104 protein-coding genes and 9 pseudogenes (2 of these 113 running past the window's edge) are annotated in these 111992 nt (G+C 71.2%); 62 read left to right on the forward strand and 51 right to left on the reverse strand.

Features of this window, described 5'->3' with window-relative positions; all coding sequences use genetic code 11:
* From ACWCRD_RS33785 to ACWCRD_RS33800, 4 genes and pseudogenes are all read left to right on the forward strand, one after another.
* A protein-coding gene (locus ACWCRD_RS33785; protein WP_450969543.1) for an MDR family MFS transporter crosses the window boundary here: on the forward strand, positions 1 to 750 show its 3' portion. 723 nt of this gene lie to the left of the window's left edge; only the last 750 of its 1473 coding nucleotides appear in the window; its start codon lies beyond the left edge, outside the window; its stop codon occupies positions 748 to 750.
* 301 nt (positions 751 to 1051) lie between these two features.
* Positions 1052 to 1741 (forward strand): hypothetical protein, encoded by a 690-nt coding sequence (locus ACWCRD_RS33790; protein WP_450969544.1) that lies wholly within the window; start codon positions 1052 to 1054, stop codon positions 1739 to 1741.
* Positions 1742 to 2081: 340 nt separating this feature from the next.
* Positions 2082 to 2294 (forward strand): hypothetical protein, encoded by a 213-nt coding sequence (locus ACWCRD_RS33795; protein WP_450969545.1) that lies wholly within the window; start codon positions 2082 to 2084, stop codon positions 2292 to 2294.
* 11 nt (positions 2295 to 2305) lie between these two features.
* A pseudogene (locus ACWCRD_RS33800) lies at positions 2306 to 2695 on the forward strand (transposase); the annotation flags it as partial.
* On the opposite strand, the gene ACWCRD_RS33805 reads toward ACWCRD_RS33800, so the two are convergent.
* Positions 2645 to 3733 (reverse strand): alcohol dehydrogenase catalytic domain-containing protein, encoded by a 1089-nt coding sequence (locus ACWCRD_RS33805; RefSeq protein ID WP_450969546.1) that lies wholly within the window; start codon positions 3731 to 3733, stop codon positions 2645 to 2647. The pseudogene ACWCRD_RS33800 and the gene ACWCRD_RS33805 overlap by 51 nt on opposite strands.
* 102 nt (positions 3734 to 3835) lie before the next feature.
* Here ACWCRD_RS33805 and ACWCRD_RS33810 point away from each other — a divergent pair, with 102 nt between their 5' ends.
* The 8 genes from ACWCRD_RS33810 (at position 3836) to ACWCRD_RS33845 (ending at position 11114) form a co-directional block, all read left to right on the forward strand.
* Positions 3836 to 4729, forward strand: coding sequence for a LysR family transcriptional regulator (locus ACWCRD_RS33810; RefSeq protein ID WP_450969547.1), 894 nt, complete (start codon positions 3836 to 3838; stop codon positions 4727 to 4729).
* Positions 4730 to 4970: 241 nt separating this feature from the next.
* The gene (locus ACWCRD_RS33815; RefSeq protein WP_450969548.1) at positions 4971 to 5735 is read left to right on the forward strand and encodes a HipA family kinase; all 765 of its coding nucleotides are present in this window, start codon (positions 4971 to 4973) and stop codon (positions 5733 to 5735) included.
* Positions 5732 to 6181 carry a DUF3037 domain-containing protein gene (locus ACWCRD_RS33820; RefSeq protein WP_450969549.1) on the forward strand — a complete coding sequence of 150 codons (450 nt, stop codon included), beginning with the start codon at positions 5732 to 5734 and terminating at the stop codon, positions 6179 to 6181. Before ACWCRD_RS33815 ends, ACWCRD_RS33820 begins: the two co-directional genes overlap by 4 nt.
* Before the next feature lie 156 nt (positions 6182 to 6337).
* Positions 6338 to 7099 (forward strand): 3-oxoacyl-ACP reductase FabG, encoded by a 762-nt coding sequence (gene fabG / locus ACWCRD_RS33825; protein WP_450969550.1) that lies wholly within the window; start codon positions 6338 to 6340, stop codon positions 7097 to 7099.
* 13 nt (positions 7100 to 7112) lie between these two features.
* Positions 7113 to 7874: an SDR family oxidoreductase gene (locus ACWCRD_RS33830; protein ID WP_099927307.1), complete on the forward strand. Its 762-nt coding sequence runs from the start codon at positions 7113 to 7115 to the stop codon at positions 7872 to 7874.
* A 223-nt stretch (positions 7875 to 8097) separates the two neighbouring features.
* Positions 8098 to 9681 (forward strand): ABC transporter substrate-binding protein, encoded by a 1584-nt coding sequence (locus ACWCRD_RS33835; protein WP_450969551.1) that lies wholly within the window; start codon positions 8098 to 8100, stop codon positions 9679 to 9681.
* A 105-nt stretch (positions 9682 to 9786) separates the two neighbouring features.
* Positions 9787 to 10470, forward strand: a complete 684-nt coding sequence (gene ung, locus ACWCRD_RS33840) for a uracil-DNA glycosylase (RefSeq protein ID WP_450969552.1) — start codon at positions 9787 to 9789, stop codon at positions 10468 to 10470.
* Between the two features lie 122 nt (positions 10471 to 10592).
* A complete protein-coding gene (locus ACWCRD_RS33845; RefSeq protein WP_450969553.1) occupies positions 10593 to 11114 on the forward strand; it encodes a hypothetical protein in 522 nt (173 codons plus the stop codon).
* 26 nt (positions 11115 to 11140) lie between these two features.
* On the opposite strand, the gene ACWCRD_RS33850 is transcribed toward ACWCRD_RS33845, so the two are convergent.
* Both ACWCRD_RS33850 and ACWCRD_RS33855 read right to left on the reverse strand, forming a co-directional pair.
* Positions 11141 to 11602: a hypothetical protein gene (locus ACWCRD_RS33850; RefSeq protein WP_450969554.1), complete on the reverse strand. Its 462-nt coding sequence runs from the start codon at positions 11600 to 11602 to the stop codon at positions 11141 to 11143.
* A 112-nt stretch (positions 11603 to 11714) separates the two neighbouring features.
* Positions 11715 to 12227, reverse strand: coding sequence for a DinB family protein (locus ACWCRD_RS33855; protein ID WP_450969555.1), 513 nt, complete (start codon positions 12225 to 12227; stop codon positions 11715 to 11717).
* A gap of 186 nt (positions 12228 to 12413) precedes the next feature.
* On the opposite strand from ACWCRD_RS33855, the gene ACWCRD_RS33860 reads away from it, so the two are divergent.
* Positions 12414 to 13319 carry a Gfo/Idh/MocA family protein gene (locus tag ACWCRD_RS33860; protein ID WP_450969556.1) on the forward strand — a complete coding sequence of 302 codons (906 nt, stop codon included), beginning with the start codon at positions 12414 to 12416 and terminating at the stop codon, positions 13317 to 13319.
* On the opposite strand, the gene lnt is transcribed toward ACWCRD_RS33860, so the two are convergent.
* Both lnt and ACWCRD_RS33870 read right to left on the reverse strand, forming a co-directional pair.
* Positions 13243 to 14832 carry an apolipoprotein N-acyltransferase gene (gene lnt, locus ACWCRD_RS33865; protein ID WP_450969557.1) on the reverse strand — a complete coding sequence of 530 codons (1590 nt, stop codon included), beginning with the start codon at positions 14830 to 14832 and terminating at the stop codon, positions 13243 to 13245. The genes ACWCRD_RS33860 and lnt overlap by 77 nt on opposite strands.
* A gap of 70 nt (positions 14833 to 14902) precedes the next feature.
* On the reverse strand, positions 14903 to 15388 hold the full coding sequence (locus tag ACWCRD_RS33870; protein ID WP_450969558.1) for a nuclear transport factor 2 family protein: 486 nt from the start codon (positions 15386 to 15388) through the stop codon (positions 14903 to 14905).
* Positions 15389 to 15540: 152 nt separating this feature from the next.
* Between ACWCRD_RS33870 and ACWCRD_RS33875 the strand changes: the two genes are divergently transcribed.
* The gene (locus tag ACWCRD_RS33875; RefSeq protein ID WP_450969559.1) at positions 15541 to 16518 is read left to right on the forward strand and encodes an LLM class flavin-dependent oxidoreductase; all 978 of its coding nucleotides are present in this window, start codon (positions 15541 to 15543) and stop codon (positions 16516 to 16518) included.
* 24 nt (positions 16519 to 16542) lie between these two features.
* On the opposite strand, the gene ACWCRD_RS33880 is transcribed toward ACWCRD_RS33875, so the two are convergent.
* Together ACWCRD_RS33880 and ACWCRD_RS33885 are read right to left on the reverse strand one after the other, a co-directional pair.
* On the reverse strand, positions 16543 to 16722 hold the full coding sequence (locus ACWCRD_RS33880; protein WP_099927297.1) for a hypothetical protein: 180 nt from the start codon (positions 16720 to 16722) through the stop codon (positions 16543 to 16545).
* A gap of 160 nt (positions 16723 to 16882) precedes the next feature.
* A complete protein-coding gene (locus ACWCRD_RS33885) occupies positions 16883 to 17758 on the reverse strand; it encodes an undecaprenyl-diphosphate phosphatase (protein ID WP_450969560.1) in 876 nt (291 codons plus the stop codon).
* Between the two features lie 266 nt (positions 17759 to 18024).
* Between ACWCRD_RS33885 and ACWCRD_RS33890 the strand changes: the two genes are divergently transcribed.
* From ACWCRD_RS33890 to ACWCRD_RS33900, 3 genes are read left to right on the forward strand one after another with little or no spacing between them, the layout of a single operon-like run.
* Positions 18025 to 19212: a Gfo/Idh/MocA family protein gene (locus tag ACWCRD_RS33890; RefSeq protein WP_450969561.1), complete on the forward strand. Its 1188-nt coding sequence runs from the start codon at positions 18025 to 18027 to the stop codon at positions 19210 to 19212.
* Entirely contained in the window at positions 19209 to 20135 is a 927-nt protein-coding gene (locus ACWCRD_RS33895; protein ID WP_450969562.1) for a DUF6807 domain-containing protein, read from the forward strand. Before ACWCRD_RS33890 ends, ACWCRD_RS33895 begins: the two co-directional genes overlap by 4 nt.
* Complete coding sequence (locus tag ACWCRD_RS33900) at positions 20129 to 20848, forward strand: cupin domain-containing protein (protein ID WP_450969563.1); 720 nt, start codon at positions 20129 to 20131, stop codon at positions 20846 to 20848. Before ACWCRD_RS33895 ends, ACWCRD_RS33900 begins: the two co-directional genes overlap by 7 nt.
* A 19-nt stretch (positions 20849 to 20867) precedes the next feature.
* Here the strand turns inward: ACWCRD_RS33900 and ACWCRD_RS33905 are convergent, their stop codons facing one another.
* Together ACWCRD_RS33905 and ACWCRD_RS33910 are read right to left on the reverse strand one after the other, a co-directional pair.
* Positions 20868 to 21452: a DUF4328 domain-containing protein gene (locus ACWCRD_RS33905; RefSeq protein WP_450969564.1), complete on the reverse strand. Its 585-nt coding sequence runs from the start codon at positions 21450 to 21452 to the stop codon at positions 20868 to 20870.
* 193 nt (positions 21453 to 21645) lie between these two features.
* The gene (locus ACWCRD_RS33910) at positions 21646 to 22116 is read right to left on the reverse strand and encodes a winged helix-turn-helix transcriptional regulator (protein WP_450969565.1); all 471 of its coding nucleotides are present in this window, start codon (positions 22114 to 22116) and stop codon (positions 21646 to 21648) included.
* Between the two features lie 107 nt (positions 22117 to 22223).
* Here ACWCRD_RS33910 and ACWCRD_RS33915 point away from each other — a divergent pair, with 107 nt between their 5' ends.
* Positions 22224 to 23393 carry a thiolase family protein gene (locus tag ACWCRD_RS33915; RefSeq protein ID WP_450969566.1) on the forward strand — a complete coding sequence of 390 codons (1170 nt, stop codon included), beginning with the start codon at positions 22224 to 22226 and terminating at the stop codon, positions 23391 to 23393.
* Positions 23394 to 23400: 7 nt separating this feature from the next.
* On the opposite strand, the gene ACWCRD_RS33920 is transcribed toward ACWCRD_RS33915, so the two are convergent.
* Positions 23401 to 24171, reverse strand: a complete 771-nt coding sequence (locus ACWCRD_RS33920) for a TVP38/TMEM64 family protein (protein WP_450969567.1) — start codon at positions 24169 to 24171, stop codon at positions 23401 to 23403.
* 49 nt (positions 24172 to 24220) lie between these two features.
* Here ACWCRD_RS33920 and ACWCRD_RS33925 point away from each other — a divergent pair, with 49 nt between their 5' ends.
* From ACWCRD_RS33925 to ACWCRD_RS33945, 5 genes are all read left to right on the forward strand, one after another.
* On the forward strand, positions 24221 to 24943 hold the full coding sequence (locus tag ACWCRD_RS33925) for a DNA alkylation repair protein (RefSeq protein WP_450969568.1): 723 nt from the start codon (positions 24221 to 24223) through the stop codon (positions 24941 to 24943).
* A 272-nt stretch (positions 24944 to 25215) separates the two neighbouring features.
* Positions 25216 to 26385 carry an elongation factor Tu gene (tuf, locus tag ACWCRD_RS33930; protein ID WP_450969569.1) on the forward strand — a complete coding sequence of 390 codons (1170 nt, stop codon included), beginning with the start codon at positions 25216 to 25218 and terminating at the stop codon, positions 26383 to 26385.
* Positions 26386 to 26512: 127 nt separating this feature from the next.
* The gene (locus ACWCRD_RS33935; protein WP_450969668.1) at positions 26513 to 27352 is read left to right on the forward strand and encodes a patatin-like phospholipase family protein; all 840 of its coding nucleotides are present in this window, start codon (positions 26513 to 26515) and stop codon (positions 27350 to 27352) included.
* A gap of 54 nt (positions 27353 to 27406) precedes the next feature.
* Entirely contained in the window at positions 27407 to 28252 is an 846-nt protein-coding gene (locus ACWCRD_RS33940) for a spermidine synthase (RefSeq protein WP_450969570.1), read from the forward strand.
* A gap of 59 nt (positions 28253 to 28311) precedes the next feature.
* Positions 28312 to 28764, forward strand: a complete 453-nt coding sequence (locus tag ACWCRD_RS33945; protein ID WP_450759215.1) for a DUF4442 domain-containing protein — start codon at positions 28312 to 28314, stop codon at positions 28762 to 28764.
* A 112-nt stretch (positions 28765 to 28876) separates the two neighbouring features.
* Here ACWCRD_RS33945 and galU read toward each other — a convergent pair whose 3' ends face one another.
* Positions 28877 to 29815, reverse strand: coding sequence for a UTP--glucose-1-phosphate uridylyltransferase GalU (gene galU / locus ACWCRD_RS33950; RefSeq protein WP_450969571.1), 939 nt, complete (start codon positions 29813 to 29815; stop codon positions 28877 to 28879).
* 562 nt (positions 29816 to 30377) lie between these two features.
* Here galU and ACWCRD_RS33955 point away from each other — a divergent pair.
* The 4 genes from ACWCRD_RS33955 to ACWCRD_RS33970 all read left to right on the forward strand — a co-directional run bounded on the left by ACWCRD_RS33955 (position 30378) and on the right by ACWCRD_RS33970 (position 36991).
* Positions 30378 to 31967, forward strand: coding sequence for a ricin-type beta-trefoil lectin domain protein (locus tag ACWCRD_RS33955; RefSeq protein WP_450969572.1), 1590 nt, complete (start codon positions 30378 to 30380; stop codon positions 31965 to 31967).
* 271 nt (positions 31968 to 32238) lie between these two features.
* The gene (locus tag ACWCRD_RS33960; protein WP_450969573.1) at positions 32239 to 34704 is read left to right on the forward strand and encodes a beta-glucosidase; all 2466 of its coding nucleotides are present in this window, start codon (positions 32239 to 32241) and stop codon (positions 34702 to 34704) included.
* Positions 34701 to 36260 carry a carboxylesterase/lipase family protein gene (locus ACWCRD_RS33965; protein WP_450969574.1) on the forward strand — a complete coding sequence of 520 codons (1560 nt, stop codon included), beginning with the start codon at positions 34701 to 34703 and terminating at the stop codon, positions 36258 to 36260. Before ACWCRD_RS33960 ends, ACWCRD_RS33965 begins: the two co-directional genes overlap by 4 nt.
* Positions 36261 to 36346: 86 nt before the next feature.
* Positions 36347 to 36991: a DedA family protein gene (locus ACWCRD_RS33970; RefSeq protein ID WP_450969575.1), complete on the forward strand. Its 645-nt coding sequence runs from the start codon at positions 36347 to 36349 to the stop codon at positions 36989 to 36991.
* An 85-nt stretch (positions 36992 to 37076) separates the two neighbouring features.
* Here ACWCRD_RS33970 and ACWCRD_RS33975 read toward each other — a convergent pair whose 3' ends face one another.
* From ACWCRD_RS33975 to ACWCRD_RS33985, 3 genes and pseudogenes are all read right to left on the reverse strand, one after another.
* Positions 37077 to 37604, reverse strand: a complete 528-nt coding sequence (locus ACWCRD_RS33975) for a gamma carbonic anhydrase family protein (RefSeq protein WP_450969576.1) — start codon at positions 37602 to 37604, stop codon at positions 37077 to 37079.
* Positions 37605 to 37813: 209 nt separating this feature from the next.
* Positions 37814 to 38994 (reverse strand): annotated as a pseudogene (locus tag ACWCRD_RS33980) (SulP family inorganic anion transporter); the annotation flags it as partial.
* Positions 38979 to 39473 (reverse strand): hypothetical protein, encoded by a 495-nt coding sequence (locus ACWCRD_RS33985; RefSeq protein WP_450969577.1) that lies wholly within the window; start codon positions 39471 to 39473, stop codon positions 38979 to 38981. The pseudogene ACWCRD_RS33980 and the gene ACWCRD_RS33985, both read right to left, overlap by 16 nt.
* A gap of 129 nt (positions 39474 to 39602) precedes the next feature.
* Between ACWCRD_RS33985 and ACWCRD_RS33990 the strand changes: the two genes are divergently transcribed.
* Positions 39603 to 40367, forward strand: a complete 765-nt coding sequence (locus ACWCRD_RS33990; protein WP_450969578.1) for an acyltransferase — start codon at positions 39603 to 39605, stop codon at positions 40365 to 40367.
* A gap of 6 nt (positions 40368 to 40373) precedes the next feature.
* On the opposite strand, the gene ACWCRD_RS33995 is transcribed toward ACWCRD_RS33990, so the two are convergent.
* Entirely contained in the window at positions 40374 to 41231 is an 858-nt protein-coding gene (locus ACWCRD_RS33995; protein WP_450969579.1) for an EamA family transporter, read from the reverse strand.
* A gap of 114 nt (positions 41232 to 41345) precedes the next feature.
* On the opposite strand from ACWCRD_RS33995, the gene ACWCRD_RS34000 reads away from it, so the two are divergent.
* On the forward strand, positions 41346 to 41918 hold the full coding sequence (locus tag ACWCRD_RS34000; protein ID WP_450969580.1) for a helix-turn-helix domain-containing protein: 573 nt from the start codon (positions 41346 to 41348) through the stop codon (positions 41916 to 41918).
* A gap of 32 nt (positions 41919 to 41950) precedes the next feature.
* The gene (locus ACWCRD_RS34005; RefSeq protein WP_450969581.1) at positions 41951 to 42505 is read left to right on the forward strand and encodes a YbaK/EbsC family protein; all 555 of its coding nucleotides are present in this window, start codon (positions 41951 to 41953) and stop codon (positions 42503 to 42505) included.
* A gap of 119 nt (positions 42506 to 42624) precedes the next feature.
* On the opposite strand, the gene ACWCRD_RS34010 is transcribed toward ACWCRD_RS34005, so the two are convergent.
* Positions 42625 to 43716 (reverse strand): cation diffusion facilitator family transporter, encoded by a 1092-nt coding sequence (locus ACWCRD_RS34010; RefSeq protein WP_450969582.1) that lies wholly within the window; start codon positions 43714 to 43716, stop codon positions 42625 to 42627.
* A 61-nt stretch (positions 43717 to 43777) separates the two neighbouring features.
* Between ACWCRD_RS34010 and ACWCRD_RS34015 the strand changes: the two genes are divergently transcribed.
* Positions 43778 to 44137, forward strand: a complete 360-nt coding sequence (locus ACWCRD_RS34015; protein ID WP_181922852.1) for a metalloregulator ArsR/SmtB family transcription factor — start codon at positions 43778 to 43780, stop codon at positions 44135 to 44137.
* 12 nt (positions 44138 to 44149) lie between these two features.
* On the opposite strand, the gene ACWCRD_RS34020 is transcribed toward ACWCRD_RS34015, so the two are convergent.
* From ACWCRD_RS34020 to ACWCRD_RS34030, 3 genes are all read right to left on the reverse strand, one after another.
* On the reverse strand, positions 44150 to 45367 hold the full coding sequence (locus tag ACWCRD_RS34020) for a 4-hydroxybenzoate 3-monooxygenase (protein ID WP_450969583.1): 1218 nt from the start codon (positions 45365 to 45367) through the stop codon (positions 44150 to 44152).
* 76 nt (positions 45368 to 45443) lie between these two features.
* On the reverse strand, positions 45444 to 47081 hold the full coding sequence (locus tag ACWCRD_RS34025; RefSeq protein WP_450969584.1) for an APC family permease: 1638 nt from the start codon (positions 47079 to 47081) through the stop codon (positions 45444 to 45446).
* A gap of 270 nt (positions 47082 to 47351) precedes the next feature.
* A complete protein-coding gene (locus ACWCRD_RS34030) occupies positions 47352 to 47759 on the reverse strand; it encodes a CoA-binding protein (protein ID WP_450969669.1) in 408 nt (135 codons plus the stop codon).
* A 473-nt stretch (positions 47760 to 48232) separates the two neighbouring features.
* Here ACWCRD_RS34030 and ACWCRD_RS34035 point away from each other — a divergent pair, with 473 nt between their 5' ends.
* The 3 genes from ACWCRD_RS34035 to ACWCRD_RS34045 all read left to right on the forward strand — a co-directional run bounded on the left by ACWCRD_RS34035 (position 48233) and on the right by ACWCRD_RS34045 (position 50330).
* Positions 48233 to 48997, forward strand: coding sequence for a hypothetical protein (locus ACWCRD_RS34035; protein ID WP_450969585.1), 765 nt, complete (start codon positions 48233 to 48235; stop codon positions 48995 to 48997).
* Complete coding sequence (locus tag ACWCRD_RS34040; protein ID WP_450969586.1) at positions 48994 to 49566, forward strand: SixA phosphatase family protein; 573 nt, start codon at positions 48994 to 48996, stop codon at positions 49564 to 49566. Before ACWCRD_RS34035 ends, ACWCRD_RS34040 begins: the two co-directional genes overlap by 4 nt.
* Before the next feature lie 137 nt (positions 49567 to 49703).
* Entirely contained in the window at positions 49704 to 50330 is a 627-nt protein-coding gene (locus ACWCRD_RS34045) for a YigZ family protein (RefSeq protein WP_450969587.1), read from the forward strand.
* A 156-nt stretch (positions 50331 to 50486) separates the two neighbouring features.
* Here the strand turns inward: ACWCRD_RS34045 and ACWCRD_RS34050 are convergent, their stop codons facing one another.
* From ACWCRD_RS34050 to ACWCRD_RS34060, 3 genes are all read right to left on the reverse strand, one after another.
* Entirely contained in the window at positions 50487 to 51425 is a 939-nt protein-coding gene (locus tag ACWCRD_RS34050; RefSeq protein WP_450969588.1) for a flavodoxin family protein, read from the reverse strand.
* A gap of 89 nt (positions 51426 to 51514) precedes the next feature.
* Positions 51515 to 52408: an alpha/beta hydrolase gene (locus ACWCRD_RS34055; RefSeq protein WP_450969589.1), complete on the reverse strand. Its 894-nt coding sequence runs from the start codon at positions 52406 to 52408 to the stop codon at positions 51515 to 51517.
* Between the two features lie 40 nt (positions 52409 to 52448).
* Positions 52449 to 53669 carry an FAD-dependent oxidoreductase gene (locus tag ACWCRD_RS34060; RefSeq protein ID WP_450969590.1) on the reverse strand — a complete coding sequence of 407 codons (1221 nt, stop codon included), beginning with the start codon at positions 53667 to 53669 and terminating at the stop codon, positions 52449 to 52451.
* A gap of 200 nt (positions 53670 to 53869) precedes the next feature.
* Here ACWCRD_RS34060 and ACWCRD_RS34065 point away from each other — a divergent pair, with 200 nt between their 5' ends.
* From ACWCRD_RS34065 to ACWCRD_RS34080, 4 genes and pseudogenes are all read left to right on the forward strand, one after another.
* On the forward strand, positions 53870 to 54778 hold the full coding sequence (locus ACWCRD_RS34065) for a LysR family transcriptional regulator (protein ID WP_450969591.1): 909 nt from the start codon (positions 53870 to 53872) through the stop codon (positions 54776 to 54778).
* A 37-nt stretch (positions 54779 to 54815) separates the two neighbouring features.
* Positions 54816 to 54992, forward strand: a pseudogene (locus ACWCRD_RS34070) (DoxX family protein); the annotation flags it as partial.
* A gap of 79 nt (positions 54993 to 55071) precedes the next feature.
* Positions 55072 to 55209: a hypothetical protein gene (locus tag ACWCRD_RS34075; RefSeq protein ID WP_450969674.1), complete on the forward strand. Its 138-nt coding sequence runs from the start codon at positions 55072 to 55074 to the stop codon at positions 55207 to 55209.
* Positions 55210 to 55526: 317 nt separating this feature from the next.
* Positions 55527 to 55703: pseudogene (locus tag ACWCRD_RS34080) on the forward strand (sugar ABC transporter substrate-binding protein); the annotation flags it as partial.
* Positions 55704 to 55953: 250 nt separating this feature from the next.
* Here the strand turns inward: ACWCRD_RS34080 and ACWCRD_RS34085 are convergent.
* Together ACWCRD_RS34085 and ACWCRD_RS34090 are read right to left on the reverse strand one after the other, a co-directional pair.
* Positions 55954 to 56574: a glycoside hydrolase N-terminal domain-containing protein gene (locus ACWCRD_RS34085; RefSeq protein WP_450969592.1), complete on the reverse strand. Its 621-nt coding sequence runs from the start codon at positions 56572 to 56574 to the stop codon at positions 55954 to 55956.
* Between the two features lie 91 nt (positions 56575 to 56665).
* Positions 56666 to 59014, reverse strand: a complete 2349-nt coding sequence (locus ACWCRD_RS34090) for an alpha-L-fucosidase (protein ID WP_450969593.1) — start codon at positions 59012 to 59014, stop codon at positions 56666 to 56668.
* A gap of 454 nt (positions 59015 to 59468) precedes the next feature.
* On the opposite strand from ACWCRD_RS34090, the pseudogene ACWCRD_RS34095 reads away from it, so the two are divergent.
* The 3 genes and pseudogenes from ACWCRD_RS34095 (at position 59469) to ACWCRD_RS34105 (ending at position 62477) form a co-directional block, all read left to right on the forward strand.
* Positions 59469 to 60901, forward strand: a pseudogene (locus ACWCRD_RS34095) (RICIN domain-containing protein).
* A 522-nt stretch (positions 60902 to 61423) separates the two neighbouring features.
* A pseudogene (locus ACWCRD_RS34100) lies at positions 61424 to 61597 on the forward strand (D-arabinono-1,4-lactone oxidase); the annotation flags it as partial.
* A gap of 253 nt (positions 61598 to 61850) precedes the next feature.
* Entirely contained in the window at positions 61851 to 62477 is a 627-nt protein-coding gene (locus ACWCRD_RS34105; RefSeq protein WP_450969594.1) for a TetR/AcrR family transcriptional regulator C-terminal domain-containing protein, read from the forward strand.
* A gap of 362 nt (positions 62478 to 62839) precedes the next feature.
* On the opposite strand, the gene ACWCRD_RS34110 is transcribed toward ACWCRD_RS34105, so the two are convergent.
* The 5 genes and pseudogenes from ACWCRD_RS34110 to ACWCRD_RS34130 all read right to left on the reverse strand — a co-directional run.
* A complete protein-coding gene (locus ACWCRD_RS34110) occupies positions 62840 to 64165 on the reverse strand; it encodes an amidohydrolase family protein (RefSeq protein ID WP_450969595.1) in 1326 nt (441 codons plus the stop codon).
* 59 nt (positions 64166 to 64224) lie between these two features.
* A complete protein-coding gene (locus ACWCRD_RS34115) occupies positions 64225 to 65754 on the reverse strand; it encodes an FAD-dependent oxidoreductase (RefSeq protein WP_450969596.1) in 1530 nt (509 codons plus the stop codon).
* Positions 65751 to 66656, reverse strand: a complete 906-nt coding sequence (locus ACWCRD_RS34120; RefSeq protein WP_450969597.1) for an alpha/beta fold hydrolase — start codon at positions 66654 to 66656, stop codon at positions 65751 to 65753. Before ACWCRD_RS34120 ends, ACWCRD_RS34115 begins: the two co-directional genes overlap by 4 nt.
* A gap of 19 nt (positions 66657 to 66675) precedes the next feature.
* Positions 66676 to 67509, reverse strand: coding sequence for an alpha/beta fold hydrolase (locus ACWCRD_RS34125; RefSeq protein WP_450969598.1), 834 nt, complete (start codon positions 67507 to 67509; stop codon positions 66676 to 66678).
* Between the two features lie 278 nt (positions 67510 to 67787).
* A pseudogene (locus ACWCRD_RS34130) lies at positions 67788 to 68318 on the reverse strand (glycoside hydrolase family 6 protein); the annotation flags it as partial.
* Between the two features lie 550 nt (positions 68319 to 68868).
* Between ACWCRD_RS34130 and ACWCRD_RS34135 the strand changes: the two are divergent.
* Together ACWCRD_RS34135 and ACWCRD_RS34140 are read left to right on the forward strand one after the other, a co-directional pair.
* Positions 68869 to 70032: an exonuclease SbcCD subunit D gene (locus tag ACWCRD_RS34135; protein ID WP_450969599.1), complete on the forward strand. Its 1164-nt coding sequence runs from the start codon at positions 68869 to 68871 to the stop codon at positions 70030 to 70032.
* A complete protein-coding gene (locus ACWCRD_RS34140; RefSeq protein ID WP_450969600.1) occupies positions 70029 to 73208 on the forward strand; it encodes an AAA family ATPase in 3180 nt (1059 codons plus the stop codon). The genes ACWCRD_RS34135 and ACWCRD_RS34140 overlap by 4 nt, the downstream gene beginning before the upstream one ends.
* Here the strand turns inward: ACWCRD_RS34140 and ACWCRD_RS34145 are convergent.
* Positions 73202 to 73648, reverse strand: a complete 447-nt coding sequence (locus ACWCRD_RS34145) for an Lrp/AsnC family transcriptional regulator (protein ID WP_390700192.1) — start codon at positions 73646 to 73648, stop codon at positions 73202 to 73204. The two genes, ACWCRD_RS34140 and ACWCRD_RS34145, sit on opposite strands and share 7 nt — an antisense overlap.
* Positions 73649 to 73775: 127 nt before the next feature.
* On the opposite strand from ACWCRD_RS34145, the gene ACWCRD_RS34150 reads away from it, so the two are divergent.
* The 3 genes from ACWCRD_RS34150 (at position 73776) to ACWCRD_RS34160 (ending at position 75814) form a co-directional block, all read left to right on the forward strand.
* Positions 73776 to 74294, forward strand: coding sequence for a rhodanese-like domain-containing protein (locus tag ACWCRD_RS34150; RefSeq protein ID WP_450969601.1), 519 nt, complete (start codon positions 73776 to 73778; stop codon positions 74292 to 74294).
* Between the two features lie 72 nt (positions 74295 to 74366).
* The gene (locus ACWCRD_RS34155; protein ID WP_450969602.1) at positions 74367 to 74927 is read left to right on the forward strand and encodes an immunity 21 family protein; all 561 of its coding nucleotides are present in this window, start codon (positions 74367 to 74369) and stop codon (positions 74925 to 74927) included.
* Positions 74928 to 74968: 41 nt separating this feature from the next.
* Positions 74969 to 75814: an SDR family oxidoreductase gene (locus ACWCRD_RS34160; RefSeq protein ID WP_450969603.1), complete on the forward strand. Its 846-nt coding sequence runs from the start codon at positions 74969 to 74971 to the stop codon at positions 75812 to 75814.
* Between the two features lie 12 nt (positions 75815 to 75826).
* On the opposite strand, the gene ACWCRD_RS34165 is transcribed toward ACWCRD_RS34160, so the two are convergent.
* From ACWCRD_RS34165 to pdxR, 4 genes are all read right to left on the reverse strand, one after another.
* The gene (locus ACWCRD_RS34165; RefSeq protein WP_450969604.1) at positions 75827 to 77518 is read right to left on the reverse strand and encodes a DUF885 domain-containing protein; all 1692 of its coding nucleotides are present in this window, start codon (positions 77516 to 77518) and stop codon (positions 75827 to 75829) included.
* Positions 77519 to 77636: 118 nt separating this feature from the next.
* Positions 77637 to 79094, reverse strand: coding sequence for a GNAT family N-acetyltransferase (locus ACWCRD_RS34170; protein ID WP_450969605.1), 1458 nt, complete (start codon positions 79092 to 79094; stop codon positions 77637 to 77639).
* Between the two features lie 194 nt (positions 79095 to 79288).
* Complete coding sequence (locus tag ACWCRD_RS34175) at positions 79289 to 80872, reverse strand: alkaline phosphatase D family protein (RefSeq protein ID WP_450969606.1); 1584 nt, start codon at positions 80870 to 80872, stop codon at positions 79289 to 79291.
* A 184-nt stretch (positions 80873 to 81056) separates the two neighbouring features.
* A complete protein-coding gene (gene pdxR / locus ACWCRD_RS34180) occupies positions 81057 to 82487 on the reverse strand; it encodes a MocR-like pyridoxine biosynthesis transcription factor PdxR (RefSeq protein WP_450969607.1) in 1431 nt (476 codons plus the stop codon).
* 47 nt (positions 82488 to 82534) lie between these two features.
* On the opposite strand from pdxR, the pseudogene ACWCRD_RS34185 reads away from it, so the two are divergent.
* Positions 82535 to 83371: pseudogene (locus tag ACWCRD_RS34185) on the forward strand (EamA family transporter); the annotation flags it as partial.
* A gap of 45 nt (positions 83372 to 83416) precedes the next feature.
* On the opposite strand, the gene ACWCRD_RS34190 reads toward ACWCRD_RS34185, so the two are convergent.
* Both ACWCRD_RS34190 and ACWCRD_RS34195 read right to left on the reverse strand, forming a co-directional pair.
* Positions 83417 to 84247 (reverse strand): alpha/beta fold hydrolase, encoded by an 831-nt coding sequence (locus ACWCRD_RS34190; protein ID WP_450969608.1) that lies wholly within the window; start codon positions 84245 to 84247, stop codon positions 83417 to 83419.
* A 110-nt stretch (positions 84248 to 84357) separates the two neighbouring features.
* Positions 84358 to 85011, reverse strand: a complete 654-nt coding sequence (locus tag ACWCRD_RS34195) for an NADPH-dependent F420 reductase (RefSeq protein ID WP_450969670.1) — start codon at positions 85009 to 85011, stop codon at positions 84358 to 84360.
* 111 nt (positions 85012 to 85122) lie between these two features.
* Between ACWCRD_RS34195 and ACWCRD_RS34200 the strand changes: the two genes are divergently transcribed.
* Both ACWCRD_RS34200 and ACWCRD_RS34205 read left to right on the forward strand, forming a co-directional pair.
* Entirely contained in the window at positions 85123 to 86007 is an 885-nt protein-coding gene (locus tag ACWCRD_RS34200; protein ID WP_450969609.1) for an RNA polymerase sigma-70 factor, read from the forward strand.
* 190 nt (positions 86008 to 86197) lie between these two features.
* A complete protein-coding gene (locus ACWCRD_RS34205) occupies positions 86198 to 86959 on the forward strand; it encodes a GntR family transcriptional regulator (protein ID WP_450969610.1) in 762 nt (253 codons plus the stop codon).
* A gap of 70 nt (positions 86960 to 87029) precedes the next feature.
* On the opposite strand, the gene ACWCRD_RS34210 is transcribed toward ACWCRD_RS34205, so the two are convergent.
* The gene (locus ACWCRD_RS34210) at positions 87030 to 88187 is read right to left on the reverse strand and encodes an ROK family transcriptional regulator (protein WP_450969611.1); all 1158 of its coding nucleotides are present in this window, start codon (positions 88185 to 88187) and stop codon (positions 87030 to 87032) included.
* A gap of 259 nt (positions 88188 to 88446) precedes the next feature.
* Between ACWCRD_RS34210 and ACWCRD_RS34215 the strand changes: the two genes are divergently transcribed.
* On the forward strand, positions 88447 to 88860 hold the full coding sequence (locus ACWCRD_RS34215; protein WP_450969612.1) for a hypothetical protein: 414 nt from the start codon (positions 88447 to 88449) through the stop codon (positions 88858 to 88860).
* On the opposite strand, the gene mug is transcribed toward ACWCRD_RS34215, so the two are convergent.
* Both mug and purB read right to left on the reverse strand, forming a co-directional pair.
* On the reverse strand, positions 88838 to 89389 hold the full coding sequence (gene mug / locus ACWCRD_RS34220; protein ID WP_450969671.1) for a G/U mismatch-specific DNA glycosylase: 552 nt from the start codon (positions 89387 to 89389) through the stop codon (positions 88838 to 88840). The genes ACWCRD_RS34215 and mug overlap by 23 nt on opposite strands.
* Positions 89386 to 90828, reverse strand: coding sequence for an adenylosuccinate lyase (purB, locus tag ACWCRD_RS34225; protein ID WP_115914061.1), 1443 nt, complete (start codon positions 90826 to 90828; stop codon positions 89386 to 89388). Before purB ends, mug begins: the two co-directional genes overlap by 4 nt.
* Positions 90829 to 91123: 295 nt before the next feature.
* On the opposite strand from purB, the gene ACWCRD_RS34230 reads away from it, so the two are divergent.
* Positions 91124 to 91732, forward strand: a complete 609-nt coding sequence (locus ACWCRD_RS34230) for a hypothetical protein (protein WP_450969613.1) — start codon at positions 91124 to 91126, stop codon at positions 91730 to 91732.
* Positions 91732 to 92424, forward strand: coding sequence for a hypothetical protein (locus ACWCRD_RS34235; RefSeq protein ID WP_450969614.1), 693 nt, complete (start codon positions 91732 to 91734; stop codon positions 92422 to 92424). Before ACWCRD_RS34230 ends, ACWCRD_RS34235 begins: the two co-directional genes overlap by 1 nt.
* A 117-nt stretch (positions 92425 to 92541) precedes the next feature.
* Here the strand turns inward: ACWCRD_RS34235 and ACWCRD_RS34240 are convergent, their stop codons facing one another.
* From ACWCRD_RS34240 to ACWCRD_RS34270, 7 genes are all read right to left on the reverse strand, one after another.
* Complete coding sequence (locus tag ACWCRD_RS34240; RefSeq protein ID WP_450969615.1) at positions 92542 to 93381, reverse strand: SGNH/GDSL hydrolase family protein; 840 nt, start codon at positions 93379 to 93381, stop codon at positions 92542 to 92544.
* A 68-nt stretch (positions 93382 to 93449) separates the two neighbouring features.
* On the reverse strand, positions 93450 to 94481 hold the full coding sequence (locus ACWCRD_RS34245) for a hemolysin family protein (protein ID WP_450969616.1): 1032 nt from the start codon (positions 94479 to 94481) through the stop codon (positions 93450 to 93452).
* A complete protein-coding gene (locus ACWCRD_RS34250) occupies positions 94478 to 95824 on the reverse strand; it encodes a hemolysin family protein (RefSeq protein WP_450969617.1) in 1347 nt (448 codons plus the stop codon). Before ACWCRD_RS34250 ends, ACWCRD_RS34245 begins: the two co-directional genes overlap by 4 nt.
* 168 nt (positions 95825 to 95992) lie before the next feature.
* Positions 95993 to 96418, reverse strand: a complete 426-nt coding sequence (locus ACWCRD_RS34255) for a GNAT family N-acetyltransferase (protein ID WP_450969618.1) — start codon at positions 96416 to 96418, stop codon at positions 95993 to 95995.
* 65 nt (positions 96419 to 96483) lie between these two features.
* Positions 96484 to 97362, reverse strand: coding sequence for an LLM class F420-dependent oxidoreductase (locus ACWCRD_RS34260; RefSeq protein WP_450969619.1), 879 nt, complete (start codon positions 97360 to 97362; stop codon positions 96484 to 96486).
* 46 nt (positions 97363 to 97408) lie between these two features.
* Positions 97409 to 99976, reverse strand: a complete 2568-nt coding sequence (locus tag ACWCRD_RS34265) for an ABC transporter permease (RefSeq protein ID WP_450969620.1) — start codon at positions 99974 to 99976, stop codon at positions 97409 to 97411.
* A 4-nt stretch (positions 99977 to 99980) separates the two neighbouring features.
* Entirely contained in the window at positions 99981 to 100826 is an 846-nt protein-coding gene (locus tag ACWCRD_RS34270) for an ABC transporter ATP-binding protein (protein WP_450969621.1), read from the reverse strand.
* Between the two features lie 198 nt (positions 100827 to 101024).
* Between ACWCRD_RS34270 and ACWCRD_RS34275 the strand changes: the two genes are divergently transcribed.
* Together ACWCRD_RS34275 and ACWCRD_RS34280 are read left to right on the forward strand one after the other, a co-directional pair.
* Entirely contained in the window at positions 101025 to 101264 is a 240-nt protein-coding gene (locus ACWCRD_RS34275) for a toxin-antitoxin system HicB family antitoxin (protein ID WP_115914075.1), read from the forward strand.
* Between the two features lie 4 nt (positions 101265 to 101268).
* On the forward strand, positions 101269 to 101643 hold the full coding sequence (locus ACWCRD_RS34280; RefSeq protein WP_344399262.1) for a fic family toxin-antitoxin system, toxin component: 375 nt from the start codon (positions 101269 to 101271) through the stop codon (positions 101641 to 101643).
* Between the two features lie 10 nt (positions 101644 to 101653).
* Here the strand turns inward: ACWCRD_RS34280 and ACWCRD_RS34285 are convergent, their stop codons facing one another.
* A complete protein-coding gene (locus tag ACWCRD_RS34285) occupies positions 101654 to 102349 on the reverse strand; it encodes a class I SAM-dependent methyltransferase (RefSeq protein ID WP_450969622.1) in 696 nt (231 codons plus the stop codon).
* A 195-nt stretch (positions 102350 to 102544) separates the two neighbouring features.
* Here ACWCRD_RS34285 and ACWCRD_RS34290 point away from each other — a divergent pair.
* Positions 102545 to 103367 (forward strand): annotated as a pseudogene (locus ACWCRD_RS34290) (LuxR C-terminal-related transcriptional regulator); the annotation flags it as partial.
* Positions 103368 to 103434: 67 nt separating this feature from the next.
* Here ACWCRD_RS34290 and ACWCRD_RS34295 read toward each other — a convergent pair.
* A complete protein-coding gene (locus tag ACWCRD_RS34295; RefSeq protein WP_450969623.1) occupies positions 103435 to 104616 on the reverse strand; it encodes an alpha/beta hydrolase family protein in 1182 nt (393 codons plus the stop codon).
* 283 nt (positions 104617 to 104899) lie between these two features.
* Here ACWCRD_RS34295 and ACWCRD_RS34300 point away from each other — a divergent pair, with 283 nt between their 5' ends.
* From ACWCRD_RS34300 to ACWCRD_RS34330, 7 genes are read left to right on the forward strand one after another with little or no spacing between them, the layout of a single operon-like run.
* Positions 104900 to 106036 carry a PQQ-dependent sugar dehydrogenase gene (locus ACWCRD_RS34300; RefSeq protein ID WP_450969624.1) on the forward strand — a complete coding sequence of 379 codons (1137 nt, stop codon included), beginning with the start codon at positions 104900 to 104902 and terminating at the stop codon, positions 106034 to 106036.
* A 46-nt stretch (positions 106037 to 106082) separates the two neighbouring features.
* Positions 106083 to 106223: a pyrroloquinoline quinone precursor peptide PqqA gene (gene pqqA / locus ACWCRD_RS34305; RefSeq protein ID WP_450969625.1), complete on the forward strand. Its 141-nt coding sequence runs from the start codon at positions 106083 to 106085 to the stop codon at positions 106221 to 106223.
* 8 nt (positions 106224 to 106231) lie between these two features.
* Complete coding sequence (gene pqqB, locus ACWCRD_RS34310) at positions 106232 to 107131, forward strand: pyrroloquinoline quinone biosynthesis protein PqqB (protein WP_450969626.1); 900 nt, start codon at positions 106232 to 106234, stop codon at positions 107129 to 107131.
* Entirely contained in the window at positions 107128 to 107895 is a 768-nt protein-coding gene (pqqC, locus tag ACWCRD_RS34315) for a pyrroloquinoline-quinone synthase PqqC (RefSeq protein WP_450969627.1), read from the forward strand. Before pqqB ends, pqqC begins: the two co-directional genes overlap by 4 nt.
* Entirely contained in the window at positions 107892 to 108164 is a 273-nt protein-coding gene (gene pqqD / locus ACWCRD_RS34320) for a pyrroloquinoline quinone biosynthesis peptide chaperone PqqD (protein WP_450969628.1), read from the forward strand. The genes pqqC and pqqD overlap by 4 nt, the downstream gene beginning before the upstream one ends.
* Positions 108161 to 109306 (forward strand): pyrroloquinoline quinone biosynthesis protein PqqE, encoded by a 1146-nt coding sequence (gene pqqE / locus ACWCRD_RS34325; RefSeq protein WP_450969629.1) that lies wholly within the window; start codon positions 108161 to 108163, stop codon positions 109304 to 109306. The genes pqqD and pqqE overlap by 4 nt, the downstream gene beginning before the upstream one ends.
* 38 nt (positions 109307 to 109344) lie before the next feature.
* Positions 109345 to 109815 (forward strand): SRPBCC domain-containing protein, encoded by a 471-nt coding sequence (locus tag ACWCRD_RS34330; RefSeq protein ID WP_450969630.1) that lies wholly within the window; start codon positions 109345 to 109347, stop codon positions 109813 to 109815.
* A gap of 18 nt (positions 109816 to 109833) precedes the next feature.
* Here the strand turns inward: ACWCRD_RS34330 and bioD are convergent, their stop codons facing one another.
* The 3 genes in view from bioD to bioB are tightly spaced (at most 7 nt apart) and all read right to left on the reverse strand, a layout consistent with a single transcriptional unit that may run on beyond the window.
* On the reverse strand, positions 109834 to 110550 hold the full coding sequence (gene bioD, locus ACWCRD_RS34335; RefSeq protein ID WP_450969631.1) for a dethiobiotin synthase: 717 nt from the start codon (positions 110548 to 110550) through the stop codon (positions 109834 to 109836).
* A 7-nt stretch (positions 110551 to 110557) separates the two neighbouring features.
* Positions 110558 to 111838: an adenosylmethionine--8-amino-7-oxononanoate transaminase gene (locus tag ACWCRD_RS34340; RefSeq protein WP_450969632.1), complete on the reverse strand. Its 1281-nt coding sequence runs from the start codon at positions 111836 to 111838 to the stop codon at positions 110558 to 110560.
* On the reverse strand, positions 111831 to 111992 hold the 3' portion of the coding sequence (gene bioB / locus ACWCRD_RS34345; protein ID WP_450969633.1) for a biotin synthase BioB. 1035 nt of this gene lie beyond the right edge of the window; 162 of the gene's 1197 nt are visible here — the last part of the coding sequence; the start codon falls outside the window, past its right edge — the gene reads right to left on this strand; its stop codon occupies positions 111831 to 111833. The genes ACWCRD_RS34340 and bioB overlap by 8 nt, the downstream gene beginning before the upstream one ends.

Raw genomic sequence — 111992 nt, forward strand, 5'->3', positions numbered from 1 at the left:
AAGGTCGGGCTCCCCCTGGCCGCCGGCGTCGCGCTGCTGGCCGGCTACACCGCCTGGGCGCTACGCCGCGGAGCCGCCGCCCTGCTCGACATCCGCCTGCTCCGCCACCGCTCCCTGGCCTCCTCCACAGTGCTGCTGCTGCTGGCCGGAGCCGCCTTGTACGGCGCCATGCTGCTGATGCCGCTCTACTGGCAGCAGGTCCGCGGCGAAACGGCCCTGGGAGCCGCGCTGCTGCTCATCCCGCAGGGCGTGGGCACCCTGCTGTCCCGCTCGCTGGCCGGGAAGGTCATGGACCGCATCGGCGCCCGCCCGGTCGCCGTCATCGCCTTCGCGGTCACCTTCGCCGCCACCGTGCCGTTCGGCTTCGTCACCGCCACCACCAGCAACGTCACGCTGATGGCAGTACTGTTCGTCCGCGGCCTCGGCCTGGGCGCGGCCATGATCGCCCTGATGGGCGGCGCCTTCGTCGGCCTGACCCGCGACGAAATCCCGGCCGCCTCCAGCATCAGCCGCGTCGCCCAGCAGGTCGGCGGCTCCATCGGCACCGCCGTCCTGGTCGTGATCCTCCAGCGCGCCGTCGCCGACACCCACACCCCCGCCGACCTGGCAACCGGCTTCGGCGACGCCTTCTGGTGGGCCGCCGCGTTCACCGCCGCAGCGATCCCGCTGTGCCTGCTACTTCCGAACCGGGCCGACACCGAACCACAGCCCCGGGACACAACCTCTGACGGACAAGTCGCGGAAGTCTGACCAGCCCCCGCGCCGCAACCCGGCGCCCTCGGACCGTCACCACTCGCGTCCACGCCGTCCGGCGCGTCAAGCGAGAGCCCACAACACCGCTTGATCTCACCAAGCCCGCAGAAACAGCGAAACACGAGCAACTACTCCACCCCGAGAAAAAACCATGAGTGCCACACCTGTCACTCCAGGTGGCACTTACACAGAGCGTTCGGCCCTGACCAAGCGTCACTCGACGGTCGGCGTGTGTGTGAAGTGCGCGCCGTGCACGCACACTTGGGAGGTATCGGTTTTCGGAAAGGACAGTGCATTCATGGGCCTGACCCGTCGGCTTCTCATGCTGCTCTTCGCACCCCAGCTCGCCCTGATGGTGGCGCCCGTGCTGGAGACCGGTTCGGCAGTCGCTGCACCACAGGCGAAGACGATCTCGATCGTCCAGGCCCGCAGCCTGCCGGTCGGGACAGTGGTCACCGTGGCGGGCTCGGTGACGACTCCCTCCGGTGCCTTCGAATCCAGCTTCGGCGACAAGGGATTCGGGCTCCAGGACAGGACCGCCGGTATCTACGTCAGCCTGCAGAGCGACGTGCATGCGTACCCGTATCGGCGCGCACGCATCACCGGCACGCTGCGGGACAGCTTCGGACTGCTGACCCTGGTCCCGGCAGATCCTTCCGATGTCGAGCTCGGTCGCAAGGGCCGGCCGGTGAAACCGGAGCGGGTCGGCACGGCCGGGGTCGGAGAGGCAACCGAGGGGCGGCTCGTCAAGGTCGTCGGCAGGATCGCTCAAGCACCCACGAGCGACCTCCCCTACGGGTACAAGCTGTCCGTCGACGACGGTTCGGGCCCCGTGCCGGTCTTCGTCAATGTGCAGACGGGCATCGACGTCTCCGGCCTGAAGCAGGGGCAGAGGGTGCGGGTGATCGGCTTCAGCAGCCAGTTCGGCACCCACTACGAAATCGATCCGCGGTCGCCGCACGACATCGCGGTGGTCGGGGCCGACTAGGTCCTGTCTGGGGTTCGGATCACGATTCGGTGGATCGTCTGCGTACCGAGGCCCGGTCTTGATAGGTCGTCAGTCATGCGCGAGGCGATCTCACCGACGAGCAGTGGGGTCCTGATCGAGCCTCAACTTCCGATCGCCGCAGTCGGGCCCATATCCGACCTGCGGAACTTCAACGCGACGATGTGGCGCTTCCGCACCGGCAGGCCTTGGCGCGACCTGCCGAACGAGTTCGGGCCTGGCAGGGCACTTACGACCGCTTCCGCATCTGGGTGGGGCAGGGAGCCTTCCAGCAGTTGATGGAGGCGTTGATCGCCGAAGCAGCCGCGCGCGTGAGACCGACATGGGCCTGATCAGCGTGGACTCCGCGACGTCTCGGGCCCACCACCACGCCGCCGGGATGATCCTCGACGCGGAACAGTTGGCAGCCCTGGAGGCGGCCGTCGAGTCTGAAAAGGGGGCGCCCCGAAGGAACAGGAGCCGCGAGAGGGACAGTCCGGCGCCGACGGCCGCGCTGAACGGCGCCGGACCCACCGACGGCACCGCGCCCGCTTGAAGGCTGCTGGACTGGGGCGCTCCCGAGGCGGGTTGACCAGCAATATCCATCTGGCGGCCGACCGGCGCTGCCGCCCGCTGGCGTTCGTCCTCACACCCGGACAAGCCGGCGACAGCCCGCAGTTCGTTGCGGTCCTGGAGCGAATCAAGGTCCGCGGGCCGGTCGGACGCCCGAAGACCCGGCCGCACGCGGTGGCCGCCGACAAGGCGTACTCCTCCCGCCGCAACCTTCGGGCAGCAGTTGGTGATCTTCAGGCTCATGGTTGTTCACGAGAACTAGCAGCAGTACGGCGGCCTGCGTTCGTGCGGGCGGGGGGCATGGCGCTGACATGTTTGGAGCAGTCGGTCTTGTCAGCGAGCCGCCGGGGTGAGGGTGGTGCGGTCGAACGGCCCACCATGTGAGGCGGCGTACGTGACGGCGTCGTTGACGGCATCGAGGTCGAACGACCGGACCCGTTCGGGGGCGAGATCCAGAGCGCCCGAGGCGAGGAGCCGGATGATGCCGACGTTCGCTGTGCGTGGGTACATCCACTGCCCGCGTACGGTGATCGAGTTGCGCATGATCCATCGGTACGGGAGTGCGAGGTCGTCGCCACCGAGCATGCCGACGCCGCCCATGAGGACGACGCGGCCATACTCGCGCACGGTCATGGCCGCCGCCCGCGACGCCGAGCTGGGGGCGCTCGGCGGAAGCAGGTCGATCACCATGTCGATCGGGCCGTCGGCCGCCGCGGACATCGCGGCGCGGTCGGTGGCCTCGTCTCCGGTCAGCGGGATCGGGCGCAGACGCGGACCGAACCGGTCGGCGAGGATGTCGAGCGCGGCCTGGTTGCGGCCCGGGGCGACCACGCGGCCCGCTCCCATCGCGAGCGCGACCGCGACTGCGCTGCTGCCGAGGTTGCCGGTGGCCCCGCTGACAAGCAGCGTCTCGCCAGCTGCGAGCCCGCCTGCCAGCAGCCCGCCGTAGGGGATGGCGTGCACGCTGAGTGCGGCCCAGCGGGCCGGATCCTCCCCTGCCACGGTCGGCAGCGGGAAGGCGTTCTCCGTCGGGACCCGCATGAGCTCGGCGAACGAACCGTCGTGCAGGTACCGGGCGAGCCGCGCGCCGCCCTCGCCGCGGGAGCTCCAGCCCTGGAGCGTGATGTCGGGCGTCAGGGCGTCGTCCCGCGAGCGCACCGTCGAGTCGCACCACACCAGGTCGCCGGGGCGCAGCCGGGTGGCGTCCGGGCCCACGTGGACGACCCGTCCCACGCCGCCGACCCCGGGCACGACGGGAGGGACCAGGGGGTAGTTCCGCTCGCCGCTGAACACCTCAGCCGCGTAGGGCGCCACGCTGGCGGCGAGGACCTCGACCAACACCTCGCCACCGCCAGCCTCGGGGTCGGGAACCTCCCGCACTGTGAGCGGGGCACCGAACTGCGTCAGAACTGCTGCTCGCACGTGATGACCTCCGTGTTCGTCCGTGTTCGCCGGGATCAACACTAGGAACCCGGCGGGCATGCGGGAAGCGACGATCAAGCATCTGTGGTATGCGTACACCGCATGGACATCTCCAGCACAGGCCTTCGGGTCCTGCGGCAGATCGCCGAGTCCGGCAGCTTCACCGCAGCAGCCACCCGGCTCGGCTACACCCAGTCGGCGGTCTCACGCCAGGCCGCCTCCCTCGAACGAAGCGCGGGCACCGCCCTGTTCGAACGCCGCCCCGACGGAGTGCGGCTCACCCCCGCGGGTCTGACTCTGTTGCGTCACGCTCGCACGATCCTGGACTGTCTGACGGCGGCCGAACGTGACCTCACCGGCACCGTCTCGCGTACCGAACTGGTGCGGCTCGGGCTGTTCCTGAGCGCGGGCGCGGCCATCCTGCCTTCCTCACTCACCCGCCTCGCGGCGACCGACCCGCAGATCACGGTCACAACCACCGAGGGCACCACGCCCTCCCTGATCCGGGCACTGCGCGCGGGCTCGATCGATCTCGCCGTGCTGACGTCCCGCCCGCCCCACCGGCCTTTGGACGGCGAATCGCCGCGCCTGCACGTCGAGACCGTTGCGGACACCGAACTGGTCGTGGCGGTGCCTTCGACCGGAGAGTTCGCCGGCCGCACCGCGGTGCACGTCGACGAACTGGTCGACGCCCCGTGGATCGCCGCCCCGGCGTCGCACGCCGAGCCACTGCTCGGCGTCTGGCCCGGCCTGCCCGGACGGCCGGACATCGTCCATTGCGCGCGCGACTGGCTGACGAAGCTTCAGCTCGTCGCCGGTGGCTTCGGGGTGACAACGGTGCCCTCGCGGCTCTCGCCAGTGTTGCCGCCCGGGGTGAGCCTGCTGCACGTCGAAGGCGCACCTCCCGAGATCCGCCGGGTTCTCGTGGCGCGACTCCCCGGCCGCCCCACCCCGGCGATCATGGCCGTCACCCGAGCAATTGCCTCGACCACCTGATACGTGCCGCCGAGACCGGGCACTCTCGCCCGCGATCACCCTCGGTTACTATGCTCACTTCATGCCGGAGGCCGGAAGCAAGGGGTGCACCGCCATCGATGGACTGCTTGGGGAGCGGGGAGATCGGCATGCCGGTCGAAGCACCCCAGATTCTCCCCAGGCCCGTTGACGGGCGACTCCCGCTACTGCAGCTCTCCATCGTCGATCATGGATTGGTTGAATAGATGGGTTGCCTGGGAAAGTGCTGAAGAAGGTTGCCGCGACCCGCTATATCGCCCCCCTGCGCGAGGGTGGATCGCTCCCCGCGCTCGTCGAGGCCGACGACTTCGGGACGTACGTCCTGAAGTTCACCGGCGCGGGACAGGGCCGCAAGACCCTGGTCGCCGAGGTCGTCTGCGGCGAACTCGCCCGCCGGCTCGGCCTGCGGGTGCCCCGGCTCGTGACGGTCGACCTGGACCCCGTGCTGGGGCTCGGCGAACCCGAGCAGCAGGTGCAGGATCTGCTGCGGTCCAGCGGCGGCACCAACCTCGGGATGGACTTCCTCTCCGGCGCCCTCGGCTTCGACCCGCTCGCCTTCACGGTGAGCCCCGAGGAGGCCGGGCGGATCGTCTGGTTCGACGCCCTGGTGAACAACGTCGACCGCTCCTGGCGCAACCCCAACCTGCTGATGTGGCACGGCGATCTGTGGCTCATCGACCACGGCGCCACCATGATCTGGCACCACAACTGGCCCGGCGCTTCAGGCTCCGCGGGCCGTTCCTACGACGCCTCGGACCACGCCCTCGCCCGCTTCGCCCCCGATCTCGCGGGCGCCGCCGCCGAGTTGGCGCCCCGCGTCACCGAGGAGCTCCTCACCGAGGTCACCGCCGAGATCCCGGACACCTGGCTGGCCGGTGAACCCGGCTTCGACACCCCGGACGACCTCCGGCGGGCCTACGCGCGGCCGCTGCTCGCCCGCGCCGCCGTCGTCCACGAGCGCGTCACCGGAATCGAGGAGGGCAAATGAGCGAGCGCCACATCCACATGGCCGGATCGGTGGTCGAGCGGCACATCATCCGCGGCGGACAGGGTGGCGACCGGGACGTCTTCGAGTACGCCGTGCTGCGCGTCGTACCGCGGGTGGAGCGCGGCGAGTGCATCAACGCCGGAGTGCTCGTCTACTGCCGTGCCAAGGCCTACGTCGGTGCCCGCACCCACCTCGACGAGGCGCGGCTGCTGGCGCTGGACCCGGCGGCGGACGTGGCCGGCATCCGGGCCGCCCTCGGGGCCGTCGAGCGCGTGTGCGGCGGCGGGGACGCGGCCGGGCAGGCCGCGGGAGACGACGCAGGACGGCGCTTCCGGTGGCTGATTGCGCCGCGTTCCACGGTTCTCCAGCCCGGGCCGGTGCACACTGGGCTCACCGCCGATCCGGCGGCCGAGACGGAGCGCCTGCTCGAGCTGCTGGTGAGGTAATGGATCACACCCGCCCGCGTGCCGTTGACACCGAGTGCCAGGCCTTCTAGCGTCACGTCCGCCGAAGGTACTAAGCGGTCGCTCACCGAGCGGGCGTACTGACGACGGACGTACTTTCAAGCGGGCGTACTTTCTCGAGGGCGAGGAGAAGCAGCAATGTCCACCACTGAGCAGCGGGTCGCTGTGGTCACCGGCGGAGCACGCGGCATCGGCGCCGCCACCGCCGTACGACTGGCCGCCGAGGGCCGCGCGGTCGCCGTGATCGACCTCGACGAGGCCGCCTGCAAGGACACCGTGGAGAAGATCACCGCGGCGGGCGGCAAGGCCCTCGCGGTCGGCGCGGACGTCTCCGACGAGGCGCAGGTCGAGGCCGCCATCGCGCGCGTCGTGGAGGAGCTGGGCGCGCCGACGATCCTGGTCAACAACGCGGGCGTGCTGCGCGACAATCTGCTGTTCAAGATGAGCGTCTCCGACTGGGACACCGTCATGAACGTCCATCTGCGCGGCGCCTTCCTGATGTCCAAGGCCTGCCAGAAGCACATGGTCGACGCGGGCTTCGGCCGGATCGTCAACCTGTCCTCCTCCTCGGCGCTCGGCAACCGCGGCCAGGTGAACTACTCCGCGGCCAAGGCCGGCCTGCAGGGCTTCACCAAGACCCTCGCCAAGGAGCTCGGCAAGTTCGGCATCACCGCCAACGCCGTCGCCCCCGGCTTCATCGCCACCGACATGACCGCCGCCACCGCCGCGCGCGTGGGCATGGGCTTCGAGGACTTCAAGGCCGCGGCCGCCACCCAGATCCCGGTGGCGCGGGTCGGCGAGCCGGACGACATCGCCAACGCCATCGCCTTCTTCACCGGCGAGGCGGCCGGGTTCGTCTCCGGCCAGGTGCTGTACGTCGCCGGCGGACCGCTCGACTAGGAGAACACGGACCATGACTGAACTGCCCGCCCTCTCCGGCAAGGTCGCCCTCGTCACGGGCGCCAGCCGAGGCATCGGCTACGGCGTCGCGGAGGCCCTGGTCGCCCGCGGTGACCGCGTCGCCATCACCGGCCGCAACGAGGACGCCCTCAAGGAGGCCGTCGACAAGCTCGGCGCCGAGCGCGTCATCGGCATCGCCGGCAAGGCGCACGACCTGGAGCACCAGGCCGAGGCCGTCGAACGCACCATGGAGGCCTTCGGCCGCGTCGACTACCTGGTCAACAACGCCGGCACCAACCCGGTGTTCGGCCCGATCGCCGACCTCGACCTGAACGTGGCCCGCAAGGTCTTCGAGACCAATGTGATCTCCGCGCTCGGCTTCGCGCAGAAGACCTGGCACGCCTGGCAGAAGGACAACGGCGGCGCGATCGTCAACATCGCCTCCGTCGCGGGCCTCGCGCCCTCGCCCTTCATCGCCGCGTACGGCGTCAGCAAGGCCGCGCTGATCAACCTGACCCAGCAGCTGGCGCACGAGTTCGCGCCCAAGGTGCGGGTCAACGCGATCGCCCCGGCCGTCGTGAAGACCAAGTTCGCGCAGGCCCTGTACGAGGGCCGGGAGGCGGAGGCGGCCGCCGCCTACCCGCTGGCCCGGCTCGGCGTGCCCTCCGACATCGGCGGCGCCGCCGCGTTCCTCACCTCCGAGCAGTCCGCCTGGGTCACCGGGCAGACGCTCGTCGTCGACGGCGGCATCTTCCTCAACGCCGGCGTCGCCTGACGCAAGCGCTGGGGCAAGCGGTTGCAACCGTAACGATCGGGTGCCCATGGGCGCCGTTTCCTTGACGGAAACGGCGCCCACGTCGTCGTACTGGAGGGGTGCAGCGGATTGACAACGTCGTCATAAAGAAGCTGATCAAGGCCCCTGTACGACCGGGTTCAACCCTCGTTCGACTGCGGTATGGTCTGCCGACCCTTGGTACGGCAGATCGAGGAGCGAGCGCGTGTTCAACCGGAACCGAGGCCTGTGGCAGGCGGCGGCCATCGCGTCCATATCGTCGCTGGTGGCGGGATGCGGAGTCCTCTCGGCGGACTCCTCCGACGGCAAGGGCCCCATCGTGGTCGGCACGACCAGCGCGCCCAGCACACTGGATCCCGCCGCCTCCTGGGACCAGTCCTGGGAGCTGTTCCGCAACATTTACCAGACGCTGCTCAGCTACCCCTCCGGAGCGACCACCCCGCAGCCGGACGCGGCGGACAGTTGCCGCTTCTCCGACGGCTCGAACACCACGTACACCTGTGAGCTGCGCGAGGGCCTGAAGTTCTCCAACGGGCACCCGCTGGACGCCAAGGCCGTCAAGTACTCCATCGACCGGATCCTGAAGATCAACGTCAACGGCGGGCCCGCCGGACTGCTCGGCAGCCTCGCCCGGGTGCAGGCGCTGGGCGACCGGGAGATCGTCTTCCACCTCAACAAGCCCGACGCCACCTTCCCCTTCGTGCTCGCCACCCCCGCCATGTCGATCGTCGACCCCGCGGAGTACCCCGAGAGATCCCTGCGCAAGGGCGACAGCATCGACGGCTCCGGGCCGTACACCCTCCGGTCGTACGAAGAAGGCAAGAAGGCCGAGCTCGTCAAGAACGACACCTACAAGGGCTACGCCGAGCGGAAGAACGACGCGGTGACCATCCGCTACTTCCAGGACTCCTCCACCATGGTCACCGCGCTGAAGGACAAGCAGGTCGACGTCGCCTTCCGCGGCCTCAACGCGAACGACATCGTCGACCTGCAGCGCCATGACGCGAGCGGGAACCTCCAGCTCATCGAGGGCGCCGGCATCGAGATCAACTATCTGGTGTTCAACCCGAAGGACCCCTGGGCGGCCAAGCTCCCCGTCCGCAGGGCGATCGCCCAGCTCGTGGACCGCGGCGCGATCGCACACAAGGTCTACAAGGACACCGTCGAGCCGCTGTACTCCATGGTCCCCAAGGGGCTGACCGGGCACACCACCGACTTCTTCGACGACTTCGGCAGCCCCAGCACCTCCAAGGCCCACAAGATCCTCGCCGACGCCGGCATCACCCAGCGCGTCCCGCTCACGCTCTGGTACACCACCGACCGCTACGGCTCCTCCACCAAGCTGGAGTTCGCGGAGATCAAGCAGCAGCTGGAGGACTCCGGCCTGTTCACGATCACCCTGAAGAGCCGCCCCTGGAACACGTATGTGAAGGGCTACCAGAACGGCGAGTACCCGGTGTTCGGGCGCGGCTGGTTCCCCGACTTCCCGGACCCCGACAACTTCATCGCGCCGTTCGTCGGCAACCAGAACGCGCTCGGAACGCCCTATCCGGCGCCCGAGATCACCGGGAAACTGCTGCCCCGCTCCCGCAGCGAGAGCGACCGCGCCAACGTGGTCTCCGACTTCGAGCAGGCCCAGCAGATCCTGGTCCACGACGCACGGCTGCTGCCGCTGTGGCAGGGCAAGCAGTACGTGGCCGCGAGCGACGACATCTCCGGCGCGGAGCAGGCGCTGGACCCGTCGACGATCATGCTGATGGGCGAGCTGTCCCGCAAGACCAGCTGGTAGGCGGTGCGCTTCGGGGAGCGCGGGGCCGTTGTCAGTGGTCGCCTGTAGGTTCTGATCCTGTTAAGCGACCGCACCCGGTTTACCGCACATCGTAAGGAAGTTGACGTGAGCGAGATCGCCATGCTGCCCGAGTCCTGGCGCGGGGTCCTGGGCGACGAACTGCAGCAGCCCTACTTCAAGGAGCTCACGGAGTTCGTCGAGGAGGAGCGGGCGAAGGGTCCCGTGTACCCGCCGCGCGAGGAGGTCTTCGCCGCGCTGGACGCCACACCGTACGACCAGGTGAAGGTCCTGGTCCTCGGCCAGGACCCGTACCACGGCGAGGGACAGGGCCACGGCCTGTGCTTCTCGGTCCGTCCGGGCGTCAAAACCCCGCCGTCGCTGCGCAACATCTACAAGGAGATGAAGGAGGAGCTCGGCCTGCCGGTCCCGGACAACGGCTATCTGATGCCGTGGGCCCGGCAGGGCGTGCTGCTGCTCAACGCGGTGCTCACGGTGCGCGGCGGCGAGGCCAACTCGCACAAGGGCCGCGGCTGGGAGAGGTTCACCGACGCCGTGATCCGCGCGGTGGCCGACCGGCCCGACCCGGCGGTCTTCGTGCTGTGGGGCAACTACGCGCAGAAGAAGCTCCCGCTGATCGACGAGACCCGGCACGTGGTGGTCAAGGGCGCCCACCCCTCCCCGCTGTCGGCGAAGAAGTTCTTCGGCTCCCGTCCGTTCACGCAGATCAACGAGGCCGTGGCCCTCCAGGGGCACCAGCCGATCGACTGGACCATCCCGAATCTGGGCTGACCACCCCGCCGGGCCGGTTCCGCACCGGATCGGCCCGGTGCCGCCTGACCGGGATTGCCGCGGGCGGCGGTTAGCGTCGGTCGGGACAGCCGACCAGCCGGCGAGTGTGTGCGGAGGACGCGGTGGCCAACGGACAGGAGCAGGCGGCGACGGACGCCGTGATGACGCGAATCGGGCAGGTCGTCATGCTGCATCACGCGGGCGACCGCGAGGAGGCCCGGCACCGCTTCCTCCAGTTGTGGGCGGAGATCGGCGAGCACGGCGATGCGCTGCACCGCTGCACGCTGGCCCACTACATGGCCGACACCCAGGACGACCCCGCGGACGAACTGGCATGGGACCTGCGGGCCTTGACCGCGGCCGAGGAACTCACGGACGACCGCCTCGCCGAACACGAGGGAACCCTGGCGGTGCGCGCGCTCTACCCCTCGCTGCATCTGAACCTGGCGGCCGACTATGTGAAGCTCGACCGCAGCGGCGCCGCCCGCACCCATCTGCGCCAGGCCCGCAGCGCGGCCGAGGCGCTGGCGGACGACAGCTACGGGGACGGGGTGCGGGCGGCGATCGGGCGGCTGGAACTGCGGCTGGGGGAGAGGGGCCCGGACGGCGACGGACGGTGGGGGCCGCCACGGCAGCGGCCGTAGGGCCTCCCGGGGTGGCTACGGCCGCCTCAACTGCCGTACGCCTGCTTGCAGATGAGCGCCTCCGGGCTGTCGGGGCGCCAGCCCCCGTACTTCCGGCCGAGGGCGCACACGTCCGTGTGCTTCGGGACCGGCTCGGGCACGTCCGGGATCTGGACGTGCGGCCGCCCTTGGTGCCCCGGCTCCGGGCGCGGCGGCCGGGGACGGGGCCGCGGGTGTGGGTGAGGCGCCGCCGGCCGCGCGGCCGGCGGTTCCTGCCGCTCGGGTGGCTTGCGCTCCGGCCGCCCGGACGGGGCGGTCCCCTGCAGCGCCTCATGGACCGGCGCCTGCACGATCTGCGGAGTCCCCTGGTCGTCCGGGTACGGCGCCGACGGCGGGGACGCTGCCGGCGGCGGGCCGGGCGCGGGCGGCCGCTGGATCGTCACACAACCGGCAAGGGCCGAGACGGCCACGGTGACCAGGAGCGTTGCGGTGGTCGTCGTTCGATGCACCAGCGCAACGATGTCGGGTCGCAAGGCCCCGGCGGTGGCGTTTGAGCGAAGGATGCCCCGCGCGGGTGATCTCCCGCCCCGTACGGGGGCCGGGGGCGCGCTCCGGGTGACGTCAGTCGCCCGTGCTGCCGTCGAGGCGTTCTCGGAGCAGGTCTGCGTGGCCGTTGTGGCGGGCGTACTCCTCGATCATGTGGGTGTGGATCCAGCGCAGGTTGAAGCGCTCGCCGGTGCGCCGGTGCCTGCCCTTGGAGGTGTCGTCCAGGTCGAAGCGGGCCGCGTTGCCCCGTGCGGCCTCGATCTCGGCCTGCCAGGTGGCATACGCCTCCGCCCACGTGTCGGCCTCGGTGAGGTGGAACTCGCCGTCCGGGTCCTCGTCGCTGTGGTAGATCGGGCCCGCGTCCTCGTCCGCGAGGACCCGGCGGTACCAGGAGCGTTCCACCTCGGCCATGTGCCGCACCAGTCCCATCAGGGACAGCGTGGACGGCTCCACTGCGGCGGTCCTGAGCTGTTCGTCGGTCAGGCCCTCGCACTTCCAGGCCAGGGTCCGGCGGTGATAGTCCAGCCAGCCGTCCAGCATGGTGCGTTCATCGGCGGTGGTCGCGGGTTCACGGCGCTCGGTCGTCATGACCGCATCCTTTCCCAGCGGACCCGGACCGGCCACGTGTTTTCAGCGGGCCGGTCGTCCTGCGTCACGACACGCACCGCCTCGCCGAGCCGCTGCCCGCCTTCCACCGCGACCGGTCGGTGGCCGCCGCGGCAGCCGTATGCTTCCGGCAGGACCCGGCAGGCAACCGCTAGAGGAGACCACCCCGTGAAGGTCGGCTGCATCGGACTCGGTGACATCGCGCAGAAGGCCTACCTTCCGGTGCTCGCGGGCCTGCCCGGGATCGAACTGCAGCTGCACACGCGTACGCCGGCGACGCTCGACCGGGTCGGCGACAGCCTGCACCTCCCGGTGGACCACCGGCACGCCACCCTGGACGCGTTGCTCGCCCAGGACCTGGACGCCGCCTTCGTGCACGCGCCCACCATCACGCACCCGGAGATCGTGACCCGGCTGCTGGAGGCGGGCGTGCCGACCTACGTCGACAAGCCCCTCGCCTACGAACTCGCCGAGTCCGAGCGGCTGGTGGCGCTCGCCGAGGAGCGCGAGGTCTCGCTCGCGGTCGGCTTCAACCGGCGCTTCGCACCCGGGTACACACAGTGCGCGGAGCACCCGCGTGAGCTGATCCTCATGCAGAAGAACCGCATCGGGCTGCCGGAGGAGCCGCGCCCGATGATCCTCGACGACTTCATCCATGTCGTGGACACGCTGCGCTTCCTGGTGCCGGGGCCCGTCGACGACGTGACGGTACGCGCGCGCGTGCAGGGCGGTCTGCTGCACCACGTGGTGCTGCAGCTGGCCGGGGACGGGTTCACCGCGCTGGGGGTGATGAACCGGCTCAGCGGTTCGGCGGAGGAGATCCTCGAGGTGTCCGGACAGGACACCAAGCGGCAGGTCCTCAACCTCGCCGAGGTGATCGACCACAAGGGCCAGCCGACCGTGCGGCGGCGCGGCGACTGGGTGCCGGTGGCCCGGCAGCGCGGCATCGAACAGGCGGTCCTGGCCTTCCTCGACGCGGTACGGGCGGGGAAGGTGGTCAGCGCCCGGGACGCACTGGCGACTCACGAACTGTGCGAGCGGGTGGTACGTGCGGTTGAGGACCGGTCCGCCTGAGCCGGACCGCCCGTGCGCCCTCGGCCGCGCACCACACGGCGAGGATCAGCAGGGCGCCGTGCACCGGCCAGTCGCCGTAGCGGACGTACGGGGTGGTGCCGTGGGCCAGTGGAATGTCATATATGGCTGCCGCGCTGGAGCTCGTCCCCATCCAGGACCCCAGCCGCTGCCCGCTCGCCCCGTACACGGCCGACACTCCTGTCAGCGTCGCGTGCACCATCGGCCGCCCGGTCTCGGCGGCACGCAGTGCGGCCAGCGAGGCGTGCTGCTCTGGCGCCCAGCTGTGCTGGAACGTCGACGTCGCCGACTGCGCTAGCAGCACCCCGGCGCCGTCCTGCGTGAGATGGCGGCTCATGTCGGGAAACGCCGACTCGAAGCAGACCATCGGGCCGATGCGCAGCCCGTGCCCGACGTTCATCAGGACCTGCTCCGAGCCGCGCCTGCGGTCCTCGCCGGCCGCCTTGCCGACGGAGGTCGCCCAGCCCAGCACCGAACGGAAGGGGATGTACTCGCCGAAGGGCACGAGCCGCATCTTGTCGTAGCGGTCGCCGGTCGGACCGTCCGCGCCGACGAGCACCGAACTCTTGTAGATGCCGGGTTTGTCGGAGCGCCGGGCATCCACGTTGACCAGGATGTCCGACCCCGTCTCGCGGGAGAGGGCCGCGATGCGTTTTGCCAGGTCGGGGCGTTGGTCGAGGTCGAACCCGACGCTGCTCTCGCCCCACACGATCAGGTCCGGGTGCTGCCCGGCGAGCTGCCGGGTGAGCTGTTCCTCGCGGTCGAAGCGCTTGTCCGGGCCGTCGATGACGCCCGGCTGCACGACCGCGATCCGCGTGCGGCCGTCGACGTCCGGACGCGGTGACCACATCCAGGCCGCCGAGGTCGAGGCGGCGGTCGCGACCAGGCCCGCCATGGCCGGAACCCAGACCATGGTGGCAGTTGACCTACCACTGACCCACGGCCGCACCAGCCCGGCGACGGCGACATTGACGGCCACCACCAGGAAGCTGAGCAGCCACACCCCGCCGACCGAGGCGAGCCGCAGCGCGGGTTCCACCTGCCACTGACTGGAGCCGAGCACGCCCCACGGGCCACCCAGCCCCTGCCAGGAACGCACGAGTTCGACCATCAGCCAGGCCGAGGGCAGCACGAAGAGCGCGGCCAGGCCGGGCCCAGTCCCGGGCACCCCGCCCAGGAAGCGCCGCACCAGCCAGCCCCACGGCGCCCACAGCGCGCCCAGCAGCGCGGCGATGAGGAAGATGAACACGTTCAGGCTCGGCAGCAGCCAGTGGTGCACGGCCACCATGTAGCCGAACCCGCCGCACCAGCCGTCGTAGGCAGCCCGTTTCCCGGTGGGCGCGGAGCGGACCAGCAGGATCCAGGGAACCAGGGCGACGTAGGCGAACCACCACAGCGAAGGCGCGGGGAACGCGAACACGGGCAGGGCCCCCGCCAGAGCGGCGATCGCCGAGCGCCGCCACGGGGAAGCGAGCCATTGACCAAAGGTCTTCATACGACTCCTCCCTACCCGGTGGTGGCTCCAGTGTGCGTTCTTTCGCCGATCGCGGACAGACGGCCGCGGATCACTCGGCCGCGGGCGCCACACGCGGCTCGGGAAGGCGCCGCCACTTCTCCTCCACGACGACCTCGCGCAGCCGCCAGCCGTCATACGTCCGCAGCAACCCGAAGGCGTACCGGCCGCCGCACACGAAGTCGGGAGCGGCCGCCCCTTGCCCGTCCGCAGCGAACCGCATCGGATTGACGTAGTCCGCCCGTACCCGCGCGGTGTCGCCGATGTCCTGCTCCAGCGTCCCGAACCGCACCCGCCGGTTGACGATCAGATGCTGCCGCATCGGAAACAGCAGCATGCTCTCGGCAAGCCACCCGGCGACCTGCCCGGCACCTCCCTCGATGCCGCCGGCCGAGCGGTAGTCCGCGCGCCCGTCGGGCGTGAACAGCCCCCGGTACGCCTTCCAGTCACCGTCGTCCACGGCCGCCGCGTAGTCGGTGACGACTTCGTCCACGGCCAGCCGGTCCATCACGGTCGCGAGCTCCACACGCTGCGTCATCGGCTCAGTGTTGGGCATGGGACGTGCCGGGCCAAGGGGGTGTGCGGCGACGACACAACTTCGTTGTCAGCGCCGTCCAACTTCCTTGCCCGAGCCCGCCGTTCGACGTCCGGCGCGTCCGGGTGCCGAACGGCGATTCCTATACTGACCGAATGATCACCATTCCGATCGGCGCGCTCGAAGTGGCCATGGTCCAGTCCGGCGCCCGGGCCGCGGACACGTTGCGGGACACCGCCGAGTTCGCCCGGCGCGTCGAGGACCTCGGCTACCTGCGTCTCTGGTACGCCGAGCACCACCACTCCCCGGCCATCGGGGCGTTCCCGCCCGTCGTGCTGACCGCGCACGCGGCCGCGCTGACGTCGTCCATACGGCTGGGGTCCTGGGGCGTGCTGGCCCCGAACCACGCCCCGATCATGCTGGCGGAGCAGTTCGGCACGCTCGCCGCGCTGCACTCCGGCCGGATCGACCTGGGCATCGGCCGCGGACCTGGCACGTTCGACGAGGCGACGGCGCGGGCCCTGCGGCGCGGGGCCGGACCGACGACGGACGACGAGTACCGGGACGACGTGGCGGCGACCCTGCGTTTCCTGGTGGACGAGGTCGCGCTCGGCCCGCTCCCGGAGCCTTGGCTGCTCGCGTCGAGCACGGCCGGCGCGGCGCTTGCCGCGGAACTCGGACTGCCGCTCGCCTTCGCCCACCACATCCGCCCGGACAACACCCTCGCCGCACTCGACCACTACCGGGCGCGATTCTCCCCGTCCCGCTGGTGCGAGCGCCCCCGGGTGCTGCTCTGCGTGGAAACGGTGTGCGCCGAGACGCAGCAGGAGGCGGCCCGGTTGGCGGGCCCGATGGATGTCGTCAAGGCCGGCCTGCTCAAGGGGCGGGGCGACATCCCCTTCCCCACTCCCGAAGAGGCGGCCGCCCATTCGTTCACGGTGGAGGAAGAGCGTGCACTGGCGAGCTTCCGCGCCCAACAGGCCCACGGTTCACCGGACTTCGTCACGAAGCAGCTGGCGGACCTGGTGGAGGTGACCCGCGCGGACGAACTCATGCTGGTCACACCGGTCTACTCGCTGGCCGCGCGACTTCGCTCGTACGAACTCGTCAGGCAACACGCCGCCCCGGCGTGAGGCCCGGAGCGGGATGCCTCCCAGTCAGGCCGCCTCGATGACATCGCTCTGGATCGCCGCCGCCCACTCGACCACCAACAGCTCGTACTCCGCGCGCTCCTGGGCCGACAGGGAGCCGCCCGCGCGCATCCACAGCGCACGGATCTGCTCGTTGACCTCGGCGGCAGAACGCACGGAACCAGGGGTTGAGGAATGGGGGGACATGCGCACAAGCCTAGGGGCAAGCACTGACACTGCGCTACCGGACGGCTACCCATGACGTATGTCGTTGGTCACGGATTTTCGCGGCGCCGCCCGGAGCTGCAACTTCCGTATCGCGGCGGAGCGTTGAGGTCCGCACCGCCGCCGACGCGCCTCGCCCTGGTCAGCCCGCCGACTCGGCCGCATGGGGGCTCAGTACGCCCGCGGTGACCAGGGCGATGATGACGATGCCCAGCGCGATGCGGTACCAGACGAACGGCATGAAGCTCTTGGTCGAGATGAACTTCATGAACCACGCGATGACGGCGTACCCGGTCGCGAAGGCGATCACCGTCGCGAACAGCGTCGGGCCCCAGGAGACATGGCCGCTCTCCAGCGCGTCCTTGGTCTCGAACAGACCGGAGGCCAGCACCGCGGGAATGGCGAGGAGGAAGGAATAGCGGGCCGCGGCCTCACGCCGGTAGCCCATGAACAGGCCGCCGCTGATGGTGGCTCCGGAGCGGGAGACGCCCGGGATGAGCGCTGCCGACTGGCACAGGCCGTAGACCAGGCCGTCCCTCACGCCCAGGTTCTCCAGCGTCTTGCGTTGCTTGGGCGCCCGGTGCCGGCCGCCCGTCTCGTCGCGTGCCGCGAGCCGGTCGGCGATGCCGATCACCACACCGACGACGATCAGCATCGTCGCGGTGATCCGCAGATCGCGGAACGGGCCCTCGATCTGGTCCTTGAACAACAGCCCGAGCACGCCGATCGGGATCGAGCCGACGATCACCAGCCAGCCCATCTGCGCGTCGTGGTCGCGGCGCATCTCCTTGTTCACCAGCGAGCGCGCCCAGGCGGAGACGATCCGCCCGATGTCCCTGCGGAAGTAGATCAGCACGGCCGCCTCCGTGCCGATCTGCGTGATCGCCGTGAAGGCCGCGCCGGGGTCCTTCCAGCCGGAGAAGGCGGCGGTCAGCCGCAGATGCGCGCTGGAGGAGACGGGGAGGAACTCGGTCAGCCCCTGGACGAGTCCGAGGACGAGGGATTCAAACCAAGACATGGATGTACGGCGTCCAAGTGCTGATCGTGCCAGGCGCGACGGGACGTCACGCCGGCGGGCGTCGTGATCACGGGTATGCAGGGAAGCCTAACCTCCGGCGCCGACAGGGCCCGCACAGGGGTTTGGGGGGGCAGCCGGGCGGCCTTGGGTTGTGGGTGGTTGACCAGGTGTGGGGGCGGAGCTTACGTTTCTGGGAGGAGAAAGCGCTTGCTGACGCTGCTCCTCCTCGTAGCTTTTCGTCTCCCGGAGGAGTGCTGATCAGGTCCATGTCCACGTCCGAGACCCATCCCGAGACCTCCCAGGCCCCCGCCGCCCCGCTCGCCGGCCGGCGCATCCGGGCCGCCGTCATCGGCACCGGCGCCATCGGGCGGGGCTCGCACCTGCCCGCCCTGGCCAGGCTCGCCGAGGAGGGCGAGACGGAGGTCGTCGCCGCCGTCGACATCGATGCCGGCGCGGTCGAGGAGTTCTGCCGGGCGACCGGGATCCCGCACGCCTACACCGACCTGGAGCAGATGCTGCGCGAGCAGCGACCCGACCTGGTGAGCATCTGCACCCCGCCGACGCTGCACCGCGAGCAGACGATCGCCGCGCTGCGCGCCGGGGCGTGGGTGTGGTGCGAGAAGCCGCCGGTTCCGACGCTCGCGGACTACGACGCGGTGGAGGCCGAGGAGGGCAAGGACGGCGGCCCGTACGCGTCGATCGTCTTCCAGCACCGCTTCGGCTCCGGTTCCCGGCACGTACGGCAGCTGCTCGCCGAGCAGGCCATGGGCCGGCCGCTGGTCGCGCACTGCCAGACCACCTGGTACCGCGACACCGCCTACTACGCCGTGCCCTGGCGCGGCCGCTGGGCGACCGAGGGCGGCGGCCCCGCCATGGGCCACGGCATCCATCAGATGGACCTCCTGCTGGACCTGCTCGGCCCCTGGCGCGAGGTGCGCGCGATGGCGGGGCGCCTGGTGCACGACGTGGAGACCGAGGACGTCTCCACCGCCCTGATCCGCTTCGAGAACGGCGCGATGGCCACGGTCGTCAACAGCGTCCTGAGCCCCGACGAGGTCAGCCGCATCCGCATCGACTGCGAGCGCGCCACCGTCGAACTCACCCACCTCTACGGCCACTCCAACGCGAACTGGCGCATCACCCCCGCTCCCGGCGTCTCCGGTGACGAGGCCTCCGCCTGGCAGGACTTCGGCGCGGACGTCCCCAGCTCGCACCTGGAGCAGCTGCGGGAGCTGGTCGCGAGCATGCGCGCGGGGGAGCGCCCGCGCAGCAGCGGCGCCGACGGGCGCACCAGCCTGGAGCTGATCGCCGCGATCTACAAGGCGGCCTTCACGGACACCACGGTCAAGGCCGGCGAGATCGGCCCCGGCGACCCGTTCCACACGGCGATGCACGGCGGAGCGCCCGGCTGGGCCCCCGCCGCCCCGGTGGCGGCCGAGGAGGTGTCCGCATGACCGGGCTGCGTGTGGTGCACGCCCACGGCGACCGCATCACGATCACCGAACGCGCCGGTGGCGTCGAGCTGTTGAGCTATGTGTACGCCCCGGAAGCGGCCTGGGAGTCCCCGAAGCCGTACATCCACCCCCTGCGCACCCTGGCGGGCGAGGTCGTCACGGACTACCGGCCCAACGACCACCGCTGGCACAAGGGCCTGCAGCTGACGGCCTCGCACCTGTCGGGCGCCAACCTCTGGGGCGGCAACTCCTACGTCCACGGCGAGGGCTACCTCGAACTGCCCGAACGCGTCGGCTCGATGGCGCACGTCGCCTTCGACGAGGTGGCGGTCCACGACGACCGCGCAGTGATCGCGGAACGGCTGACCTGGCACCCGTACAGCGGGGAGCTGTGGGCCGACGAGGAGCGTCGTATCGAGATCCACGACGTCGACGCGGAGTCCGGCTCCTGGGCGCTGACCTGGACCAGCGCCGTCGCCAACCGGCGAGACGAGCCGCTGCGCTTCGGCAGCCCGACCACCGCGGGACGTGAGATGGCGGGCTACACCGGCCTGTTCTGGCGCGGCCCGCGCGCCTTCCGCGACGGCCGGATCATCGGCCCCGACGCCGAGGGCCCCGGCCTGATGGGCGAACAGGCGCCATGGCTGGCTTTCTGTGGCGAACACGACGGCAGCGACGGCCATGCGACCCTCGTCTTCGCCCACGCCCCCGAGAACGATCACCTGGGCGAGCGGGGCACGCACCCCGCCCACTGGTTCGTACGCAACGAGCCGTTCGCCGCCGTCGCCCCGTCCTGGGCGTTCTTCGACGAACTGGAACTCGCTCCCGGCGACACCCTCACCCGCCGCTACCGGGTCGTGGTGGCCGACGGATCGTGGGAGCGGGAGGAGATCACCAAGTACCTGGAGGCGCATCCGTGGTGAGCACAGGAGAGTTCACGGGACTGCCGGGCTCAGTCGCCGTCTCGCACCTGTCCGTCTACGACTGGCCGGCCGTCGACGGGGTCTGCGGCGGAACTCCCCATATGCACCTGACCTGTTCGGAGGCGTACGTCGTCACCGGCGGCCGGGGTGCGGTGCAGACCCTCACGACGTCCGGGTACGAGGTCACGCCCCTCGTACCCGGCTCGGTCGCCTGGTTCACGCCCGGCACCATCCACCGCCTGGTCAACGAGGACGACCTGCGCATCACGGTGCTGATGCAGAACAGCGGCCTGCCGGAGGCGGGCGACGCGGTCCTGACACTGCCGCCGCAGTACCTCACCGACGGGGAGACGTACGCCGCCGCCACCAGGATTCCGACGGATGTGCCGGAGCAGGAGCAGGAGCGGTTCGCCCGCGCCCGCCGGGACCTCGCCCTGGAGGGCTACCGGGCCCTGCGGGAGGCGGACGGCCCCGAGGCGCTGGCCGCCTTCCACCGGGCTGCCGCGGCACTGGTACGCCCCCGACTCGCCGAGTGGCGTGAACGCTGGCAGCGGGGTGCGGAGGCGGCCGCCGCAGCCACGGGGGAACAGCTCGACCGCCTGGAGAAGGGCGACGTCGGCCATCTCGCGGAGGCTGTCGTCAGAGCTGAACTGCCTTCGGCGTACGGCAAGTTCGGGATGTGCGGGCGGTTGGATGTGTACCGGGCCGACTAGGCCCTGCCGCGTTGGGGCCTCACGGCGCCGCAACAGGCGTGGGTGATGTGGCACGCAGTGCTGCACTCTGCAGTGCCGTGATGCGCTGGATCACGAACATCGCGAGGACGGCCGCGGCCAGGTTGAGTATTTCCGTCACCACCAGGAGGGGCATCGAGGTCCCGCCCTCGAACTGGGATGCCATGGCGATCACGGTGTGCCCGGCCCAGGCCGCCCACCAGACGTTCACCAGGACCTCACCGCGGCCCTTCTCCGTGCCGGGGCTGCTCGCGCGGTGGACCTCCAGGACGAGCCAGCGCGGAACCCACAGGTTGACCACCGGGATCAGCCAGGCCACGACGGCCCACACGCCGGGTTGCGAGGCGGCCCCCGGAGAAAGGACCCGTGCGTTTCGCCGGCAGCGGCTGAACCACACCAGGAAGACCACGGCCGCCGCGGTCGTGAGGTTCACGAACACCATCGATCTGAAGCCGAACTCGTTCAGCGACGCGTTCGTGGGGTGCAGCTCATGAGCTCTGAGGGCCAGTGCCCGGAAGACGTCCGCGACGGCTGCCGCGGCTATCGCGGCCTGCGAGAAGCGGGCAAGGAGCCATGGTGCGCTCATGACAGGGCTGTTGGTGCCGACGGGGCTGTTCACAGTGGGAGACCTACTTCTTGCGGCCAGTCCGCACTGTGGCGGTGGTGGCGAAGGGAATGGGCGCTCGGATCATAGATCGCTCCCGGCTCTCGTGAGCCGGGTTCGCCGCAAGATCGGCAGTCGTGGGACAGGGGGCGCCCGCTGATCCCGGTTCTCCGGGTCAGGCCGCCGACGGCCCCTTCACCGTCCACCCCTCGGCCTGCGGGTGGGCGGTGAGGTCCTCGTGGTGCACCGGCTTGCCGCAGGCCTGGCAGGTGACGACCGGGACGAGTTCGTTGCCGCAGATGTGCTCGACGGCCATGGGGAGGTCGATCCCGTTGCGGAGGTGGCGGTCGCCCCACTCCTTGAGGGTCATCAGGACCGGCTCCAGTTCCAGTCCCGCCTGGGTGGGCCGGTACTCGAAGCGCTGCGGCCGCTCGCTGTAGGCGCGCTTCGTCAGGATCCCGGCGTCCACGAGGCGGCGCAGCCGGGTGGCCAGGATGTCGCGCGGGGCGCCGATGTTGCGCACCAACTGGTCGAAGCGCCCGTTGCCCAGGCACACCTCGCGCACGACGAGCAGGGAGTACTTCTCGCCCACCAGCGCCAGGGTGTCGGCGATGGAGCAGGGGCGCGGGTCTTTGATGGCGGCCATGGCGCCCAGTCTAGAGGAGGGTTTGTTTTTCCAACCTTCGGAGCTATGGTGAGTTTGGATTTCCTACTCACGAGTAGTTCCCGTCCATCCGCCGTGGAGGCATGCACATGCGTGACGCAGTCATCGTCGAAGCCGTACGCACCCCGATCGGCAAGGGCAAGCCGAGCGGCTCCCTCGCGCACGTCCACCCCGTGGAGCTCCTCGCCCACACCCTGCGCACCCTCGTCGACCGCTCCGGCGTCGACCCGGCGCTGATCGACGACGTCATCGGCGGCACCGTCGACCAGGTCGGCGAGCAGGCCATGAACACCACCCGCTACGCCGTGCTGTCGGCGGGTTTCCCGGAGACCGTCCCGGCGACCACGGTGGACCGCCAGTGCGGCTCCTCCCAGCAGGCCGTGCACTTCGCCGCACAGGGCGTCATCTCGGGCGCCTACGACCTCGTCGTCGCCTGTGGCGTCGAGTCGATGAGCCGGGTGCCGATGTGGTCGAACGTGCCGCCCGGCAAGGACCCCTTCGGCCCCGGCGTCGCCGAGCGCTACCCGGAGGGCCTGGTCCCCCAGGGCATCAGCGCCGAACTGATCGCCGCCAAGTGGTCGATCACGCGCGACCAGATGGACGCCTTCGCGGTCTCCTCGCACCACAAGGCCGCCGCGGCCTGGAGCCAGGGCCTCTTCGACGCCGAGGTCGCACCCCTGGAGGGCGTCACGCGAGACGAGTGCGTACGGCCGGGCAGCACCCCGGAGATCCTCGCCGGCCTCCGGCCCGCCTACCACGACCCGGTCTTCGCCGAGCGTTTCCCGCAGATCGAGTGGAACGTCACCGCGGGCAACGCCAGCCCCATCAACGACGGCGCCTCCGCCGTGCTGATCACCTCCAGCGAGACCGCGGCGCGCCTCGGCCTGCGCCCGCTCGCCCGGCTGCACAGCTTCGCCGTCACCGGCTCCGACCCGCTGCTGATGCTCACGGGCGTCATACCGGCCACCGAGAAGGTGCTGCGCAGGGCCGGTCTGACCCTCGACGACATCGACCTGTTCGAGGTCAACGAGGCGTTCTCCAGCGTCGTCCTGGCCTGGCAGCAGGAGACCGGCGCCGACCTCGCCAAGGTCAACGTGCACGGCGGCGCGATCGCGATCGGTCACCCGCTCGGGGCCAGCGGCACCCGTCTGACGACCACCCTCGTGCACGCCATGCGCGCGCGTGGCGCACGCTACGCCCTGCAGACGATGTGCGAGGCGGGAGGACTGGCCAACGCGATGATCCTGGAAGGCGTGTAGCGGGCCGTCAGCCTCCGCGCAGCTGGTGCCGCTTGCGCCAGGCCACCACCGCGGCCACCAGAGCCGGTACGGCGATACAGGCCATGGCGATCAGGAAGGCGGGGGACGTCGGTGCGGAGGCGCGGGCACCGGCGACGGCGTACGCGGCGGTGTTCGGCACCGAGCCGAGCGCCGTCGCCAGCACGAACGGCAGCCAGCCCATGCGGGAGACGGCGGCGCAGTAGTTCGCAGCCCAGAACGGCACCCCGGGGAACAGCCGGGCCGCCATCATCGAACGGAACCCGTGCCGGCTGAGCTGCCCGTCCGCCGCCTTCAGCAGCCGGCCCCGCAGGAGTGGGCGCAATGCGTCCTGCCCCAGCATCCGGCCCAGCCCGAAGGCGACCCCGGCGCCGAGCACCGTACCCGCAAGGGCCGTCCCGGTCCCCAGTTGAGAGCCGAAGAGTGCGCCCGCCCCGAGATTCAGCAGCGGCCGCGGCACGAACGCCACGGTGCACAGCCCGTACGCCGCAGCGAACACCATGGCCGCCGCTGCCCCGCCGAGCTGCGGCGGCCAGCCGCTCGCCAGCATCCGCTGCGGCTGGAAGAGCAGCACGGCACCGGCGGCACTCGCGAGCAGGACGACGAGCAGGGACAGCCGCGACCACGGCGAGAGCAGCACGCGCGTGCAGCGCGCGCCGAGGCTCGGCGGTGGTACGGGCGCGGCGACGGCGAGCTCCGTGGCGGCGGCCCGGGGAGAGGCCGTGGCGGTGCCCCCAGAGCGGGTGGTGGCATCGAGCATCCGGTGACACTAACCGACAAATGTGTGTGATCGCCGTATGGTTCGTCCCATGAGCGTCACAGGTGAGGTCACACCGCATGTGCCGTTCAGCACACTCGCCGACACCGTGCTGGAGCGGCTCACCGCCACCTACGCCGCCGCGGCCGACCCGGAGCGCGCCGAGTCCATGCGTGCGTACATGAAGGACGTGGCCCCCTTCCTGGGCCTCACCACGCCCCTGCGCCGCACCCTGTCCCGCACCGTCGTGGCGGGCCTGCCGCGCCCCGGCGAAGGCGACTGCACGGCGATCGCCCTGCGCTGCTGGCAGTTGCCCGAGCGCGAGTACCAGTACTTCGCCGTCGACTATCTGCGCCGCCACGCGCGCGTGTGCACCTCCGGTTTCCTGCCGGTGGCCCGGCACCTCGTCGCCACCCTCTCCTGGTGGGACACCGTCGACGCGCTCGCCGCGCATGTCGTGGGTGCGCTGGTCGCGGCCGACCCCCGGCTCACGGCGGACATGGACACCTGGATCGCGGACGACGACCTGTGGATCGCCCGCACCGCCCTGCTCCACCAGCTGCGCTACAAGGAACGCACCGACACCGAGCGGCTCTTCGCCTACTGCCTGCGCCAGTCCGGGCACCCCGACTTCTTCGTCCGCAAGGCCATCGGCTGGTGCCTGCGCGAGTACGCCAAGACCGACCCGGAGGCCGTGCGGGCCTTCCTGGCCAGGGAGCGCGGCAGGTTCGCGCCGCTGTCGGTCCGGGAGGCACTGAAGAACATCGGGGCCTGAGCCGTTTCGGCGCCCGAACTCCCATGACCTGAAAAATCATTCGACGCCGGGCGGAGCGTCGGCAATGATCGGCGTCATGTTCCGGTACGCCTTCCACCTCGCAGCATCCGCAGTCGCGGATGCCCCGAAGGCTGCCGTTCCCACTTTCGTCGCCGCAGTCGACGGCGCCCGAAGCTGACCCTCTCCGGATCGTCCGGCGGACCCCGCAGGGGGAGGGTCGGCGAGTCCTTGGGGTCCCCATCTCTCCTACGAAGAGGCTTCGAGGTATCGCCATGCCCAAGACGGCATACGTGCGCACCAAACCGCATCTGAACATCGGCACCATGGGCCACGTCGACCACGGCAAGACCACCCTGACCGCCGCCATCACCAAGGTGCTGGCCGAGCGCGGCACCGGCACTTTCGTGCCGTTCGACCGCATCGACCGCGCCCCGGAGGAGGCCGCCCGCGGCATCACCATCAACATCGCGCACGTCGAGTACGAGACCGACACGCGCCACTACGCGCACGTGGACATGCCGGGCCATGCCGACTACGTCAAGAACATGGTCACCGGCGCCGCGCAGCTCGACGGGGCGATCCTCGTCGTCTCCGCGCTCGACGGGATCATGCCGCAGACCGCCGAGCACGTCCTGCTCGCCCGGCAGGTGGGCGTCGACCACATCGTCGTCGCCCTCAACAAGGCCGACGCGGGCGACGAGGAGCTCACCGACCTCGTGGAGTTGGAGGTCCGCGAGTTGCTCACCGCGCAGGGCTACGGCGGCGACGCCGTGCCCGTCGTACGGGTCTCGGGGCTGAAGGCCCTGGAGGGCGACCCGCGGTGGACGGCGTCCATCGAGGCGCTGCTCGACGCCGTGGACACGTATGTGCCCATGCCCGAGCGGTATGTGGACGCGCCGTTCCTGATGCCCGTCGAGAACGTCCTCACCATCACCGGCCGTGGGACGGTGGTGACGGGCGCGGTCGAGCGCGGTGTCGTCCGTCTGGGCGACCGGGTCGAAGTGCTCGGCGCCGGGCTGGAGAGCGTCGTCACCGGCCTGGAGACCTTCGGCAAGCCCATGGAGGAGGCGCAGGCCGGCGACAACGTGGCACTGCTGCTGCGCGGGGTCCCGCGGGACGCGGTCCGGCGCGGACACGTCGTGGCGGCGCCCGGCAGCGTGGCGCCGAACCGCCGCTTCTCCGCGCGCGTGTACGTCCTGTCGACGCGCGAGGGCGGACGTTCGACCCCGGTGTCGAGCGGCTACCGGCCGCAGTTCTACATCCGCACCGCGGACGTGGTCGGTGACGTCGACCTCGGCGAGACGGCCCTCGCCCGGCCCGGCGACACCGTGACCATGACGGTCGAGCTCGGCCGTGACGTGCCGCTGGAGCCGGGGCTCGGCTTCGCGATCCGCGAGGGCGGCCGCACGGTCGGCGCGGGCACGGTGACCTCGGTCGGCTGAGCCTGTGCGGCGCCCGCCTCCTCAGGGGCGGGCGCCGCGCATCCGGCCGTCCGGAGCCGATTGTCAGTGCGGTGCGCAACACTTGATGGCACACGCAGTCGTGGGTCGTGGAGAGACGGGGGAGACCATGGCGGGCAGGGCGTTGGTACTCGGCGGCGGGGGCGTCGGCGGCATCGGATGGCTGGCCGGGATGGTGTACGGACTGTCCGAGGCGGGCGTCGATCTCCGCGACGCCGACGCGGTGTTCGGCACGTCGGCCGGATCGGCGGTGGCGGCCCAGCTCCTGGCGCTGCGTACACCCCAGGAGCTGTACGAGCGTCAACTGGCCGAACCCGAGGGCGAGATACCCGCACGCATGGGCCCTGGGGTGATCGCCCGCTTCGTCTGGGCCGCCCTCACCTCACGCACACCCGAGGCCTACGGCCGCAGGCTCGGCCGGATGGCGCTGCGCGCGCGGACACCTTCCGAAGCGGCCCGCCGGGCAGCGATCGAGAGCCGGCTGGTGTCCCCTGGATGGCCGGACGGTCCGCTCCGGATCACCGCTGTCGATACGGCGACCGGGGCGCTCCGGGTGTTCGACAAGGACAGCGGCGTGCCCCTGGCGGACGCCGTCGCCGCGAGCTGTGCGGTACCGGGCGTCTGGCCGACCTGGCCCATCGAGGGCCGCCGCTGGACGGACGGCGGCGTGTACTCACCGGCCAACGCCCACCTGGCGAGCGGATACGAACGCGTCGTCGTCCTGGCCCCCATCGCCTCGGGCGGCGGCCCCCTCGCCTCGGCGGCGGACCAGGGCAGACGGCTCACCGAGCAGGGCGTCCGGGTCGCAGTCGTGACCCCCTCGGCGGCCGCGAAGGACGCGATCGGCCCCAACGCACTGGACCCTGCGGTCCGGGCGGTCTCGGCACGGGCGGGACGCGCACAGGCGAACGAGCACGCGAGACAGGTGGCGGAGGTCTGGGACACCTGAGGCCACGAGCCCGGACCGCACGCCCGCGGCTCCCGCTCCCGGCAGAATGGACCCGTGGACGAGCCGATACCCGTGACCCGAGACGTCGATCACGGCACCGCCAAGCTGATGCCCGACGTCGACCGGAAGCGGGCCTGGCTGCTGACGGTCGACGGGGCGCCGCAGTCGTACGTGGACCTGGACGAGCCGGCACACCTGGAGTTCGAGTACGCACGACGGCTCGGGCACGTCCTGGACACCGTCGCCGAACCGGGCAGCCCGCTGGACGTGCTGCACCTCGGCGGGGGCGCGCTCACCCTGCCCCGGTACCTGGCCGCCACCCGGCCCGGCTCGCGACAGGATGTCGTCGAGGCGGACCGCGCCCTGCTGGAACTGGTCCTGGACCACCTGCCGCTCCCGGACGGCTCGGCCGTCACTGTGCACACCGCCGACGCCCGCACCTGGCTTGAGGCGGCCCCCTCGGACTCGGCGGACGTGATCGTCGCCGATGTCTTCGGCGGCTCCCGGGTTCCGGCACACCTCACCTCCGTCGCCTACGCCCGCGAGACCGCCCGGGTGCTGCGCGAGGGGGGCGTCTACCTGGCCAACCTCGCCGACGCCGCGCCCTTCGCCTTTCTCCGTTCCCAACTCGCCACCTTTGCCACTCAGTTCGAGGAGCTGGCGATGATCGCCGAACCGGCCGTCCTGCGCGGGCGCCGCTTCGGCAACGCCGTACTCGTCGCCGCGCACCACCCTGTCGACACGGCCGCCCTGGCCCGGCTCACGGCGGCCGACGCCTTTCCGGCACGGGTCGAGTACGGGCCCGGAATCCGCGACTTCATCGCGGGTGCGCGCCCGGTGCGGGACGGGGACGCCGTGCCGTCACCCGAGCCGCCCGCCGGGGCGTTCGGAATCGGCTGAACCGTCCGCCGGAACAGTCCTCTGGCCAGCGAAGGCTACTCGTGGGTAACATGCTGGTCATGAGCGCAGACCAGATGTCGATCGGCGAGATGCTCGCCGCGACGGTGCCGATGGCCCGGACCCTGAACCTCCAGTTCCTGGAGACCACGCCCGAGAAGGCCGTGGTGACCCTGCCGGACCAGGGCGAGTACCACAACCACGTCGGCGGGCCGCACGCCGGCGCGATGTTCACCCTCGGCGAGACCGCCAGCGGGTCGATCGTGCTGGCCGCCTTCGGGGAGCAGCTCGCGCGGGCCGTGCCGCTCGCCGTGCGCGCCGAGATCGCGTACAAGAAGCTGGCGATGGGAGCCGTCACGGCCACCGCGACCCTCGGCCGCCCGGTGGCCGATGTCGTCGCGGAGCTGGATGCCGGGGAGCGGCCCGAGTTCCCGGTGTCGATCGAGATCCGGCGCGCGGACGGTGCCGTCACCGGCGAGATGACCGTGGTGTGGACGCTGCGTCCCAACGGCTGAGCACTGCCTGCACACTGGGCCCGGAGGCACCTCGCCTCCGGGCCCGGTGGCTTTCGGTTCGGTGACCCCGCGGCGGGACCGCTGAGATCGCAGCCCCCGAGGGAGCGCGGTCTCAGGCCGCCAGCGGACGGCGTCCGGGGCCGGTACCTTCTTCCAGCCCGGCGACGAACTCCTTGAGCCAGGCGGTGAATTCGGGGCCGAGGTCGTCGCGGTCGCAGGCGAGGCGGACCACGGTGCGCAGATAGTCGGCCTTGTCGCCGGTGTCGTAGCGCAGACCGTCGAAGACGACGCCGTGCACCGTGCCGCCCGCGGCCAGTTCCTGAAGGGCGTCGGTGAGCTGGATCTCGCCGCCGCGGCCGGGCGGGGTGCGCTCCAGGGTCTCGAAGACGACCGGGTCGAGGACATAGCGGCCGATGACCGCGTAGCTGCTGGGTGCGTCCTGGCGGGACGGCTTCTCGACCAGGCCGGTGACACGGACCAGGCCGTCCTCGCCGGTCGTCTCGACGGCGGCGCAGCCGTAGAGGTGGATCTGCTCCGGCGGGACCTCCATGAGGGCGATGACGCTGCCCGCGTGCCGGTCCCGCACCTCGAGCATGCGGCTGAGGAGGGTCTCGCGGGGGTCGATCAGGTCGTCGCCGAGCAGCACGGCGAAGGGCTGCTCGCCGACGTGGCGACGGGCGCACAGAACGGCATGGCCGAGGCCGAGGGGCTCGCCCTGGCGGATGTGGTGGATGTCGGCCAGGCGGGCGGGATCGCGCACGGCGTCCAGGCGTACCGCGTCACCCTTGGCCGCAAGGGCCTGTTCCAGTTCGAAGGCGTTGTCGAAGTGGTCCTCGATGGCGCGCTTGTGGCGTCCGGTGACCATGAGGACGTCGTCGAGCCCGGCCGCGGCGGCCTCCTCGACGACGTACTGGATGGCCGGCTTGTCGACGACCGGCAGCATCTCCTTCGGGGTCGCCTTGGTCGCGGGCAGGAAACGGGTGCCGAGGCCCGCGGCGGGAATCACGGCCTTGGTGACCGCACGGGGTGAAGTGGCGTGGGGGACGATCATGCGGCCCATGCTGGCGCCCGCGGATGAGAGCCCGCAGAGAGAAACGTGGGATCCCGCTGTGGGTCCGCCCCGCAGTGGAGGTTTCGTGTACCAAGCGCCCCGGGGTGTGCACAACTCGACGGCCGCCCTGGGGTTGTTTCGAATGCGGGTGCGGATACCGCCGGTAACTTATTTGAAAGTGTCGCGTTTTGAACTTTCGTCACTCGAACTCCTTGTTTCCTGTGCGTCAATTGTGCGAAAGTGAGCGGCCCTGTAGCGGTCCCAGAACCTGACCCGACATAGGTATGCACCAAAGAGGCGCCTGCTTTCCGATGGACGCGAAATCCGCCTACCGTCCTGCGGCTTGGAAGGAAATGGTTCAGTGCAATCCCCCTACCCCCCACGACCGCCGTACCCGCCCCGTCCCGGATCGGGGCCTGCCGAGTCCGACCGCAACCTCATCGCACAGCTGGGCCCGGGTGCCGCGGGCGCTCGTGCGGGCGCGCTGCTGCTGGCCAGGCACTGGCGGGCCACGTACGACTACGCAGTCATTTGCCTTGCATCCGGGGAGAGTCCGGCATCGATGGCCGCGGCCGCCGCGTTCCACCGGGTGCTGGGCCGGCCGGGTGGCGGCGCCCTGCGACCCCAACTCCTCATGGCCGTACGGGACACCGTCAAGGAGTGGGCCGCGGATGACGGTATTTCCGCTCTTCTGCCGGAACTCCGCAAACCGACCGGCGGCCGCGGACTGCGTGCCGCGCGGTCCGCGACGCCCGAAAGGCGGCATATCGCCGAGCGGGCATTCCGGGCCCTTCCGGGAGCCTCGCAATGCCTGCTGTGGCACTCGGAGGTCGAGGCCGAACCCATAACCATACCGGCCGGTCTGTTGGGCGTGGATGCGCCCACCGCGTCGGCCGCTCTGGAGCAGGCGCGCGAGCAATTCCGGGTGGGCTGTGTGCGCGCCCACCGGGAACTCGCACCCGGTAAGGAATGCCGCTTCTACAACCGCCTCCTCGACGTCCCGATCCGCCGCGGCGGTGCCCTGCTCCCGGATGTCCAGCGGCATCTGATGGAGTGCCGGTACTGCCGTCACGCCGCCGAACAGCTCAGTCATTTCGAGGACGGCCTGGAGGTGCTGCTCGCGGAGACCGTGCTCGGCTGGGGCGCCCGGCGCTATCTCGACTCCCGGCCCGGCCGCGGTGGAGACCTGGCGTTCACGCCCGGGCGCGGCGGCGCGCGCTCCGGCGGCGGGCGGCACCGGCCCGACGCGCCGCGCAAGCACACCAAGGCCGTCGTCGTGGGTGTCGGTCTGACGACGCTCCTCCTGCTCGCCACGGTGCTCGTCAGCAAGGGCTGGTCCGACGACAACGCTGTCCGCGAATCCGGCGTCACCTGGGGAGCGCCCAGCAGCAGCACCCTGCGTCCCTCGCCCCGTGCGGGCGATGCCTCGTCGGTGGGCTCCCCATCGCCCGCGTCCGCGGGGCAGCCCGTCGAGGTCGGACGCGGCAGGCTCCGCAACCCGAAGGCCGGACTCTGCCTCGATGTCGAGGGTGGCAGGCCCAGGGCCGGTGCCGCGGCCGTGCTCGCGGCCTGCTCCGCGGCCGGGTCGCAGCAGTGGTCGTACCAGGACGACGGTCTGCTGCGCAGCGACGTCGACCCCACCCTGTGCCTCGACTCGGACGCCGACAGGAACTCGGTGACCCTGGCCGACTGCGTGGCGCACGCGGGCGAGGTGCGCTACGACCTCACGGTCCGCGGGGAGCTCCTGCTGCGCGGCGGCAAGGGACTGCTCGTGGCACCGGGCAGGCGGACGGACGTCCTCGTCACCGCACGGGACGGTTCCGGCGGGCAGCGGTGGACGCTTGAAGTCGGCCTCGGCGACACCGGTCGTAAGGAGAGGCAGGTCGGACCGCAGGACAGCGGTCGCCCCGCGGGCCAGGACTCTCCCGACGGAGTAACCGAGCCGCCCGGTTCGCGGGCCCCGGAGCGCAAGCCCGGGGGCGAGTCCCATGACGGGCAGTACGAGGAGCGGTTCGCCCAGGTCGGCAGGGAAACCGAGCCTTCCAGGCCGCCGGCGCCCCTTGACCGGGTGCGCACGGTCCCGGCCGACGTGCGGGGAGCGGTCACCTCCGTCGCGGCCAAGGCCGCAAAGCTCGGGACCGTCCTGCACTGATCAACGCAGGTACAGGGACATACAACGCATCTGGGGCCGCCTCTTCGGAGCGGCCCCAGTTTCGTTTCTTGTCGACATCTGAGTGTTTCTTGTTCGCTTCATTGACACGAGTCACCAACGGTCATAGTTTTCCCGCCGCGCCCACGGTGCCCCTACGGGGAGCCAGGTCGGTCCTGAAGCAGACTGCGTTCAGATGCCGAACGCAGTCCGGGCCGCCGGGCGTGCCTGCGGTTCACATCGTCGTGCCCGCACACCGAAGGAGTGACGGCCCATGACCGACACTGTCTCGCGGAGATCCGCACTGCGTCTGCTGGGCGGCGCGATCGCCGTCGCCACGGCGGCCACCAGCGGTCTCACGCCCCCCGCGCACGCGCTGGACAGACCCGAGGCGGGGGCCGGTTCCCGCGTCGAAGGCCTGATCGGCAAGCTCACCCTCGACGAGAAGATCTCCCTCCTGCACGGCGCCACCGATGCGAAGTCGCTCGGCCAGGCGGGCTACGTCCCCGCGGTCGAGCGCCTCGGCATCCCTCCGCTGCGTCTCGCCGACGGCCCGGCCGGTGTCCGCGTCACCAAGCACGCCACAGCCCTGCCCGCCCCCGTCCTGCTGGCCTCCGCCTTCGACCCGGACCTGGCCCGCCGCTACGGACAGGTCATCGGACGCGAGGGCCGCGCCCTCGGCCAGGACGTCCTGCTCTCCCCGATGGTCAACCTGATCCGCACCCCGTACGCGGGCCGCAACTTCGAGACCTTCAGCGAGGACCCCCTGCTCGCCTGCGGCATGGTCGCCGCCGAGATCGGGGGCATCCAGGGCGAGGGCCTCATCGCCACCGTCAAGCACTACGCGCTGAACAACCAGGAGAAGGACCGCATGTCGATCGACGTGCGGATCGACGAGCGGACCATGCACGAGATCGAACTGCGCGGCTTCGAGGCGGCCGTCGGCGCCGGAGTCGGCGCGGTGATGGGCGCCTACAACAAGGTCAACGGCACCTTCTCGTGCGAGAACAAGACCCTGCTCACGGACATCCTGCGCGACCGGTGGGGCTTCGACGGCTGGGTGATGACCGACTGGTTCGCCGCGCACAGCACCGTCGCGGCGATCACTGCCGGCCTCGACATGGAGATGCCCGACGGCTCCCACTTCGGTACGGCGCTCAAGTCGGCCGTGCAGAACGGCAGTGTGCCGCAGCGCCTTGTCGACCGTTCCGTACGCCGCATCCTCACCGTCATGGACCGCTTCGGCCTCCTCGACGGCAGCGCGCCACCGCGCCCGGACCGCGATGCAGCGGCGGGCGCCGCCGTGGCCCTGGAGGTCGCCAAGGCCGGCGCGACCCTCCTGCGCAACGAGCACCACACCCTGCCCCTGGCCCGCGGCGGCCCCGTCGCGGTGATCGGCCCGACCGGCACCCTGCCCTTCGTCAGCGGCGGCGGCAGCGCACACGTCGTACCGGACCACGCCGACAGCCCCCTGGATGCCATCAAGTCCCGTGCGGGGAAGGCCACTTACGCCCCCGGCGAGGACCTGTTCGGCAAGGCGATCCCGGCGTCCGCGCTGAGCCCCGCCTTCGACAGCGAGGGGCAGGGGGTCGACGCCGGCAAGGTCTGGACGTACGACGGGACGCTCACCGTCCCCGAGGCCGACGAGTGGACCTTCGTCCTGCACTTCTCCTCCGCGCCCACGGCCCGCCCCAAGGTCCTCCTCGACGGAACGGAACTTTTCCCGCAGGCCTCGGGATACGGCGAGTTCTTCACGGGCGGCCTGGTCTCGGCCGCCCCCGACGGACTGTCGGTGCGCCGCAAGACCCTCACCCTCACCCAGGGCGCCCACACCCTGAAGATCACCGCGCAGGGAGGAGCCGACGGCCTGCTGTTCCGGCTGCGCCGCAGCACCGGCGCGACCCGCGCACAGGACGTCGCCGAGGCCGTCAAGGCCGCCCGCGCCGCCCGGGACGTCGTCCTCTTCGCCTACGAGGACGCCACCGAGGGCCAGGACCGCGCCACGATCGCCCTCCCCGGCCACCAGCAGCAGCTGATCGAGGCCGTCACCGCGGCCAACCCGCGCACCACGGTCGTCCTCAACACCTCGTCCTCGACCTCGATGCCCTGGCTGCGGCGCACCGGCGCCGTGCTCCAGATGTACTACCCGGGCCAGGAGGGCGCGGCCGCCACCGCCGCCGTCCTGTACGGCGAGTGCGACCCCGGAGGCCGCCTCACCCAGTCCTTCCCGGCCGACGACGACCACCATCCCGTCGCCGGGGACCCGCGCCGCTACCCGGGCGTGGACGGCACCGAGGAGTACTCCGAAGGCATCCACGTCGGCTACCGCTGGTACGACGCCGAAGGAGTGCGGCCGCTGTTCCCCTTCGGGCACGGACTGTCGTACACCTCCTTCTCCTACGAGGACCTGCGGGCCCGCCGGACGCGAGGCGGCATCGAGGTGTCCTTCACCGTCCGCAACACCGGCCGGCGCGAAGGCGTCGCCGTGCCGCAGGTGTACGTCGGGCCCTCGCCGGACCTCCGACTCGACCAGGCGGTACGGGTGTTGGGCGGTTACCGGCGGCTGACCCTGCGGGCGGGGGAGCGGCGGCGGATCGCCGTGGAAGTCACCGCGCGCACATTGTCCTCATGGGACCCGAAGCGCCACGATTGGGTGCTCGGGACCGGCCGGCGCACCGTATGGGTCGGGGCGTCCTCGCGTGATCTGCGGTTGCGTACGAACGTGGAGGTGGGCACGTGATACGACGCATCGTCATCGGCCTGACGGCCCTCGCGGCGGCCCTCGTCGCACCCGTCCCGGCGGCGCAGGCCGCACCGCCGGGCGGTAACCCGGTCGTCCGCACCGACGCGGGTCTGGTGCGCGGCGAAACCACCACCGAGGGACGGCAGTTCCTCGCCATCCCGTACGCCCAGCCGCCGGTCGGGAAGCTCCGCTGGCGCGAGCCGCACGCCGTGCGGCCCTGGCAAGGGGTCCGTTCCGCACGGGACTTCGGCAACAAGTGCGTACAGAGCTCCAGTTGGGACCCCGGCTACGGCCGGCCGTCGTACACCGAGGACTGTCTCGACCTCAATGTGTACGTCCCCGAGGGCTCCGCCGGACGTTCGGTCCTGGTCTGGTTCCACGGCGGCGGACTGACCGCCGGCGCCGGTCAGGACGTCGTCCCGGACACCTTCGCACGGCAGACCGGAACGGTCGTCGTGACCGTCAACTACCGCCTCGGCGCGATGGGTTTCCTCGCCACGGCCGGTCTCGACGGCGAGACGCACGACGGGGTCTCCGGCAACTTCGGCATGCTCGACCAGCAGGCCGCACTGCGCTGGGTGCGCGCCAACATCGGCCGCTTCGGCGGCGACCCGGGCCGTGTCACCATCGCGGGTGAGTCGGCGGGCGGCCGCTCGGTCTGCACCCAGCTGGCCTCACCCACGGCCAGGGGCCTGTTCCGGGGCGCGATCATCGAGAGCGGCGCCTACGACGACTGCACCGCCCGCACCCACCAGGACGCGATGGCCCAGGGAGCCGACTTCGCCAAGAAGCTCGGCTGCACCACCGTGGCCTGTCTGCGCGGCAAGTCCGCCCGCGACATCCTCGAGGCCCAGGGCGACTTCGACTGGAACCCGGTGGTCGGGGGCGCCTTCCTGCCCGTCCAGCCCGAACAGGCCGTCGCGAAGGGGACCGCGGCCCGGGTGCCTGTGATCAACGGCTCGAACAAGGACGAGGGCCGGCTGTTCGCCTTCTCCAGCTTCGACCTGAACGGCACACCACTCACCGCCGAGCAGTACCCGCAGGTCATGCGGAACGACTTCGGCGAACAGGCGCTGCAGCGCTATCCACTGCCGGCCTACCCGACGCCGACCATCGGCTACGCCACCGCACTGGGCGACGTCCTGTTCAGCTGCCCGGCGCTACGGCTCGACGGACTGCTCGCCACCCGGGGCCCGGTCTACTCGTACGAGTTCGCCGACCGCACCTCCCCGCCCTTCGCCTCCCTGCGCAACCTGCACACGGACTTCGACTTCGGCGCGACACACGTCAACGAGGTCCAGTACCTCTTCAAGCACTTCGGACTGGAGAGCCCGCTGAACGCCGAGCAGAAGGCGTTGTCGCGGCAGATGGTCCAGTACTGGGGATCGTTCGTACGGGACGGTGTGCCACGGGCCGCGGGGCAGCCCCCGATGCCCGCCGGCCCGGGGGTGGTCCTCTCCCTCAAGACCGCGTCCAAGGGTGGAAACACGTTGAGCAGCACTGTCCATCAGGAACACCAGTGCGATCAGTGGGACGGCGCCTCGGCAGGCTGACCCGGTAGGCTTCCCGGCGTGCGCCCCCGTGCGGCGCACGCCGGGAACACAGGAACCAAAGGGTTACGAATCGGGAGGAACCGGCGTTGCATGTCCAGGAGTGGCTCGACACGGTGCCCGCGGCAGCCGTCTACGCCGTGGTGGCGCTGGTCATCGGTCTGGAGAGCCTGGGCATCCCGCTGCCGGGCGAGATCATCCTGGTCTCGGCCGCACTGCTGTCCTCCCAGCACTCCGGCATCAACCCGATCGTGCTCGGCGCATGCGCGACCGCCGGCGCCGTCATCGGTGACTCCATCGGCTACGCCATCGGCCGCAAGGGCGGGCGCCCACTGCTCGCCTGGCTCGGCAGGAAGTTCCCCAAGCACTTCAGCGAGGGCCACGTCGCCACCGCCGAGAAGTCCTTCGAGAAGTGGGGCATGTGGGCGGTCTTCTTCGGCCGCTTCGTCGCCCTCCTGCGCATCTTCGCCGGCCCCCTCGCGGGCGTCCTCCACATGCCGTACTGGAAGTTCCTGACCGCCAACGTCCTCGGCGGCATCTGCTGGGCGGGCGGCACGACGGCGGTCATCTACTACGTGGGCATGGTCGCCGAGGACTGGCTGAAGAGGTTCTCGTATCTGGGGCTGGTGGCGGCGGTGCTCATCGGTCTCACATCGATGCTCGTCGTGAGGCGCAAGGCAAAGAAGGCACAGACGGCTCAGCAGGAGCCGGAACCGGTAGCCGCCGGGGACTGAGACGCCGGTCAGGGGCGCGGGGCTGTGTTGATGCGGCTCCGCCGCGCGGGCGCGACAAGCCCCAACCCGCCCGCCGCCGTAGAACCTACTCATGCACCCCGCGGTGCGCCTTCGCCAGCTCCGCATACATCGTGCCGTTCAGCGTCACCCCTTGAAGCTCCTCCTCCGTGAGCGCCCGCTTCACCTTCGCCGGCACCCCTGCAACCAACGACCCGGGCGGCACCTGCATCCCCTGCGGCACCAGGGCCTGCGCAGCAACAAGCGACCCCGCACCGATCACGGCGCCGTTCAAGACAGTCGCCCCCATCCCGATGAGGCAGTCGTCCCCGACGGTCGCCCCGTGCACCACCGCGTTGTGCCCCACGGACACCCGCTCACCGATGCTGACAGGGAACCCCGGGTCGGCGTGGAGCGTGCAGTTGTCCTGGATATTGGCCTGCGCCCCGACCGAGATCCGCTCGACGTCCCCCCGCAGCACCGCCCCGTACCAGACGCTCGCCCCGGCCTCCAGCCTCACGTCCCCGATCACGGACGCCGTGGGCGCCACGAAGGCCTCCCCGTCGATCTTCGGTTCCCGACCGCCGATACCCGTGATCAACGCCTTGTGCGTCATCGCTCTCTCCTCGTCGTCGACACAGAACGCACCGTAAGCGATGCCCCCTCGCAGCCGGGCGCCGGGCCCGCGCCCTGCCTGGGAATCGCTCGAAGGGCACCGCCGCGGCGACATCGCCGGAGGCCGGGTGGTGCCGTCACGCCTCTGGGCCCTGTCGTTCGGATCAGCTCGGCGTCGCGGCTGCAAGGCAACGTCCCGGGACAGCACCACTAGCCGCCCGGCGGTTTCTCCAGGGCGGCCTCCGCCGGGGACGGCCCGTCCGCGGCCGATGTCCACCGTGCGCCGGTCTGCGCGCGGTACGCGGCTACGGCGGCCTCCAGCGTCGGGAAGAAGTGGGCCGGATCGATGGTGCGGGTCAGTTCATAGCGCTCGATCTTGCGCCGCACCGGGTCCTTCAGCTCGGCGAACACCAGGCTCATGCCCCGCTCGTTGAGTGCCTCGTCGAGCTCCTCCAGCTCGTCGGCCGCCGTGGTGTCCACGTCCGTCACGGGCTCGGCCGCCAGCAGCACCCACACCGGCGGCGGCTCGCAGCGGGTCAGCCGCATGACGTGGTTGCGGAAGGCGTTGGCGTTGGCGAAGAACGCGGCCCGTCGAAGCGGTGGATCACCAGGCCCGGCAGCCGCTCGGCCCCGGGGTAGGAGCGGACGTCGTGATAGCCGGGCAGCCCCGGCACCCGGCCCAGCACGGTGTTGTACGGCCACCAGGCCCGCCGGAAGACGTTCAGGATCGACAGGCCGACGGCGACCGCGATGCCCGGCAGCACGCCGAGCAGCGCCACCCCGAGGAAGGCCGCCACGGACAGCAGGAACTCCGCCTTGCGCTGGTGCCACAGGCGTCGCGTGCCCGCGATGTCGGCCAGCGAGAGCGAGGCCGTGATGACGACGGCCGCGAGGGCCGGCTGCGGCAGGTTGCGGAAGAGCCCGGGCAGCAGAACGAGCATCAGCACGATCAGGACCGCGCCGACGATTCCCGTCAACTGGCTCCTGGCGCCCGCCCGTTCGGCCACCGCCGTACGTGAGCCGCTGGTGCTCACGGGAAACCCCTGGAACAGCCCGGCCGCCACGTTGGCCGCTCCGATCGCCGTCATCTCCTCGTTGCCGCGCACCTCCTGGCCGGTGCGGGAGGCGAACGCGGAGGCGTTGGAGATGGTGTCGGCGAGGGACACCAGGGCGATGCCGAGCGCTCCGGCGCACAGCGGCCCGAAGTCGCCCCAGTGGACGTGGGGCAGGCTCAACGGCGGGAACCCCTGAGGGAGCTCGCCGACCAGGCTGACCCCGTGCCGGCCCAGGTCGAACGCCGAGGCAGCGGCGATCGCGAGCACCACCATGACCAGAACCGCGGGCACCTTGGGCAGCCACCGTTGAAGCACCAGGATCAGGACGATCCATGCTTCCTCCGACTCCTACACGGCCCGCACGAGCCCGTCGTCACCCCGCAGGGGTGAGGACAGGCATCGGCCAGGTACCTGCGCCTGCCGCCACGCTGCGCACCCTCGCCCGACGCCACAGTGCCGGCCACTACGTCGATGCGCGCCGCGATCCGGTCCACGTCCAGCCGGGCCGCGATCTCGTCCGCATCCACCCGGGCCGTCACCCGGTTCACGTCCACGCGGTCGGCGATGCGGTCCACGTCGACCCGGTCCGCGATCAGGTCGATGTCGATGCGCCGCGCGACGCGCATCACGTCCATCCGGTCGGCGATCCGGTCGACGTCGATACGGGCGGCCAGGCCGTCGAGGTCGAGCCGGTCCACGACTGCGGCTGTGCCCGCCCGGACGAGACGGTCGACGGCCGGGCCGGCGGCCCCCAGTGCATAGCGCGTCAGCCGTCCGGTGACGTCGAAGGGATCCACCAAGCTGCGCCAGGTCATCCCCTCATCGCAGCACGGCTCCGGCGCCTTCGCCTCATCCGTCACGGGTGATCCGCACACGCTCGGTTGGGGTGAAGATCACAGCATCCGCACCTCATCGGTGCCCCGTGCGCTGAGTACGGTGGCTCCGTGCCGAAGAGCAAGAACACGTTCTCATCCTGGCGGCGATGCCTCGCCCAGCGGGCCGTCCATACGGGCTGGGCCTGGGTGCAGCGCACGGGCTCGGTGACGGCCGAGCGCCCCGGCCGCTTCCGCTTCGGCTCGATCGGCGAAGCCACCCGGCTCGCCTTCCCGCTCGGCACGGTCTTCGGCGAAGCCTGGATCCACATCGGCTCCCACTGCATCGTCGGCGAGCAGGTCACCCTCACCGCGGGCCTGATGCCCGACCTGGACCTCGGTCCCGACCCGATCATGCGCATCGGCGACGGTGTCGTGCTCGGCCGCGGCAGCCATGTCATCGCCGACACGACGGTGACCATCGGCAGCGACTGCTACTTCGGGCCGTACGTCTATGTGACGTCCACGAACCATTCGTACGACGACCCGCACGAGCCCATCGGCAAGCAGTGGCCGCGCATGGAGCCGGTGGAGATCGGGCCGGGCTGCTGGATCGGCACCGGTGCGGTGATCCTGCCGGGGGCGCGGATCGGGCGGAACGTGGTCGTGGCCGCCGGTGCCGTGGTCCGGGGCGAGGTGCCCGACCATGCCGTGGTGGCGGGGGCGCCCGCCCGTGTCGTACGCCGCTGGACGGCCGCCGACGGCTGGCAGCCGCCGCTCAGGACGCCCGCGCCGGTGCCGATTCCCGACGGGATCACGCCCGAACAGCTGAGGGCACTCGCGGAGCTGGACGAGGAGACGGTGGCGAGGCTGGCCGAGCTGGAACCGGAGCCCTAGCCGGACCTAGCCCGTCGCCAGCAGCAGCGTGCCCACCAGGGCGAGGCCCGCGCCCGCCGCCTGGATGCCGCGGAGGCGCTCCCGCAGGAAGCCGCGTGCGGCGAGGGCGGTCACCACCGGGTAGAGCGAGGCGAGGACGGCGGCCACGGTGATCGGGCCGTGCTGCGCGGCGACCGAGTACGTGCCGTTCGCCGCGACGTCCGCGAGGCCGACGAAGGCGAGCGCCGGGAGGGACGCCCAGGGGAAGCCGCCGGCCGGTAGGGCCTCGCCGCCCCGCTTCACGGAGGCGTAGAGCGCGATGCCGCCCGCGGCCACGTTGGTCAGACGCTGGACGAAGAGGGCGAGGAAGAGGCCGGTGACGGTCCTGGACGCCTCGGTGATCAGCGCGAACACCGTGCCGAAGCCGAGGGCCGCGACGAGGGTGAGCAGGATGGCCTGGCGCTGCACCGGCGCACCCTTGAGCTGTGGCCCGCCCGCGAGGACGACGCCGGTGACCGCGACCGCGATGCCCGCGACCTGCAGCAGGCCGGGGCGTTCGCCGAGGAGGAGGCCCACGCCCACCGGGACGGCCACGCTCAGGGTCGCGAGCGGGGAGACGACGCCCATCGGACCCAGCGCGAGGGCCTTGTAGAAGGAGAACAGGGCGACCGGTCCCACCAGTCCCGCGGCGAAGGCGAACCACAGCCGTGGACCCGTCTCGCTGAAGCCGCCCGTGGCCAGCACGATCGACCCGAGGACGGCCGCGGCGATCCCCTGCGAGACGACGACCACCGTGAGCGCCGGCGTGCGCCGGGTCAGCAGTCCGCCGCCGAAGTCGGCAAGGCCCCACAGAAGGCTGGTGGCCAGGGCGAAGAATGCTGTCACGGGTCGCCTCGCAGTACAGTTCGGTGAACGATCGGGTGCACAACACCGTAGTTCAGCGCAGTGAACCCTGTCATCCAGAATATTGCCCTCGCTGTACATCGATATGGACGGAACGTGTCGGACCTCGATCTGCTGACCCAGTCCCTGGCCCGCAACGTCAAACGCTGGCGGGGGGAGCGGGGCTTCACCCTGGACGCGCTCGCCGCCCGCGCCGGAGTCAGCCGCGGCATGCTCATCCAGATCGAGCAGGCCCGCACCAACCCGAGCATCGGCACGGTCGTCAAGATCGGCGACGCGCTCGGCGTCAGCGTCACCACTCTGCTCGACTACGAGCAGGGGCCGAAGGTGCGGGTCGTCCCGGCCGAGCAGGTGGTACGGCTGTGGCACACCGACGCGGGAAGCTACAGCCGCCTGCTCGCCGGCACCGAGGCGCCGGGGCCGCTGGAGATGTGGGACTGGCGGCTGATGCCGGGCGACAGCAGCGCCTCCGACCCGCACCCCACCGGCACGGTGGAGATCGCCCATGTGACGGCCGGTGAGCTGACCCTCACGGTGGAGGGCGCCGAGTACCGCGTCCCGGCCGGCGCGAGCGTCACCTTCGAGGCCAACGCCCCGCACAGCTACGGCAATCAGGGCGATGTGCCGGTGGAGCTCGTGCTGGCGGTGTCCGTCCCGCCCGTGCGCTGAGGCGGCCCCGGACGCCCTGTTACCGTGCGCCCATGCGCCCACCCATCGGACACTTCGACCTCGCGATCCCCGCCCCCGACGCCCTCGACGAACTGACCGGCCCGGTCGCCGACGCCGTACGCCACTGGCGGGGCAGCGTCCCCGCCGACCAGATCGTCTACGTCGACACCGACCCGCAGTGGGCCGACACCGCCGTCTTCGTGGAGCACTACGGGCAGGAACTGCTCGAGCAGTCTGCGAACTGCGTGGTGGTGGCCGGCAAGCGGGGCGGGGAGACGACACTCGCCGCGTGCCTCGTGCTCTCCACCTCACGGGTCGACGTCAACGGCGTCGTCCGCCGCCAACTCGGCGCCCGCAAGGCCTCGTTCGCGTCCATGGACACCGCGACGGGGGAGACCGGGATGGAGTACGGGGGCGTCACCCCGATCGGCCTCCCGGAGGGCTGGCCGGTGCTGGTGGATTCGACTGTTGTCGACCTCTCCTACGTCCTGGTGGGCAGCGGACGCCGACGGGGGAAGCTGCTGGTGCCGGGGAAGGCCTTTGCGGAACTGCCGGGGGCGGTGGTGTTGGAGGGGCTCGGCGTCTGAGCGCGCCGAGCCCCGGGGGATGTGCCGTCTTTTGTCTGCGGCGTCGTCGTGGCTGGTCGCGCAGTTCCTCGCGCCCCTTTGGGGCGCTGCCGGACTTCACGGGTCTTTGCTGAGGCCGCCTAGTGGGTCGCGTGATGCGCCAACGCCAGGTGGGGGTCCGCCTGGCCCGGCACCGGTGCCGGATCTGCGTGCACCAGGGCCGCCGTCAGTCTCGGTATGGCATGCAGCAGGGCGTGCTCGGCCTCGACCGCGATGGTGTGCGCCGAACGTACGGTCGCCTCGCCGTCGACGACCACCGCCACCTCGGCCCGCAGCCGGTGCCCGATCCAGCGCAGCCGCAGCTCACCGACCTCCCGCACGCCCGGCACCTCGCGCAGAGCCAGCTCGGCCCGGTCCACCAACTCCGGGTCGACGGCGTCCATCACCCGACGGAACACCTCGCGGGCGGCGTCCCGCAGCACCAGCGCGATCGCCGCGGTGATCGCCAATCCCACGAGTGGGTCGGCGAGTTGCCGGCCCAGGGCCGATCCGCCGGCGCCCAGCAGGACGGCCAGTGACGTGAAGCCGTCCGTACGGGCGTGCAGTCCGTCGGCGACCAGCGCGGCCGAGCCGATCTCCCGGCCCACCCGGATCCGGTGGCGGGCCACCCATTCGTTCCCGGCGAAGCCGACCAGCGCGGCCACCGCCACCGCCGGTATGTGCGCCACGGGACGCGGATCGAGCAGCCGCTCCACCGCCGCCCAGGCCGCGAACGCGGCCGACGCGGCGATCGTCAGCACGATCACGATTCCCGCGAGGTCCTCGGCCCGGCCGTATCCGTAGGTGAAGCGGCGCGTGGCCGCCCGTCGGCCCAGCACGAAGGCGATCCCGAGCGGTACGGCGGTCAGCGCGTCGGCGGCGTTGTGCACCGTGTCGCCGAGCAGGGCCACCGAACCGGACAGGACCACGACCACGGCCTGCGCCAAGGCCGTCGCCCCGAGGACGGCCAGCGAGACCCAGAGGGCGCGCATGCCGCGGGCCGAGGACTCCAGTGCGGAGTCGAGCTTGTCGGCGGTCTCGTGGGAGTGCGGGGTGAAGAGGTGGCTGAGGCGGTGCCGAAGACCCGTCGGTCGGTGGTGATGCGGGTGCCCGTGGTGGTCGTGGTGGTCGTGGTGGTCGTGGTGCCCATGGTGGTCGTGGTGCTCTTCGTGGTGGTGGCGCCGTTCGCTCACGTGGGGCCCCTTCCGGTGCGCGGTGGTGGACGCGGGACGCCCACGGGACCATTATGTGCGTATGAGCGCACGCATGCACCTATCAACTGCGAAGGATGCGCACCCGCGCACCCCGGGCGAGGAACAGTTCGCTCTCGCCGCCGAACTCCTCGCCCTGCTGGGCGACCGCACCCGCCTCGCGCTGCTGCATGCCCTGACCGGCGGCGAGGCGGACGTCACGACCCTCACGGAGGCGAGCGGGGCGGCCCGGCCCGCGGTCAGCCAGCATCTGGCGCGGCTGCGGCTGGCGGGCCTGGTGAACACGCGCAAGGAGGGCCGCAGGGTCGTCTACTCACTGCGGGACGGCCATCTGCGGCGGCTCGTGGACGAGGCGCTGAAGGTGGCGGACCATCGCCTCAGCGACCGCCCGCTGCACGACTGAGGAGCACGGGGTTCAGGACGCGGAGCTCTTGCCGAGGTACTGCTCCGCGAACGCCGCCGCGGCAGCGGGGGATTCGAAGAGGCGGCGCAGCCGGGCCAGCGTCGTGCCCGCGCGGTAGGCGTCGCCCGACGACGCGCCGTGGTACACCTCCGACAGCCACTGCGAGAACTCCTGGTAGTCCCACACCCGTCCCAGGCAGGCCGCCGAGTAGCCGTCGAGGCCGCCGGTGTCGCCCTTGGTGAGGTGCGCGATGAGCCCGTCCCCGAGCAGGAAGGCGTCGTGCAGGGCCAGGTTCATGCCCTTGGCCGCGATGGGCGCGGTGAGATGAGCTGCGTCCCCGGCCAGGAAGAGACGGCCGAACACCATGGGTTCGACCACGTAGTTGTGCATGTCGAGGACGCGCTTCTCGATCAGCCTGCCCTCCGTGAGCGGCGGCCGGTCGGCGGCACCGAGCCGCTCCTGCAGTTCCGCCCAGACGCGTTCCTCCGGCCAGTTCTCCGGATCGTCGCCCGGCGGGCACTCCAGGTAGTAGCGGGTGACCTCGGGGCTGCGGGCCATGTGCCCGGCGAAGCCGTTCGGATGGATGCCGAACACCACGCAGTCGCTGGACGGCGGCGCCTGAGCCAGCAGCGCCAGCCAGCCGATGCCGTAGTCGTGCCGGGAGATCCGGGCCTGCTGCGGAAGCACGGTCCGGGTCACCCCGCGTGCCCCGTCGCAGCCCGCCACGAAGTCGCAGTGCACGAGCGTGCGTCGACCGGTCTCGGGGTCTAGGTACGACACCGCCGGCCGGTCCGTGTCCAGGCCGTGCAGCTGTACGTCCCGCACGCCGAAGCGGATGGCGCCGCCGCGCACGTCGGCGTACTCGCGCACCAGGTCCGTCACCAGCAACGGCTGCGGGTAGACGAAGTGGTGATGCCCGGTCAGATCGGTGTAGGAGAACCGGTGCCGTTGCCCCTCGACGCGGAACTCGCACTGGGTGTGCAGCTGCGCCCGCTCCATCAGACGGTCCGCGAGGCCCCGTTCCTGCAGCCCGTGCACGGCCCACTCCTCGAGTACACCGGCCCGTGGACGCTGCTCGATGAACTCGCGCGTCTCGGCTTCCAGGACCAGGCAGTCGACCGACGCGGCCCGCAGGATGTTCCCGATGGTGAGACCGGCGGGCCCGGCGCCGACGATCACCACCGGAAAACGTTGCGCGGAAGGGGAGTTGGGGCCGGGGGTGGAAGTCACCGGAGCATTATGACGGTGGCCCGTCAGCCACGGCAGGGGAGCCGCGGCCGACGGGCCGGGTCGAGCGAGTGGTCGGTCAGTGCGCGGGGGCGTCGGTGACGACGACTTCGTCGATGCTGCGCTCGATGTCCTCGCGCTTCGAGGAGGTCGCCCGGGCCCAGTAGTAGATCACCAGGGAGAAGACGGCGATGACCAGGATGTCCCACCACAGTCCGATGTTGCCCGCGCCGCCGAAGCCGCCCTCGGCGGAGATCACGCCCATGCCCAGGAGATAGACCGGCAGCCACTGGGCGGCCTTGAAGTCCATCCGGGGCGCGTCGGGCTGGTCGGTGGAGTTGGCCCACCAGGCGTAGCCGCCCAGAAGCAGGTAGCCGAGGACGATCGCCAGACCGAGCCGCCACAGGGTGTCCCAGCCGGACCAGTAGATGATCAGGTTGGCCACCACGAACGACACCGGCGAGATCAGCTTGCCGCCGGGCAGCCGGTACGGGCGCTCCAGGTGCGGCAGCTTGTCGGCGAAGACGCCGTACGCCAGCGGCGCGCCCGCGTACATCAGGACGCTCGCCGAGGTGATGAAGCCGACCAGCTTGTGCCAGCTGGGGAAGGGCAGGAAGCAGATCACGCCGGTGACGAAGGACATGACGAGGCCGAACCACGGCACACCGCGCGAGTCGGTCTTGGTGAAGATCTTCGGCGCGTAGCCGTTCTTCGCCAGGCCGTAGGAGACGCGGGAGGTGGCGGTGGTGTAGATCAGGCCGGTACCGCCGGGGGAGATGATCGCGTCAAGGTAGAGGACGAAGGCCAGCCATCCGAGGCCCGCCAGGGTCGCGACACCGGCCCACGGGCCGGTGTCGCCCTTGAACGCGAGGTGGGCCCAGCCGTGCACGAAGCTGCTGTGCGGCAGCGCGCCGATGAACACGACCTGGAGGAGGACGTAGATGACGGCGCCGATCGCGACCGAGCCGAGCGTGGCACGCGGCAGGTCCCGCTTGGGGTTGCGGCTCTCGCCCGCCAGCTGGATGGCCTGCTCGAAGCCGAGCAGCGCGAAGATGATGCCGCTGGTGCTGATCGCGGCGAGCACGCCCTTGGCACCGAACGGCGCGAAGCCCTCGGAGTGGAAGTTGGCGGGGTGGAAGTGGGTCGCCGCCATGATGAAGATCGCGCCCAGCGGGACCGCGATCTTCCACCAGGTCGCAGCGCTGTTGGTGTGCGCCAGCGCCCGTACGCCGAAGAAGTTCACCCCGACGAAGACGGCCATGAGTACGACCGCCACGATCAGACCGCTGGCGGTCAGGGTCTTGTCGGCGTGCTGAAGGCCCTGTGCCCAGGACCAGTGACCGGCGTAACCGATCATTGCCTCGACCTCGATCGGGGCGACGGTCGCGGCCTGGAGCCAGGAGAACCAGCCGAACGACATGCCGGCCAGTCCGCCGAACGCGTAGTGCGGATAACGGGCAGTACCGCCCGCCACCGGGAACATGCCGCCCAGCTCGGCGTGGACCAGCGCCAGCAGCACGATCGCGACCGCGCCGATCACCCACGAGATGATCGCCGCCGGTCCGGCCTGGATGACCGCGTCGTGGGCTCCGTAGAGCCATCCCGAGCCGATGATGGAACCGACGGAGGCCCACATCAGACCGATCAGTCCGACGTCACGCCTGAGGCCACCGGGACCCCTGGCCTCCTCCACGGAGGTCTGCTCGACGCTCACCATATTTTCAGCGACCTCTCACCAGTTGAATACTTGTTTTCAGTGCGTGCGACGTCGCAGATTAGGAAACATCAGGGGTCGAACAGAAGACCCATGGTGAAGTTTTGACCAACGGCCGGGAGCTTCCTGGACAGTCCTTCAGGCGCTCTGTACGCAGTGGAAACCGCTGTCACCCTTGAAACCGCCCACAAAATCCGCAGCGGATCGGCGGCCCCCCGGGAGCGCTTGCTGTGTGACCGGCGGCACATCTGGGGGCGCGGGGGCCCGGCCGGCTCAGCCGAGCAGCGGTATCTCGATGGCGGGGCAGCGGTCCATCACCATGTCGAGGCCCGCCGCACGCGTGCGGTCGTACGCCGCCTCGTCGATCACGCCGAGCTGGAACCAGACGGCCCGGGCGCCCTTGGCGACCGCCTCGTCGGCGACCGGTCCGGCGAGGTCGCTGTTGACGAAGACGTCGACGACGTCCACGTCGAAGGGGATGTCGGCGAGGCAGGCGTACCCCTGCTCGCCGTGCACCGTCTCCGCTTTGGGGTGGACGGGCACGATGCGCTTGCCGAAGCGCTGCAGCACCTGGGCGACGCCGTAGGCGGCGCGGCCTCGGTTCGACGAGAGGCCCACCACGGCCCAGGTGTCGCCAGACTCGGTGAGGATCCTGCGGATCGTTGCCTCGTCGCCGTACACCGCGGCCTCCCTGCACCTCGTGGACATGCCCTTCTGTCCGACAACGGCGGGGAGTTCACGATGATTCCCCGGCTTCCGCCGCGCCCTGACGGCCTGTTCGGCCGGCTGTCGGCGCATGACCGGCTGCTGGGCCGAAGCTCACCCGCGGCCTCGGATCGCCGGCGCGATCCAAGGAGCCACCGGCTTCGGCGCGCGCGACCACTTCCTGCCGCATGGGGCAGACGTCCTGGGAGCAGACGGCGGCGGTGGCGGCACTCGACCGGGCACGGGTCCGACCGGATACGGGTCCGACCGGATACGGGTCCGACCGGGTACGGGTCCTGCACCGTGCGCGGATGGGTGAGCCTCACGTATGAGGGAAAGGTGCGAGCGGGTGGCCACCGGCTCTGCACGCGCGCGTACGTCACATCCGCGCCGGGCGGCGGCACGCGCGCGTGGTGGAAATCCGCCGCCGTGGGCGGAATTCGCGCCGGATGCCTGCGCGCGGCCGTCCGCCCGCCTACGCTCAGCCCGTGCTGCGCATCACCGACGCCCGAACCGGCGAGTCCGTCGACGCCGCCCCGGCCCGCCGGGGGCTGACCCGGGTCGAAGCCCATGTACCGGATTTCCACACCGGCGCCCTGCGGGTGCTGCTGGTCGCCGACCTCCTCGTGCGGGCCCTGGAACTCGGCGGCACCCCGGTGTGGGGAGTGCTGACCGCTGAACGGGGCCAGGCGGAGCTGCGGTCCGTGGCGGCCGCCCTCGGCATCAGGCCCTTCGAGGACCGGCGGGACGTCGGTCCAGGACTGGGCGAGGCCCAGGTACTGCACGTCGTGGGGGAGGGCGGCGCGACACCCGACGGCGTCCGGGTCGCCGTCGCCCCCGTCGACTCGGAGGCACCCGGAACCACCGAGGGCGCAGACCCGGCCGCCCTGCGCCTTGCCCTGCTCTCCCGGCGCCGGAGCACACCCCTGCAGCTCGACGCGGCCGCCCTGGACGAGGCCCGTGACACCCTCGCACGCTGGCGCCGGGCGGTCGCCGCCTGGGCGCGGCAGCCGTCGCGGCCGATTCCCGACGAGGCCCGCGCCCGCCTGCGTACCGCCTGGGAGGACGACCTGGACGTCCCCTCCGTGCTCGACGTGCTGACCTGGGTGGAGACCGAGTCCAGGCTGCCGGACGGCGCCCGGTTCGAGACGTACGCCTACGCGGACCGGCTGCTCGGCCTGGAACTCACCCGCGACCTCGGATCGCCGGCGTGATCGCGCGTGCCGGAGCCGGCCCGCTGCGCCGCCTGGTGGTGCTGCGGCACGCCAAGTCGGCCTGGCCGGAGGGCGTCCCCGACCACGAACGCCCGCTCGCCCCGCGCGGCCGCCGTGACGCACCGGCCGCGGGACGCGCCCTCGCCGAGGCCGACTGCCTGCCGGACCTCGCCCTGTGCTCCACCGCCCTGCGTGCCCGGCAGACCTGGGAACTGGCCTCGGCCCAGTGGGGCACACCGCCGCCGGTACGCCGTGATCCGCGGCTGTACGCCGCCGACGTGTCCGACCTGCTGACCGCCGTGCACGAGGTGCTTGCCGAGGTCGAGACGCTGCTCCTGGTCGGGCACAACCCCGGCCTTGAGGAACTCGTCCTGGAACTGGCCGGCGACAGCCTCGACGACGCCCTGGACGAGGTGCGGCTGAAGTTCCCGACCTCGGCGATCGCGGTACTGGCCTGGCACGGACCCGCCTGGGAGGCGCTCGCCCCGGGCACGGCACTGCTGACGAGCATGCTCGTGGCGCGGGGCAGGAAGGACGGCAGGAAGAAGGACGGCGGCCAGCAGGACTGAGACCCGGCCCGGGGTGCCGAGCGGTCCGCCGTACTCGACCTGGGCACCGACCGGGCTCAGCGGCCGGTCTTCCCGTCGGGTGAGCCGCCCGCCCCTCCGGCGCGGGCGAGCGCACGCGCGCCGCATAGGCTGGCCGGATGCAGGACGAGTACCGCACGGTCGCCCACGCGGGCGTGCACGAGACCGAGGTCAACCGCTCGCGCTTCCTGTGCGCCCTGGCGCCGGCGGCCACCGAGCAGGAGGCCCAGGACTTCATCGCCGCCGTGCGCAAGGAGCACGCGGACGCCACCCACAACTGCTGGGCCTACGTCATCGGCGCCGACGCCTCCGTCCAGAAGGCCAGCGACGACGGAGAACCGGGCGGCACCGCGGGCGTCCCCATGCTGCAGATGCTGCTGCGCCGGGAGATGCGGTACGTCGTCACCGTCGTCACCCGCTACTACGGCGGCGTCAAGCTCGGCGCGGGCGGACTCATCAGGGCGTACGGCGGCGCGGTCGGCGAGGCCCTGGACACCCTCGGCACCCTCACCCGCCGCAGGTTCCGGCTGGCCACGCTGACCGTCGACCACCAGCGCGCCGGCAAGGTCCAGAACGACCTGCGTGCGACGGGCCGCGAGGTGCGTGACGTGCGCTACGGCGAGGCGGTCACCATCGAGGTCGGCCTGCCGGACTCCGATGTGGACGCCTTCCGGGCCTGGCTCGCGGACGCGACCGCCGGGACGGCCGGGTTCGAACTCGGCGGGGAGGCCTACGGGGACGCCTGAAGACCGGTACGAAAGGGGCGTAACGGATCGGTGCGGGACGGGGTATGACGGGCTGATACGGGAGTAACCGACCGTGATGTCAGACCCGGCCGTTAGGGTCGGGGATCATGAGCGCCAACAGCGCGCTGCGGGAAGCCACCGCCCTGACCCGGGCGCTCACGGCCGCGGTGGGCGCAGTCGGGGGACGCTGTCGCGGAACGCGGCGGCGTGCTTGTCGATCTCCTGGGGGTCCGGCTCCAGTGAGGCGGCGCTCAGCAGTTCCCGGTAGTGCTCCTCCAGCTCCGTGAGGGTGTGGACGGAGGAAGCGGTGCCGGCGGGGGAGAAGTCGACGCGGACGTCGCCGTCCTCGACGACGAAACGGCCCACCGCCCCGCAGGTGCCGCATTCGGCGCGGGGGCCGCGCAGCACGATCAGGTCGAGGTGGCATATCGGGCAGGTGCCGGGCTCGCCCAGGAACCGGACCTCGTCGTGGGGCAGGCCGAGCTGCCGGGCAACGGCGCCGCCCAGCCGCTCGGCGCGCCGTACGGCCGCCGGGTCGGTGGCTATGCCGCCCAGGCCGCCGGGGGTGGGGACTTCCATCTGGTCGGCGACGGCCATGTGCAGGGGGAAGGCCAGGGCGTGCATTGTGGGCAGGGTCAGCGTGCGCCAGTGGGGTGAGGGGCAGCCGCCCACGGCGATGAAGCCGGCCACGCGCGGCTTGAGGACCCGTGGGTCGGGGGCCGTGTCGAGGCCCAGCAGGCCGCTCGTCTCCTTCTGTTCGGCCCGGCCGTGTTCGCGGTGGGCGAGGGCCTCACGGACGAAGACCACGTCCGTGCGCGGACCGAAGGCGCGGTCGATGAGGAGCTTCAACGCGCCCGGTGCGCTGCGGGTGTAGGTGGGGGAGCTGACGATCACGCCGTCCGCGTCGAGCAGCCGGTCGCAGAACCAGGCCGCGTCGTCCGGGGCGTCCGCGGTGGCGCCGGTCACCAGGGACAGGTCGGTCAGCCGTACCAGCTCGACGGTTGTCCCCTCGCGCGCGGCCGCGGTGAGCGCGGCCTTCAGCAGTACCTCGGCACTGCCGTCCTCCTGCCCGCAGGCAAGTCCGAGCAGACGCATCGACGACACCTCTCTGTGTTCGGGATGGGGGTCGGTCCGCCGGGCCACGCGGGCTCCGGCGGACCGGACGGGAGCGGATGGTGGGGCGGTCAGCCGCGCAGGGTGGCGGCCAGCCAGTCGGCGCTGCGAGTGATGATCTCGGGGAAGTGGTGCGAGAGGATCTCGTAGTGCTGGCCCGGGTACTCGATGACCTCCTTCGGGTCGGGGATCCGCTCGTACATCTCGCGGGCCTCCTCGACGGGAGCGACGGTGTCCTTGGAGGCGAGGATCATCAGGACCGGGGCTGTGATGCGTTCGGCGTAGGCACGCACCTCTATCTCGAAGATGCGGTCGAGGGTGGAGATGGTGATCTCGTTCCGGAAGCTGGGCAGCTGGTGGATCATGTTTTCGACGAATTCCAGACCCTCCTGGTCGCTGAACATGACCGGGTCCCCGGGTTCCGGCACGCCGTGCAGGCGGATACTTGCGGCCGGCTCGCCGCGCAGCTGGGCCTGGCGGTCGGCGGGGATGAGAGCTTCCAGTTCTGCGAGTGTGTCGGTTGGTTGGAGGGTGCGCGCGCTCCAGCCGCTGACCGGGGGGATGATGCTGACGACGGCTTTGACCCGGCGGTCGGTGGCGGCCGTGAAGAGGGAGTTGGCGCCCCCGATGCTGATGCCCCACAGCGCGATGCGGTCGGCATCGACGTCCTCGCGCAGGGTCAGATGGGTGATGACGTCGCGCAGGTCCCGGCACTGCTGCCAGGGGTCGAACTGCTGACGGGGCTCGCCGTCGCTGTAGCCGGTGTTGCGGTGGTCGTAGACCAGACAGGCCAGACCGGCGTCGGTGAAGCCCCGGGCCATGGCGAACATGGATTCCGCGGGACCGCCCAGGCCGCCCTGGAGGATGGCGACGGGTGGGCGTTCGGGGCCGTCGGCCGGGCGGAACAGTTTGCCCCGCAGGGTCAGTTCCGACACGCGGAACTCGATGTCTTCGGTGACGGGCATGGTTCTCCTCGTGGTGCGGCTCGTGGCGGGGTGGCGGCGATCAGGTGCGGCTGACGGGGAGGTCGTCGGGCAGGAAGTCGACGTCGGCGGCCCGCGGGTCGGCGGAGGCGCGCAGGATGGGGAAGACCTCGGCGCGCATTTCGGTCTCGTACTCGGCCACGGCCTCCGCCACGGGTGTGCCGCCGTGGGCGGCGCGGTCCAGGGCCCGGGCGAGAGCCGCGGCATCGCGCAGTGCCGTGTTGGCGCCGGAGCCGAACGAGGGAGGCATGGCGTGGATCGCGTCACCGAGCAGGGTGATCCGGCCGGCCGGCCAGGGGTCTGCCGGCTGCAGGTGACGCATGGACACCGGGAAGATCGTCGACGCGTCGACGTGCTCGACGAGACCGGCCAGGGCGGGATCCCAGCCCCGCACCGCGGTGCGCATCAGCGCGTGCAGGGTCTCGGCGGAGCTGTGCCACAGGTCGGGAGCATCGGCTGCGACAGGACTGCCGGGCGGCAGGCCGAGGTTGACCATGATGTACGGAGCGACGGGATCGACGGGGGCACCGGGCGCGAGTTCGGCCACCGCCTCGGCGACCGGCCGGCGCGGCCGGTACACGCCGTACGCGAACATCGCGCCGTTCGGTCCCGCGGCGACGGCGAAACCGTCGAACAGTGCCTCGGGCAGGCTCGCCGCCAGATCGTCGGTCAGCGGTGCCGTGGAGTACAGGCCGCGCATGCCGGTGTCCACGACCGCAACGTCGGGCAGCAACTGCCTGCGCACGACGGAGTTGATGCCGTCGGCGCCCACCAGTACGTCCCCGGTCTCGCTCGTGCCGTCGTCGAGCAGCACCCGCACCTTCTCGCCGTCCGTCTCGAAGCCGGTGACGGTGCTGTCGTAGCGGACGACGTCCTCCAGGCCCAGGCCCATGATCTGGCGCAGCGTGCGCCGGTTGACCGCCGTGTGGGGCCGCCGCGGGTCGTTGGGCGGGCCGATGTGGGGGCGGGCGCCGAGTTCGCGGGCCTGGTGGTCGATCATGACCATGACCTCACGGCGCGGTGTCTCGCGCGAGGTCTGCATGTACAGCTCGAAGAGGTTGTCGGGCAGGCACTGCTGGAGAGCACGGCCACCGGCGCCGTTCATGTGCAGGCGGTAGCCGGCCCGCCCGATGCCCGGCGCGCTCTCGTGGACGGTGCAGCTGATGCCCGCGCGGCGAAGACCCTGCGCCAGACAGAGCCCTCCCATGCCTCCGCCGGCGATCAGGACATGGAACGACGGCATAGCGCCTCCTTGATGGGCTCGGAACACCTGCATCGATCGGTGCAGGCCCGAGAACGCGAACGTCTGGACTGGCGGCGGTCTGTCTGACACGAGGTTCCGCCGAGCCGTGTCACCACTCTTGCGTCGACCCTGGGATCAGGGAAGCCGAAATCACCTATGCTCGACATAGACAGAGCTGATGATCATTCGAGGCGGGTGCCGTGACTCTGGACCTCAACCTGCTGCCGCCGCTGGACGCGCTTCTCCAGGAACGCAGCGTGACGCGGGCCGCACAACGGCTCGGCCTGAGCCAGCCCTCGCTGAGCGCAGCCCTGGCGCGGCTGCGCCGGCACTACAACGACGAACTCCTCGTCAGGGTGGGCAACAGCTACGAGCTGACCCCGCTGGCGGAACGACTGGTGGAACACACCGAGCAGGCCCTGAGCTGGGCGGACCGGGTCCTGCAGACGCGCCCCGACTTCGACCCCACCCAGGCCCGGCACGAGTTCGCCGTGATCATGGCGGACTGCCAACTGCCCACGTTCGGGCGAGCTTTGGCCGACCTGGTCCGCACCGCCGCGCCGAACGTGCGGCTGCGGTTCCAGCACAGCACCGAACGGGTCGTGCAGCAGGCGCTGGACAACCTGCGCACGGTGGACGCCCTCGTCCTGCCCCAGGGCATCCTGTCGAACATCCCCACCTTCGACCTGTACAAGGACCGTTGGGTGTGCGTGGTGTCCGCCGACCGCGCCCCGGCCGTCCTCGGGCGGGAGGAACTGGCGGAACGCCCTTGGGTGTTGCCCTACCGTCACCCGTCGCCGGTCTTCTCCCCCCTGAACCGCCTGCATGCCGAGGGCATCGAACCGCACGCGGAGATCGTCACGGAGAACTTCCTGGCCATCCCCCACCTGGTCGCGGGGACCGACCGGATCGGCCTGATGCCCGAACGGGTCGCGATCCCCACGCTCTCCGGACAATCGATCACCGTCGTCCAACCTGCCTTCGAGATCGGCCACTTGGTGGAGTCCCTGTGGTGGCATCCCCTCCATGAGCGGGAACCGGCCCACATATGGCTGCGCCGCATGGCCGCTCAGGCCGGGCAGGCAGTCGAGAGCGGCCCTATGGTTTAAATCTGTAACATCATGCTAGCCTGTCCTCCCGGGCGCCACGGACATCGCCCCGACGCTGGTCCCCTGGGCGGCGCTCGGCGGGATAGCGCTCGCGGGCGGTGGTTCGGTGGTCCACCTGCGCCGGTCCGAGACCCAACTCGCCGCCGTGAACGTCGTCTACATAGCCCTGCTGGCCCTGATTGCCTGGGGCCGCTTCGGCCCGTACGCCTTCTGACGACCCGAGACCGGGCCGGCCACCGTTCCACACGCTGACGTACCGACCTCACTCTCCGGTGACGTCGGTGTGGCCCGGTGTGTCGTGTTCGTTGTGCGCCGACCTCGACATCTTCAGGCTGACCGCCGACTACACCGGCATCGACAGCCCGGTCGCCAACCCGTGGCCCAGCACCTACCGCGAGGCCCCGGCGCTGTTCGAGCGAAGCGGCGTCTAATAGCGGTACGGTCGATGACTCGCAGCACAGCGGCAGGTGCGTCGACGTCTCGGACAACTCCGCCGCCGACAGCGCGGTCGTCCTCCAGTGGGACTGCAAGAGGATGTCGCCCCAGTGGTACCGAGGTACCACTGCGATGCCGAAGTGTCCCCCCTGGTCCCAGGGATGCGGCCCGTTCCGTACCCAGCTTTGAGACACGCGCTCCGGACCGGCCGGAGCGGCGGGAGCGGATCGGGATCAACCCATGATTGAAGTAAGCGAGTTGACCAAACGGTATGGGGACAAGACCGCGGTGGACCGGCTGAGCTTCAGTGTGAGACGGCGCGGTCGCCGCGCAGAAGCTGCAGACGGGCCTGACCGCCAACCCGGACATCAAGGGCGTCTACATGGGGTCCAGCTTCGCCCTCCCCGGCACCCTCCAGGTGCCCAAGCGGAAGTGCCTGATGGTCGGTCCGAAGGACCCGAAGCACGTGTTCGTCGTCTCCAAGGGCGGCCGCGGACGTCCAAGGAGTACCCGGCGAACCTGCAGCGGGTGAAGCCGCCGTGGCGGCTGACGTTGCCGGCCACGCTGTGCCATGTCCGGCAGACGGAGATCCCCGACTCGCTGGTGGACCTGTTCATCCAGCACCTGTTTGAAGATCGATGCTTCGCCCGATACGAGTCGCAGGAGAGGGCGTGTGACCCGTAGTTGATCCTGCTCACGCAAAGGGCGTGTGTGAGAGGTGCAAGACCCTGCCTTGCGGATCACGGGGGCGGGGTGTAGCCGCGGCTGTGGACGAGGTTGTGGGCGAGCTCGGTGAAGGCTTGGGTGACAGCGCTGCGGTAGGCGCCTTCGCGGTGCAGGAGGGTGACCGTGCGGGACGGCACGGGCGGGTCGCGGGGAACGGGGGTGAGGTGGCGGTCGCCGAAGACCGGGGTGTTCAGCTGCAGTTCGTGTCCGGGGTGGAAGGTCTGCGTCCAGCGCAGGCTCCAGCCGGGCGCGAAGGTCGTCTGCGCTCCGGAGTAGTCACCGGCCGGCGCCTCGTCCCGCACGGACGCCAGCCGGTCCGCGATCACCGGGGGCGACATGGTGCGGGTGCCGTTGGGCAGGACGAACCGGAGGTGGTTGAAGATGACCTTCTCCAGCGTCGGCGCACCGTAGTAGACGGCTCCGTACTCACCGTTGCCGGTCACGAACCCGTCGGGCCACGCCGACGCGGTGGCGGTGTCGTAGATGCCCCGGTCGGGGAGCGTGACCTGGGGCGGCACGGCGGCGGCCGCCCGGCCGGCGCAGAGACCGGGCAGTGCCACGGCTCCGGCGGTCATGGCGGCGCCGGTCAGAAACCGTCTGGGGTCGAGCTGCAGGTCGTGAAGCCCCCATGGCACTGATCCTTTGCGTGTCGGCGGAGGGCGGAAGCGATGGAGGCGTGGGCGTGGTGCCGGGCCACCGTGCGGCCCGGCACCACGGTCCGCCGCATCAGAGCGCGACGAGTTGCCAGTCCTGGTTGGCGGCGTCGTTCATGGGCCACTGGATCACATAGGCGCTGTCGGCGGTCGAGCCGTCCTTGACGTCGGCGCACCATCCGGTGTGAACGTTGACGAGCCGGTAGTAGCCGCTGGTCTTGGAGGGGACCAGCGTCCACGACTGGTTGTCGGCCGAGGCGTCGGTCGCCTGGTCGAGGAGGGCGCCCTGGGCGGAGCCGCTGGGGCTCTCCAGGGCCTTGCCGCTCTTGAGGCAGATCAGCCGGTAGGAGCCGTCGGTGTTCGGCAGCAGCTTCCACTGCTGGTTGGTGCTGCTGGTTCCGCCCCAGGGGTACTGGATGATGTTGGCGCCGTCGAGGGCCGAGGCGTCCTTGACGTCCATCACCTTGCCGCTGTTGCGGTTGACCAGCTTGAAGGTGCCCAGGTCGGCGCCGAAGGGCCGGTCGTAGACCTCCAGGCCGCGGACGGAGGCCCACACGCCGGAGGGCAGGCCGGTGACCGTGACCCTGACGTACCGCGCCTGCGCCTGGAAGACGGCGACCTGGACCTGGCTGGTGCTGGTCGTCGCCGTGTTGTCGACGAGAGTGGTCCAGGTGGTGTTGTCCGTGGAACCCTCGATCCTGTACCGGTAGTTGGTCTTGTCCAGCTCCCAGGCGATGCGGGTGCCGGTCAGGGAGCGGGTGGAGCCGAGGTCGACCTTCAGCCAGTGGCCGGTGTTGCCGTTGTTCGCGCACCAGCGGGTGGCGGTGGACCCGTCGACGGCCTTGGCGGCGTAGTTGCCCTTGGAGCTCTCCTCGCTGTCGGCGGTCGCGGTCCTGCCGGCGGCGATGTCGGCCGGCTGCACGGACCGGTCCAGGGTGACCCCCACGACGCTGTCCTGGGGGTGGGTGGTGCGGTCGATGCCGTTGACCGTGACCCGGCCGTCACCGGCGACCGTGTACGACAGGTTGGTGCCGGAGCGTACGTCGAACACGCGGGTGACCTTGGCGTCCCCGATCGACTGGGTGGTGAAGGCGGTGCCGCTGTAGCCGGGCAGGAGGTGGATGTAGAAGGTGTCGTCCTTGTAGGTGAAGCCGTACTGGCCGTCGACGGGGTTCCAGGGGCCGCCGCGGGTGCCGTAGACGGACTGGCCGCAGGCGGTCATGAAGGTGCCGATCTGGCGCAGCAGGTTCGCCTGGCCCGAGGAGACGGTGCCGTGCCGGTCCGGGCCGACGTTGACCATCGCGGTCATGTTGCGCACCCAGCAGTTGACCAGGATGTTCATCGCGATGCCGTAACTCATCACCTTGTTGTCGGAGTTGTAGCCCCAGGAGCTGCCGACGGTGAAGACCTTCTCGACGAGGTTGCCGGTGCGTATCGCCCCGGTGGGTACTCCGGGACCTTCGTCGTTGAGGTAGTCGCCCATCCAGCCGGACCGCAGGTTGGCGACGATGTCGGGCTGGTGCTTGCGCACCATGCCCATCAGACCCAGCGGCTTGCCACTGGCGTCGTTCTCGCCGTAGGCGGCGTCCACCGGCCACTGGTTGGCGGTGTCCCGGTACTGGCCGGGCTCCCAGAAGAACGCCGCGTCGGCGTCGCTGCCCTTCTCCGCCAGCCAGCCGCCGTCCCACCACAGGTCGTCGATGACGCCGTACTGGGTGACCAGCTCCTTGACGGACTCGTACACCTCGGTCTTCATGATCCGCGCGTTCTCCTTGTGCGCGGGGTCGGTGGTGTAGTTCCAGGGGTTGGTCGCGCAGTCGGTGCCGGTGACGTCGTAGTAGCCGGGATAGCGCCAGTCGATGGGGGAGTAGTAGAGGCCCACCTTCAGCCCGGCCGCCCGCACCGCCGCCACGTAGTCCTTGACGAAGTCCCGGTTCAGCGGGGCCTGCCCGGAGCTCCAGGCGTTGGGATGGTTCAGCGGCCACAGCGCGAAACCGTCGTGGTGACGCGTCGTCAAGGTCACGTACTTCGCCCCGAAGTCCTTGGCCAACTGCGCCCACGCGGCGGGGTCGTAGGCATCCGCGGTGAACTGCTCGCTCGTGGCGTCGGTGACGTACTTCCGGTAGTCGGAAGGCGTGATGGGGGCGTTGTGCATCCACCACTCACCCTTGGCGGGGCCCGAGTACACACCCCAGTGGATGAACATGCCCAGCTTGGCGTCCTGAAGCCACTGGATCTTGGAATCCGGCTGCTGCTCGAGGCCCAGATCGGTCTTGGGGATGCGCAGGGGCGGGAGTGGCAGAGGGGCGGCGACCGTTGCGGCGTAGGCGGGCGTGGTCAGTGCGACCGAGCCGACCGTGGCGGCCACCGTCACGGCCGCCATGCCGGCGAGCACCGATCTACGTGAGATGGATTCCGGCAACGTGGTTCCTCCTGTTTGATCGTGAGATGGGCGCCCGGGGTTGGCGACCTTGAGTCAGGCGGCAGCGCTGCTCGACCGGTGAGTCCGGGGAGCCATGAGAGTCCCGCTCTCCTCTGACTCCGCCCGAATACATTGGATGGATTAACGAATACGCATGGCGCTTCTGTCCAGGGTTGTGACGCAAGTTTTCTGAACCGAGCCTGAGTGAACCCTGTGAGTGCCTCGGTGATCGAGCTAGACATGGGATGTATTCGAAAGGATGGTTCAGGTGCAGATCCAAGGTCGGCTTCACTCGAAGCGTTGACGAGGCACCTGTCGAGCCCTACCGTGCTCCAGCAGAAACGCACACCTTCTGACATTTATCCAAGTCCCCGGGTGGATGAGCCGCCACCTTCGAGGAGCCGAACCCGGCGCCGGCCCCCGCCCTCCGCCGGCTTTCGACGAAGGAATCCCCATGCTCCGTCGTATCTGCTTGCTTCTGTCGGCCGTCCTCATGGGCGCGCTCGGGGTCGTGGCCACCGGTGCGCCCGCACTGGCCGCCTCGGTCACCGTGACCAACGCGACCCAGTTCACCGACACCACCGGTGCCGTGGTCCACGCCCACGGCGGTGGCGTCATCAAAGTCGGCTCCTACTACTACTGGTTCGGCGAGAACCGCAACGCCGACAACTCCTTCAAGTACGTCTCGGTCTACCGGTCGACCGACCTGAAGACCTGGGAGTTCCGCAACAACGTCCTCACGCGGAGCAGCGCGGCCGAACTCGCCTCCGCCAACATCGAGCGGCCCAAGGTCATCTACAACAGCACGACCGGCAAGTACGTCATGTGGATGCACAAGGAACTGGCCACCGACTACACCCAGGCCCGCGTCGCCGTCGCCGTGTCGGACACGGTCGACGGCACCTACACCTACCTGGGCAGCTTCCGGCCGCTCGGCATCACCTCACGGGACATGACCCTCTACAAGGACACCGACGGCTCGGCCTACCTGGTCTCCTCCGCCAACGAGAACGCCGACCTCGACATCTTCAAGCTCACCGCCGACTACACGGGCGTCGACGGCCTGGTCGCCAACCCGTGGCCCGGCACCTACCGCGAGGCTCCGGCGCTGTTCAAGCGGGGCGGCGTCTACTTCATGCTCACCTCGGGCAACAGCGGTTGGAAGCCCAACCAGCAGCAGTACGCCACGGCAACCACCCTCGCCGGCCCGTGGACGGCCATGACGGACGTCGGCAACGACACCGCCTACGGCTCCCAGACCGCCTACGTCCTCCCCGTCCAGGGCACCTCGGGCACCTCGTACATGTACATGGGCGACCGCTGGGGCAACTCCTTCGGCGGCACGGTCGAGGACTCGCAGTACGTCTGGCTGCCGCTGACCTTCCCGACCAGCACGACCATGGACCTGCCGTGGTATCCGCAGATCGCCATCGACACGGCGGCCGGAACCGTAACGGGCGTGGGCGGCGGCCCGTACTACAACCTCGTCGCCCGGCACAGCGGCAGGTGCGTCGACGTCTCGGACAACTCCGCCGCCGACAGCGCGGTCATCCTGCAATACGACTGCAACGGCGGCCTCAACCAGCAGTGGCGTCTGAGCGACGTCGGCGGCGGCTACGTCCAGGTCATCGCCGAGCACAGCGGCAAGTGCATGGACGTGTCAGGTGCCTCCACCGCGGACGGCGCCTACGTCAACCAGTACAAGTGCACCACCGGCACCAACCAGCAGTGGCTCTTCCAGGACCAGGGAGCTACTTCCACCTCGTCGCCCGGCACAGCGGCAAGTGCCTGGACGTGAAGGACGCCTCCACCGCGAACGGCGCCCGTCTCATCCAGTGGCCCTGTGGCACCGGCACCAACCAGCAGTTCCTGCAGCGCACCGCCTGACCGCCCGGACGCCGTGGTCAAGGCCCTGTCTCACCGCGTCCGTCGCTCGCGCCGTCCAAGTGGCCGCCGTGTTGGTGGTGGCGTACGCCGGAGGCGGAACGCAGCCGCTGAGTAGCAGGGCGGCCACGGCACCGTCCGTCTGATCCGGCAGTCGAGCCGATGCAGGACCCTTCGAAGGGTTGGGGTGGGGTCGGCGTCGGCGATCCGGTAGCCGTAAGGTGGTCGCCCGCCGAGCTAGCGGCCCTGGAGCTGGGCCTGGGAGCTCATGGCGGTGCGCACGCGGATCTTGATGCGGTTGCGTTCTCCCTTGCTCATGCCGCCGAAGACGGACATGACGAGGTCGTGGGTCTCGTTGTCCGGGTCGATCGGGCCGCCGACAGATCCACACCAGCCCCATGACCGGCGGCTTCAAGATGGTGGATCTTCATCAGTTTCCGGCGATGCCCTGTTCCGGTGGCCAGGCAGGTCGCGCCCCGGCTACGCGCCAGGGCGACGGTCACGGTCGGTCGCAGGACCGGAAGACGCAAGGTGCCCGCGACCATCCCGACGCTGGCGCGGGTCGCCACCCGTGGCCTCTCGCCCAGGACCTACACGGACATCCCCCACCATGTCTTCACCAGCCCGCGCCGCGTCCGGATGATCGAGATGGAGTACGCCGTCCCCCAGGAGGCCACCCTCGACGCCCTGCGCGAACTAGTTCACCGCCCTGCGCGACCGACTGGACCGTGAGCGGCGCTTCACCAACCCGTATCTGCGAAGGGTGCTGGGAGAGTGACCGAGCCGCTCCAGGACGCGTAGGGCCGCTGCTCCCCGTCCGGCCAGTAGCTTTCATATCGGATACGGTGTTGCTGTTATGGTGCCGACTGAGGGGATAGGACGTAGCGTGGCAGCAACCGATCCACAGCGAGCGGGCGCCGCACCGGCGCGGCGTTCCCCCGGGCGCCCTCCCATGCCGTTGGAGCGCATTGTTTCCACGGCCCTGCAGATCGTGGACGAGGAGGGCGCCGACGCTCTGTCGATGCGGACGCTGGCCCAGCGACTGGGCTCGGGCACGGCGACGCTGTACCGGCACTTCGACAATCGGGCGGCGCTGACTGCGCATGTCGTGGACCGCATGTTCGGTGCCGTGGAACTGGACGGCGACGAACTTCGCGCGATGGCCTGGCAGCAGGCACTACGGACGGCCGCGCACGCCATGTTCGACGCCTTGTCCCGCCACCAGAACGCGGCACGCCTGATGGTCGAGCAGGTTCCCCTGGGGCCGAAGGCGATGGCAGTGCGGGAGCGCTGTGTCGCGGTGTTGCTCGACAGCGGCTTCCGGCCGCGGCTGGCCGCGCATGCCTATGCGACCCTGGCCCGCTACGTCCTCGGATTCGCCGTCCAGGTCAACCGCCACGAGGGAGCGGACCAGTCCGAGGACGCGCAGGCGGCGGCCGTCTTCCAGAGGGTGGATCCGGATCTGTTCCCGGCCACCCTCACCGTTGCCTCCGAGATGCCCGTTCCGATCGAGGAGGAGTTCTCCTTCGGCCTCGACCTTCTTCTCAGTGGACTCGAGCGCCTACGCGGCGAGGGCTGACCGAACAAGCGATGTGCGCCTCGGCCATCCTCGGCTGCAGAGACAGAACTGGACTGCTCCGTTTGGCAGATCCTGTTCCGCGATGACTGCCGCGGTGACGTCGAGGCGACGGGCGAGCCTTCGCGTGCTCAGGTTCTCGATGCCGCCGTCGTCCAAGAGCACGATGGCGGTCTGTACGATCCGCACCTGGTGCAGCGCCGGGCGGGGCAGCCCCACGGTGGCCGACCTGGGACTGATCACGTCGCGTTCTCCTGTAGGGGCGGCAGCGGTGCGCGGCTCCGGGGCGAGTGGCCCACGGCCGAGGCGGAACGGGCAGTCATGAACGTCGGCGCGCGGTTCGTGCTTCGGGGCCGTTTCGTGTGTCAGGCGTGGCTGTGTGCAGGGCTGATGCTGCGCAGCAGCCGCTGTCCGGAGTCCCGGAGCTGGTTCTTGAGTTCATCGATGCCGGGTGCGAGCAGAGCGTGATCGCGTTTGCGCCAGGTGCCGGCGACCATCACTGCTTCGACGTTGGCGATGTCGGCGTGCAGGGCGGTGGCGACGGGGTCGTGTGCGGGCCACAGGTTGAGTGCACGGGCGTCGACGGCGACGAGGTCGGCCTGCATGCCGACCTGGATCTGGCCCACCTGGTCGGCCAGGCCCAGTGCCCTCGCCCCTTCGACCGTGGCCCAGGCCAGTGCTTGTTTGGCAGTCACGGAGGCCGTGTTGGCGTGCATGCCGGTCGTCTCCCGGTACTGGGCGTGGTCCAGGCTGCGCTGATGGGCGAGGGCGATGCGGGCCGCGGTCAGGAGGTTGCCCGGTACGGCAGTGTCGATGTCCGTGCCCAGGGAGGGCGCCGCGCCCAGGCGCAACAGGGCCCCGGTGACGGGGGTGCCGTGACCCTGGCCCAGTTCGTTCTCCGGGGTGGCGGTGAAGGTGACGCCCGCCTCGACGAGCATCTCGGTCCAGGCGTTGGGCAGATCGGCTCCGTGTACGACGTTGGTCAGGCGGCCGAACAGCCCGGAGGCCCGCACGGCCTCCCAGCCGGGGGAGAGTTCTCCGCCGCTCTGGTGCATCGAGACGACGAGACCGCGGTCTGCGCCGGCTCGGAAGTCGGCCACCGCCGTCTCCGGCGAGGAATACTGCGGCCCCTGCAGAGCCATGCCCAGGGTCAGGAGGGGATGGTCGCGGACGGGGCCGTCGAGCAGCCGGTCGATCTCGCCGAGCGGATGCGGGGTCTCCGGTGATCGGTAGGGCGTGCCGTGCAGGAAGACGGCTCGGATCCCCGCCTGGGCCAGTCCCTCCACGGCGGCGTCGGCGTGCTCGGGCGAGAGGGCGTTGTGACACCAGTCGCCGAGGGTGGTCGTACCGCAGTTGATCTGGTTCAGCGCGCCGACCACGTTGCTGATGTGCATGTCGGCCGGGGTGTAGTGGCCGACGCACTCGCCGTGGAGGCGGGTGAGGTACTCCATCAGCGTCCAGTCGGCGCCCGCGGAGCGCAGCGCGCTCTGCCAGGTGTGCAGGTGGGCGTTGACCAGGCCGGGGATGAGGATACGGCCGCCGAAGTCGACGACTTCGGCGCCGGACGCCTCGATGTCCTGGCCGATGGCGGCGATGCGGTCACCGTCGATGAGGATGTCGAGGTGTTCCGCGTCGGGCCGGTCCGGCACCATGCTGATGATCTGCGCTCCGCGCAGCAGCGTGCGGCTCACGCTGCGTCTCCCGAGCCGGGGCTGATGTGGCGCTGCTGGAACATGGTGCGGCTCCTTGCCTACGGCGTCATGGCGCGTGCGGCGGTCTGTGTGGTGGTGAGGAAGTCCGACGTGGCGATGTGCCCGATGTAGCCGTCGGGACGGATCAGCAGCAGCGTGTCGCCGGTCAGGCCGTAGGCACGCTGCAGCGTGTTCTTGTGGTCGGAGAAGGCGAAGCTGTCCGTGGCGACCGGTTCGACGACGAGCCGCTTCAGCTGGGCACCTGATGTGGACCAGGGGAGTCGTTCGAGGTCGCGGGCGGCGCCGGGGCCGTAGGCGAGGGCGGTGAAGTCGGGTCCGCGGATGACGTCGAACAGGCGGGTCCCGGTCCCGTCGGCGCGCAGGAGCTCGGCGTCCGGGGCGCGGTCGCCCACGCGCAGCGTGGCGGTGCGCATGCCGTCGGCCGGGGCGAGCGGGCCGCCGTAGTAGCTCAGGGCGAGTTGCTGCTCGTCCTTGCCCCGCTTCATGCTCGACGGATCGAGCTTGGCGATGCCGCCCCACTTCGCCGTGGACAGACCCAGGACCCCGGCGGCGATCGGCTGCCGCTCCGCCTCGTAGGTGTCCAGCAGTGTCGCGTCCGCCCCGGCGAGGACCTGTCCGAGCTTCCAGCCCAGGTTGTAACCGTCCTGCATGCCGGTGTTCAGACCCTGGGCGCCCGCCGGTGTGTGGACGTGCGCGGCGTCCCCGGCGAGGAAGACATGTCCGCGGCCGTAGCTCTCCGCAAGACGGATGTTGGGCCGGAACACCGACGTCCAGTGGACGTCGTGCAGTTGAATGCGCCTGTCGCGGGTGTGGGCGTGGATCCGCCGAAGGATGTCGTCCTTCTTTGAGGGTGGTTCCTCGTCCGGTGCGAGACGGATCATCCACTGGAACATGTCACTGTGGGGGAGCGGGCAGGCACCGACGAGTTTGCCGCCCAGCCCGGGCCACATGTGCCAACGGTCACGGGCCAGACCGGTCACCGAGGCATCGACGATGAGCACCCGGTCGTTCTCGTGCGTCGTTCCGACGAAACCGACGCCGAGCTGCTTGCGCACCGCACTGGAACCGCCGTCCGCGCCCACGACGTACCGGGCGACGACTTCCTCCGTACCGTCCGCGCCCGCCACCCTGGCGAGCACTGTGTCCCCGCCCTGCGCCAGCTCGGTCAGTTCACAGCCGAACTCGACCTTGAGGCCGAGCTCGCTGAGCCGGGCGTGCAGCGCACGGTCCGTGCGGAACTGAGGGATCAGCCAGGTGTTGGGGTACGGGACGTCAGCGGTCGCCTCTTTGTGGGGGAACATCTTCCATGGCACGGCGAGCGGTCCCGCGTGCAGCCCGAGCTTGGGGTAGGTGCCGCCGCCGGCCAGTACGTCGTCCAGGGCGCCGAGGTCTTCGAGGACTTCGAGGCTGCGGGGCTGGATGCCCTTGGCGCGGGAACCGTCGAAGGCGTGGGGAGACCTGTCGACGATCCGTACTTCGAGGCCCCGGCGTACGAGGTCGATGGCCACGGCGGAACCTGAGGGGCCGGCGCCGATGACCAGTACGTCGACGACCTGCGGGCGGTTCATGAGTCGAGCCTCTCGGCGCGCGCGGCCACGAACGGAGCGATCTGGTCGGCGACGTCGCGGGGCCGTTCGAAGGGAGCCATGTGGCCGCATTCGGCGATGACCTGATGGTGCTGAGGCTTCAGCAGCATGCGCGCCGTGTCGAGGTCAGCCAATGGCGTGACTTCGTCCTCGGCGCCCCACAGCAGGAGCGTCGGAATGCCCAGTGCCCCGGTCTGCCGGAAGAGGCCGTCCCGGCCGGCGACCGGAAGGTGCTGCAGCGTGTCGAAGACCGCGTACAGGGAGCCCTCGAAGCGGAACGCGTCGAGGACCATCTCGGTCAGTTCCGCGCCCAGGTCGGGATCGCGGACGTTGTGTCCGAGGTGTCCTTTGAGTATCTGCAGGCCCCGCCGCCGGGCGATGAGGCCGGCCAGCCAGTCGTTGCGCAGCAGCCGATGCGGGGAGGTCAGCCGCGGTTTGGTGAGACCGGCGGGGCCGACGAGGGTGAGGGTGGAGACGGACGCCGGGCGTTGGGCGGCGTAGGTCATGGAGACCAGGGCGCCCATGGAGGTGCCGACGAGATGCAGGGGCCGTGCCGTCAGACCTAGCCGATCCGTCAGTTCGGCAAGCTGTCGCGCGAACAGGCTCTCGTCGTATCGCGCCCGCACTCGGTCCGAGGAACCGCGGCCGTACGCGCTGCAGGTCAGAGTCCGCAGTCCGCGGGCATTCAGTTCGGAGACGAGGCTGTCCCAGTAGAACAGCGGGATGGTCAGCCCGCCCGCCATCACGACGACGTCCCCGTCCTCAGGTCCTGTCAGCTCGTAGTGGGTGACGCCGTCGGACAGCTCGATGAAACGGCCGGGCATGGCTTGCCGTGCTTCGGCGGTGAGCCGGCGGTCCTCGCCCGATGCGACGAAGTACTTCATGGAACGGGACTCCTTGGCGTCAGTGTGTGGGGGTGCCGGCGGAAGATCCGAGAAACTTGGTGATCGCGTCCGCGACCCATTGGGGTTCCTCTTCTGGCAGAAGGTGACCGCCGTGGGGATGCACCAGCTCCTTGGCTCCGGGGATGTCGCGGGTGAAGTGCTGGCCGTCGATGCTCGCGCTGCGCAGCACGAGCGTGGGCACCGCGATGCGTGAAATCTGTGCGGAGCGGTCGGGCTGGTCGGTGTTGCAGAAGTCGACGAAGGCCGAGCGGTTCCCAGGGCGGCTCATGAGTTCGTAGGCCCGGTCGACCATGGCCTCGTTCACGACGGTCGAACCTGGACCCACCGCCGAGCGGAGATTGCGCTCGATCGCGCCGCGCGGCATCACCCGCCGCAACACGGGTCGCAGCAACGGATTGCGCGTCAGGCGCATGCCCGCCGGTATCGCCTTCTCCGGATACCCGGTGGCATTGACCAGCACCAGGCCGGTCAGCCGCTGAGGGTGGTCCAGCGCGAGGTTCCAGGCGATGTTGCCCCCGAGGGAATTGCCGGCCAGCGCGTAGCGCGGCACCCCCAGCGCCTCCAGCAGACCCGCAACCGTCGCCGTGTAGGTCGGGATGCGGTAGTCGCGGTCCTTGCGAGGGCCGGTCAGGCCGAACCCCGGCAGGTCGGGACGGATGACGTCGAACGACTCCGACAACAGTCCCGCCGCACGGTCGAAGTGCTGCAGTGAGGAAGCGCTGCCGTGCAGCAGGACCAGTGCCGGGCCCTGTCCGGCGCGTTTGTAGTGAATCCGCAGACCGTCCACCACGACGAACCGGGAATCGGGCTGCGGCTCAGACCAGGTGCTCATAATGGTTACAGTGTTGCCGATAATGAGATTCTGTCAAGCGGAGGCCGGTGCGCGGTGTCGCCGAGGGGTCAGCGGCCCAGTGGGATTCGAAGAGCCGGTACGCGCCCTCAAGTCTCGTCCGGCCACAGAGTCACGCCCCAACCTGGCGTTCGGGCAGGGGGTTTGATGGTCGAGCCTGTTGTTCGCCGAGCTTCCCTGATAGGCGAAGTGCCTGCACGCAAGTGCCGGGGCCGGTCGCTCAACGACCGGCCCCGGCGGCTACTCACCGTGTCACAGCCTTACGGCAGGAGCGGGTAGGCGTTCTGCATCAGCTGCTGGAACTGAGCGGAGAACCAGTGCCCCGCCAGCGGTGCGTTCGGCAGGGCGCCGGTGGGGTTGTTGCCGTTGCGGGCGTTGCCGCCGTAGGTGGGGTCGCACATCCGGTCGAAGCCCTTGCCCTCGTCGTTGGAGACGGCGGAGCTGGAGCCGTCGGACTCGCCCGGGGGCTTGACCCAGACGTAGGCGTCGATTCCGGCGGCCGGGGCCGCGGTGGGCCGTTCACCGAGTCCGGCGCCGCTCTGGTTGCACCAGTTCCCGACGTGGATGTGCCGGTCGATGCGGCTGCCGTTGACGTAGTCGTCGACGGAGGTCGTCGGGCCGGGCCCGGTCGGCCGGGCGGAGCCGCCCCAGCCGTCGCGGGAGGTGTCGATCAGCATGCCGAGGCCGGAGTTGACGCCGGCCGCGACCAGCTTGTCCCGCAGCCCCAGGGCGAAGGACTGCTCGTCCACGTACTGGTTCCAGTCGACCCACTTCGACTGGTCGACGGTCTGGCGGGGAGTCGTCCTGACAGCCCGCGGACATCGGCCATGCCAGTGTGTTCGCCGGCCTGACATAAGAAATCCGACCGACAGGGCCGCCCGCCCTGCACCACCAACTTGTGGAGCGGACGGCCATCTGGCGGTTGTGGAGATCGCTACAAGAAACACAGCCGCCCACGTCCAGCCTGACGATCATGCGAGGGCGAGCAGGTCAGCCAGCACGCCGTAGATCATTTACGGGACAAGGCTTGGCGGCGGCCGAGGGGGGCGAGCGATCGGCGTCGGTGAGCTGGCCTACGGCCCCTGACCCCGCCTGCTCTATGTGCCCGGGATGTCCAACCGGGCCTCAGCTCGTTAGCGGTCTCGCAAGGCGAGTACTTTCGGTACGTCGGCAATGAGTGAAAGTCCATTTCCGCCACCGTTCCCTTCCGCCGCCCGGCTCGCGGTACCGGACTGGAGGGCGGCATGCGTTAGCGTGGCGGGTGTTAACGGCGAGCTCCGTGCTGGTTCGTGCTGGTTGTAGAGGTGCAGTGGGGGCAAACGTGCAGGTCAGAGCGATTTCATGAAATTCCTGCACACTTCCGACTGGCATCTTGGCCGGGCGTTCCATCGGGTGAACATGCTCGGGGCCCAGGCCGAGTTCATCGGTCACCTCGTCACGACCGTGCGTGAGCGCGGTGTGGACGCGGTGGTCGTGTCGGGGGACGTGTACGACAGGGCGGTGCCGCCGCTGGCCGCGGTCGAGTTGTACGACGACGCGCTGCACCGCCTCGCCGACCTGGGTGTGCCCACGGTGATGATCTCCGGGAACCACGACTCGGCCCGCCGGCTCGGTGTCGGCGCCGGTCTCATCGGGCGGGCCGGCATCCATCTGCGGACCGAGCCGTCGGCATGCGGAACACCGGTGGTGCTGTCCGACGCCCACGGGGACGTGGCCTTCTACGGGCTGCCCTATCTCGAACCGGCCCTGGTCAAGGACGAGTTCGGCGTGGAGAAGGCGGGACACGAGGCGGTGCTCGCCGCCGCCATGGAGCGGGTCCGCGCCGACCTCGCCACGCGCGCGCGGGGCACGCGTTCCGTCGTCCTCGCGCACGCCTTCGTCGCCGGCGGCGAGGTCAGCGAGAGCGAGCGGGACATCACGGTCGGCGGAGTCGCCGCCGTGCCCGCCGGGGTCTTCGACGGTGTGGACTACGCGGCGCTCGGCCATCTGCACGGCTGCCAGACGATCACCGAGCGGGTGCGCTACTCCGGCTCCCCGCTGCCGTACTCCTTCTCCGAGACCGACCACCGCAAGACCATGTGGCTCGTCGACCTCGACGCCGACGGCTCCGTCACCGCCGAGCGCGTCGACTGCCCCGTGCCGCGCGCCCTGGCCAGGATCCGGGGCACTCTGGAGGAACTGCTCGCCGATCCCGGGCTCGTCCCGGTTGAAGAGGCATGGGTCGAGGCCACCCTCACCGACCCGGTCCGCCCGGCCGATCCCATGGCCCGGCTCACCGAGCGCTTTCCGCACACCCTCAGTCTGGTCTTCGACCCCGAGCGGGCACCGGACGACCCGGACGTGTCGTACGCCAGGCGGCTCGCGGGCCGCAGCGACCAGGAGATCGCCGAGGACTTCGTCGCCCATGTGCGCGGCGCCGGACCCGACGAGCGCGAACAGGCGGTACTGCGGGACGCGTTCGACGCGGTGCGTGCCGATGAGGCCGTGCGGGAGGTGGCTCGATGAGGCTGCACCGGCTGGACATCACGGCGTTCGGGCCGTTCGGCGGCTCCCAGACCGTCGACTTCGACGAGTTGTCGGCCGCCGGGCTCTTCCTGCTGCACGGGCCGACGGGAGCGGGCAAGACGTCCGTACTCGACGCGGTCTGCTACGCGCTGTACGGCTCCGTGCCCGGCGCCCGCCAGAGCGGTCAGGGCCTGGCCCTGCGCAGCGATCACGCGGCATCCGGTACGCGCACCGGGGTGACCCTCGAACTGACCGTCGCCGGACGGCGGTTGGAGGTCACCCGGCAGCCGCCCTGGGAGCGCCCCAAGAAGCGCGGCTCTGGCACGACACTGGAGAAGGCCCAGAGCGGGCTGCGCGAGTACGACGCGACGGCCGGTGCCTGGAAGGACCTCAGCCGCTCGCACCAGGAGATCGGCGAGGAGATCACCCAGCTGCTCGGCATGAGCCGCGAGCAGTTCTGCCAGGTCGTGCTGTTGCCCCAGGGCGACTTCGCGCGCTTCCTGCGTGCCGACGCCGAGGCGCGCGGCAAGCTGCTGGGCCGACTCTTCGACACCCACCGCTTCGCCGAGGTCGAGAAGCGGCTCGCGGAGCGCCGCCGGGCGGCCGAGGCGCAGGTGCGCGAGGGGGACGCCGCACTGCTGGCCGACGCACACCGCATGCAGCAGGCGGCGGACGGCGCGATGGAACTGCCTCGACTGGCGCCGGGGGAGCCCGGGTTGGCGGAAGCCGTCATCAGCGCCGCGGCCGTCGCCCGCAGCACCGCGCGGGAACAGCTGACCGTCGCCCACTGTCGCCTCAGGGCCGTGGAATCGGATCAGGCGGCCGCCGAGCGCGCGCTGGCCGACGTACGCGAAGTGGCCCGGCTGCAGCAGCGGTTCGCCGAGGCGCGCGAGCGCGCCGCACGGCTGGAGGAGCGGGCTGAGTCGCACCGGGAGGCGCAGGCACGCATGGAGCGGGCCCGCAAGGCCGAGGCGGTGGCGCCCGCGCTGGAACTCCGGGAGGCCGCGGAGGCGGAACACCGACGCGCCACACAGGCGGAGGCACGCGCGCGTGCACTCCTGCGGGAAGCCCTCGCCGAGGGGCACGTGGATTTCCGGACGGGCACCTCCGACGCGGGCGCGGCGGGGGCCGCGTGGCCGCGAGATGCCCTCGGTGACGGTGACGCGACGGGGTTCGCGGGGTGGCGGGACACCGGCACGCGCCAGGAGTTGCCAGGCGCGCGTGGTGACACCGCCCCACGCGCGGAGTCGCCCGTTGCTCTCGCCGACGCCGGTGCTGCCGGGCTGGCCGCTGCCGCGCGCCGGGGTGCCGAAGAGCTCGGCGGACTGGAGTCCGCCCGGCGCGCCGAGCAGCGACTGGCCGAACTCGTCGCGGAGCGTGCCGGTCTGGACCGGCAGGAGCGCGCCGACGAGGACGTGCTGCAGGAGGCCGAGGCCTGGCTCGCGGACTGGGAGGCGACCCGCGTGGGCCTTCAGGCCCGCATCGAGTCCGCGCAGGAGGCCGCGACCAGGGCCGAGCAGCTCGGTGTGCAGCGCGAGCCCGCACAGCGCAGGCTCGGCGCGGCCCGCCAGCGCGATCAGCTCGCCCGCGACACCGACGAGGCCCACGCGCGCGTGCTCACCGCCCGCGAACGTGCCACCGAGGCCCGCGCCCACTGGCTGGACCTCAAGGAACAGCGCCTGAACGGCATCGCGGCCGAGCTGGCCGCGAGCCTCACCGACGGCGAACCGTGCGCCGTCTGCGGAGCCACCGAGCACCCCGCCCCCGCGCGCAAGGTCGCCGGGCATGTCGACCGCGAGGCCGAGGAGCGCGCCCTCGTCGCCTACCAGCGCGCCGACGAACAGCGCGCCGAGGACGAGCGGCGCCTCGGCGTCGTACGAGAGGCGCTTGCCGCCGCGACGGCCGAGGCGGGCGACACGCCCACGGCCCGACTCGTCGAAGAGGTCGAGGAGCTGGAGCGGCTGTACGCGCAGGTCCGCGGTGCCGCTTCCGACCTGTACCCGGCGAGCGAGCAGCTGCGACGGGCGGAGCAGGAGCACGAGCGGCGGACGGCGGTGCGGCAGGAGGCCGCGGTCAGGGCCGCCTCGCGGGTGGGCCACCGCGAGCGGCTCGACCGCGAACGGAGCGACCTGGAAGGAGAGTTGGCGCAGGCGCGCGGCACGGCTCAGAGCGTGGCCGCGCGGGCCGCGCAGCTGGAGCGGCAGGTCGCGCTGCTCACCGAGGGCGCCGAGACCGCGCGGGTGGCCGAGGACACCGCCCAGCGGCTCAAGGACGCCGACGCCCGGCTCGCCGACGCCGCCTTCCGCGCCGGTTTCGACACCCCGCAGGCCGCGGCCGCCGCACTCCTGGACGACGCCGCCCACCGCGAACTCCAGCGCCGTCTGGACGCCTGGCAGTCCGAGGAGGCAGCTGTGCGCGCCGTTCTGGCCGAGCCGGACACCGCGGCCGCAGCACAGCAGCCGCCCGCCGACCTCGCCTCGGCGGAACGGGCCGCCGCCGACGCGGCCCAGCGGCTGCGCGACGCCGCCTCCGCACGTGACGCGGCCGTCCGCCGCTGCACCGAACTCGACCGGCTCTCCGCCAGGTCCGCCGCGGGCGTACGGCGGCTTGCCCCGCTGCGCGAGGAATACGACCGGGTGGCACGCCTGGCCTCCCTCGCCGCCGGTACCTCCGCGGACAACGAGCGGAAGATGCGCCTGGAGTCCTACGTGCTGGCGGCCCGCCTTGAACAGGTGGCCGCCGCCGCGACGGTGCGGCTGCAGCGCATGTCGTCCGGGCGTTACACCCTCGTCCACTCCGACGACCGGACCGGACGTGGCCGCAGCGGTCTCGGACTGCACGTCGTCGACGCATGGACCGGACGTGAGCGGGACACGGCGACGCTGTCGGGCGGCGAGACGTTCTTCGCCTCCCTGGCGCTCGCCCTCGGCCTCGCGGACGTCGTCACCGACGAGGCCGGCGGAGTCCGCCTGGACACCCTCTTCATCGACGAGGGCTTCGGCAGCCTCGACGACCAGACCCTCGACGAGGTCCTCGACGTGCTCGACTCGCTGCGCGAGCGCGACCGCAGCGTCGGCATCGTCAGTCATGTCGCCGACCTCAGACGCCGTATCCACGCGCAACTGGAGATCGTCAAGGGGAGATCGGGCTCGGTGATCCGGCAGCGAGGTCAGTGACCCAGGGGCCGCCGGGGCAGCGGGGACGAGTAGACGACGCTCGTGGTCACCGAGCCGAGCGCGCCGATCTTGCCCGACACCTCCTCCAGGTGACGCATCGAGCGGGCGGCGACCTTGATGACGAAGCAGTCGTCGCCCGTCACATGGTGGGCCTCGAGGATCTCGGGCGTCACGGCGACCAGGTCGTGGAAGGGCTTGTAGTTGCCGTTCGGATAGCGCAGCCGTACGAACGCGAGGATCGGCAGTCCCAGCCGCTCGGGGTCCACCACGGCGGCGTACCCCTGGATGACGCCCGCCTCCTCCAGGCGGCGCACCCGTTCGGTGACCGCGCTCGGCGACATGGAGACGGCGCGTGCCAGCTCGGCGAAGCTGGCCCGGCCCTCACGCTGGAGGACGTCGAGGATGCGCCAGTCGGTGGCGTCCGGGGAAAACGCGGTCATGGCGCAGAAATAGCAGGGGAATCCACGGCCGGGCAAGGCGCAGGCCGGTGAACACCCCTTCTGGGAGATCATCGGCGCCCGTAGATTTCTGGCCGTAGCGACAACCTCGGAGAAAGCAGGCCAGACCATGAGCAGCACCGCGACCGCCGTCAACCCTGTCCTGCGCGTGGCCCCGGCGGCCCCGGCCGAGGCCGCCGCCTACTTCCGCGCAAGCCTCGTCTTCCACGCCGATGTGTCGGACGTCGCCGCCGCACTCGCCTCCGACGGGCACCCCGGATTCGTCGTCCTGGACTCCCGCTCCACCGAGTCCTGGGACCAGGGCCACATCCCCGGCGCGGTCCACCTGCCGACCGCCCTCATCCCCGAGCAGGCCGAACAGCTCCTCGACAAGTCGGTGCCGGTGGTCACGTACTGCTGGGGCCCCGGCTGCAACGGCGCCACCCGCGCCGCGCTCGCCCTCGCCGAACTCGGCTACCAGGTCAAGGAGATGCTCGGCGGCTTCGAGTACTGGGCGCGCGAAGGCTTCGAGTACGAGACCTGGAAGGGCCGCGAGCGCCGCCCCGCCGACCCTCCCCCACGCTCGAACAAAGCTCGCGCGGGGGCACCCCCATCGGCGCCGGTGGACGCGGAGGACTGCGGCTGCTGAACCGCACTGCGTACGGGGAGGGACGGGGGACGGCGGATTCATCGGTTCCGCGGCCGTGTACGGTTCTGCGCCATGGTGCGATACGCGGAACCCGGTGCGCTGGAATGGGTCGAGTCGGGCGGCGGGCCGCTCATTGCGGTGCCGGAGACGGTGCTGCCGTTCTGGTCGGGGGCCGACGGCGAGGAGACCGCCTCCGACTACGACCGGGCCTGCGAGGTCGACGGATTCGTGGGGCTGCTCCCGGTCGGGGACTCGGCCGCCCTGGTCCTGGGCGACGAACCCGCCTCCACCGCCTTCCTGCCCGAGCACGCCACCTTCATACGGTGGTGGGCGGCGAACTCCGAGGCCGAACTCCTGGCCGGGGTCCCTGCCGCTCTCGCCACGGCGGACTGGGGACACGAGGTGCGGTGGGAAGTGCCCGGCACGGTCGTACTGTTCGACTCGGCCTGGCCCGGATCCGAAACGGCGCGGACCGACTGTCTACGGGTCGTGCTGGAACCGGGGCGGTACGCCGTGCGTGCGGCCAATGTGCAGCCGGGACCGGAGACCTGGCTGGGCCTCGTCCAGCTGCGGCGCGTCGAGCACGGACAGCCGGGCGCGGATGGTCGGGCATGGGCGGTCGAGCACGGATAATCGCGTGCGCCGGTTCGAAGAGTTGCCCATCATGGTCGTTCATGCCCCGACTGCCGCCCCCCGCTCCCGAAGACCTTCGCCGTGAGCTGCTGCCCCTGCGCGGCCGTACCGCCCTGGTGACCGGGGCCAGCAGACGTGCCGGCATCGGACATGCCGTGGCCCGGCGGCTCGCCGCGTACGGGGCGAGCGTCTATCTGCACCACCATGTCCCGCACGACACCGCCATGCCCTGGGGTGCCGACCGCACCGAGGACGTGGTCGCCTCCGTGCGTGCGGCACTCGGCGATCCCGCGGCCCGGATCGCAGCGGGCCCCGGCGACCTCGCCGACCCGGCCGCGCCCGCCGAACTCGTCGCCACGGCCGCCTCGGCGCTGGGCGGACGGCTCGACATCCTTGTCGCCAACCACGCCCTCAGCGGCAGCGACGGCACCCTCGACACCATCGATGTCGCGATGCTGGACGCGCACTGGGCGGTCGACACGCGCTCGGTGCTGCTCCTCGTCCAGGCCTACGCCCGGCACCGCGCCGCACTGCCGCCGCGCACCCCGGGCGGACGTGTCGTGATGATGACCTCCGGCCAGGACATCGCGGGCGGTATGCCCGGCGAGATCGCCTACGCCCTCCAGAAGGGCGCCCTCGCCTCGATCACCCGGTCCCTGTCGACGACGCTCGCCGAGCAGGCGATCACGGTGAACACCGTCAACCCCGGTCCGGTGGACACGGACTACGCGACCGGGGAGACGTACGAGGCGGTCGTCTCCCGTTTCCCGTCCGGGCGTTGGGGCATGCCCGACGATCCCGCCCGCCTCAGCGCGTGGCTCGCCACGGACGAGGCGGACTGGATCACCGGCCAGGTGATCGACTCGGAGGGCGGCTTCCGCCGCTGACCTGCCCGGCCGTCAGAGCTGGGCGAGCTCGTCCACCAGGTCGTCCAGGCCGAGCGAGCCCTGCGAGAGCGCCGCCATGTGCCAGGCCTTGAGGTCGAACGCGTCGCCGCGCCGCTCACGCGCCTTCGCCCGGCCCTGGAGCCAGGCCCGCTCGCCGAGCTTGTAGCCGATGGCCTGGCCGGGGATGGTCAGGTAGCGGGTCAGCTCGCTCTCCACGAAGTCCGCAGGCCGGCTGCTGTGGGCGCCGAAGAACTCCTGGGCCAGCTCGGGGGTCCAGCGCTCGCCGGGGTGGAAGGGGGAGTCCGCAGGGATCTCCAGCTCCAGGTGCATGCCGATGTCGACGATGACCCGGGCCGCCCGCATCATCTGCGCGTCGAGGTAGCCGAGCCGCTGCTCCGCGTCCGTGAGGTAGCCGAGCTCGTCCATCAGCCGCTCCGCGTACAGCGCCCAGCCCTCGACGTTGGCGCTGACCCCGCCGATGGTGGCCTGGTAGCGGGAGAGGTCAGCGGCGACGTGCGCCCACTGCGCGAGCTGCAGGTGATGGCCGGGGACGCCCTCGTGGTACCAGGTCGAGACGAGGTCGTAGACCGGGAAGCGGGTCTGCCCCATCGTCGGCAGCCAGGTGCGGCCGGGGCGGGAGAAGTCCTCCGTCGGGGGCGTGTAGTACGGGGCTGCGGCGCCGCCGGGCGGGGCGATGCAGGACTCCACCTTCCGTACCCGCTCGGCGAGTTCGAAGTGGGTGCCGTCCAGTTCGTCGATCGCCTGGTCCATCAGGCCCTGCAGCCAGTCGCGGACCTCGTCGACCCCGTCGATGTGCTTGCCGTGCTCGTCGAGGTGCGCGAGCGCCACCCACGGCGTCTCGGCGCCGGGCAGGATCTTCTCGGCCTCCTGCTTCATCTCGCCGAGCAGGCGGTGGAATTCGGCCCAGCCGTACGCGTACGCCTCGTCCAGGTCGAGGTCCGTGCCGTTGAAGTAGCGCGTCCAGCGCCCGTAGCGCTCACGGCCCACCGTGTTCGGCGCGCCCTCGATCGCCGGCGCGTAGACGTCGCGCATCCAGTCGCGCAGCTCCACGACGGCCGCGGTCGCCGCGCGGGCCGCCTCGTCCAGCTCCGCGCGCAGCGCTTCGGGGCCCGCCGAGACGAAGTCCTCGAACCAGCCGCGGCCCTTGCCGTCCGTGTCCGACCATTCGGTGAGCTGCTCGACGAAGGTGGCCGTCGGGCGCGGAGCCGCGTGCAGCTTGCGCTCCAGACCGAGGGAGAGGGACTCGCGGTAACCGGCGTACGCGGCCGGCACGCCACGCAGCCGCTCGGCGATCGCCGCCCAGTCCTCCTCCGACTGGTTCGGCGTCACGGTGAACACCTCGCGCACCGAGTGCGCGGGCGTAGCCATGTTTCCGACGCGGCGCAGCCCCTCCTCGGCCTCGTGCACGGCCAGTTCGGCATTCAGCCGCTCGCGCAGCAGCCGGCCGCAGCGGCGCTCGATGTCACTGTCCGCGCCGGGTTGCTGCTCGGCCTCGTCGAGCCGCGCCAGGGTCCGCCGTGCCAGTTCCGCGAGGGCCTCCTGGCCCGCGGGCGAGAGGTCGGGCAGCCTGCTCGAACTCTCCTTCACACCGAGGTACGTTCCGGTCACCGGGTCGAGGGCGATGAGCTCGTCGACGTATGCGTCGGCGACCTCGCGGGGCAGCGGGTTAGTGGTCTGTGACATGCGGTCCATCCTCATACGAGTGGCCGCCGCACGTCATCCGGATTGAGCCGAGGGCGTAGGACGCGCTCCGAGGGAACCGCCGTATGCGAAACGGCCCGGCGTTCCCGCCGGGCCGTTCTCAGCTGTCCTGTGCCGGGAGCCAGTCCCGTGCGACACGCTCGCCGACCTGCTCCTGCGCGACCTCGTACGGCAGCCGGGAGCCGGTCCGGTCCGTCTGCAGGCGGGCCGTGATGACCAGGGTGCCCTCCTCGATCTGGTAGTCGAGGGGGAGCCCGAGGCCCCGCATCGCCGCGACCATGCCGGTGTTGGAGGCCTGTGTCACGGCGTAGACGCTTTCGCAGTTCGCCTCGGCAGCCATCGCCACCAGCCGCTCCAGCAGTTCACCGCCGACGCCGCGGCGCTGCCACTTGTCCTCGATGAGCAGCGCGACCTCGGTCTCGTCCCCGTCCCACAGCAGATGGCCGAGGCCGACGAGGCGTCCCGACGCGGTCTGCACCGCGAGGGTGCGGCCGAAGCGCGGGCTGAGCAGATGGCTCAGGTAGCGGTCCGCGTCGCCGACCGGCCCGTGGTAGCGCATGCCGAGCGTCCGCGCCGAGCACCGCTCGTGCATCGCCTTCGCGGCCTCCAGGTCACGTGCGTCGGCCCGCCGCACGGTGATCTCGTTGCCCTCGGGCAGCGTCAGCACGTGCTGGCTGTGCGGCACCCGCGGCCCGAGCCGGGCGTCCAGCTCCACCAGCGCCCGCGCCCGGGCGAACTCCGTCGGGGTGAACGGCAGATACGGCCGCTCCACAGTGATCACTCCGCCTTCCGGCGCCCGCAGCCGCATCACGGTGTCCTCCAGCACACCCTCCACGGGCACCGCCCCAGGACCCCGGCCGCCGCCGACCGGCGTGGCGGGCAGCTGGCGGATGGTGCACCGGCCGAGCAACTGCCTGAGGGCGAGCGGCAGTTCGGCCGCGTCCAGGGCGGTGCGGGCGGCCAGACCCAGGACCCGGGTGGGGGCGTCCACCAGATCGTGGGCGTCGGCCCGCTCGATCCAGGTGTCGCTGCCCCCGGCCAGCGAGACCACCTTGGTGAGCTCGGAGGCCATGAGCCCGCCGGGAGCCCGCAGCAGGAACTCGTCCACCGTGCCCTCGGCCAGCGGATGCGTCTGCAGGCTCAGGATGTCGACCTGCCGCCCGGCCAGCGCCGTGCACAGCGCGGCCAGCGACCCCGGTTCGTCCTTCACCGTCGTCCGCATCCGCCACAGCGCGCTTTGACCGGGCTCGGCCCCCGGCGTCGCCGACGACTCCTCGGACGGCCCGGCCTGCTGCCCCTGCGGCAGCGACCGGGCGCCGGTATCGCCGGCCGGAGGTGCATGGCCGTGGCGGCGTGTCCACCAGGTGTGGAACGCCGCCGTGGCGGCCAGGGCGACCGCCGAGATCACCAGCAGCGCCGGACCGTCGGGCCCGTGCCCGACCAGGTTCGCCACCCCGTCGGCCACGGCGACGGACGTGAACAGGGCGGCGAGTTCTACGACGTCGCGCCGCCAGTGGTGCACGGGACGGCCGTGCTTCGCACGGGTCACATCAGACATTTCTCGACTCATGCAACCACTGTGAAGGAAACGTGTTGCGTGATCACGAACGCTTTGTGACTGATCGGTAAAGTGTCGTTATGCTCCTTTTGTAGCTGCGAACACGCGTACGGGCGGCGAGCTCGCGGCTACGGAGCGGCACCGCGCACCGGGGGATGACGCCGGTGCGCGGCCCACGGGAAAGCGTACGGGAGTTACTGGCCGACCCGGCCCGGCTGCAGCACCTGCGTGAACAGTACGGTGCCGTCATATTCGCGCAGCCGCACCGTCAACTCGCCGCTGTGCCCGTCGATGTCGACCTCGCCGAAGAACTGGTAGCCCTGGGCCGGCGAGACGTTCGCGGTCGTCGGCGCCTTCACGAACACCCGGTCGGGGCCGAAGGTGCCGTCGAGCGCGTTGGCCGGGAAGGCACCGGCGTTGAGCGGGCCGGAAACGAACTCCCAGAACGGCTCGAAGTCCTTGAACGCCGCCCGTGACGGGTCGTAGTGCTGGGCGGAGGTGTGGTGCACGTCCGCCGTCAGCCACACGGTGCCGGTGATCCGCCGGTGCTTGATGAACCGCAGCAGTTCCGCGATCTGCAGCTCGCGGCCCAGCGGGGCCCCCGGGTCGCCCTGGGCGACGGCCTCGAAGTTCGGCTTGCCCTCGACCGGGTCGGGCACGACCAGCCCGAGCGGCATGTCGTTGGCGATCACCTTCCACACCGCGCGGGACCGGGCGAGCTCCCGCTTGAGCCACTCCAGCTGCTCACGGCCGAGGATGCCCACCGGGTCCGTGGTCTGGTCGTCCGGCGAGTTGGCGTTGCGGTAGGTGCGCATGTCCAGCACGAACACGTCCAGCAGCGGGCCGTGGCTGACCTTGCGGTAGATCCGCCCGTCCGGGCGGCCGCTGATGGTCGAGATCGGGAAGTACTCGGAGAAGGCCTGCCGGGAGCGCAGCGCGAGGTCGTCGAGCCTGGTGCCGGCCGGGTAGGGCGTGCCGGTGCCGATGACCTCACCCGGGTACCAGTTGTTGCGGACCTCGTGGTCGTCCCACTGGATGATGTTCGGCACCTGGGCGTTGAACCGGCGCAGCGCCCGGTCGAGAAGGTTGTAACGGAAGTTGCCCCGGTAGTCGTCCAGGGTGGTCGCGACGTGCGACTTCTCCTCGGTGGTGACGTTCCGGTAGATGCTGCCGTCCGGCAGCGTGGCGGTGGCGGAGATCGGGCCGTCGGCGTAGATGTTGTCGCCGCTGCACAGGAAGAAGTCCGGGTCCACCTTCGCCATCGCGTCGAAGATGCGGTAGCCGCCGATCGACTCGTTGATGCCCCAGCCCTGTCCCGCCAGGTCGCCGGACCACACGAACTTCACGCCCTGGCGGCGCTTCGCCGGGGCCGTACGGAAGGTGCCGGTCACCGGCTCGCCGGTGCGGCGCGGGTCGTCCGGGTCGGCGAGCAGCACGCGGTAGTGGATCTGCTCGCCGGACGGCAGCCCGTGCAGCCGGGTGGTGCCGGTGAAGTCCGAGCCGGCGCCGAGCAGCGGACCGTGCCATCTGTGCGGGTTGCGGAAGGACTCGGTCGCGGACGTCTCGACGATCATCCGGGCCGGCCGGTCGGAGCGCACCCACACCAGCCCCGAGTGGCAGGTCACGTCGCCCGCCTGTACGCCCCAGCCCGCCGTGGGGCGCCCCGAGAGGGCGAACGCCGGGGCCGCGCCGAGCGTGCTGGGCAGGGTCAGGGCCGCCGACGCGGCGAGGGAGCCGCGCAGGACGCTGCGGCGGCCGGGGAACGGACGGTGTGACATGGATGCGCCTCCAGGGACGGGATCCGGCCAGTGTGCGATGCCACAACTACTGGTGCGCCGCAGCGCACACGGAAACCCCGAGTGAACAACTGGCCGCAGGGACACGGGAACGGGGTGCGCAGGAGCCGACTGCCCGGACGAAAGGGACGAGCCTTCCGTCGCTCTTCGCGCCGTCATCCTCCGGTCATACGCCGGCTGCCTGCGCCATCAGCCGTACACCTGCCCGGATCCGGGCGGGCGACAGATGCGCGTACCCCAGTACCAGCCGTATGCCGCCGCCGGCCTCGTGCTCGGCACGCGCGTGCGTGTAGGCCGTCAGCGGACGTACGGCGACACCGGCCGCGGCCACGCGCGCGAGGAAGCCCTCCTGGGGGCCGTACCGGTGCGGGAGTGCGGCGATGACGTGCAGCCCCGCCGCGATCCCGGCGACCTGTGCGCCGGGGAAGTGCTCCTGCAGCGCGGCCACGAGCGCATCACGCCGTTCTCGGTACGCCCGCTGGCAGCGGCGGAGCTGCCGGTCGTAGTCGCCGCGCTCCACGAAGCGGGCGAACAGCGCCTGGTCGAGGGTGGGATGGCCGAGATCCATGGTGCGCTTGCGCTCGACGACCTCCTCCGCCAGCGCCTCGGGCACCAGCAGCCAGCCCAGCCGCAGACCCGGGGCCAGGGACTTGCTGACGGAGCCCGTGTAGGCCACGTGTTCCGGGTCCAGGCCCTGCAGCGCGCCCACGGGGGCACGGTCGTAGCGGAAGTCGCCGTCGTAGTCGTCCTCCAGGACGAGCCCGTCCACGGACCGCGCCCAGTCGAGCAGTTCGGTGCGGCGGCGCGCGGAGTAGGCGATCCCGGTGGGGAACTGGTGGGAGGGCGTCGTCACGACGGCCCGCACGTCCGAGTCCCGCAGCGCTCCGACGACGATCCCCTCCCCGTCCAGGGGCACGGGCACGGTGGTGACACCGGCCGATGCATACAACGCGTCGTGCTGGGGGCTGCCGGGATCCTCGACGCCGACCGTGCGCAACCCGCGCGCGTGGAGCGCGAATCCGAGCAGCGTCGTCGCCTGCGCCACCCCGGAGACGACCACGATCCGCTCCGGATCCGCGACCACACCCCGGCGGCGCGCCAGCAGCTCCGCCAGGGCCATACGCAGCTGGGGCAGTCCGCGCGGGTCGGGGTAGCCGAGGTCCTGGTGGGGCAGTTCGGCCAGGACCGCGCGCTGCGCCGCGGCCCAGGCGGCGCGTGGGAACAGCGACAGATCCGGGGTGCCGGGCACGAAGTCGGCGCGCGCCCCGGGGGAGCGCGGGGCGAGGTCACGCGCGCGTGGCGGCGCGGCCCGCACCGCGCCTCCCACCCAGGTGCCCGCACCTCGCCCGCTGCGCAGATAGCCCTCCGCCGTCAACTGCTCGTACGCCTCGGTGATCAGCCCCCGCGACACCCCGAGGTCGGCGGCGAGATCCCGGCTCGACGGCAGCCGGGTCCCCGGCGCGAGCCTCCCCGTGCGCACGGCCTCACGCAGCGCCGCCTGCAGTGAGCGTCCACGCGTGCGTGCAGGCGCGGAGGCGGCCGGCAGGAGCAGCTCCCAGGCGGGGGTGCCCACCCGATTGGTCTCCGATGACGTCATGGAAATGGACCTTAAACCGGGCCGCGGCGCTGCCTAGCGTCGCTGCCATGAACGCCACCACCACCCGTGGAGCCCTTCTCGCCGCCCTCGCCTGTGTCCTCGTCGGCGGGTCCTTCACCGCGAACAGCGTCCTCGGCCACTACCCGTACGCGGGCGGCCAGTTCCTGCGCTACGGCCTCGCCTGTCTGCTGCTTCTGCCGCTGGCCGGCCCGGGAGCTTCGGCGCGGCTGCGGCTGCTCGCGCCCCGCCAGTGGGCCCGCCTAGCCCTGCTCGCCGCCGTCGGGATGGTCGGCTTCAACCTGGCCGTCATCGCGGCCGAGCGCTCCGCGGAACCGGCGGTGCCCGGCGTCTTCGTGGGCTGCGCGCCCGTGGTGGTGGCCGTCGTCGTCCCGCTCCTGGAGGGCCGCCGTCCCCAACGCCGGGTCCTGTACGGCGCGTTGCTCGTCGCCTGTGGCGCCTTCACCGTTCAGGGGTGGGGGCGTACGGACGGCACGGGGATCGCCTTCTCGGCCTGCGCACTGGTCGGCGAGGTCGGTTTCGCGGTACTCGCCGTGCCCGTTCTGCGGCCCCTGGGCCCCCGGCTGCTGTCCGCCACGGTGTGTGGCCTGGCAGCGGCCGAGTCCGCGGCGGCCAGACTGCTCGCGGACGGTACGGCGTGGCTGCGGCGCCCCGACGCCACCGAGACCGCCGCGCTGCTGTGGCAGGCGGCGGTCGTCACCGTCGTCGGCTTCGTGTGCTGGTACATGGGCATGCAGCGGCTCGGCGCCGAGCGCGCCACGCTGTTCTCCGGCCTTATCCCCGTCGCCGCCGCATGCACGGCCCCGCTCGTCGAAACGGGCTCGTACGGGGCCGCCCAGGCCGTCGGCAGTGCGCTGGTCGGCGCGGGAGTCGCCCTCGGATCGGGCGCGGTGAGCTTGAGAGGTGCCGGGTCAGCGGCTGCCGTCGAGGATGACGCGGGCGACCAGCGCCGGATCGTCGCTCATCGGGCAGTGCCCGCAGCCGGGCAGCCGCACCAGCCGGGCCCGCGGGACGATCTGCTTGGCGCGCACCCCCTGACGGCGTACGAGCAGCATGTCCCTGGTGCCCCAGGCCACGGTGACCGGGACGGTGGGGATGTCGTGGGTGAACCGCACGGTGCTGCCGGCCCGCAGGGTCGCGTCGAAGCCCGTCGCCTGCGCCAGGGCCAGCGTCTCGGCGACCACGGCCTCGGGTGAGCGGCGGCCGGGGCGGGCGTAGATGGTGCTGGTCAGCATGGTGCGGCCGGCCGCCGAGCGGGACAGCCGCTCCACCAGGGGCAGTGGCAGCCGCCGGGAGATGTGCCGCATGGCGAGCAGCACGCCGAAGGCGTAGCGCCGCTCGGCCTCGGACCAGAAGCCGGCCGGGGACAGAGCGGTCACCGACCGCGCGAGCTGCCCGCGGCCGAGCTCCAGGGCGAGCAGACCGCCGAGCGAGTTGCCCGCCACATGCGGACGGTCGAGTTCCAGCGCCTCGCAGAACGCACCGAAGACGGCCGTCGTCGTGGGCAGGTCGTAGGAGAGTCCGTCCGGCAGGGCCGGGGAGACGCCGAAGCCGGGCAGATCCACGGCGATCACGTCGCGCTCGGTCGCCAGGATGTCCACCACCGGGTCCCAGGCCTGCCGGTGGTGACCGATGCCGTGCAGCAGGAGCAGCGGTTCGCCGCTGCCCACGCGCGCGTAGGAGACGGTCACGGGCTGTGGGCCCCCTGGAGAGGGGACCTTGAAGGAGACGGTGGCGGACATGGGGGTGCTCCTCGTCTGGGCTCGCCGGCGGACGCCGTGTAGACAGCTTGTCAGCAATTGCTACCGACGGGTAGCCCCTGGGGGTGGCCGACCTCCCGGCCGCACCGCCTTCAATGGCCCCTGCGCACCTCCAGGTTGAACTCCGCATGCCCGAGATGCCGGAAGAGATCGAGCCACAGCGGCAGCAGCATCTCCACGCTGCGGGCCGACCGGATGCCGCCCAGGTCGAGCACCCGGTCCGGTGGCCACCCGAACTCCCCGAGCATGCCCCTGACCTGTTCCTTGGCGCCCGAGTCCGCGCCGCACACGAAGACCTGGTGTTCGCCCGGAACCAGCGCCGGATCGACCATCACCCTGGAGTTGACCGTGTTGAGCGTCTTCACCACGCGCGCGTGCGGGAACGCGCGCTGGATCTGCTCGCCCACGCTGTCCGACTCCACGGGAGACAGCCGCACCTCCCCGTCCTCGAACGCCAGAGGGTTGGAGACGTCGACGACGACCTTCCCGTCCAGATTCGCCGCCCCGGCCGCCTCCAGGGCGGCGAGCGCCACCCGCCCGCCGACGGCTACCACCACCACTTCGGCGGACGAGGCCGCCTCCGCGAACGTGCCGGCCTGCGCCCCGGCGCCCACGCTCCGCGCCCACTCCACGGCCACGGGATTGTCCTTCGTGCGCGAGCCCAGCGTCACCTCGTGGCCCAGCTGCGCGAGCCTGCCGCCGAGCGTGCGGCCGACGTCGCCCGTGCCCAGAACCGCGTACCGCATCGCCACCTCCGCAATTCCGGCCGCCGACCGCCGGCGGCCCGCGGTCATTCTGCTCCGGGACACCGCGGATTTCTCCTGGACATGTCCGGACGCGTCGCATGGGATGGGACCGTGACCACCGACACCGAGACCGACGTCTTCGAAGAGCACCGCCCCGTTCTGCTGGGAGTCGCCTACCGCATGCTCGGGCGGGTGGCCGACGCGGAGGACGTGGTCCAGGAGGCCTGGCTGCGCTGGTCCGGCGCCGACCGCAGCGAGGTACGCGAACCGCGCGGCTATCTCGTGCGCATCACCACCCGCCTCGCCATCGACCGGCTGCGCCAGATCAAGGCGCGCAACGAGGCGTACGTCGGTCCGTGGCTGCCCGAGCCCTATGTGACCGACTTCGGGGACACCGTCCCGGACACCGCCGAGCGGGCCGTGCTCGCCGACTCAGTCTCGCTGGCCGTCCTCGTCGTCCTGGAGTCGCTGTCGCCGCTGGAGCGGGCGGTGTTCGTGCTCCGCGAGGCCTTCGGCTACCCGTACGCCGACATCGCCGTGATGCTCGACCGCGGCGAGGCGGCGGTGCGCCAGCTCGCCGGGCGGGCCCGCAAGCATGTCGAGGAGCGGCGGCCGCGCTACGAGGTCGACCCCGGACGGCGCCGTGAGCTGACCGAACGGTTCCTCGCAGCCGCTGCCGAGGGAGACCTGGAAGGCCTCATGGCGTTGCTGGCGCCCGACGTGCGACTGGTGGGCGACAGCGGCGGCAAGTCCAGGGCACCGCTGCGGGTCCTGGAGAGCGCCGACAAGGTGGGCCGCTTCCTCGTCGGGGCCGCCCAGAAGGGCGTGCCCGAACAGTCCTTCCGGTTCATGGAGCTCAATGGCGGCCTCGCGGTCGTCGTGCTGTCCGCGGGCAAGCCGGACAGCGTCTTCCAGGTGGACGTCTTCGAAGGGCGCATCCAGTCGCTCTACATCATCCGCAACCCCGACAAGCTGCTCTCGCTGCCCTCCGCGTAGGCGACGAGGACGGTCCGGTACGAACACCGTGTGAACCCTGCGCGACGAGGTCTCTGTGTCGCGCCCATGGGATCCAGGATTGGTCTTGACCAAGGGTTTGGGCAGCCCTATGGTCGCAGATAAGTGCAACAACCTTTAATAAACAAGGGCGCTAAAACGCCGCCGGACCACGGCGATTGCGGAGGACAGGGTGGGGACCACGCAGTTGGAATCGGTGCCGGAACCGAAGTACTGGCATCTCAAGACCGTGCTCAGTGAGGCATTGGACTCCGAGTTCTCCGTGGGCGAGATCCTGCCCAACGAACGCGACCTGGCCGCCCGCTTCGGCGTCGCGCGCGCCACGCTGCGGCAGGCCCTGGAGCAGCTCGAACTGGAAGGCAGGCTGCAGCGCCGCCGCGGTGTCGGGACGACCGTCGCCCCGCCGCGCGTGGGCGTCGCGGTCGGCACCGAGCAGCACGCCTGGCCGGGGGCCTCCGGGGACGTCTGGCAGGCCGTCGACTGCACACCCGCGGCCCCGCCCGCGGCGGTCGCCGCCGCACTGGAGACGGGCCCGGAGGAGACCGTGTACACGGTGCGCCGCTCCCGCGTCTCCAACGGCCAGCCCGTGGCCGCGGAGCTGCTGTACGTCCCGGCGTCCTCGGTGCCGGACCTCTCGGCCATAGACGCGCCGTCCGGACCCGCACGCGCGCGTGCCGTGCTGCGCGAGCTGCAGCGCCTTCAGCTGGAGGGCCGAGAGAGCGCCGTCGAGCTCGGTTCCGCCCGCGCGGACGACGCCAAGGAACTGGACCGGCTCCCCGGGGCGCCCGTCCTCGTGGTCACCACCCGCTTCCTCGCCGACGGCCGCACCGCGGCACTCTCCGTCGCCACCTACCGCGCGGACACCTGCCGCCTGACCTTCGGCGACTCGGGCGGTGTGGAGATCCACCAGGGGCCCGAGCGCCAGGCCTCCTGAGCCCCGGCCCCGCCGGACCTGCTGTGCCCCGGAACCGCTCCGGGGCACAGTGCGTTGCGGCGCCGCCGGTTCAGCGCCGCGCCGTCATCGTGCCCTCGACCGCGAACAGCTGCTCCTCCACGTGGTCCAGGGCCAGCCGCAGCGCACCCGTCGCCACCGCGGCCTCGCCCAGCAGCGACAGGGCCACCTTCGGCGGGCGCAGACAGTAGCGGGCCAACTCGCGGCGCAGGGGCTCCAGTACGCCGTCCAGGCCGGCCGCCCAGCCGCCGATGACGACCAGTTCCGGGTCGAGGGCGAGGACCAGGGCGGCCACGTCGTGCACGAGCCGCTGGATGAAGCGGTCGACGGCCGCGCGGGCCCGTTGGTCGCCCTCGCGGGCCTGCGCGAAGACCTCGGCGACGGCCTGTTCGTCGAGCGGGTGCAGCGGCTCGTCCGTGGTGGACAGCAGCGTCTCGGGGGTCACCTCGCGGCCCAGCAGATGCAGCGCGCCGATCTCGCCGGCCGCCCCGCCGTACCCCCGGTGCAGCTGCCCGCCGATCAGTGAACCGGCACCAGGGCTCAGCCCGGCCAGCACGAACACCACGTCGTCGGACTCGGTGGCCGCGCCCTTCCAGTGCTCGGCGACGGCCGCGGCGTTGGCGTCGTTCTCGACCAGCACCGGGCACTTGAAGGACCGGCTCAGCCGTTCGCCGAGACGCAGCCCCGTCCACTCGGGCAGCGCCGCGCACAGCCGCACCGTGCCGTCGGCCTCGACGATCCCGGGGGAGGCGACCCCCACCGCCCGCAGCGAGCCGCGTGCGACCCCGGCCCGGCGCAGCAGTTCGGCCACCGCGGTGCGCAGCCGCTCCAGGCGCTCGTCCGCCGGAGCCGTCTCGTCGACGTCCTTGGCGACCGAGCCGAGCACCCGGCCGTCCAGATCCGCGAGGAGCGCGGCGACCCGGTGGGAGCCGATGTCCAGGCCCAGCAGATGCCCCGCCTCCGCCCGGAACCGGAAGCGCCGTGCGGGCCGCCCCTGGCGTCGCACCACGCTCTCGTCGGCCGCCTTCTCGACGACGTAACCCGCCTCGATGAGGCCCTCGACGACGCCCTCGACGGTCGGCCGGGACAGCCCGGTGACACGCGTGATCTCCGTCAGTGTCGCCGCGTCCGTGGCACGCAGCGCGTGCAGGACCACCGCGGAGTTGATCCTTCGCAGCAGCGAGGGATCCCCGCCGGTCAGCCGCCCCAACGTCCCGTCCTCCCAGCTCGTGCGCGTGTTGGCCGGATCGTACCGGGTCGCTCCGCCGGGTAGGACCGCTTGGCAGTGCCGCGGTGGGCTGACTTTTGTCCGCGGCGTCGTCGTGGCTGGTCGCGCCCCCCGGCGGAGCCGCACATGGACACCGCCCCGCGCCCCTTTGGGGCGCCCCCGGCGTTCTCACCGGGCCGGGGTGCCGCCGGAACGCCTGACACCTCACCAATTGTCAGTGGTGGCCGCTTTACTGGATCACATGGACATCGCGAAGGACCTGGCGCTGACCGACCTGCTGTGCACCGAGGACTTTCCGACGGCGGACAGCGGGCCGCGGATCGCCGCGGGCGGACCCGGTTACTACATCACCCCGTTAGGGACGGGCCCCTGGCCGAGTGCGGACGATCTGTACGCCTACGAGGTCGCGCTGATGCAGCGGTACGACGAGAGATGGGGAAAGGCGCTCCGCTGGGGCGGCGTGACGCTCCAGGAGCGGCGCCGCCGGGGAGAGCACATACCGGAGCCCTGGGACGTGCTCAGCGCCCGGGCGGACGACCTGCGTACGTGGGAGGCGACCGGTACGGGACGCTGGGTCAACCTGGCCGTCGCCGACCGCAACACCGAGGAGGAGCCCGAACTCCTCCTCATGGTCACTGAGATAGACCCGCCCTGACCCTCAGCCTCGCGAACTCCTCGGCCATCGTCTCCACCGTCCAGTGCGCGTTCAGCCCGCTCGGATTGGGCAGCACCCATACCCGTGTCTCCCCGAACGTCCGCTCCTGCGGCCCCACTTGGGCCCTGCGGTCGTCGAACGCCGCCCGGTACGCGGTGACTCCCACCACCGCCAGCCAGCGCGGCCGCAGCCGTGCCACCTTCAGCGCCAGCAGCCGCCCGCCCTCGCGGTACTCCTCCGGATCCAGTTCGTCGGCCCGCGCCGTAGCCCTGGCCACGACGTTCGTGATGCCCAGCCCGTATGACAGCAACTCGCTCTGCTCCGACGGCTTCAAGAGCCGGGGCGTGAAGCCCGACCGGTGCAGCACCGGCCAGAAGCGGTTGCCGGGGCGGGCGAAGTGATGTCCCGTCGCCGCCGTCATCAAGCCAGGATTAATGCCGCAAAAGAGTACAGAAAGACCGTCCGCGACCACGTCCGGGACGAGACGGTCGCGGGCGGCCTCCAGTTCCGCCGCGGTGAAGCGGGTCAGAGGATCGCCCCCGGCGTGTAGCCCGCGGCCTCCGGGTGCTGCTTGACGATCTCCTCGATACGGCCGACGACCACGGCGACCTGGTCGGCTGCGGCGCCCGTGAAGGACAGCTTGTCGGCCATCAGGGCGTCCAGCTGGGCGCGGTCGAGCGGGATGCGCTCGTCGGCGGCCAGCTTGTCCAGGAGCTCGTTGCGCTCGGCGCCCTGCTCGCGCATCGCCAGGGCGGAGGCGACGGCGTTCTCCTTGATGGCCTCGTGCGCCAGCTCACGGCCCACTCCCGCGCGCACCGCACCCATCAGCACCTTGGTCGTGGCCAGGAACGGAAGGTAGCGGTCCAGCTCACGGGCCACGACCGCCGGGAACGCGCCGAACTCGTCCAGCACCGTCAGGAACGTCTCCAGCAGACCGTCCAGCGCGAAGAACGCGTCCGGCAGCGCGACCCGGCGCACCACCGAGCAGGACACGTCGCCCTCGTTCCACTGGTCGCCGGCCAGCTCGCCGGTCATCGACGCGTAGCCGCGCAGGATGACCATCAGGCCGTTGACGCGCTCGCAGGAGCGGGTGTTCATCTTGTGCGGCATCGCCGAGGAGCCGACCTGGCCCGGCTTGAAGCCCTCGGTCACCAGCTCGTGCCCGGCCATCAGACGGATCGTCTTGGCCAGCGACGAGGGGGCCGCCGCCAGCTGCACCAGCGCCGTCACGACCTCGTAGTCCAGCGACCGCGGGTAGACCTGGCCGACCGAGGTGAACGCCTGCGAGAAGCCGAGGTGCCGGGCGATCCGGTTCTCCAGGTCGGCCAGCTTGCCCGCGTCACCGCCCAGCAGGTCCAGCATGTCCTGCGCCGTGCCGACCGGGCCCTTGATGCCACGCAGCGGGTAGCGGCCGAGGAGCTCCTCGACCCGGCCGTACGCGACGAGCAGCTCGTCGGCGGCGGTCGCGAAGCGCTTGCCCAGGGTGGTGGCCTGCGCCGCCACGTTGTGGGAGCGGCCGGCCATGACCAGCTCGCCGTACTCGCCCGCGAGCTTGCCGAGCCGTGCCAGGACCGCCACCGTGCGGTCGCGCATCAGCTCCAGGGAGAGCCGGATCTGCAGCTGCTCCACGTTCTCGGTGAGGTCGCGGGAGGTCATGCCCTTGTGCACGTGCTCGTGCCCGGCGAGGTCGTTGAACTCCTCGATCCGCGCCTTCACGTCGTGCCGGGTGACCTTCTCGCGCTCGGCGATCGAGGCCAGATCGACGGTGTCGAGGACGCGCTCGTAGTCGGCGATCGCCGCGTCCGGCACCTCGATGCCGAGGTCCTTCTGGGCCTTGAGCACGGCGAGCCAGAGCTGCCGCTCCAGCTTCACCTTCTGCTCGGGCGACCAGAGCGTGGCGAGCTCGGCGGAGGCGTAGCGTCCGGCGAGGACGTTCGGGATGCGGGGCTTGGCGGGCGCAGAAGTCACGTGTCCAGATTCTACTGGCGGTTTGTGCAGGCCAGCGCCACGGGTGCCTTCGGCGGAACCTACGAGACCTGTGTCACGCCGGGTGACCCTGGGGGCCCGCCCCCAGACCCCCGTTCGGCCTGACCGGCCTCGTCCTCAAACGCCGGACGTGCTCAGCCAGATCCTCGGCCTCCCCATCAACACAACCGAGCGCTGGACACACCTGGCCGGCCGCAACCGGAGCAACTGCCTCGGAGCGCGCGCTCAAGGGACCCCGCTCTACAGCCTGACGACCCCGTTGGTCACACTGACGCCCGTGCCTCGAACAGCCACCGCCATCTCGTCCCGGCAGGTCCGCCGCCTCACCGCGATGGCGTTTTTCGGTCCGCCGGTGATCGTCGGGCTGTCGTTGCTGGCCGCCAATCCGGACTGGAGCGGGCTCGGACTGGTACTCGGGACCTTCTCGCTGATCGCGACTCTCTCACTGATGATCATCGCAGCGCCGAACGGGTGGTTGATCGTGGGCGGGGTGATCGTGGGGATCGCCGCGCTGTCCGGGCCGGGGCCGGTGCTGCAGGCGGAGGTGATGGCGCACCAAGGGCAGCGGGTGGAGGTGCGGATCACCTCGGTGAAGACGTACCAGGGCAAGCACGGGCCGGAGTACACCTGCCTTCTGGGGCGGGTGGACGGAAAGCCGCTCAAGCACGCCGAGCTGGGCGGCGACTCCTGCGACGGGCCGACGGAAGTCGGGCAGACCGAGGACGTGCTCGTCGACCCGCACGGCTGGACTGCGCCGGAGCCGGCCGAGACGGACTACAGCGGGATCGACATCGCCGCGTGGGCCCTGCCGGTGGTACTGGTGCTCTTCGAGCTGCTGGTCTGGCTGTCCCGGCGGGTCGGGCTGCGCCGGTTCGAGGGCCGCTGATGGCGCCCGGGTCCCGGAAGAACGTGGCCTGGCCCCCGCACGTGGTGCGGCGGCTCGCCCGCATGACCGCGCTCGTCCCCCTGTTGATGGTGGGCATCGGCGTGCTCGGCACCAGTCCGGACTGGTTTCCGGCGGCGCTGATCCTCGGTGCGCTGACCGTGGCCCTCGCGATCGCGGTGCTGATGGCGACCGCGACCAAGGGGTGGGTGTTCTTCGCCGGGCTGATCATCGGACTGGCCGTCATGCTCGGCTCCGGGCTGGTCTTCCAGTCCGCGCTGATGCAGAGCCAGGGGCAGCGTACGGAGGTGCGGATCACCTCGGTGTACACCACCAGGGGCAAGACCGGCCGGATCTACCACTGCAGGCTGAAGCGGACCGACGGCAGACCGATGGACCACGCCAACATCGTCGGCCTTGGCTGCAACGGCACGGAGGACGCGGGCACCACCGAGGACCTGCTGGTGGACCCGAGCGGCTGGCTGGCCCCGCAGTCCGCCGATTCCGACTTCAGCTTCCTCCCCGTTGGCGTCGTGGGAGTCGGCATCGCGATCGGGTTGTGGGAGCTGACTGTCTGGCAGACTCGCCGGATCGGCCTGCGCGAGGCCGCGGCGGGCCCGAGGGCGCCCGGCCGGCCTGGCGGTGCCAAGCCGAGCGCCGGCAACCGGAGCCAGAAGAAGCGCAAGCGGCGCTAGCGTCTTGCGCCAGTTGACCGCTGGTAGACACGTGGGCCTCGCCGACCGGGGTCCGGACGCCAGTCAGGCACGTTGGCCGTTCAGTACTACATAGAGGCGATACCGCCGGTATCGCATCTAGGGCCCCACCGGCCGCCAGTCCGTCACAGGGCCGGGGTTTGTGTGGTCCGCAGGGGTGACCCAGAAGGCTTTGCCCAGCTCAGCGCTAAAGTGGGCGCCTGTCCGGCCGTCCCCGGAGGAGCGGCCCGTCAGGCGGCGGCCGATCCACGGCAGCAGGTGCTGCCGGGCGAAGCGGACGTCCGCCACCCGGCGCGCGGCCCAGCCCGGAGGCGGGGTCGCCGCCATGGGCGTGTGCCACTCGGCGTCCTCGGGGTCGTAGCCGAGCCTCTGCCAGACCGCCTCGGCGACCCTGCGGTGCCCCTCCGCCGTCAGGTGCAGGCGGTCGACGTCCCACATGCGCGGGTCGGAGAGCGAGGGAGCCCCGTACAGGTCGACGACCAGCGCCCCGTGCTGGGCCGCGAGCTCGTCGACCGTGGCGAACAGTTCCTCCATGCGCGGGCGGAAGCGCTCCAGGACCGGTCCCTGGCGGCCGGGGCTGCGCATCAGCACCAGCTGCTTGCAGGCCGGGGCCAGCCGCTCCACGGCCTCGGTGAGCAGACCCCGTACCCGCCCCATGTCGCACTTGGGTCGCAGGGTGTCGTTGAGGCCGCCCACCAGCGTGATCGCGTCGGGTTGCATGGCTGCCGCCACGTCGACCTGCTCGTCGACGATCTGCCCGATCAGCTTGCCGCGCACCGCCAGGTTGGCGTACCGGAAGCCGGGGGTGACGGCCGCCATCCGGCCGGCCAGGAGATCGGCCCAGCCCCGGTAGGAGCCGTCCGGCAGCAGGTCCGACATGCCCTCGGTGAAGGAGTCGCCGACCGCGACCAGGCTGGTGTGTATGGGGTTCTTCTGCATGGCGGAAGAGATGGTATCCCGGTTCCATACCCGTCGGTCGGTCGGCCCTGCTCACTGGGGCGGGCGGCTCAGGCCCGCTGCCCGAACAGCTCCTGCAGCACGTCCTCCATGGTCACCAGACCGGCCAGCCGGTCGTCCCCGCCGAGCACGGCCGCCAGGTGGGTGCGGCTGCCGCGCATCGCGGTCAGCACGTCATCCAGCGGTGTGCCCTCCCGTACGCGCGCGATGGGCCGCATGTCCCGTACCCGGAAAGGCACATCCCGCGGAGAGGCGTCCAGCGCGTCCTTGACGTGCAGATAGCCGACGATACGACGGCCCTCGTCCACCACCGGGAAGCGGGAGAAGCCCGACTGGGCCGACAGCCGCTCCAGCTCCTCCGGGGTGACGCCCACGCGCGCGTAGACGACGCCTTCCAGCGGAAGCACCACGTCGCGCACCGGACGGCGGCCCAGCTCCAGAGCGTCATGCAGCCGCTCCAGCGCGCGGTCGTCGATCAGGCCCGCCTCGCCCGAGTCCCGCACGATCCGGGCCAGCTCGGCGTCCGAGAAGGAGGCCGCGACCTCGTCCTTGGTCTCCACCCGCAACAGCTTCAGCAGGGCGTTGGCGAAGGCGTTGATCGCGAAGATCACCGGGCGCAGCGCCCGCGCCAGGGCGACCAGCGGTGGCCCGAGCAGCAGCGCGGTGCGCACCGGCTCGGCGAGCGCGATGTTCTTCGGCACCATCTCGCCGAGCAGCATGTGCAGATACGTCGCCAGGGTCAGCGCGATCACGAAGGACACCGCGTGTCCGGCGGACTCGGGCACGCCCACGGCGTGGAACACCGGCTCCAGCAGATGCGCGATGGCCGGTTCCGCGACCACACCCAGGACCAGCGTGCACAGCGTGATGCCGAGCTGCGCGGCCGCCATCAGGGCGGACACGTGCTCCAGGCCCCACAGCACGCTCTTGGCCCGCCGGTCGCCCTCCGCGTCCCCTTCCCCGCCTTCCAGGGCCTGCTCGATCTGCGAACGCCGTACGGAGATCAGCGCGAACTCGGCGCCGACGAAGAAGGCGTTGACGACGAGGGTCGCCAGGCCGATCAGCAGCTGTACGGCGGTCACTTCGTGGCCTCCCGATTCGTCGTACCGTCCGCCTCGTCCTCAAAAGGCGCGTGCATCAGCACCCGTGCGGCCCTGCGCCCCGAGGCGTCCACCACGTCGAGCCGCCATCCGGTGACCTCGACGAAGTCGCCCACGGCCGGGATGCGGCCGAGCTCCGTCGCGACGAGGCCGGCCAGCGTCTCGTACGGCCCCTCCGGCGCCCTGAGGCCGACGCGCACGAGCTGGTCCACCCGGGCCGAGCCGTCGGCCGAGTACAGCGCGCGGCCCGCGTCGTCGCTGCCCGCGGGGGCCAGGTCGGGCGTCTCGTGCGGGTCGTGCTCGTCCCGCACCTCGCCGACGACCTCCTCGACGATGTCCTCCAGGGTGGCCACGCCCGCGGTGCCACCGTACTCGTCGATGACGACGGCCATGGTGCGCTTGCCGGACAGCCGGTCGAGCAGCCGGTCGACCGTCAGGGTCTCGGGGACGAGGAGCGGTTCACGCATCAGCTCGGAGACGTGGGTGTGCCTGCGGCGGTGGGCAGGTATCGCCAGGACGTCCTTGATGTGCGCGGTGCCCACGACCGAGTCGAGGCTGCCGCGGTAGACCGGGAAGCGGGACAGCCCGGTCGCCCGGGTCGCGTTCGCCACGTCCTCACAGGTGGCCTGGACTTCGAGGGCGATGACCTGCACGCGGGGCGTCATCACGTTCTCCGCGGTCAGGTCGGCGAGGTTCAGGGTCCGTACGAACAGCTCCGCGGTGTCCGCCTCCAGGGCGCCCTCCTTGGCGGAGTGCCGGGCAAGCGCGGCCAGCTCCTTGGGGCCGCGCGCCGAGGCCAGCTCCTCGGTGGGCTCCAGGCCGAAACGGCGCACCGCGTGGTTCGCGGTGTTGTTGAGGTGGCTGATGAAGGGGCGGAAGACCGCGCTGAACAGGCGTTGCGCATTGCCCACGCGCTTGGCCACGGCCAGCGGCGAGGAGATCGCCCAGTTCTTGGGCACCAGTTCGCCGACGACCATCAGGAAGACGGTCGAAAGGGCCGTACCCAGCACCAGGGCGAGCGAGGTCGCCGCCGAGCGCGAGATGCCGAGGGTCTGCAGCGGGCCGGCGATCAGCTTGGCGATCGACGGTTCGGCGAGCATACCGACGACCAGGTTGGTGACGGTGATGCCGAGCTGCGCGCCGGAGAGCTGGAAGGTCAGGCTACGGACTGCCTTGAGGGCGCCCGCCGCGCCCCGCTCGCCGCGCTCCGCGGCCCGTTCGAGCTCGGCCCGCTCGACCGTGGTCAGCGAGAACTCGGCCGCGACGAAGGCGCCGCAGGCGAGCGAGAGCAGGATCGCCACCAGCAGGAGGAGCACTTCGGTCATCGGGTCACCTCCGTCCCATCGTCGGACAGGGGCGGGAGGAACGCGCGATGTCGTGTACGGCGCGTACTACTGGGAGGCTCGCCCATGGGCGGACGCTCACACCTTTCACAGGAGGGCCGGAAGGGATCCGGATTCGGTCCTCCAATAGTAAAGGATCGGCAAAGGTGGTCAGGGTGTGAGGTGCTTCACCCACCGCCGCCAGTGCTCCTCGGGCGTGTACCCGGCCGCCCGCCAGGCATGCTGCCCGGTCTCGTTGCGCACCAGCACCATCGCGTCCCCGCGCCGCCCCCCGAGTCGTACGAACCGTTCCTCGGCCGCGGCCAGCAGTGCCGAGCCGATGCCCTGGCGGCGGCGGTCCGGGTGCACCGCAAGGCGGTACAGATGGCAGCGCCAGCCGTCGAAGCCTGCGATCACCGTGCCGACGAGTCCGCCGCCCTGTTCGGCCAGGATCAGTGCCTCGGGATCCCGGGCGACCAGCCGCTCCACGCCGTCCCGGTCGTCGCTGATGCTCGTCCCTTCGGCGGCCACTTTCCAGAAGGCGAGAACGGTGTCGAGGTCCGCGGCCGTCGCGGCCCGTATACGCAGATCGGTCATACGGAGATCCCAGCACGTACGTCCGTCCCTTACCCGGAATTCCAGCATCCGGACGGACCGGACCGTCAGCGCCCGCCCAGCTCCGCGACAACCGGCGCGAACGCCTCCATGTACGGCTCCAGGACCGTCAGATAGGTGAAGCCGTACCGCTCGCGCTGGGCCAGAACCTGGGCGACGATCTGGTCCACCGTGCCGACCAGCAGGATCGGCAGCTCCAGTGCCCCCTGCACGGTCGCTCCGGGCACCCGCTCCACGAACGGTCTGACCGCGGCGGCGCGATCGTCGGTCACGATCACGTGCTGGACGAGCAGGTTCAGTTCGGCCGGTTCCTTGCGCCCCTCGGCCAGCCGCCGGTAGCGCGCCACGCTCTCTTCGAGTTCCCCGGCGCCGACCGGCAGCAGCTGTCCCGTGGTGCTGCCCGGCACCAGACGCGCACCCGTGAAGGCCGCGATGTCCGCCTGCTCGGCGGTGAGCCCCAGCATGTGCCGACCGTTGCCGCCGATCATCAGCGGCACCCGTCGCGAGTGGGGCAGTTGGTCGGAGCCGAGCAGCCGGTCCAGCTCCTCGATCGTGCGCCGCAGATGGTCCACGCGCTCCCGCGGAGAGCCGAACGGCAGCCCCGCCCGGTCGTGTTCGGCCTGTACGTAGCCGGTGCCGAGCCCGAGTTCGAGGCGGCCGCCGGTCAGGGCGTCCGTCGTGGCCACCTCGCGGGCGAGCAGCGTGGGATTCCAGAAGGCCGCGTTGAGCACGGCCGTGCCGAGCCGCGGCCGTTCGGTGACCGCGGCCGCGGCGACCAGTGCCGGGAACGGCGCGACCATGCCGAGGTGGTCGGGGACCTGGATCACGTCGTAGCCGAGTTCCTCGGCGCGGCGGCACCTGGCCCGCCACTCCCCGGCGGGCGCGGGGTCGAGCAGGTTGACCCCGAAACGGAACGGACGCGGCATGAACTCTCCTCACCCATATGGGACTTGAGCCTCTGCCGCGATTCCATCACTCGTGCGCGATGGCCGCCAGCACATTCATGCGGGATGCACGCAACGCGGGCAGCAGGGCCGCCACGATGCCCACCACCGCGGAGCCGATCACCACCGCCACGATCGTGGTCCACGGGATCGCGAGCGCCTTCATCCCCTGCAGCGCCAGCACCTGCTGGGTGCACACGCCCCACACCAGACCGAGCGCGAGCCCGAGCACCGCGCCGAACACCGCGATCACCACCGACTCCAGCCGGATCATCCGGCGCAACTGCCGCCGGGCGAGCCCGATGGCCCGCAGCAGCCCGATCTCCCGGGTCCGCTCCACCACCGACAGGGCGAGGGTGTTGACCACGCCGAGCACCGCGATGATGATCGCCAGCCCCAGCAGCGCGTACACGAGGTAGAGCAGCACGGCGATCTGGTCGTGCACCAGCTTCTTGTAGTCGGCCTGGTTGCGGACCTGGACCTGCGGATACGGCTTGAGCGTGTGCTCCAGGTTCTTGCGCAGCTGGTCGGCGCTCGTGCCGGAGGCCTTGTTCACGTACAGCGCGGAGTCCTGCCCGCCCGGCACATATTTCTCGACCGTCGCGATGCCGAAGAACAGCCCGCCCTGCATGCCGAAGCCCTCGGCCTGGTCCTGGTCGGTGAGGGCGCCGACCTTCAGCTCGGTCCTGCGGCCGGCCGGGAACTCGACGGGGATGGTGCTGCCGATCCTGACGTCGTGTTTCCTCGCGAACTTGACGTCCATGCCGATGCTGCCGCCCGCCAGCGCCGCCGCCGTGTTCCCGGCCGCGTACGTCACGTGTGCGACGTGGTCGACCCCGTCGTCGTAGCCCGCGGCGGTGGTCTCGATGCGCTTGCCGTCCGGGAGGCGTACGGCCACCGGTGCGAACCGCTGCCGTACGACGAGGCCGACGCCCTGAGTGGCGCGGACCTTGTCGGTGACTTCCCTGTTGAAGGGCACGAAGTTGGTGTTCTGGACGATGAAGTCGGCACCCAGCGTCTTGTCGATCTGCTGGTCGAAGGACTTCGACATGGAGGCGCTGGCCACGGACATGCCGCCGACCAGCGCGAGGCCCACCATGAGGGCGGCCGCGGTGGCGCCGGTACGGCGGGGGTTGCGCAGGGCGTTGCGCTGGCTCATGCGGCCGATCGAGCCGAACAGGGCGGGGAAGGCAGCACCGAGGACCCGGATGACGGGGCGGACCAGCAGCGGGCCCGCGATGACTGTCGCGATCAGGGTCAGGACGACGCCGAGCCCCAGCAGCGAGGCCGACGAGGCGGTCTTCGTCGCCGTGGCGCAGCCGGCCAGGGCCGCCGCGCCGAGCGCTCCCACGACCGAGCCGACGATCGCGCGCGTCCTGAGCGGCTTGCCGATCCCGGCGATCTCGGCGTCCGCGAGCGCGGCCATCGGCGAGACGGTCGCCGCGCGCCGGGCCGGCAGATACGCGGCCACGAAGGTGACGCCGACGCCCACGACGTACGCCGCCACGGGGGTGCCCCACCCGACGACCATCTCCGTGGTCTTGAGGTTCATCCCGAACGCGCTCATCAGCTTGATCAGCCCGGCCGCGAGCCCGATGCCCGCCGCCAGGCCCAGCGTCGAGCCGACCAGGCCGAGCAGGACCGCCTCGGTGAGCACGGAGCGCCGCACCTGCCGCCGGTCGGCGCCGAGGGCCCTCAGCAGGCCCAGCTCCCGGGTGCGCTGGGCGATCAGCATCGAGAAGGTGTTGACGATCAGGAAGATGCCCACCAGGACGGCGATCCCGGCGAAGCCGAGCATCACGTACTTGATGACGTCGAGGAAGCCGCCGAGGTCCGAGGCGGCCGACTTGGCCTGCTCGTCGGCGGTCTTCACGTCGTAGGCTCCGGTGTCGACCACGGCCGCGACACGGCTCTTGAGCTGGGCGTCGCTCACGCCCTTCGCCGCATTGGCCTGGATGCTGGTGGCCTTGTCCGGCGCGCCGAGCAGCTGGGCCGCCGCGGTCTTCGGGTCGAGGAAGACCAGGGCCGCGCCAGGGTTGGTCGTGGTGAAGGTCGCGATACCCACGACCCTGACCTTGAAGGTGCCCGGCTGGGCGAGCACGGTCAGGGTGTCGCCGATCCGCACGTGCTTCTTGTCGGCGGTGTCGGCGTCCAGGAGCGCCTCCCCGCCGCCCTGCGGGGCATGGCCCGAGGTCAGCTTCACGGGGCTGCGGTCGGTGAGGTACCAGTCTGAGGCGATGGTCGGCGCCCCGGTGGTGGGGCCGACCGACTTGTTCCTGCTGTCGACGACGGTGATGTTCTGGACGCTGACGTCCGCGTGGGAAGAGGCGACTCCGGCGACCTTCGCGACCCGCGCCGCGAGCGAGGCGGGCACGGTCTCGGCCGCGCCCGTCGGCACCCGGGACTTGAGGTCCTGCTTCGGCTCCACGGTCACATCGGCGGAGGTGGAGTGGAAGAGCCGGTCGAAGGTGCGGGTGACAGTGTCGGAGAAGATCAGGCTGCCCGCGACGAACGCCACGGACAGGATGATCGCCAGCGCGGAGAGCAGCAGCCGACCCTTGTGGGCGAGGAAGCTGCGGAGCGTCGCCTTGAGCACGGTGTCAGTCCTCCTCGGCGGGAGCGCCGCTCTCGTCGAACTGGCTGCTGATCACGTCGAATCCGGGGGTCTGGGGGTTTCCCCCAGCAAAAAGGCGCATGCGTTCGAGAACCGCCTCCGCCGTCGGCCGTTCCATCTCGTCGACGATCCGTCCGTCCCCGAGGAAGAGCACCAGGTCGGAGTGGGCGGCGGCGCCCGGGTCATGGGTGACCATGACGACGGTCTGGCCGAGGCTGTCGACGGCCTCGCGCAGGAAGGCGAGCACCTCGAGCCCGGCCCGTGAGTCGAGGTTGCCGGTCGGCTCGTCCGCGAAGATCAGCTCCGGACGGGAGGCCAGCGCCCGCGCGCACGCCACGCGCTGCTGCTGCCCGCCGGACAGCTGGGAGGGCCGGTGCTTGAGCCGGTCCCGCAGCCCCAGGGTGTCGATGACCTGGTCCAGCCACTTCTCGTCGGGCTTCTTGCCCGCGATGTCCATGGGCAGGGTGATGTTCTCGGCCGCGTTCAGCGTCGGGATGAGGTTGAAGGACTGGAACATGAACCCGATCCGGTCCCGGCGCAGCCGGGTCAGCTCGCGCTCCTTCAGCCCCGTGATCTCCGTGTCGCCGAGCCACACCTGGCCTGCCGACACCGAGTCGAGCCCCGCCAGGCAGTGCATCAGGGTGGACTTCCCGGAGCCCGACGGCCCCATCACCGCGGTGAAACGGCCGCGCGCGATGTCCACGTCCACCGAGTCCAGGGCCAGCACGGTCGTCTCGCCCGAGCCGTAGGCCTTGGTCAGGCCGCGGGCGCGGGCCGCGATCCCGTCGGCCGACGCATGGCCCGGGGCGTGCTCCGCAGCTGCTGTGGACACGCTGCCTCCTCGCTCGCAATGGAGTGTCGACTCCTCCGTCCAGGCCGAGCGTAGTGTGATCCCGCCCACACCGGATATCCGCCGAAGGTCGGGGACGGTCTCCCCCGCAGGTCGGGTCCCTGATTCCGATGTAAGGGACAAGCTCCACCCGGGGGAGGAGCCCTTGTCGTGCTAGCGCTTAGGCGCTAGCTTCGAAGTATGGCGAAGACCCAGCTGAACGTGAGAGTGGACGAGGGCACGGCCCGTGCCGCCCGCGAGCGCGCTCTGGCCCGCGGCATGAGCGTCAACCGCTACATCGAGGAACTCGTGAGACAGGACACCGGGGAGGTCGGCCAGACGTTCGTCGAGGCCGCCGCCGACTTCATGAAGCAGTACGAGGCGGTCTTCGCCGAGGAGTTCGCCGGCGAGGACGACAGCACGCGCGAAGGTCGCCGCTGATCCCTTGAGCAACCTCAGCATCGATCTCGCCTGGCTCCTCATGCTCGCCGAACAGAAGACGCCCGGAGACCCCCAGGTCACCGACTGGGGCGCCCTCGTCGCCGCCGTCGCACGCCACGAGGCCGAGATATTCGACGTCCCCGTCTACGACAACCCGCACGCTCGCGCGGCGGCGCTGCTCCAACTCCTCATCCACATCCCCGCACTGGAGCGCTCGAACGCCCTCTTCGCCTCGGCCGTCGCATACGCCTACCTCGTCGCCAGCGGCCTCAGGGTCACCACTTCGCCGGTGCAGGTGCGCGACCTGGCCCGCCTGGTGAAGAGGGGCAACGCCACGGTGTACGACATCGCGGCGGAGCTGCGCGGCTGGACCATGTGAGCAGGGCGTTTCAGGCGGCCGCCGCGCCGGGATCCGGCCGCCACGCCGTGCCCAGCACGCAGTACGAGGTGGGCAGCCTCGGCCCCTTCTCCGGCATCAGCATCCGCCGGTAGGGGCCGAGCTCGAACCCGGCCTCACGCAGCGCGGCGACCGGGTCGCGGGCCAGATGGCAGCCCCCGTTCAGGGGCGGCCACAGCGTGCGGTCCAGGGCGCGCTGGGTGAAGGTCATCGCCGGTCCGCCGCCGCGGCCGTGCTCGAAGAACCGCACCACGCCGCCGGGCCGCAGCACCCGCCGTATCTCCGCGAGCGCCCGCGGCACGTCCCGCACACTGCACAGCACCAGCGAGAGCACCACCGCGTCGAAGGCCTCGCTCTTGACCGGCAGTGCCTCCGCGGCACCGGGCGCGACATCGACCGGCACCTCGCAGTGGCGGGCGGCGTCGAGGGCCAACTGCCGCAGCCGGCGCTCCGGTTCGATCGCCACGACCTCAGAGACGGCGCTCGGATAGTGCGCGAAGTTCAGGCCGTTGCCCGCGCCGATCTCGATCACCCGCCCGGACAGTCCGGACAGCAGCCGGTCGCGGACGCCGCCCATCCCCATCCGGGTCTCGGCGGTCACACTGATCCGTGCGTAGTAGCGGGCGAACAGCGGATGGTGCACGGGATCCCGCGCCACCTTCGTGGCACCCGGGGACCGTAGCGGCATGAGGACCTCCTCGGCAGGACGGGCCTACCGCGATTCTCCCCCGTACGGGCCCCGCGCACCCCCGCCGGTTTCAGGCGCGGCTCAGGCGACGAAGCCGCGCACCTGTTCGTACACGCCGTCGTCGTTGTTCATGTCGGCCGGGCAGGAAAACGGCGCCGTCTGCAGGCACCCTCGCCATGTTCGAGGCGGTCACCAGTCACCGGTCACGCGGCCTCCTGCCGCGAATGCGCCGCAACCGCGCGGTCGTACGCCCTCGCCCGCGGCCTCGGCCTGCCCGCCGCGCTCGCCGAGTGGGCGCTCGCCTTCCTCGCCCTCGCCGACGGCCGCTTCGCGGGAGCTGCGGCCAGGCTGCGCGCCCTGGCCGGCTTCGGCCCGGGCCACGGCCACCGCGCCATCCGCCACCTGGCCACCCCGCACTACGTCGAGGCCGCCGCACGCACCGGCGACACCCGTGTCGCCCGGGCCGCACACGCCGACTACCACCGCTGGGCGAGTGCCGTGCGCAGCACCGACGACCTGGCCCTCGGTGCCCGCTGCCGCGCCCTGCTCACGCCCGGCGACGAGGCCGTCGAGCACTACCGCACGGCCCTCGACCTACACACACAGTGCGACCGCGACTTCGAACACGCCCGCACGGAGCTGCTGTTCGGCAGCGCGCTGCGCCGGCTGCGCCGCCGCACGGAGGCCCGCGACCGGCTGTACGGCGCGCTGGAGGCGTTCGAGTACCTCGGTGCCCCGCACTGCGCGACACAGGCCCGCGCCGAACTGCACGCACTGGGCGCTCCCGCCCCCCCCCGCGCGCGACCGCACCGACGCCCCCGTCACGCGGCTGACGGCCCAGCAGCTGCTGATCGCCCGCATGGCCGCCGACGGCGCCACCAACCGCGAGATCGCCGCCCGCCGCGCCCTCAGCCCCCGCACGATCGACCACCATCTGCGGGGCGTGTTCAGCCGGTTGGGGATCCGCTCGCGGATCGACCTGGTGCGGCTGCTGGGGGACGGTGGGCGCGCGCCATGACGATCCTCGGCGGAGCAGCATGTCGATACAGCCGCGCGCCTCTTCGGGGCGCTTCCGGAACCGCCGCTCACCCAGCGACGTAGCGGATTTCCGGGTAGCGCGGTGAGGCGCCCGTCAATACGTGTGACGTGTCGGGGCGGCCGCGCAGATGGGCGTCGAAGAAGGCCCGCACGGTGGCCCGTACGCCCGCCACCGCCCTGTCGGCCGGGATCGTGCCGACCGGCAGGGGCAGTGCTCCTCCCAGCTGCGGGGCGAGCGCCACCAGGTCGGTGAAGGAGAGGTGTTCGGCGTCGGCGAGGCGCAGACAGCGCCGCCAGTCGCGCAGGGTGTCCCAGAAGGCGGACCAGGACGCGTCCTTGTTCAGGCCGTCGTGGACCGCCGTGTCCATCAGCAGGAACGGGCGGTCGAGACCGCTCTCAACCACCGGCCCGAACAATGCGCCGTCCAGGTCGGCACCGGCCCGCACCCGCGCGTCCAGGTCCATGACGGCCGCTGCCGCAGCCCCACCGCGGGAGTGCCCGAAGGCCCCGGTGCGGGTGAGGTCGAGGCTGCCACGCAGGCCGCACGGCAGGGGCCGCCGCTGTGCGTCGGGGTTGCCGCCCCGGTTCAGCTCGCCCAGGCAGTCCAGCACGAAACGCAGGTCGTCGGCGCGCACCGCGACCGCTCTGCTCCGGGCGTCGTCGTCACCGTCGGGCCGGGAACGCACGACACGGCCGTCGGGGAACTCCACCTCCCCCGAGTCGTAGGGGTGGTCGACCGTGACCACGACATAGCCCCACGACACGAGGTCCTCGACCACGAGGGTGTTGAAGGTGCGGTCCGCGGCGTAGCCCGGCGAGTAGAGGAGGACCGGGCGGCGGCCGCCCCGGGCCGGCGCCGAGTCCGCCGTGTGCGTCGCGGGCAGTGCGAAGGCGTCCAGGGCGCCCCCGTAACGCGCCTTCAGTGCACGCTCGGCGCCCTCCGGAAGCCACGGCAACATCGTGCGGCCGTACACCTCGGCCGCCGGATAGGTCACGGTCACCATCAGCTCGCGCGGCTGCCCCGGCTCCGACCACGGATCGGTTCTCGACGGGTCGATCAGGTGCAACTCCACCGCACCCACCCGCGCGGGCCCGGTCGGCCCGGCGAGGTGGAGCGGCAGGGAATCGGCCGTCGGCGAAGCGGCGGCAGGGGACACCGCGGCTCCGGCGACAACTGCTCCCAGGCCACCGGCCAGCAGGACACGGCGAGTTGGGCGAAGGGGAGGCATTGCGCTCCTTCCAGCTCATCGTCAAGTCCCCTGGACTGCAGGTCACTTGCTGGGCCGGCCCGCCAGTGGGGCCGCTCCGCGGCAGTCGGCCCGTCCCGCAGCCGTGCCCTCCGCCGCACCCGCGGCCCGCGCGCCGACGGCTCACCCGAATGGCGTAGGTGATGCCAATTGTCATGATTTCAATACAGGCTGTAGCTGTGTCCGGGAAATACGCTGCCCTTCGCGAGCGTGTGGACACGCCGCGTGACGACGGTTCACTCGAGGAACGACGAAGGGCGTCGACATGACAGACCCAGGCCGCTCAGTGCGGCGTCCATCCCGGATCGTTCTGGGCTCGCTCGCCGCTGCGGCCGCACTGCTCGCGGCCGGCCTGCCGCAGTCGGCGCCTGCCGCAGCGGCGCCGTCCACCTCCGCGCTCATGGCTGCCGCCGCGGACGGCGGTGCTCCGACGGACGACGTCAGCACGCTCTCCACCGGATGGCAGACGCCCTGGGAGATCAAGTTCATGCCGGACGGAAGCTCCGCGCTGGTGACCGAGCGGCTCACCTCCCAGGTGTACCGCCTCGACCGGGACGGGCGTAAGACACGGGTCGGCGAAGTGCCGAACACCGTCCCCGAGCCCTATGACGACGGCCCCGGCGGCCTGTTGGGCGTCGCCCCGTCCCCGACCTGGAACGGCACGACCGACAAGCAGGTGTTCTTCGTGCACACCACGAGGACCCGGACCCAGGTCGTCAGCATGGACTACGACGGCAGCTCGCTGTGGAACTACAAGGTGGTGCTCGGCGGAATCAAGCGGGTCGGCAACCACAACGGCGGCCAGATCGCCTTCGGCCCCGACGGCTACCTCTACGTCACCACCGGCGACGCCTACCAGCCGAAGCTCGCGCAGGACAAGAAGTCGCTCAACGGAAAGATCCTCCGCATCACCAGGACCGGCGCCGCGGCCCCCGGCAACCCGTTCGGCACCCGCGTCTACAGCTACGGCCACCGCAACCCGGAGGGCCTTGCCTGGGACCGCACCGGCCGGCTGTGGGAGACGGAGGTCGGCGACCAGACCTGGGACGAGATCAACCTGATCAAACCAGGCGCCAACTACGGCTTCCCCGCCTGCGAGGGCGCCTGCGACGTCAAGGGCATGACCACCCCGAGGGTCGTGTTCCACCCGGAGTGGGGCGTGCCCGCCCAACTCGCCATCGTGGACAACGTGATCTACGTGACGTCACTGCGCGGCAAGCGGCTGTGGCGCATCCCGATCGACGGGGACACAGAGTTCACCGGCACGCCGGTCGACTTCTACCCCGGCCGGTTCGGCCGCCTGCGCGCCATTGCCAAGGTGCCCGGCGCGGACGAACTGTGGGTGGGCACCAGCGACCTCGGATACGGCAAGGACAAAATCCTCCGCGTCTCCCTCAAGTGACCCTCCCTGCACCCCCAGAAATCCCACCGGAGAGGACGTATCACCCATGAACGAAGCCACGGAGCAGCTCAAGCCGGTCGAGCAGATCGCCTCGCAGGACACGGACGGCGCCAACTGGCAGACGCCCGCCTACGAGGTCGTCGACACCGCGCTCGAGGTCACCGCCTACTCCCTCAGCTCCCGCTAGCCGACGCCATGCAACTGCTGGTACTCGGCACGGCCGCCGGCGGCGGCATCCCCCAGTGGAACTGCGCGTGCGCCGGATGCTCCGGGGCACGCGCCCACCCGGGCCGACGCCGCCGTCATGCCTCCCTCGCCGTACGGACCGACGACGGCCGCTGGTACATCGTCAACGCGACCCCTGACATCGGCGACCAGATCGAAGCCCGGCCCGAACTCCACCCGGGGCCGGGCCCCCGGCAGACGCCGCTCGCCGGGCTGGTCCTCACCGACGCCGAACTCGACCACACCCTGGGCATCGCACGGCTGCGCGAGGCGGACGCACTCCAGGTGATCTCCACGGCCCCGGTCCGGCGGGCGCTCCTGGACCGTCTGCACCTCGGCGACGTACTGGCTCCGTACACCTCCATCACCTGGCGGGAGCTGCCGCCGCGCGGGGCTGAACCGCTGGACCGCGGCGCCTCGGGCCTGCAGATCAGCGGCATCCCGGTGGCGGGCAAGCGCCCCCGGTACGCCGCCGGCGCCCCGGACGACGACGCATGGGTCGTGGCGCTGCGCCTGTACGACCCGGCCTCCGGCGCCACCGCGCTCTACGCACCCGCCCTGGCCGCCTGGCCGGACCGCTTCCAGCAGGCCGCCGACGAGGCCGACTGCGTCATCGTGGACGGCACCTTCTGGGACGACGATGAGCCCCGCCGCACGGGCATCTCCGAACGCACCGCCACCGGCATGGGCCATCTGCCCATCGAGGGACCGGACGGAACCGCCGAACGCCTGGCACGCCTCTCCGCCCGGTGCCTCTACACCCACCTCAACAACACCAACCCCCTCGTCGACCCGGCCGCGCCCCAGCACAAGCGGCTCGCACGGCTGGGCCTCGAGGTGGCGTACGACGGGATGGTGATCGACCTATGAGCACGACCGCACTGAATACGACCGCACTGAATACGACCGCACGGAACACGGCACCCGACCCGCTCGCGGAGCCCTGGCGCCCCGCCGAGTTCGAGGCACGCCTGCGCGCGGTGGGGGAGGAGCGGTACCACGACAGCCACCCCTTCAACCTCCGTATGCACAGCGGCGACCTCAGCCAGGACGAACTGCGCCGCTGGATCGTCAACCGCTTCCACTACCAGCGCCACATCCCCGTCAAGGACGCCCTGATCACGGCCAAGCTGGACACCCCGGTGCTGCGCCGGATGTGGTTGCGCCGCATCCAGGACCACGACGGCCAGCAGGACCGCGAGGGCGGCCTCGACCGGTGGCTGCGGCTCGGTGAGGCGGCCGGCCTGCCCCGTGAGACGCTGCTCGCCGGCGACGGCGTACTGCCGGGCGTACGACTGGCGGTCGACGGATACGTCAACTTCTGCCGGCTGCACACGCCCCTCGAAGCCGTCGCCGCATCGCTGACGGAACTGTCCGCCCCGGATCTGATGCGCACCCGCATCGAGGCCTTCCAACGCCACTACCGGTGGATCGAGCCCCAAGGCCTCGCCTACTTCCGCACCCGGGTCTCCCAGGGCCGGCGCGACAGCCGCGAGGCACTCGACCTGGTGCTCGGCTGGGCCCGCAGCCGGGAGGACCAGGAACGGGCCCTGGCGGCGCTGCGCTTCAAGTGCGACGTCCTGTGGTCGCTGCTGGACGCCGTGGACCAGGCGGGCCGCCGGGAGCAGGGGTGAGTACGACGTCGGTGACCGACTGGCGGCCCGCGCCGGCACCCGCCGTCCTCCTGCGGCACGACCACACCCGGGACACGGACCTGCTGCTCCTTCCCGAACGTGTCGTCGTCCTGCGGGGCGGGGCCGGCGCGGTCGTCGCCCTGTGCGACGGCGCCCGGAGCGTGCGCGACATCGTCGACGAACTGTCCGGACGGTTCCCGGGCGCCCCCGTGGCCACCGACGTCCCATTCTTCCTCGAACGGCTGCGCAAGGAGGGCTGGCTGCGATGACCCTCACCGATCCGACCGCCCCCGCCCCTGCGGCGCCCGCGCCCGCCCGGCCCTGGGCGCTGCTGGCCGAACTCACCCACGCCTGCCCGCTGCACTGCGGGTACTGCTCCAACCCGCTGGAGCTGACCCGGCGTTCGCGCGAGCTGACCGCCGGGCAGTGGGCGGACGTGATGCGCCAGGCGGGCGGGTTCGGCGTGGTCCACACCCATCTCTCGGGCGGTGAGCCGCTGCTGCGCCGGGACCTGGAGCAGATCGTCGCCGCGGCCGAGGCCGCAGGGATCTACACGCAGCTGGTCACCAGCGGTGTGGGCCTGGACCGGGAGCGGCTCGCCGCGCTCACCGCCGCCGGGCTGCGCAGCGTCCAGCTGTCCGTCCAGCACGCCGACCCGCGCGCCTCGGACCGGATCGCCGGACGCCGTTCCTTCGGCGAGAAGGAACGGGCCGCCGCGCTCGTACGGGCCGCGGGCCTGCCGCTGGGCCTCAACGTCGTCCTGCACCACGAGAACCTCGACGCGATCGAAGCCGTCGTCGAACTGGGCCTGTCCTGGGGCGTGGACCGCATCGAACTGGCCAACGCGCAGTTCTACGGCTGGGGTCTGCTCAACCGTGCCGCCCTGCTCGCCACGCGTGAGCAGCTCGCCCGGGCCCGGGACGCCGTCGAGCGGTGGCGGGAGCGGCTCACGCCGGACGGCCCCGAGCTGGTCTGGGTCGTCCCGGACTACTTCGACGGTGCGGCCAAGCCGTGCATGGGCGGCTGGGGCGCGGTCTCGCTCACCGTCACCCCGGACGGCACCGTCCTGCCCTGCCCGGCCGCGGCCTCGCTGCCGGACCTGGACCCGCCGAACGTCCGGGACCATCCGCTGGCCTGGATCTGGGACCATTCCCCGGCCTTCAGCCGTTACCGCGGCACCGACTGGATGGCCGACCCGTGCCGCAGCTGTTCCCGCCGAGAGGAGGACCACGGCGGCTGCCGCTGCCAGGCATACGCCCTCACGGGCGACGCAGCCCGCACGGACCCCGCCTGCCGGCTCTCCCCCGACCACGCACTGATCCGCGCACTGACCGACGACCGCACGGACGGCCGACCGGCGATCAGACGGCGGGCACCGGTCCGACCCGGGATCGCGCGGCAGTTGCCCTGATCGAGGCGTGAGCACGGGCGGACGACTAGGTTGACTTCATGTACTCGGCGCAGGTCTCACGGCATGTGCAAGCCCCGCCTTCGGCGGTCTACCGGGCTCTGCTGGACGCGGACGCGATCGCCCAGTGGCGCGTGCCGGACGGCATGAGCAGCCACGTCCATGAATTCGACGCGCGCGAAGGCGGACGGTTCCGCGTCTCACTCACTTACGACGTGCCGGTCGGCACCGGCAAGTCGGCCGCGCACACCGACACCTACCACGGCCATTTCGCGAGGCTCGTACCCAACGAGCAGGTCGTCGAGGTACTGGAGTTCGAGACCGCGGACCCCGCGCTGCGGGGCACGATGACCATGACCACCACGCTCACCGCCACGGACGGCGGCACCGACGTCCTCGTCGTGCACGAGGGAATCCCCGACGCCGTGCCCGCCGCCGACAACGAGACCGGCACGCGCATGGCCCTGGCGAACCTCGCCCGGCTCGTCGAGGCGGACGAGCGCTCCGGCTGAGTCGTCCGGACCGCGGTTCTACGCAGCCTCCCGCCCCCTGAACGCCTCCGCGTCCCACGTCCCGTCCAGGCGAGGTGCCAGCCAACTCGGCGCGTTCGTGCGGAAGTCGGCGGGTGGCAGTGAGCCCGCTCCGGCGGGCAGGGCGCCCAGCAGTGGTGCGTCGGCCACCTCCGGCAGGTCCGACACATTGCAGCGGGAGGCGAGGTCGGCGGAGTCGGGCCAGCTGCCGATCACGATCCCGGCCAGGTCGAGCCGGCGGGAACGGAGTTCCCGTGCCGTCAGCTCCGTCGTGTTCAGCGTGCCCAGGCCGGCCGACGCCACCACCAGCACCGGCGCCTTCAGCAGCTCCGCCGCGTCCGCGAGTGTCCCGCCCGCCGGGTCGAAGCGGACGAGCAGCCCGCCCGCTCCCTCGACCAGCACCAGGTCGTGCTCGGTGGCCAGCTTGGTGGCGGCCTCGGCGACGTCCTGCGGGCGCACCGGGGGCAGCCCCGCCCGCCGGGCCGCCGTCCCCGGCGCCAAGGGCTCCGGATAGCGGGCGATTTCGGCCGCCGTCACGCCGCCCGCGAGCCGGCCGACCTCGGCGGCGTCTCCGGGCTCGTCCGGCCCGACGCCCGTCTGCGCGGCCTTCAGCACGGCCACCGACCGGCCGGCCGCGAGCGCACAGGCGGCGACCGCGGCGGTCGTGACCGTCTTGCCGACCTCCGTGCCGGTGCCCGTGATCACCAGGATCGTCATGCTGTGCTCATCCCTCCCGCGCCGCCGCGCACACCGCGCGCGCGATCCGTGCCACGTCGGCGTCCCCGGTGACGTACGGCGGCATCGTGTAGATCAAATCGCGGAACGGCCGCAGCCACACGCCCTCGCGCACGGCCGCGTCCGTCGCCGCCTTCATATCGACGGCGTGGTCCAGCTGCACGACTCCGATGGCGCCGAGGACGCGCACGTCCTGGACGCCCGGGAGGTCGAGAGCCGGTGCGAGCCCCTCCCGCAGTCCCGTCTCGATCCGCTTGACCTCGCCGGGCCAGTCCTGGCCGAGCAGCAGCTCGATCGAGGCGCAGGCCACGGACGCCGCCAGGGGATTGCCCATGAAGGTCGGGCCGTGGGCCAGGACCGGCACCTCGCCCTGCGAAATGCCTTCGGCCACGCGGGAGGTGCACAGCGTCGCGGCCATCGTCATATAGCCGCCGGTCAGCGCTTTGCCCACGCACATCACGTCCGGCGTCACGGCCGCGTGGTCGGCCGCGAACAGGGCGCCCGTGCGGCCGAACCCGGTCGCGATCTCGTCGAACACCAGCAGCACGTCATGCGCGTCGCACGCCTCGCGCAGCACCCGCAGATACGCGGGCGAGTGGAAGCGCATCCCGCCCGCGCCCTGCACCACCGGCTCGACGATCACCGCGGCCAGCTCGTGGGCGTGCCGCTCGATCGCCGCGCGCAACTGCTCCGCGTACGACTCCTCGTACGCGGCCGGTGGCGCGTCCACGAACACCTGGCGCGGCAGTACGCCGCTCCACAGCTCGTGCATCCCGCCCTCGGGGTCGCACACCGACATGGGCTGCCAGGTGTCGCCGTGATAGCCGCCGCGCCACGTCAGCAGCCGCTGTCTGCCGGGGCGTCTCAGCGAACGCCAGTACTGCAGACACATCTTGGCCGCGACCTCGACCGACACCGACCCGGAGTCGGCGAGGAAGACATGCTCCAGACCGTCGGGCGACATGTCGACAAGGTGCTTCGCGAGCCGGACGGCGGGCTCGTGGGTGAGCCCGCCGAACATCACATGGCTCATCCGGCCGAGCTGCTCGCGCGCGGCCTCGTTGAGCACCGGGTGGTTGTAGCCGTGGATGGCCGACCACCAGGACGACATGCCGTCGACCAGCTCGCCCGAGCCGTCCGCGAGCCGCAGCCGCACCCCGCTCGCCGACTCGACGACGAGCGGTTCGACCCGGCCGGGCATGGGCCCGTACGGATGCCAGACATGCCGCCGGTCGAGCTCGAGCAGCTCGGGGACGGGCAGGTCAGGCATTGGGTGCGAGATCCGTTCCGACACCGCGGTGGCGCATGGCGACCAGGTCGGTGCGGGGCTCGGACGAGGGCGCCGCGGCAGCCGTACCGCAGACACCGCCGTCCGCGTGCGACCCGCACCCGCCGTCCTGGTGGGACCCGCAGCCCGCCCCGGC

It is taken from the genome of Streptomyces sp. NPDC002092 (genome assembly GCF_053593775.1).

What these genes read in the sequence shown, in the direction of transcription:
- lnt (WP_450969557.1), bottom strand. Translation starts at nt 14,832, where the DNA reads ATGAAGACCTTTGGTCAATGGCTCGCTTCCCCGTGGCGGCGCTCGGCG.
- ACWCRD_RS34295 (WP_450969623.1), bottom strand. Translation starts at nt 104,616, where the DNA reads ATGCCTCCCCTTCGCCCAACTCGCCGTGTCCTGCTGGCCGGTGGCCTG.
- pqqC (WP_450969627.1), top strand. Translation starts at nt 107,128, where the DNA reads ATGAGCACGACCGCACTGAATACGACCGCACTGAATACGACCGCACGG.
- ACWCRD_RS33880 (WP_099927297.1), bottom strand. Translation starts at nt 16,722, where the DNA reads ATGTCCCCCCATTCCTCAACCCCTGGTTCCGTGCGTTCTGCCGCCGAG.
- ACWCRD_RS33985 (WP_450969577.1), bottom strand. Translation starts at nt 39,473, where the DNA reads ATGACCTGGCGCAGCTTGGTGGATCCCTTCGACGTCACCGGACGGCTG.
- ACWCRD_RS34255 (WP_450969618.1), bottom strand. Translation starts at nt 96,418, where the DNA reads ATGACCGATCTGCGTATACGGGCCGCGACGGCCGCGGACCTCGACACC.
- ACWCRD_RS34170 (WP_450969605.1), bottom strand. Translation starts at nt 79,094, where the DNA reads ATGTCTGATGTGACCCGTGCGAAGCACGGCCGTCCCGTGCACCACTGG.
- ACWCRD_RS34160 (WP_450969603.1), top strand. Translation starts at nt 74,969, where the DNA reads ATGCCCCGACTGCCGCCCCCCGCTCCCGAAGACCTTCGCCGTGAGCTG.
- bioD (WP_450969631.1), bottom strand. Translation starts at nt 110,550, where the DNA reads ATGACGATCCTGGTGATCACGGGCACCGGCACGGAGGTCGGCAAGACG.
- ACWCRD_RS33795 (WP_450969545.1), top strand. Translation starts at nt 2,082, where the DNA reads ATGGGCCTGATCAGCGTGGACTCCGCGACGTCTCGGGCCCACCACCAC.
- pdxR (WP_450969607.1), bottom strand. Translation starts at nt 82,487, where the DNA reads ATGACGTCATCGGAGACCAATCGGGTGGGCACCCCCGCCTGGGAGCTG.
- ACWCRD_RS33920 (WP_450969567.1), bottom strand. Translation starts at nt 24,171, where the DNA reads ATGCTCGATGCCACCACCCGCTCTGGGGGCACCGCCACGGCCTCTCCC.
- tuf (WP_450969569.1), top strand. Translation starts at nt 25,216, where the DNA reads ATGCCCAAGACGGCATACGTGCGCACCAAACCGCATCTGAACATCGGC.
- ACWCRD_RS34260 (WP_450969619.1), bottom strand. Translation starts at nt 97,362, where the DNA reads ATGCCGCGTCCGTTCCGTTTCGGGGTCAACCTGCTCGACCCCGCGCCC.
- ACWCRD_RS34035 (WP_450969585.1), top strand. Translation starts at nt 48,233, where the DNA reads ATGCCTGCGCGCGGCCGTCCGCCCGCCTACGCTCAGCCCGTGCTGCGC.
- ACWCRD_RS34140 (WP_450969600.1), top strand. Translation starts at nt 70,029, where the DNA reads ATGAGGCTGCACCGGCTGGACATCACGGCGTTCGGGCCGTTCGGCGGC.
- ACWCRD_RS34340 (WP_450969632.1), bottom strand. Translation starts at nt 111,838, where the DNA reads ATGCCTGACCTGCCCGTCCCCGAGCTGCTCGAGCTCGACCGGCGGCAT.
- ACWCRD_RS34050 (WP_450969588.1), bottom strand. Translation starts at nt 51,425, where the DNA reads ATGCGTCTGCTCGGACTTGCCTGCGGGCAGGAGGACGGCAGTGCCGAG.
- ACWCRD_RS34165 (WP_450969604.1), bottom strand. Translation starts at nt 77,518, where the DNA reads ATGTCACAGACCACTAACCCGCTGCCCCGCGAGGTCGCCGACGCATAC.
- ACWCRD_RS34275 (WP_115914075.1), top strand. Translation starts at nt 101,025, where the DNA reads ATGGCGAAGACCCAGCTGAACGTGAGAGTGGACGAGGGCACGGCCCGT.
- pqqE (WP_450969629.1), top strand. Translation starts at nt 108,161, where the DNA reads ATGACCCTCACCGATCCGACCGCCCCCGCCCCTGCGGCGCCCGCGCCC.
- ACWCRD_RS34045 (WP_450969587.1), top strand. Translation starts at nt 49,704, where the DNA reads ATGCAGGACGAGTACCGCACGGTCGCCCACGCGGGCGTGCACGAGACC.
- ACWCRD_RS33890 (WP_450969561.1), top strand. Translation starts at nt 18,025, where the DNA reads ATGTCCACGTCCGAGACCCATCCCGAGACCTCCCAGGCCCCCGCCGCC.
- ACWCRD_RS34240 (WP_450969615.1), bottom strand. Translation starts at nt 93,381, where the DNA reads ATGCAGAAGAACCCCATACACACCAGCCTGGTCGCGGTCGGCGACTCC.
- ACWCRD_RS33875 (WP_450969559.1), top strand. Translation starts at nt 15,541, where the DNA reads ATGATCACCATTCCGATCGGCGCGCTCGAAGTGGCCATGGTCCAGTCC.
- pqqB (WP_450969626.1), top strand. Translation starts at nt 106,232, where the DNA reads ATGCAACTGCTGGTACTCGGCACGGCCGCCGGCGGCGGCATCCCCCAG.
- ACWCRD_RS33855 (WP_450969555.1), bottom strand. Translation starts at nt 12,227, where the DNA reads ATGACGACCGAGCGCCGTGAACCCGCGACCACCGCCGATGAACGCACC.
- ACWCRD_RS33885 (WP_450969560.1), bottom strand. Translation starts at nt 17,758, where the DNA reads ATGTCTTGGTTTGAATCCCTCGTCCTCGGACTCGTCCAGGGGCTGACC.
- ACWCRD_RS34175 (WP_450969606.1), bottom strand. Translation starts at nt 80,872, where the DNA reads ATGTCACACCGTCCGTTCCCCGGCCGCCGCAGCGTCCTGCGCGGCTCC.
- ACWCRD_RS33905 (WP_450969564.1), bottom strand. Translation starts at nt 21,452, where the DNA reads ATGAGCGCACCATGGCTCCTTGCCCGCTTCTCGCAGGCCGCGATAGCC.
- ACWCRD_RS33870 (WP_450969558.1), bottom strand. Translation starts at nt 15,388, where the DNA reads ATGACGCAGCGTGTGGAGCTCGCGACCGTGATGGACCGGCTGGCCGTG.
- ACWCRD_RS34250 (WP_450969617.1), bottom strand. Translation starts at nt 95,824, where the DNA reads ATGACCGAAGTGCTCCTCCTGCTGGTGGCGATCCTGCTCTCGCTCGCC.
- ACWCRD_RS34125 (WP_450969598.1), bottom strand. Translation starts at nt 67,509, where the DNA reads ATGAGCACCTGGTCTGAGCCGCAGCCCGATTCCCGGTTCGTCGTGGTG.
- fabG (WP_450969550.1), top strand. Translation starts at nt 6,338, where the DNA reads ATGTCCACCACTGAGCAGCGGGTCGCTGTGGTCACCGGCGGAGCACGC.
- ACWCRD_RS34155 (WP_450969602.1), top strand. Translation starts at nt 74,367, where the DNA reads ATGGTGCGATACGCGGAACCCGGTGCGCTGGAATGGGTCGAGTCGGGC.
- ACWCRD_RS34120 (WP_450969597.1), bottom strand. Translation starts at nt 66,656, where the DNA reads ATGAAGTACTTCGTCGCATCGGGCGAGGACCGCCGGCTCACCGCCGAA.
- ACWCRD_RS34005 (WP_450969581.1), top strand. Translation starts at nt 41,951, where the DNA reads ATGCGCCCACCCATCGGACACTTCGACCTCGCGATCCCCGCCCCCGAC.
- ACWCRD_RS34285 (WP_450969622.1), bottom strand. Translation starts at nt 102,349, where the DNA reads ATGCCGCTACGGTCCCCGGGTGCCACGAAGGTGGCGCGGGATCCCGTG.
- ACWCRD_RS33790 (WP_450969544.1), top strand. Translation starts at nt 1,052, where the DNA reads ATGGGCCTGACCCGTCGGCTTCTCATGCTGCTCTTCGCACCCCAGCTC.
- ACWCRD_RS34105 (WP_450969594.1), top strand. Translation starts at nt 61,851, where the DNA reads ATGCCGTTGGAGCGCATTGTTTCCACGGCCCTGCAGATCGTGGACGAG.
- ACWCRD_RS33955 (WP_450969572.1), top strand. Translation starts at nt 30,378, where the DNA reads ATGGCCGCGGCCGCCGCGTTCCACCGGGTGCTGGGCCGGCCGGGTGGC.
- ACWCRD_RS33960 (WP_450969573.1), top strand. Translation starts at nt 32,239, where the DNA reads ATGACCGACACTGTCTCGCGGAGATCCGCACTGCGTCTGCTGGGCGGC.
- galU (WP_450969571.1), bottom strand. Translation starts at nt 29,815, where the DNA reads ATGATCGTCCCCCACGCCACTTCACCCCGTGCGGTCACCAAGGCCGTG.
- ACWCRD_RS34025 (WP_450969584.1), bottom strand. Translation starts at nt 47,081, where the DNA reads ATGGTGAGCGTCGAGCAGACCTCCGTGGAGGAGGCCAGGGGTCCCGGT.
- ACWCRD_RS33820 (WP_450969549.1), top strand. Translation starts at nt 5,732, where the DNA reads ATGAGCGAGCGCCACATCCACATGGCCGGATCGGTGGTCGAGCGGCAC.
- ACWCRD_RS33945 (WP_450759215.1), top strand. Translation starts at nt 28,312, where the DNA reads ATGAGCGCAGACCAGATGTCGATCGGCGAGATGCTCGCCGCGACGGTG.
- ACWCRD_RS33935 (WP_450969668.1), top strand. Translation starts at nt 26,513, where the DNA reads ATGGCGGGCAGGGCGTTGGTACTCGGCGGCGGGGGCGTCGGCGGCATC.
- ACWCRD_RS34015 (WP_181922852.1), top strand. Translation starts at nt 43,778, where the DNA reads ATGAGCGCACGCATGCACCTATCAACTGCGAAGGATGCGCACCCGCGC.
- ACWCRD_RS34055 (WP_450969589.1), bottom strand. Translation starts at nt 52,408, where the DNA reads ATGCCCGTCACCGAAGACATCGAGTTCCGCGTGTCGGAACTGACCCTG.
- ACWCRD_RS34330 (WP_450969630.1), top strand. Translation starts at nt 109,345, where the DNA reads ATGTACTCGGCGCAGGTCTCACGGCATGTGCAAGCCCCGCCTTCGGCG.
- ACWCRD_RS34300 (WP_450969624.1), top strand. Translation starts at nt 104,900, where the DNA reads ATGACAGACCCAGGCCGCTCAGTGCGGCGTCCATCCCGGATCGTTCTG.
- ACWCRD_RS34235 (WP_450969614.1), top strand. Translation starts at nt 91,732, where the DNA reads ATGGCGCCCGGGTCCCGGAAGAACGTGGCCTGGCCCCCGCACGTGGTG.
- pqqA (WP_450969625.1), top strand. Translation starts at nt 106,083, where the DNA reads ATGAACGAAGCCACGGAGCAGCTCAAGCCGGTCGAGCAGATCGCCTCG.
- ACWCRD_RS33895 (WP_450969562.1), top strand. Translation starts at nt 19,209, where the DNA reads ATGACCGGGCTGCGTGTGGTGCACGCCCACGGCGACCGCATCACGATC.
- ACWCRD_RS34150 (WP_450969601.1), top strand. Translation starts at nt 73,776, where the DNA reads ATGAGCAGCACCGCGACCGCCGTCAACCCTGTCCTGCGCGTGGCCCCG.
- ACWCRD_RS34145 (WP_390700192.1), bottom strand. Translation starts at nt 73,648, where the DNA reads ATGACCGCGTTTTCCCCGGACGCCACCGACTGGCGCATCCTCGACGTC.
- ACWCRD_RS34060 (WP_450969590.1), bottom strand. Translation starts at nt 53,669, where the DNA reads ATGCCGTCGTTCCATGTCCTGATCGCCGGCGGAGGCATGGGAGGGCTC.
- ACWCRD_RS33925 (WP_450969568.1), top strand. Translation starts at nt 24,221, where the DNA reads ATGAGCGTCACAGGTGAGGTCACACCGCATGTGCCGTTCAGCACACTC.
- ACWCRD_RS34135 (WP_450969599.1), top strand. Translation starts at nt 68,869, where the DNA reads ATGAAATTCCTGCACACTTCCGACTGGCATCTTGGCCGGGCGTTCCAT.
- ACWCRD_RS33915 (WP_450969566.1), top strand. Translation starts at nt 22,224, where the DNA reads ATGCGTGACGCAGTCATCGTCGAAGCCGTACGCACCCCGATCGGCAAG.
- ACWCRD_RS34195 (WP_450969670.1), bottom strand. Translation starts at nt 85,011, where the DNA reads ATGCGGTACGCGGTTCTGGGCACGGGCGACGTCGGCCGCACGCTCGGC.
- ACWCRD_RS34215 (WP_450969612.1), top strand. Translation starts at nt 88,447, where the DNA reads ATGGACATCGCGAAGGACCTGGCGCTGACCGACCTGCTGTGCACCGAG.
- ACWCRD_RS33975 (WP_450969576.1), bottom strand. Translation starts at nt 37,604, where the DNA reads ATGACGCACAAGGCGTTGATCACGGGTATCGGCGGTCGGGAACCGAAG.
- ACWCRD_RS33810 (WP_450969547.1), top strand. Translation starts at nt 3,836, where the DNA reads ATGGACATCTCCAGCACAGGCCTTCGGGTCCTGCGGCAGATCGCCGAG.
- ACWCRD_RS33910 (WP_450969565.1), bottom strand. Translation starts at nt 22,116, where the DNA reads ATGGCCGCCATCAAAGACCCGCGCCCCTGCTCCATCGCCGACACCCTG.
- ACWCRD_RS34115 (WP_450969596.1), bottom strand. Translation starts at nt 65,754, where the DNA reads ATGAACCGCCCGCAGGTCGTCGACGTACTGGTCATCGGCGCCGGCCCC.
- ACWCRD_RS34190 (WP_450969608.1), bottom strand. Translation starts at nt 84,247, where the DNA reads ATGTCCGCCACCGTCTCCTTCAAGGTCCCCTCTCCAGGGGGCCCACAG.
- ACWCRD_RS33830 (WP_099927307.1), top strand. Translation starts at nt 7,113, where the DNA reads ATGACTGAACTGCCCGCCCTCTCCGGCAAGGTCGCCCTCGTCACGGGC.